The sequence below is a fragment of the Spirosoma arcticum genome, assembly GCF_054779955.1.
In genome coordinates this window covers 1-83,254 of record NZ_BAAGXG010000023.1, presented here as the reverse complement: position 1 = coordinate 83,254, position 83,254 = coordinate 1, and the positions used below count along the sequence as shown (strand labels likewise).

Here is an 83,254-nt window from a genome sequence, read left to right as displayed (position 1 = left end):
TAAAGAGTATGGTTCAACGTACACCATCAATTTCACAAAACTCATCATGAAAAATACTCAAACTAATATCAAACTTAATTCTGCTTGATTACTTACTGAATGAATCAGGCACTACACAAACTAATTCCCGCTGCATTGCTGCTGCTGGGTGCACCCATCGCCCAGGCGCAATCCGTCTTTATCAACGAACTGATTTATGACAGCACAATTCTGGTTGAAGGCAGAGTCGAACAAAGCGTTGAATCATTAATCGAGATTGCTGGTCCGGCGGGCACCAACCTGAAAAACTGGAGTTTAGTGATGTATGATGGTGAGAATTCGGCAGCCGCTAAATTTTACACAATGAAACCGATCTCCGGGATCATTCCCAATCAGCAAAACGGGTTTGGCACGCTCGCCTTCCGATTTCCGGGTAATACGCTTCAGCGAGGCCCCCGCGACGGCATTGCGGTCGTTGACGGGGCCGGTAAGGTTGTTCAATTGATTAGTTACGAAGGAAAGTTCACCGCTGGTAACGGACCTGCCAAGGACATGGTTTCTGATCCAATTCGCCCTTCGCACGGGGGAAGCAACGGCAAGCAATCGTTGCAACTGCAAGGCAGAGGGCGGGTTTATAAAGATTTTATCTGGTCGGCCCTGTTTGATTTTACGCCCGGCGAAGTCAATAATGCATTCATCAATAATAAACAGATGTTTACCAAACCTTGAGCAGGTTAAGCAATGAATACGTCGAAGCCGCTTCAATTGAAGCGGCTTTCTCAATTTCGCCGAACGTACTCGCTGAGTCTGCTAACCAACTCACAATTGGGAACGTGCGTAACGTACTCAGTTGGGGATGATCTGCCCTTATCCCTATAAAATATGTCCAGATAATTATAGTAAATAATAAAATTCTACTACTTATAAAATTACTGAAACGATTAAGCGTACACTGAACAGCCCATGCATCTGCTCAGCGTTGCCAGTTTAGTGCACTTTACCGGCTACTTCCCGACTACCCATGAGCAAGAAAGTGTCGATCAAGGACATTGCGCAGGAAGCGGGGGTTTCAACGGCGCTGGTGTCTTACGTGCTCAATGGCAAGGAGAAAGAGTTTCGGGTGGGGCAGGAAATGGCCGGAAAAATCAGGCAGATCGCCAGTACCCTGAACTACCGGCCGAACTACCTAGCCCAAAGCCTGCGCAGTGGCCGAACCCAGACGATTGGGCTGATTACTGCCGATATATCGAACCCGTTCTTCGCTAACATTGCCCGAATTGTTGAAGATGAAGCCAAGAAGAACGGCTACACAGTTATCGTTGGCAGTTCGGACGAAGACGCGGGCAAATCGTATGACCTGATCAACGTGCTGCTGAACCGACAGGTCGACGGCCTTATCATCGTCCCGTCGGAAAATACGGAAGAACAGATTCACTACCTGAAGAGCCGGAACGTGTCGTTTGTTCTGCTGGACCGCTATTTTCCCCAAATACAAACAAATTTCGTTGCGCTGAATAATTACAAAGCCGTCTACGAAGCGGGTTCGCACCTGATTCAGGGCGGTTACTTAACCTTTGGGGGCAGATTGAACAACCCGGCGACCAAAGCAAGACAGATTTTGATGGAAGCCAAATTGCTTACCCGAAGTTCTTCCGCCCCGGCGACCTGGAAGATAGGAACGCTTTTATGATGAAACATTATTTTTTGCCTGTTCGCTTAACCGGTTAAGCGAACTGTTTCTCTTCCTAACCCTGAACGTAATTTATGCAACGAAGACGTTTTCTCCAATCGGCGGTGCTCGGCTCGACCGCCGTTATGGCCGGGTTGCCCCTGCTCCATTCGGAGGCCGCCGTACCCAGGCTAAAAATTACTAAAATCCGGTATTACGCAGCACCGGGCTACACCAAGCCGCTTTTCAACCAGGCACGGGGTATTGTCGAGATCGAAACCGACGGCGGCATCATCGGTATTGGCGAGGGCGGTTCGAAGGACATGATTGAGCAGTTGGCCCAGATGATGATCGGCGAAAATCCGTTCCGCATCGAGCACATCTGGCAGAACCTCTACCGGGGCATGTTCTACCCGCCGGGCCGCGAAAAACTCCACGCGCAGGGTGCTTTAGACATGGCGCTATGGGATATTAAGGGCAAAGCGCTCGGCGTACCGGTTTACGAACTGCTTGGCGGGGCGACTCGCGACTACGTCGAATGTTACGCTACCGGCTTCCGGGCTTCCAAAGCGAAAACGGAAGAAGAGCGGGCCAGAGACTGCATTGAAGCCGGTTTGCGGGCGTACCGAATCGGACCAACGGGCGGCAACGGTCCCGATCCGTTCGACTTCTACGACAATGCGAAGAAAACGATTGATTTCTGCAAGCGAATCGACGCGGCCGTCGGCGGGGGTGGCAAGTGGGCCGTCGATCTGCACACCCGCTTCGACACGACCGAAGGGCTGAAAATCTGTAGAGCACTGGAAAATACGGAACCGTACTTCATTGAAGATATTGTGCGGTCAGAGAATCAGGAAGTGTACAAAACAGTACGTGCGCTGACCACCGTCCCTATTGCCGTGGGTGAGCAGTTCGGCGACCGCTGGGACACTAACGCCCTCATTGAGCAGCACCTCATCGACTACGCCCGCGTGACGGTGCCCAACACCGGCGGCATTTCAGAATTTAGAAAAATTGCCGCCATGTGTGAAACGCACTACGTCGGCATGATTCCGCACTTCACGGGTCCGCTGTCGACGGCCACGCTGGTGCACGTGCTGGGATCAAGCAGTCCCAACCGGTGCCTGATGGAGTTGGGCGGGGGCGAACCCGAACGGCCCGCTTACTTCAACGAGGATTTAGTCAACTTCAAAAACGGCAAACTATACCTCAATCCCGAACCGGGTCTGGGCGTCAAATTCGATCCTAAAAAAGCCCAGTTCGTACTGGAAGTGACGACGAATACGAAGTTCCCGCACCCGATTCTAAAAGCCCCGGACGGGTCAATTCATAACTGGTGATTCCCTCACGGCAGCGGCCGCTGCCGTGAGGGAATCACCAGCATCCATTCAAACCTTTTCCATTTCCAATGATGAATAAACCTGACTTCAACCGTCGCGATACATTGAAAATGCTCGGCTTTGGTTCATCCGCCGGGGTACTTGGTCTCTTCGGGGGCATCTCTACCGCCGAAGCCCGCGAACAGGCCGGTACACCCGCTTATGCCAGGGGGCTGGCTCCCGTCAAAATCAAAAGTGTGCGGGCCATTGCTACCGCTCCGCAGGGGTCCAACCTGATCGTGGTGAAGGTTGAAACGACTGAGCCGGGCTTGTACGGCTTAGGCTGCGCGACGTTTACCCAGCGGGCCATGTCCGTCGTAACCGCCGTTAATAGCTACCTCAACGACTTCTGCGTGGGTAAAGACGTGGACAATATTGAGGATATGTGGCAGGCGGCCTACGTCAGTTCGTACTGGCGCAATGGACCCGTGCTGAACAACGCGCTCAGTGGTCTGGATGAAGCCTTGTGGGACATTAAGGGCAAACGGGCCGGGATGCCGGTCTATCAGTTGCTGGGTGGCAAAGCCCGGTTTGCGATTCCCTGCTACACCCACGCGGGCGGTACTACGCCCGAAGCCGCTGCCGACAGCGTGACGAAGCTCATGGCTGATGGCTTCAAATACATCCGCATTCAGCAGGGCGGTTACGGAGCCGTGGGCAGCACAGCCGACCAGCCCGATTTTAAAACGGCTGGCTTTGGGGGTACCACGGACAACTACATGAACGAGCGGCTGTACCTGAAATCCGTACCGAAGATGTTCGAGATCGTCAGGAAACAGTGTGGCGATGAAATCGAACTGCTCCACGACATCCACGAGCGGGTGCAGCCCATCGACGCCATCAACATGATTAAGCAGGTGGAAGAGTACCGCCCGTTCTTTGTCGAAGACCCGTTCTCGCCCGAAAACATGAAGTGGTTTGCCAATCTTCGGCAGGCCACGTCGGTGCCGATTGCGATGGGAGAGTTGTTCAACAACATCAACGAGTTCAAGGAGCCGATGGTCAATCAGTGGTTCGACTTCATCCGCATTCACGTCTCGCAGATTGGTGGCATCACCCCGGCCATGAAAGTAGCGCGGCTGGGCGAGTGGTTCAACATCCGCACCGCCTGGCACGGACCGGGCGACGTGTCGCCGGTGGGTCACGCGGCCCACGCCCACATTGACCTCGCCGTTTGGAACTTTGGCATTCAGGAAGCCGTGCAGTTTTCCGACAAGATGAAGGACGTGTTCACCGGCTGTCCGACCATGAACAAGGGCTACATGTCGGTCAATGAGGTGCCGGGGCTGGGGGTGGACATCAACGAAAAAGAAGCCGCCAAATACCCCATCGGCACCAAATCGAACTGGCAGGTGCGGAAGATGGATGGGACGATTATCCGGCCGTAATTTTAACGGTTTGTGGTTTGAGGGTTTGAGGTTTATAGTTGGCTGGCGCAAGAACTGCTTACGCGCCAGCCAACTATAAAAATCCGGAAAGCTAAAACGCCTTAGATGGCTCGGTGGTGGATTGGTAATGGTTTCCCCCCGGCCCCTCTCCCATGGGGCGAGGGGCCGGGGACGGTCGGCCGCTGACGTGAGAGGAAATAGAATCGGTATTGTCTAAAAAATTGCTGATTTGGAAAAGACCATCATAGTTGTCTGGCTATTACTGTGTCTGTGCGCCAGTATCGCTCCCCCTGCCGAACCTCCGCAGGCCACAATCACCAACGGGCTTGTGCAGGCGACCCTGTACCTGCCCGACGAGCAGCGGGGCTACTATCAGGGTACCCGGTTCGACTGGTCGGGTGCGTTCAAAAGCCTGACGCACAATGGGCACCGCTACGTAGATGAATGGTTTGACGACTACAATCCGAAAACGCACGACGCCATCAACGGACCCGTAGAAGAGTTTACGGCGCTGGGTTTTGCCGACGCGAAGCCGGATGACACGTTCGTGAAAATCGGCGTGGGTGTCCTGCGCAAACCCGACGAGAAAGTGTACTCGTTTGCCCGGTCGTATGACGTGGTGGATCATGGTAAATGGACGGTGAAAGCCGATAAAGACCAGGCTAACTTCCGGCACGAACTGACCGACGCAACGGGTTACGGCTACCGATACACGAAAACGGTTCGATTGAGCAAGGGGAAATCGGAACTTGTTCTGGAGCATAGCCTGACCAATACAGGCCAAAAAATCATTGAAACGAGCGTGTACAACCATAATTTTTGGGTAATCGACAAGCAGCCCACGGGTCCGCAGATGGTCGTTCGGTTCCCATTTGCGGTGACGGGCGAGGGACGGGGCTTTGGAAGCGTCATACTCGCACAAGACAGCAGTTTGGTGTACTCACGAGAATTGGAAAAGAAGGAGCAGGTGTTCAGCGCGGGTTTGCAGGGCTTCGGTCCCACCGCCCGCGACTATGATGTCCGAATCGAAAACCGCCGAACGGGGGCCGGTGTGCGGACAACGGCCGACCAGCCGCTGGAGAAACTCGTGTTCTGGGCCTGCTCGACAACGTCCTGCCCCGAGCCGTACATCCGGTTACGGGCCGCTCCCGGGCAAACAGTAAACCGGACAATACGGTACGAATTTTATCAAAAACCAATCAAATGAAACTGGTTTGTAGCCTGTTAATTTTTTGCGTGTTAGTTCCGCTAAGCAGGGTTCGTTTGACCCCGGAAACGAAGTCGTACCACGAGCAGCCGGTCAACGCGGACTGGCCTGCGTATGGCGGGAACCCGGCGGGTAATCGCTTCTCACCCCTGACGCAGATTAATACGCAGAACGTTAAAAACCTGCAACCGGCCTGGACCTTCGATACGGGTGAAAATAATGATTCGACCACGCGGGGTGTGGATATTCAGTGCCAGCCGATTGTGGTGAAGGGCGTCTTGTACGGCACTACGCCCCAAATGAAACTGTTCGCGGTCAATGCCGCCACGGGCAGGCAATTATGGACGTTCGATCCGTTTGCTGACCCAGATCAGAAACCCCGCTTTCACCCGCTTCGGGGCGTCGTGTATTGGGAAGACGGCGACCGCACCGCAGCGACGGACAAACGGATTCTGTACTCCGTTGGGTCCTCTCTCTACGCCATCAACGCCCTGACTGGCAAGCCAACACGGAGTTTCGGCGAAAACGGCGAAGTCGATCTGCACGAAGGTTTAGGTAATAAAGAAACGCTCGGCCATGACGTGGCTACCTTTTCTGTCCGCGCCACGACGCCCGGCGTCATTCACAGAGACTTGCTGATAATCGGTTCCAGCGTTTCGGAAGGGGGCGATGCGCTGCCCGGCTACATTCGGGCGTTTAACGTGCGCACGGGCAAACTGGCCTGGGTGTTTCATACCATTCCGCTGCCGGGCGAATACGGCTACGAAACCTGGTCAAAGGACGCCTACAAAAAATTAGGTGGTGCCAACTGCTGGGCGGGTATGGTCGTCGACGAAAAACGGGGTGTCGTTTACGCGGGAACGGGGTCGCCTTCGGCTGATTTTTACGGCGGTGCCCGCGAAGGCCAGAACCTGTTTGCGAACTGCGTCATTGCCCTAAACGCTCAAACCGGCAAACGCATCTGGCACTTCCAAACCGTCCACCACGATCTCTGGGACCGCGATCTGCCCTGCCCGCCCAATCTGCTGACGGTAACGCACAACGGCCCGGATGGCCGACCCCGGCGAAGGGATGCGGTGGCGCAGGCAACCAAAGACGGCTACGTGTTCGTATTTAATCGGGATACCGGCAAACCCCTGTTTCCCGTCCGCGAGGTGCCCGTGCCTACGTCACCGGCCCTACCCGGCGAACACCCGTGGCCCACGCAGCCCGTACCCGACAAACCCGCTCCGTTCGCCTTGCAGGAACTAACCGAAGCCACCATTACCAACCGCACACCCAACACGCGGGCCTACGTCCTGGAGCGGTTCAGGAACAGTTATCAGGGTGGTAAACACGGGCCACCCAGTGAAAAAGGATCGCTGATTTTCGGCATGGGGGGCGGAGCTGAGTGGGGCGGTACAGCCGCTGATCCTGATGGTATTTTTTACGTAAATTCCAACAACATGCTTTGGTGGCTGAAGATGCGCGGCAACCGAACGCAATCTGGTGGTGCCCTGACGCGGGGAGCCTGGCTCTTCGACACCAACTGCTCAGTCTGTCATGGTATGGATGGCAAAGGAAGCGGCAATCAACCGGTGGCTCAGGCCTACCCCGACCTGACTGATGTTGGTAAGCGATTAGACAAGGAGCAGATTCACAGCCTGCTGATCAGTGGCCGGGGACGAATGCCTTCGTTTAGCCACATTGCCAAAGCAGACCGCGAAGCCATTATCAATTTTCTGATGAACCGGGGAACAAAGTCCGCCATAACGGCTTCCACGCCGGTCGACAGTCATAATTCGGTCGTCGCAACGAAGACGCCGGAGGGCAGTGACTTTCCGTACATACCGCCATATTTGAACAACGGCAACACGCAATTCCGGGATCAGGACAACTACCCCGCCGTGAAGCCGCCCTGGGGAACGCTCAACGCCATCGACCTCAACACGGGCGAATACGTCTGGCAGGTGCCGCTGGGGGAGTATCCCGAATTAGTGAAGAGAGGCATACCCCCAACCGGTACGGAGAACCACGGCGGGCCGGTCGTGACGGCGGGCGGGCTGCTGTTCATTGCGGCTACCTACGACGAAAAACTCCGCGCGTTCGACCGCAAAACGGGCAAAATCGTCTGGGAACACAAATTGCCCGCCGGGGGCTTCGCCACACCCATCACCTACATGGTCAATGGCCGACAGTACGTCGTCATTGCCGCCGGAGGTACGCGCTACGGCCTCAAATCGGGTGGTTCCTACGTCGCGTTTGCCCTTCCCGACCAATCACGCACTAAATGAGGACCAGCGTAATTGACTCCTGCTTAGCCACTGATAACCTGATGGCGCATTCTTTACTATGCTGCGATTGGGGGACTTCGTCGTTTCGATTGCGCCTGATGACCCTTGACAGCTATCAGTGCGTGGGCGAAATACAGTCCCAACATGGCATTGCCCGTATGTTTACTGACTGGAAAGCAGACGGTGAGCCCAACGGCATTCCCCGTGAGCAGTTCTTCCGTCGGCAGTTGAAAGCGCATATCGACCGGTTGGCCGGGCAAGTGGCGCACAGTTTGGACGGAATTCCAGTCGTTATTTCGGGCATGGCGTCGTCGTCCATTGGCATGGCCGACGTTGCCTACGCGACACTGCCGTTTGCCGCCGACGGCAGTCAGGCCAGCATCCGGCACTTCGATGCCCAGCCTGATTTTCCCTGGGAAATCAAGTTGGTTTCCGGAGTCAGCAGTCAGCAGGACGTTATGCGCGGGGAAGAGACCCAACTGATTGGCTTGCTAACGCTGCTTGACCAGGCGAATGAACAAACCCGAAAGGCCATTTTCATCTTTCCGGGTACGCACGCCAAACACATGGCTATTGAGCATGACCAGTTAGTTCATTTTGACACGTTCATGACCGGTGAGTTATTCCACCTGCTGGCCAATCAAAGCATCCTCGCCGATTCTGTCGACATCAGCAACCTGATTCCGGTTTTGGATAGTGAAATGGCGGCTTTCAAACGGGGTGTCCGGCAGTCGAAATCCAGCCCGATTCTGAACAGTCTGTTTACGGTTCGGACGAACGAGCTTTTCAACAAATTGACGAAACGACAAAACGCGCTTTACCTCAGCGGGCTGTTGATTGGCCAGGAACTCGGGCATCTGGTAGATAAACCGGACTGGCCCATTGTGCTCTGTAGCGGGAGTAACCTGGCCGTTTTCTACAAGCTGGCCATTGACGAACTCCAGCTATCAGAACGCACGACGACCGTGTTGCCCGACCTCATCGACCGGGCGGCCAGCGTTGGTCAGATCCGGTTATACCAGCATCAGTTAATAAAACAGACGACGGAATGAGACCGAATGCCTTTTCTTGGGCGCTATTCGCCAACGCGCCAATCGTCGGCATTGTGCGCAATCTGTCGATGGATGATATGGTGCATATTCTGCCGCTCTACCGGGACGCGGGCCTGACGACGATTGAAATCACGATGAACACCCCCAATGCCGAAGCCATCATTCGGTACGCCCTCGATCACCACCGCACCGGAATGCCGGACCACGGCGGACTGGCCGACGGCCTCAATGTTGGGGCCGGAACGGTCTGTACGATGGCCGATCTGGAAAAGGCCCTCACGGCCGGTGCGCAGTTTATTGTCACGCCGGTTATTGATGAGCAGGTTATTCAAACCTGCGTCCAACGGAGAATCCCCATTTTTCCCGGCGCGTTTACCCCATCCGAAATTTACAAAGCCTGGTCGCTGGGCGCTTCATTAGTCAAGGTTTTCCCGGCTACGTCGCTCGGCCCCGCCTACGTCAGCGACTTGAAAGCTCCCCTCGGCCAAATAAAGCTGCTACCAACGGGGGGCATCACGCGGAATAACCTAACCGACTATCTGAAGGCGGGAGCATATGGCGTGGGGATTGGTAGTCATCTTTTCGATAAGACGCTCATCCGCGAGCAAAACTGGACGGGCTTAGGGGCGCACTTCCGGCAGTTCGCTGACCAGTTAGCCACCGTTCCCAAGAGCCAACCGACCATCCAGTAAACCCCAGCGACATGGTATCTCCGTCCAAGAATCCGCAGCCTGCAACTATTTCAACAAAGCAGAATTACCGGTGGATCATTGTCGTCCTGTTGTTCTCAGCCACGACGATCAACTACCTCGACCGCCAGATCATCGGGCTGCTAAAACCGATTCTGGAAGTTGAGTTTAGCTGGACCGAAACCGATTTCGCCCGGATCGTGATTGCCTTTACGGCCGCATACGCCATTGGCCTGCTGGGGTTCGGCTGGTTCATTGACAAAGTCGGCACCAAAATCGGCTACTCCGTCACCATCGTCTGGTGGAGCGTGGCCGGAATGCTGCACGCGCTGGCCCGGTCTGCGTTTGGCTTCGGCGTGGCGCGGGTTGGGCTGGGTCTGGGTGAAGCAGGCAACTACCCGGCGGCCGTGAAAACGGTGGCTGAGTGGTTTCCGCAAAAAGAGCGGGCGCTGGCCACCGGCCTGTTCAATGCCGGAACCAGCATCGGCGTGGTCGCGGCCCTGCTCATCGTTCCGCAAATATTGAGCCGATACGGCTGGCAGGAAGTGTTCTGGATTACTGGCGCACTGGGGTTCGTCTGGCTGATTTTTTGGCTGATTTTCTACGAAGTTCCGGCGAAGCAGAAGCGATTAACCCCGCAGGAACACGCCTACATCACCAGCGGGCAGGAAGCAGAACCGGAAGCAAAGACGCCAATCAGGTGGTTTAAGCTGTTTACATTGCCACAAACGTGGGCGCTGATCGTCGGCAAAGGGCTGATCGACCCGATTTACTGGTTTTTTCTGTTCTGGCTTCCCTCCTACTTTGCGTCGACGTTTGCGCTGGACCTTAAAAAGATAAGCGTAGAACTGTTGCTGATTTATGGAGCCACAACGGTGGGCAGCATTGGCGGTGGCTATCTGTCGTCGTGGTTGATTAAACGCGGCTGGCCCACGCTGCGGGCGCGAAAAACGGTTCTGCTGGCGTTCGCGGTCCTCGAACTGTCCATTATTCTGGCTCAGTTCGCCACCGACGTTTGGGTCGCCGTTGGCCTGATTAGTTTAGCGGTAGCCGTTCATCAGGCCTGGGCCACAAACGTATTCACCTTAGCGTCCGACCTGTTTCCGAAGCAGGCGGTCAGTTCGGCAGCGGGTATTGCGGGCATGGCTGGGGCAATGGGCGGCATCTTCTTTCCAATGCTGGTCGGCAGTCTGCTCGACAGCTACAAGGCCGTCGGAAACCTGTCTGGTGGCTACAATGTGCTGTTCACCATCTGCGGCTGCACGTACTTAGTCGCATGGTCGATCATCCACCTGCTAACCCGAACCCCCAACGTCGTGACCGTCGATCAGTTGAAGTGAAGGGGCTGCGTACGAGCACCTATCTATCGGGCCAGTCCATCCCGACGGGCGCGGGCACGAACGCGCTCAGCCCTGGCTCGGCTATCGGGATGGCTGGAGAGGAATGCGGTAATCCGATTTCCACCACCACCGCCCAACTTGGCTAACTTCTCAAACGACGTAGCCAGCGCCATAACACTGTAGCCGTTACGTTTCAGAAATCCGTAACCATAATCATCGGCTTCGGTCTCCTGTTGGCGGCTGAACGACGCACCAGCAATGTAATCAGCCGCACCGGCTACCTGCGACCGGGACAGTTTGCCTACCATACCTGACTGCGAAGCTCCCGCGTTGCGCAGGGCCGACCGCTGAAGGCCGCGTTTCATGGCGTCGCGGGTGTCCCGGTTGATAACATGGCCAATCTCATGGCCCATAATAGCCAGCAATTCATTGTCGGTCATCACGTCCATCAGCCCTTTAAACACGCGCACACTGCCATCCGCCGTGGCAAACGCATTGACACCGGAAACGTTATAGACTTTGTAATTGATAGGCAGTCCGCCAACCGTGCGGTGACGCCGGACGATCCGGCTCAGGCGCTGCGAATACGGATCGCTGGCATTAGCAACCGGGTTGGTGGCGTCCATTTGCTGCACGGCCTGCCGGGAATAGGCAACGACCTGCGCGTCCGACAACGTAACCGAACCAATGCCGTCCAGTACGGCCTGCATAAGATTGGGGTTGACAGTACCCTGGGCCAGCAACACGTTTAGAATCCCGAACACCAGAACAGCGACGATTAATAAGCGTTTCATGAGTTAAGTCGATTAGAGTCACCCGCCTTGTCCACTACTAAAGTAGCCCCCTTTCATCTCAGCAAAAGGCGCATTAGGGCAGGATGATTAGTTGAGACTATGCAGACGTACGGGCTGGATGCCTCCTCATTGCTACTGCTTCACCTGCACGGGCAGGCCCTCCAACTGCGCGTAGTTAAGCTTCCAAGTGTCATCGTTGCCTTTTTTCCAGAGCAGGATAAAGTTGCCCTCGCCAATGCCGTTCGGCTGATCCGGGCCATCGGGCAACACGTCGACGGAGTACGTACCTGCTTCGTAGGCGGTTTTGGTATCGGCCGACGAGCTGACGACGTTTGTTTTCAGGTCGGTCAGCGTCGGCAGAGTCTCGCGCACCCATTTCTGAGCCACTTCCGATTTGCCTTTGAAGTGCGTATTGCCTTGCAGAAAGTGGACATCCTCGGCTAAGAACGAGATGATTTTCTCGGTATCCTTATTATTCCACGCCCGGATAAATTGCTGATTCAGGTCCTGCACATTGACGGCGTCGCCCGGTGAGCAGGCGGTTGTCAGCAGGGTAACGAGTAAAACACAAATGGATGATTTCATAACGTAAATGTTGTTTAGTGAAAAATGAACCCGGTGACGCTTACCAGCTTTTCCGGCGGACTTCCGACGTTGGGTAAGCCGTAGCCTGATCACCGTAGGACGGGTTGGTCAGAAAAAGCGCGTTGCCGTTGCTGGTATAAGGGTCCGAAACGGTTGGGGCGCGGAACGCCGTGGCCGCAAGAGCGGCACTAAAGCCAGTGGCGGCTTCAACTTCGGACACGGCGGGAACGGGCGCTTTACGGATGGCCGCTACACGGGCAGCGGCCGGACGAGTTACCACGGCGGGCCGGTCGGCGGCAGCGGCTGCTTCCTGACGGGCAAGCTGCGCTTCGCGCCGGGCCTCGGCGGCTTCGCGTTTGTTCTCGGCAACTTCCCGCCGGGTTTCGGCGGCTTCGCGCTCAGCGGCTGCAATTCGCGCATTCGTCTTGCGCTGATTGTCCACCCCTTTACCGATGCCATAGCCAACGGCACCACCGGCTAACCCGCCAATGACACCCCCAACCGCCCGGTTGCGCTTATTGATGATGGCTCCGGCGGCACCACCTGCCCCGACCCCAATAGCGGTGCCTTTAGCTTGTGGACTCCAGCGTCGTTTTTCCTGCGCCTGCACCGAGTTACTAAACAGGGCCGTCAACAGTATTAGCAGACTGATACTCGTGTGAATCGTTTTCATAGCGTTGTGTGTTCGTTTAGGTTAGTATCTTTAACAAAACCGATTGTTGGACAACAAACGGCGGCCAAGGTTTACTAACACTATGATCTACGGGGTGCAGGACACCTCAGATTGATACCGGCAAATAAGTAGGCCATTACCCGCCCGTTCTTTTTATTTTTTCAACTGACCTATTATGAGAATTCTGCTTAGCCTGTCGCTGCTCACGTTAACGTTTGCCGCCGTTGCTCAACCGGCGCTTCGTGTTAAAACGGCCAATGGCCCTATCGAGGGCACCGCCGAAACGGGTGGCGTTCGCTCGTTTAAGGGTATTCCTTTTGCCACCCCACCCGTTGGCGACCTGCGCTGGAAAGAACCCCAACCCGCCAAGAACTGGACGGATGTCCGCCAGGCTAAGAAATTCGGCCCCCGCGCTATGCAGCGGGCCGTTTTCGGCGATATGGGCTTCCGTTCCGATGGTATGAGCGAAGACTGCCTCTATTTAAATGTCTGGACGCCCGCTAAATCGGATAAGGACCGCTTACCGGTGCTGGTGTACTTCTATGGGGGTGGCTTTATAGCGGGCGACGGTTCTGAAGCCCGCTACGATGGGGAAAACATGGCCCGCAAAGGCATTGTAACGCTCACGGTTAACTATCGACTTGGACCGTTTGGCTTCATGGCCCACCCTGAACTAACGGCCGAATCGCCCCACAAAGCATCCAGTAACTACGGGTACTTAGACCAGAGCGCGGCCCTGCGCTGGGTACAGCAGAACATTGCGGCTTTCGGGGGTGATCCCAAAAAAGTGACCATTGCGGGTGAGTCAGCAGGGTCAGTATCCGTCAGCGCCCAGATGGCCTCTCCCCTATCGAAGAATTTGATGGCCGGAGCCATTGGCGAAAGCGGCTCACTATTGGGGACGCTGCCACCGACGTCGCTGGCCGATGCCGAACAGTTAGGCGTTAAGTTTGCCGAGCAGGTGGGCGCAAAATCGCTGGCCGATCTGCGAGCCATGCCTGCCGAGAAACTTCTTGAAGCCACGGCCGATCCTAAAACACCACGCTTCTCATCGGCCGTCGACGGGTATTTCTTCCCAAAATCGCCAATGGCCATTTTCGCGGCTGGCGAACAGGCACAGGTGCCGCTATTAGTGGGCTGGAACTCCGAAGAGATGAGTGGGCGGGCTATTTTGGGGCAAGAGAAACCAACCGCGGAGAACTATACCAAAGCTGTGCAGAAACTGTACGGCGACCGCGCGGCCGACGTGCTGAAACTGTACGCGGGCACCACTGACGAAGCCGTTGAACAGGTCGCTACCGACCTGGCCGGTGACCGGTTTATTGGCTACAGCACCTGGAAATGGGCCGATTTACACAGCAAGACTGGGGGTAAAAAGCCCGTGTATCGGTATCTGTACGCCCGCCCGCGCCCGGCCATGACGCCCGAAATGGGCAATGCCGAGTCAGGTTTAGCGGGTGGCGTTGTGAAAAGCACCACCCCGGCCGCGCCCCGACCAGCCGCTCGTGGCGCGGTCCACTCGGCCGAAATCGAGTACGCCATGGGCAATTTAGCCAGCAATAAGACGTATGCCTGGACACCCGACGATTATAAAGTGTCGGAGGTAATGCAGAACTACTTCGCTAACTTCATCAAAACTGCCAATCCCAATGGTCCCGGCCTGCCAACCTGGCCCGTTCTGAAGCCTGACGGTCCCGCCCAGTTTATGCGTATCGACGTGAATACTCGCGCCGAAGTCGAGAAGAATCGCGAGCGCTATCTGTTCATGGATCAGTTTTCAGCAAAGCCGTAAGCCTACAGGAACTGACAAGTCAATGATTTCCATAAACGTACGAAAGCCGGTCATCACTGACCGGCTTTCGTACTTTCTTCGCCAACGATTACAGCAAAGGCGTAATGAATGTTACTTGTTAAATCTGCGAATAGGCCACCGGTTCCAGAAAAACCCGGATAATGTTGGACACCGTATTGGCGTATTCGGGTAGCTGCGAAACACGTTTCCAGTCGGCATCGGCGCTGAAGGCTTTCCAGTTGGCGTCGCGCTCAGCCATGTCTTTGAAGGTGAGCATGTAGGTCAGACAGGGCATGTGCTCCCCCGCAATGACCTGACCAAAAAATACCGGATTGAGCTTTACCTTATTAAAGATTGGTATTTCATCCACGTTAAACATCTTTACCTTCCGGCGAACAGCATCCTCGGAATACCCTTCGTAGGTGCGCAGTTCAAAAATCCGGTTCCCGGTAGCGGGTGCAATCATTTGCGGTAACGCATCGAAGGCACTCAGCAACGACGTGCTGTAACGGGCATATGGCGCTTTGTCAGGCGCAAGTTCATTATAAACCTGACTGGCTTTAGCATAGGCCGCGTCGCTGGCTAAGCGGGTTGACGCAGTCGCGTAGCTTTCCATCGACGGGTGCGGAATGAGCGCGTACAGCTTGGCCGGGTCCGATTTTCCCATCTCCCGAAACACACCAATCGTTTTGACGCCCTGCCGGTTCAACGCAGGAATCAGCGCATCTTTGAGGTAGTTTTCGATGTTCGACTGCGGTAACCCAAAGCGGGACTCATACGTGCGTAGCTCGTACAATTCTTTGGTGGCGGCAGGGTTGATGGCTTCGGTCATGCCAAGGGCCGGAACGGCCAACATTGAAGAGGCAACGAATTGTCTTCGTTTCATTCGGTTGAGTTGGTTTTATAAACGTGTTAAGACGACCTTATAAGATCGGATTGTCATAATCTACTCCAATAAATGGGTGTGTAAGTGTATGGGCATTTACGGTTGCTGGTCAAACACCCATACACTTACACACCCCTCTCTTCATCCCACCGGCACGACCGTCGAGTTTTTAATCTCGGCCATAACAAAGAAGCTGCTGATGTGCAACGTACCGGCAATCACCGACAGGCGGTCCTGATAAAACCGATTGTAAGTTTCCATGTCGCGGCTGACAATTTTGAGCAGGTAATCGAACGTGCCCGACACGCGGTTACACTCCAGCACTTCGGGCAGGTCGCGCACGGCCGTGTCGAAGTCGGCGAAGGTATCCCGGGTTTGTTTGTCGAGCGTCACCTGGCAGTACACCATCAGTCCATTACCTACCTTCTTCTTGTCAATAATCGTCACGTAGCGGTCAATGATACCGTCGCGTTCGAGCCGTTTAATGCGCTCGTGAACCGGCGTTTTGGAGAGGTTGATCTGCTGTCCGATTTCCTGAATCGTCAGGCGGGCGTTGGCCTGTAGCAGACTTAAAATGGCGCGGTCAGTTTTATCCAATGTGTCCATCGCGAAATTTTTACGCAGAAGCTGACGAAAAGGGACCACGAAAAGATCTATTTCCTGTTAACGAACTGTATTAGCGTCCTATTTCCTGATTAGTAAAGCTATAATAGAAAATATCTACCGTCAATTTATCTTTGTATCACGAACAGAAAAGTACCTTAAACCCCAGCATCATCATGGTTATTGGTGTTCCTAAAGAAATAAAAAACAACGAGAATCGGGTCGCACTAACACCCGCTGGCGTGACAGAACTGCGCAAGTATGGTCACACCATACACGTGCAGGTGAATGCCGGACTGGAAAGCGGTTTTGAGGACGAAGAATACATTGCGGCCGGGGCCATTATGCTCCCAACTATCGAAGATGTCTACGGCATTGCCGAGATGATTATGAAAGTTAAAGAGCCGGTAGCGTCCGAGTACGATCTTATCAAAGAAAATCAACTGCTCTTCACCTATTTCCACTTTGCTTCGTCGGAAGAGCTGACGCGGGCGATGCTGGCGAAGGGAGCCGTCTGCTTAGCTTACGAAACCGTGGAGCGGCCCGACCGCAGCCTGCCGCTGCTGGTGCCGATGTCGGAAGTGGCGGGCCGGATGGCCATTCAGGAAGGAGCCAAATACTTAGAGAAACCGCTGAAAGGCCGCGGCATTCTGCTGGGGGGCGTGCCGGGCGTAAAACCCGCCAACGTCCTGATTCTGGGGGGTGGCATTGTTGGTACGCAGGCCGCTAAAATGGCTGCCGGTCTGGGTGCCCACGTTACCATTATGGACGTAAGTCTGCCGCGTTTGCGTTACCTGTCGGACATTATGCCGCCGAACGTGCAGACGATGATGTCGAATGAATATAACATTCGTGAGATGATTAAGGTCTGCGACCTGATCGTGGGCGCGGTGCTGATTCCGGGTGCAAAAGCCCCCCACCTCATCACCCGCGACATGCTGAAAATCATGCGTCCCGGCACGGTGCTGGTCGACGTGGCCGTTGACCAGGGTGGCTGCATTGAAACCTGCCGCCCCACTACCCACGAAGATCCAACGTTCATTATTGACGGCGTGGTGCATTACTGCGTGGCCAACATGCCCGGCGCGGTGCCTTACACGAGTACGCTAGCGCTCACCAACGCGACACTGCCGTATGCGCTGCAACTCGCCAACAAAGGCTGGCAACAAGCCTGCCGCGACAATATGGACCTGAGACTGGGATTGAACGTCGTGGAGGGCAAGGTCGTTTACAAAGGCGTTGCCGACGCTTTTGGATTAGAACTCACACCCGTTGGCGACATGCTGACGGAGGAAGAGGTAGCCTGACCGGCTCAGTATTAACTCATTACCTATTCATCAATAAACGCGCAGGCCGCACCCTTTTGGAGTGCGGCCTTTTTTGGTGGGTTGCTTGCCCCTCACCGACCCGTCCCTCTTCCATAGGGCGAGACGGTCCAACGGGTCGGTGAGGAAATCAGGCAACTTCGGCACAGTAGACGTCCGGCTCTGGCACGGACAGGCCAATAACTTTAGCGCCCATCAGGTTTTGTAACGCTTCCCGGCCCGTATTCCACCGACGGGCAATATTCTCTTCCCGCACCAGAACCGAATCTTTAGGCTGATTTGCCTGCTCGAAATACTCAGGCATCCGGCTCGTCATCTCGCTGACAATCTCAGTGATCGTGCCCATTACCAGTAGCTCAGGAGCCGACTGAGCCAGTTGAATCAGGGCACGAACCATCGACGCGGTGTAAAAAGCGCAGTCAATATCCTGGTGACGCACCGGCACGCCATCGTGAAGCCGCTGTAGATTGACGCCACCGTCTTCCAGCCGATCAGATGCGGGTGTATTGCCCTCCGGCTGCGGAAATACAGCGTCCACCTTTTGTTTGAATTTCTCCCACCACGGCGGTATGCCCGACGGATTTAGCGTGTCGCAGAAGATAATACGCTGAGGTAGTTCGGGTTGTTGCGGATTCATTAGCAGCAGAGCCGCGCCTAAGTGACGGTCGTCGGCGGCATGGCGTCGCTGAATCACAAAGCACTGAAGTTGATCATTTCCCTCTTCCTGGATCTGTTGGGTAACGGTCAGGACTATACGCAATGAATCTTCCATATAACCTTCCGTAACGACATGAACCGGCAGTTGGCTCGGGAATACGGCGTTATCGTTGGCTTCGTTCCGAAGTTGATTCGCCAAAATGGTCAAAGCAGTTGCGTCGGAGCGCCGGGTTCCGAAATACGTGCCAATGTCTTCTTTAGCCAGACCCGTTTGTCCGTCAACCAGACCCACCGTGTCCCCATGCTCACACTGCCGACTGGGCGGACTATAGCGAAACGGCACCTCCCGGTGTTCGCGGTGGGCGGCTAAATTATAAATACGCTTCTCGAACTGAGCCAGCATCGGCTCATAGGCGTCATTTTCGAAATAGACTTCGCTGAGGGGCCGGAGTAGGTGGCGGGCGATGGTATCCTTCTGAAGCAGCCGTTCGAGCGCGTCGTCGCTGTGTTTGAAAAAACTGCGTAGCGCACCGTGTTCAACAAAGGCTTCGGCGTCGCTGTCGACGCCCGTGTCCGGGTGTTTATCCGGTCCCATGCCGTGGTCAATCCACTCGCGGAGGAATTGTTTGACGGCAAGATCAAAGGCGTTATTTGCCCAGTCGGCGCGTTCTTTTGTATAGTGTGTTTGGCGAAGTAGTTCGCAGTTGATCGGACCGTCCCCACCAAGTAGGGTCCGAAATGCTATTGTCATAGGGAAGGGGTAATTATGCCTACAATATAAGGCAAAAACAGTCCCCATAAAAGCAGCCCGTCCTACTTATTCATGATAACTTAACATCAACCGTATTTTTGCACCAATGCGGCCCATTCTTCGTTCAGCGACCCTGCAAAAAACGGCTCACCGGCCCGCCGATACCAGTAATTAGCGTTGAACCGGTCGCCTTCTTTGCGGTGCAGGTACGCGTGCAGCCGGTCATAAGGCGGCTCACCCTCGCGGCTCTGCGCAATCTCGTGAGCCTGCTCCCACTGTCCGTTCGCATCGTACCAGAGAGCCTGCAAAACCGGATGAATACCAGCCGGGGGCTGGGGTTGAGTTAGTGTTTTATTGAATTCGTCGGTTGTCATTCTGATAAGTATTTGAGTGCATAGGTATTTAGGTTTATGAGACAGCATCTCAACACGCACAAACCTAAACACGCATGTACGTAAACACCAAATAGTTTATTTCCCGTTCAGGGAAGCCTTCAGATACGGTTCGTAGGCCGGGGTGACGTAAACCGTATAGGTGTCCAACCGAACAGCGCGGTAAGGCTGCTTCATGACGCGGGGCAAACGATTGTCCAATCTTTGAAAATCGTTGTTGGGAATAATGGCCAGGTCAGCATCTTCCCAGTGCTTTTCGGTTGGCCAGATGGTGTAATGCCGGTGGAAAATGGGAATCAGGTAGTCGAACACGTACACGTTGGACCGCGCCGGAATCAGTTTGGCCAGCCGCTCCACTACGGCGATATCGGACGCGGGCAGCAACGATTCCTTCTGCGGGTCGAAGCGGTGCGTTACCGTGTTGCGCAGGATGGTGAGCAATCGAAAGTCGGGCCGGGCGTAGGCCACAATCGGGAACTGGACGGCAAACAGAAGCGCACCCAACACCACCGGCTGCCAGCGGGGCGTCGGCCCTTCCGGTCCTGGCCCGAACAGAAACCAGACCGTCAGCGTATAAACCACCGAGAAAGCGTAGACCAATACAAACCGCGGGGGCCACGTCAGCGATACCAGTTCAAACAGCGGATTGGTGCCGTAATACGTAGCGCCCTGCACCCAGTTCGAGAGCAAAAGCGCCGACTGCGCCACACCATACACCAACAGGACGCTCCCCACCTGCCGCCAGCCTACTCGGTACAGGCCATAAAGCAGCAGGCCGATGGACGGCGACAGCAGCAAAAACGTCTGCATGAGCAGCATCAGGTGCTTACTAATAAAAACAGTGTCGTGGAGGCCCGCGCCTATCGCGGCAAGGGCTTGCTGCAGGCGGGGTTCCGGCTCGGTTGCGTTATTTTTATAAGACAGAAACAGCATTCCGGCGACAAACAGCCCAGCCCAGCCGCCCAGCACGATCCAAAACCGTGATTTGGTCAGGATACCGAAAATGGTTCGTTTAGGGTTAGCAATCAGGTACTGGACGCTCAGAAGCGCCAGATGAAGGGCACCGCCTAAAAGCGCACCGTCTTCCTTAACCAGCACCAGCAACGTCCCCGTCAGCAAAAACCAGCCCGTCTGGTAGCTCAACAGGGCCAGTAGAAACAGCAGCGATAGGGGAAAATACGTTAGTTCGGGGTGCCAGCCAATGCCGGGGTGATCGCTAAACCAAAACCAGACCGGCCCCAACAGCAGCACCGCTCCCACGAGCCAAGCGGCCCACGCGGGCAATCGTCGACTGATTTGCTGTAACAGCAGGCCATAGCTCAGCAGCGAGAGACCAATTTGCACGGCGAAAGCCCCATAAGCGCCCGCTACGTAGATCAGCGGTCCCCAGAGCAACATGCCGTAATTGTTATGGATCCGGTCGTCGTAGCCCCACACATTTTCATACAGCAACGGTCGGCCGTCTACCCAGCTACACGACTCCTGGAGAAAAATATACATATCGTTGTACGTATAATACAACGCCTGAAAACGGATGACTTTAAACCAGAAAAACAGGAGTAACAGCAGGCTGCTGATTGCAACCGGGACAATCCACTTTCTTGTCATACGGGCATTTAACTACGTGTGTTTACGTCCGTAGCGCATAAATAGTTTAGTCACTACTCCACATCAGACAGTCAAACACAGATGCACATCAACTTAAGTGTGTTCAGTTGACGCGCAGAATTCCGCCCAACTGAGTGTATGGAACGGTCACCTCAATTGGGCCAAGGGCATAAGCGGCTATTTCGTAGGGATTGTAATAAAAGACCATACCCGTACGGCTCATGCCGACGTTAGCGGGCAGAAAAAAACGGCCGTTCCGCAAAAAATACCCCTGCTCTTCCAGGTTGGTTTGTGGCAGCAGTTCCTGTTGCTGCCGGAAAGTTTTCTCTACCACGTTCAGCAGGGCTGTCGTGTCCGATACGAGGTCGGTGAGCGAGAGGGTCCGGCCGGTTTCGCGGTCGAACACGTAAAAATTTAGGTTTGAGTTTGGGTGCGCCCCGCCCGTGTAGGCATAGGTTTCCAGTCTCACGGTCAGAAGATCGGCACTGGCATAGGTCGTGTCGGCCTTAGTTTTGAGTTCCCAGCAACTGCCTAAGCCGCCCATGTCATCGGTCATGGTTTGGTAATCAGTGGCAAATAACGCCACGGCCTTTGGCAGGTCGGCACGAGCGTCGGGGTGAGCGGCTACGGTTGCGCTGTCGAGCCAGTCCGTAATGCTGCCCACGGCGAGTTGCTGAAGCGTGTCGTTAATTTTCCGGGCACCGTCGCTTTCTTCCTTAAGCAGAAAATAGTCGACCGACACATCTACCCCTTTGTTCGTGGTGGTGTCGCAGCGGTTCGCATTGGTCAGCGTATACTGCTGGCGTACTAAAACCGGTGGCCCCGGCGGCACTGGACGGCACGCCTGAAAAAGAGAAATGAAACCTAAAAGAGCTGGTAAGAGGAGGTACTTCATGCGTAAGGAGCGGGGAGCACGATCAGGTCGTTTGTCGCACAAGCTTCGCGGGGCTGATGACCTGAGAGAGCACCTTGCTGGTACTACAAACTTAATAAATCTTTAAACCGAATCGCCTGCCGACGACTTATTTCAATTTTGTCGCCCCCGCGCAGTGTCACCAGCAGCCCCCCGCTAAACCAGGGTTCTATTTTTTCGATCCACTGGAGGTTAATGATGTGCTTGCGGTTGGCCCGGAAAAAAGTAGCCGGGTTGAGCCGGTCTTCAAGGGCGTTCAGCGACTTGAGCACCAATGGTTTCTGATCGTCGAAATACAGCCGGACGTAGTTGCCCATCGACTCAAATAGCCGCACTTTACCCAATTTCACGAACCAGCATTTTTCACCGTCTTTCACGAATACCTGATCGTTTTCGCCGAGCGTTTTGGTGGCCGGACCGGGCGAATCCCCGCCAGACGACGTTCCGTTGATGTCGGTGGTATGACGCTCTTCCTCAACGCGGTGAATGGCTTCGCTCAGCCGCGCCAGTTCAACGGGTTTGAGCAGGTAGTCGAGTGCGTTGAATTCAAAGGCTTTGAGGGCGTATTCATCAAAAGCGGTGGTAAAAATAACCTCCGGCGTTTTACCTTCGATGGCCTGCAGCAGTTCAAAGCCGTTTTTGCCGGGCATTTGAATATCCAGAAACAAGAGGTCCGGCTCCAGCTCTTCAATCATCGGCAGGGCTTCATCGGCGTTGGCGGCTTCGCCCACAATCTCAATTTTCGGGAAGTTGTCGAGCAGCCGACGCAGTTCGTTGCGGGCTAAACGTTCGTCGTCAATGATGAGGGTTTTCATAAGGAAATGATGAATGATAAATGATGAATGATTTACACCGGCAGGCATTCATCATTTATCATTCATCATTCTTTCGTTAGCGTTACGTCGGAACAGGCCCTCCGACTGGGCGGGAATGGTAATATCGGCACAAACAACGGGGCCTTTGAACTGGGTAGGCTGGTCGTTTTGGTCTTCTTCCTGAAAAATTTGAAACGTTGCTTCGGGTCCGTAGAGTAATTCGAGCCGCTGGGCCGTGTTGGCCAGCCCAAAACCGCCCGACGCTTCTTTGTCGCCCAAAACCCCCGTGTTGCGGATAATGATGTGAAGCTTATCCATGACAATGGTTGAGTGCACCTCCACGAATCCCCCACCCATGGCCGTCGAGACGCCGTGCTTGATAGCGTTCTCGACCAGCGTCTGGAGCATCATTGGCGGGACCTGCCAAAACAGGGTTCGGCCATCGAGTTCGATGCGGGACGTCAGCCGGTCTTCGTAGCGGACTTTTTCGAGCGCTAAGTAATCCTCAACCGTTTTAATTTCTTCGCGCAGTTCAACCGTTTTGCGCCGGTCGGCCAGCAGGGAATTGCGCAGCAGGTTGGAAAGCTGGGTGATGCTGTGCTGCGCTTTGTCGGGATTTTCGTAAACCAAGGCCCGAATGCTGTTGAGGGCGTTGAACACAAAATGCGGGTTTAGCTGGGAGCGCAGCACTTTAGCTTCGGTTTCGCGAATGCTGGTTTTGAGCAGAATTTTCTCGATCTCCGCGTCGCGCGTTCGCTCCACGTAGTGATAAACGGTGTAGCTCAATACCCACGCCAGCATGGTTTTGCCCCAGGTGAGTATATAGCCAATAACCAGCCACGGCTCATTAGCTAAGTACTGCTGCGGAACAATCATCATGTCAATCGGGAGGTTAACCAGCGTCATAATCAAAGCCAGTACAAACACTGACAACAACACGCGCGGGGCCAACTGAATAAACGGCAGCCGCACCCAGTTCCAGCGTCGGATCATGAGTCGATAGAGGTGAGTCAGAGTCACTCCCAAAAAGATGTTTGCGATGGCCAAATACAACGCATCAACATCGAAACCAAGCTGCAATACATAAGCCGAATACTCCACTACCATGAGGAGCGTCCAGCCAATTACCTGACAAAACCAATATATTTTTTGCTTAGCAAGGCCCATTTCTGTTCATGTCCTCTACCGGACAGTAAGCGAATATACGGTTTCGAGTGAGCGGTGAGCCGCCAACAGTGAGCAATGGCCGAATACGTAGATTACTGGCCCTATGTTTCTGATAACTGGTATTAGTAATCCCATCAGGTCCGATTGGCTACTCACTGCTTACTGTGCCAAGGCCAGCGACAACAGATGGGCGGTGTCGTTGTTCAGCTCAATGTCGAACGCCCGCGTGTCATAATCATACCGGAGTTTGTAGAGACACAGGTTGCTGTGTTCAAAGTAGTCCATTTGCGCCAGCGGCCGGTTGGTGAGCCAGCAGAGCAGAATTCGCATGGCGCGGCCGTGCATGGTAATGAGCACGGGCGTCTCGTCGGGATGCGACAGGATTGCGTCGATAGCAACGCGCTGCCGGGCTTCGACCTGCTCCGGGCTTTCGCCCCCGTCGGTGGGCAGTGCCGTATTACCCGCCGACCAGGCTTCGATTAAGGTACGGTAATACGCGTTGTCGAGGTTGCCGGGCACCTTGCCTTCCATGACGCCCCAGCTAATTTCGTTGAGGCCGGTGAGTTTTTCGTAGGAAATACCCAGGTCGATAAATGGCTCGGCGGTTTGATAGGTGCGCCGAAGACCGGAGATATAAATTTTGCGAAACGGCACGTGCTGATACGCCTGAAAAAACGCCATCGCCTGCGCCTGTCCCATCTCGTTAAGGTCCGAATCGACACCACTGCCCTGCACTATGCCCCGACGGTTATAGTCGGTTTCGCCGTGGCGAATCAGATAAATAGATTTTTGCGTCAAATCAGTGCGTTGGCGATTGGTTAATTAATTGCCAAATTGGGTGCAAAATTACACAAATACCCACGCATTATGAAAGCTGGTTTCGACCTCGCCAATCTATCCTTTGCCCATGTCGACTCAATTGTCAGGCACCTCGGCATTGAATTCACCGAAGTGGGCGACGGCTACCTCGTGGCGCGGATGCCGGTGGACGGCCGGACGCACCAACCGTTCGGCCTTCTGCACGGTGGGGCCTCGGTGGTGCTGGCCGAATCGCTGGGCAGCACAGCCTCCTGGATGCTCCTCGACGACCCTACCCAGCAGCGGGCCGTGGGGCTGGAAATCAACGCCAACCATCTGCGGTCGGTGCGGGAGGGCTGGGTCTACGGCCGCTGCACGCCCATCCACACCGGCCGCACTACGCACGTTTGGGACGTTCGCATCACCGACGAAGCGGGGAAGTTAGTATGCGTCAGTCGGCTAACGGTGGCTATCATTGGAAGTTGATGGAACGCGGGGTGGTATTCAAAATCAAGCGTCGATACTTGTTTTGGAGTTGGGCATTCCTGCTGTTTTTTCTCGTCTGGTCGACCGGATTCACCGTATCGATCTTCAGAGAAAGCCCTTATCCAAATCTGGACGACCTGCCTTTCATTTACGTACTAACAGGACTTGTTTGTGTCATATGGGCATCGTTGGTATACCGGCTGACGATGTTCATTGAACTGCTCGACGACGGCTTCATTATAAAAAAGTTTGGTCAGCAAGTACGCCGGTATCCATACAACGCTATCCTGACCCATAACGAGCGACATGAATCGGGACGGGGTGGCTCCTTCGATGAATTAACTGTTTATCTGGCTGATAACTGGTTTGCGATCCGGTCGAATGAATTTACCGAATACGATTATCTAAAAGTCCAGTTCACTCACTACGGTCAGTCAGTTCCGTACCAGACCGTATTTACCCCGACGGAGCGGAACCGGTTTCGCTGGGTGATTAGCGGATTAGTCCTGCTGATTGGGGCAACCATCGCTTTTGGCTACCTCGCCCACAACCCTGCTGACCCTAACCCGGCCCGAATGATTAGTCTAACCAGCACCGTTGACCAAATCAGAGAAAACAAGTACAAAGGCCGACTGAAAGGAGTAACCATCTCATTACGGGCGTTTCCCGGTTTCGCGTTTTACGTGTCCCGTCGGGATTACGACGTGCGATTAGATACGTTAACGTCAACGATCATGGTTGACCGCCCTCTTTCACTGCTGATTCGGCAGAGCGATTTTCGCAAAAAGCTGCGACGGACCGAGCCTCTCACCTTCGGCGACAAATACGTCGACTATAACCAGATTAGGATCTTCGGAGTCAATCAGGACGACTCGGTGGATATCCTCACGCCCGGTCCCGTTCACGAACCGACGCATACCAATCCCGGTCAACGCGCTTTTCTGCTCAGCATTTTGCTGTTGTTGTGCTGGACCGGCTGGGTTTATATCGACCGACAACCCGTGCTGAGGGCAAAGGCATCCTAATAGTTGGAGCATTCTTGTTTACTGACCAAGCCTCCGTAAACCTTTCCACTACCCGTCCGTTACCTTTTTGAAAGCAAACCAGCAGCCGACATGAATACGGATGAAAACAACGACTACAACCCCGCCGAGGACGAGAATCAGGGCGTGATCACCAAACTGGCGCAGGGCGAAGAAGCCAACAACGGCGTATCGCAGATAGAGTATATGAATCCTGTTTTCAACCAGGGACCCGAACCGGTGAAAGAAGAAGTTAACGCCCGTGACGACGGACCGCTCGGTGGGGAGACGAATGGGGTCAACGATGATATGCTCGCGGAGGAAGATGTAGAAAACGGGGACGTGGAGGTCAATAACGAATGAATGATGAATAATGCATAATGAAGGTGGTAGGCCGACATTATGCATTGCTCATTATTCATTACTCATCACTCATTATCCATTGACCATTATTCATTACTTATATGAACGCCAGTCAACTTGCCCAGCTCGTTATGCGTATCGGGTTGGGCATCAATATGCTCATGCACGGGGCCGTACGCATTCCGAAGCTGACCGGATTTGTCAATAAAACGGCGGCCGGCTTTGCTGACACAATCTTGCCTGCCCTACTGACGCGGGCGTTTCTGTACGGTCTCCCGTTTGTTGAATTAGCCAGTGGCGTCCTTATTCTGCTGGGTGGTCCTCTCAGTAAGTGGGGTTATTTCATCGGCGGGCTAACCATTGGTGCGTTGCTGTTTGGCACGACGTTGAAAGAGGACTGGACCACGGCCGGATCGCAGGTTGTGTACCTCATTGCGTTTTACTTAGCGCTACGTGGATTGGACGGACCGGCGCGGGGTCGGCGGTGAGCAAGCCGGTAATTCGTCGTTCGCAGGTGCAGAAAGTTTCCGATATTTGCCCAACCTGCCCGGAACGTACCTACCGGGCCAATTGTTAAAATTAGAGGGCAATGGTGATCCTGAATCACGCGCCTAACCGACTATGACTAAGGACGAGGCAATTTTAGAAAGTATTACTAATTCTGAATATAAGTACGGATTTGAGACAATCATCGAAGCCGACGAGGCTCCGATGGGTCTTGATGAAGATACGATTCGGTTTATCTCGGCTAAGAAGAACGAACCCGACTGGTTACTCGAGGACCGGCTGAAGGCGTTTCGGATGTGGCAGGAAATGAGCGAACCGCACTGGCCGAACGTTAAATACCCTAAAATCGACTACCAGTCGATTATTTACTACTCGGCTCCCAAACAGAAGAAGACCGTTGGTTCGCTCGACGAGATCGACCCCGAGCTGCTCGATACGTTTCAGCGGCTCGGCATCTCTCTGAACGAACAAAAGCGACTGCTGGGCGTAGTTGAAGAGCCAACCCAGTTGGACGGGGTAGATTCGCCGGTCGAGCGGCCTCGCGTGGCCGTCGATGCCGTTATGGACTCGGTTTCGGTAGCCACTACATTTAAGAAAGACCTGGCCGAACGCGGCATCATCTTCTGCTCCATGTCGGAGGCCGTTCATGAACACCCCGAACTGGTGCGCAAATACCTCGGTTCGGTTATTCCGGCTAAGGACAATTATTTCGCAGCACTCAATGCCGCCGTTTTCACCGATGGGTCGTTCTGTTACATTCCTAAGGGTGTGCGCTGTCCCATGGAACTGTCGACCTATTTCCGCATCAACGCGGCTGGTACGGGACAGTTCGAGCGGACGCTAATCATTGCCGACGAAGGATCCTACGTAAGTTATCTGGAAGGCTGCACCGCTCCCATGCGCGACGAAAACCAGCTTCATGCAGCCTGCGTTGAATTGATTGCAATGGCCAATGCTGAAATTAAGTACTCAACGGTTCAGAACTGGTATCCGGGTGATAAGGAAGGCAAAGGCGGTATTTATAACTTCGTCACCAAGCGGGGCATTTGTGATGGTCCCAACGCCAAAATATCGTGGACTCAGGTTGAAACGGGTTCGGCTATAACCTGGAAGTACCCCTCAGTAATTCTGAAGGGCGACAATTCCATTGGTGAGTTCTACTCGGTGGCTGTTACCAATAATATGCAGCAGGCCGATACGGGCACTAAAATGGTGCACATTGGTAAAAACACAAAGAGCCGGATTGTATCGAAAGGCATTTCGGCGGGTAAAAGTCAGAACTCGTATCGGGGTCTGGTGAAGGTGCATAAGCGCGCTGAGAACGCCCGTAACTACTCGCAGTGCGACTCGCTGCTGCTGGGCGACAAGTGCGGAGCGCACACCTTTCCGTATCTGGAAGTAGACAACGCTACGGCTACCGTTGAGCACGAAGCGACAACGTCAAAAATTGGCGAGGATCAGCTATTCTACTGCAATCAGCGGGGTATCCCGACCGAACAGGCCGTTGCCCTGATTATCAACGGCTACGCCAAGGAGGTGCTCAATCAATTACCAATGGAATTTGCCGTAGAAGCCCAGAAACTACTGGCAATAAGCCTGGAGGGAAGCGTTGGGTAACGTATTGAACCTACGGAGTGACAAGTTATTAACATTGAAAAAGCCCCTTTGGAAATGAAGGGGCTTTTTCAATGTCCGTACTGTACTGATAGCAACAAGCCTGGTAACGGAGACCAGTACAAGATTATGCAGTCCCTTTTTGCATCAAGTTGGTTGAGTTGAAAACTGAGTAACCGGTAGAAATCGTTGGTCGCGGCCGTATTAAATGTAGTTACACTAAATTTTTTTTAGAAATTTAAGGCATCAATCAACTTTACTATCATAGCAACTTCTATGCCGTTTTTATAAATGTATATTATACGGCGGAAGTATGGTAACAATCAGTGACATATATACTTTATGAAGATTACTTAACTTATACAACGAAAACAAAAAGTAGGATTATTTTCAGTGTTTAACTTGTACCAAATTGACCGATATGTGTCATTTTGTGTACCTAAATCAAGTCTCTCAAGCAGTTAAGCCTGTATTCATGTAAAAAAAGATAGTAACCGAAATGGCGTTTGATAGTCTAAAAACCAGATCTAACCCATACTTCACTATAACAATATTAACATGAACACTAAGCACCGGTTACTAATTGTAGATGGTAATCCCTACGTGGCGGGCATTCTTGTACAGACTCTTAAAGCAAGTTTCAACGTCACCGTAGCCAACACAGGCCAGGATGCAATTCGCCTGTTGATTCAGGGCAACCGGTTCGACTGTGTGCTTACCGAACTAAATCTGCCACTTTTCAGCGGTCTCGAACTGACGAAGTTTATCAGGACGAACAAACTGCTCAGACATACCCCCATTATTGTTCTTTCCAACGCATCCAACAGCGACACCCGAATTGAGTGTCTCGAGCAAGGTGCGGACAGTTACATAGCCAAACCGTTTAATCCGCTTGAAGTAAAGGCCAAACTACTTGCTTTGTTACGGCGGGCCATTCCTTCAGTTAGTGAACCCGAGCATAGTTTCGTTCCGCTCCGGTCACAACCGGAAGTTACTTCTTTGCTGGAACAACCTAAACTACGTATTCTATCTACCATTTTCAGGCGATATACGATTTCACAAAGAACGTAAAATTAACTGGAATGTCAATCTGTAAGTTATTTTTTCGTAATTATGTAAATAACTTACTTAGCTGACTATCAAAATGCGCGCTACAGCATCAAGAAGAACTGAGGATAGGGTCGCGGATGCGGATATAATAGACGATAGCGGAACCCAATCAGTATTATTAGTTGAAAAAGACGAACTTATAATTAACAGGTTTCTCACTGTAGCTGGTGTGTTCTGTTCGGTCGTGTCTTTCAAGACGGCTGATGAGGCAATGAGCTGGCTCAATGGCGACCAGAAAGCGGATTTGATCATTACCGATCAGTGTAATGGGCAACGGCTGGTGCTGATGGCCCGAGAAAACCTAAATTACCAGTTCATTCCCGTTCTGGTTACGTGTCTATCCACAGAGACAAGTTTAATAGAAAATACCCTGCGCATTAAAGCAACTGATTTGTTGGTCGTTAACGAAGACGATCAGAGTTTAGAATCCAAGATTCGGTATTACCTCAAGGTCAGCACGGTTGTTTCAGCCACGTATGGCCTGAGACCTTCTCCGAGCGTTTATCGGCTCAGGTTGCCCTGGTGGAAACGGGCAATCGACATTGGGGTGTCTTTAACGGTTCTCCTGCTGCTCTCCCCGCTGCTATTGGTCGTTGCCCTGCTCATTGTGCTGGACTCGAAAGGACCCGTATTCTATAAATCGAAGCGGGCCGGCGCCAATTATTACATATTCAACATGTATAAGTTCAGGTCGATGAAGGTTCAGGCTGATCGACTACTCAGCGATCTTTCTTTAGACAACCTGTACGCCAAACCAGCTGATTCAGATAACGACGACACGGCGGGAGACAACCTGAATGAATACCTCTGTAGCGCTTGCCGACAACGAGGAGTATCCTGTCAGCATCCTCTTTTTGATCAGGACCAGCCGATATGCGAAAAACTGTACATGCAGGAAAATGAAGAACTGGCCACGTTTATGAAGTTTCGCAACGATCCACGCATTACCCGCTTAGGTACGTTTCTGCGCAACAGCAGCATCGACGAACTGCCGCAGTTAGTCAATGTGCTCATTGGCGACATGTCACTGGTTGGAAACCGCCCACTGCCCCTCTACGAAGCGGAAAAGCTTACGGCCGATGAGTCCGTCAAACGATTCGCCGGACCAGCCGGGCTAACGGGCATCTGGCAAACGAAAAAGCGGGCTAAAGGGCAGGGGCCAATGTCGGAACGGGAGCGGATTTTACTCGACATCGAATACGCAAGCACGTTCTCCTTTAAGACAGATATGTACATTATCTGGAAGACTTTTTTCAGCTTATGGCAAAAAGAGAACGTGTAGCCGGGGCCGGGCAAACCCCTGATTTTCCGTTGGTGTCGCTTATTACAATCAATTATAACCAGGCCGAAACGACCCGTCAGTTTCTGGACTCTTGCCGGGGGCTGACCTACCCGAACTACGAAATCATCGTGGTCGACAATGCCTCGGCAACTGCGCTCGATACCGTCATTGACCAAAGCCAGTATCCCCGGCTTCGATTAATCAGAACGGAACGCAACTTAGGCTTCACGGGCGGCAATAACGTAGGTATTGAGCAAGCGAAAGGCGACTATTTTTTCATTGTCAACAACGACACCGAACTCTCCCCAACGCTCATCGGCGAGTTGCTCCTCCCCTTCGCGGCAAACGCTCAGGTAGGCGTCACCTGCCCCAAAATCAGGTTTTTCGACACGCCAAACGTTGTTCAATATGCGGGCTATAATCCCATGAACATGTTCACCGGAACGGCAACACCGGTTGGGCTTAACCAGCCCGATGGCAGCCTGTATGACCAGCCGGGCCTGACCAACTTTGCCCACGGCTGCGCCATGATGGTGAGCCGGGCCGTTGTCGATAAAGTAGGCCGCTTTGCCGACCGCTTCTTTCTGTACTACGAGGAACTCGACTGGTCGCAGCGCATCAAAGACGCTGGTTTTCTGATTTATTATCAGCCCTCGGCGGCTATTCTGCACAAGGAGTCGGTGTCGGTTGGGCAGCATAACCCGCTGAAAACGTACTACCTCACCCGCAACCGCATCTTGTTCATGCGCCGTCATTGTTCGACGTTTCAACTGGCAATTTTTTACCTGTTCTTCGTCGGCTGCGTCTTGCCCAAGCACATTTTTTCTTACGCGGTTGTCGGTCAGTTCAAGCACGCCAGTGCCTTTGTCAGGGGCGTTCTCTGGAACTTCACCTCGCCAAGCGTATCGCCGGTTTAGCCCGTCAACCGATCCAATGACCACCCTCTACCTACTTGTCCGGATTCTGTTTTTTCTGCTGGCCTTCCTCGTTTTCTACACCTACGTAGGGTACGGATTGATAGCCTGGCTGCTGGTCCGGCTCCGGGCGGGCAGCCGGACCGCGTTGACAGCGCCATCCGTTGGTTTACCAGCCGTAACGATGGTGGTACCCGCCTACAACGAACGGGCTTACCTGTCGGCTAAACTCCAGAATTGTTTAGATCAGGATTACCCGGCCGGGCAACTGCACCTGCTGTTTGTGGCCGAGGGGTCCGACGATGGTTCGGTGGAATACCTGGAGCAGATGAAGCTGACCATACCCAACCTGACCATCATCTCCGGCACCCGCCGACTGGGTAAAGTGGCCGCCATGAATCAGGCCATGCAGCAGGTAAGCACGCCTATTACTATTTTCACCGATGCCAACGCGCAACTCAACCGCGAAGCCGTGAGTCGGCTGGTCGGGCGATTTAGGGAAACAAACGTGGGAGCCGTGACCGGCGAGAAGCGAATTAGTGTTCATGGCAGCGAGGCCGCAGCGGGCAGTGGCGAAGGTCTCTACTGGCGCTATGAGTCGTTCCTGAAAAAGCTCGACGCGCAGCTCCACACCATTGTAGGGGCGGCCGGTGAGTTGTTCGCCATCCGCACGGCCCTCTACGAACCTGTGGAGCCGGACACGCTCCTCGACGATTTCATGATTTCGCTCCGCATTGCCGCCCGCGGTTACCGCGTCGAATACGCCCCGGACGCCTACGCCCTCGAACGTCCCTCGCATTCGGTGGGCGAGGAGATGAAGCGTAAAGTACGGATTGCCACGGGGGGCTTTCAGGCCATTCAGCGACTGGTGCACCTGCTCAATATTTTCACCTACGGCTGGCTTACATTCCAGTACGTGTCGCACCGGGTACTGCGCTGGGCCGTTACGCCTTTCTGCCTGCCCCTGCTCGTGGCGCTGAACCTTATCTTGCTAACCGAGTCGTACGTCGTTGGCCCATCGTTGCCGGGTGCCCGTTTCTGGTGGGTGGCACTTGCTCTGCAAGTCTTTTTTTACGGGATGGCGTATATAGGTTATACCCTCGAAAACCGCCAGACCCGTTGGAAACTCACCTTTGTGCCGTTCTATTTTGTCTTTATGAACTGGTGCGTTCTGCTGGGATTTGCCCGCTTCTGGAACGGCACCATTTCGGGCGTTTGGGAGAAATCCCAACGGGCTGCCTAACGACCGTTTTGAGGAGTACGCGAACCACATTCACCCGCTGAAAAACATGATTGACCGGATCATTTTCCCAACGCACCAACTGCGCGACAACCGCTGGTTATACGGCGTGGTGGGCGTGGTACTGGCCTTGGTGGCGGGCTGGCTGATTGGCACGTGGGGCCTGCTTGGTGCATCAATAATCGTAGGCGTGCCGCTTGCCGTGGTGTTTCTGGTGAGTATTCTGCTGGAGCCCAAAATAGGGCTGTTCGTGTATGTCAATTTGAGTTTTGTGCTGGGCTTTACCCGCTTCCTCGTCACTGAAGCGCCTTTAGGCCTGCTGATGGACGGGGTGCTGATGTTAACGTTGCTGAGCGTTTTTCTGAATGGTAAACGGATGAACTGGAAGCGCCTTCGTCACCCGGTTTTTTACATGCTCACGGTCTGGCTGTGCTACACAATCTTAGAGTATTTCAACCCGGAGGCTCCCTATAAGCCCGCCTGGTTCTACCACGCCCGCTCGTTCTCCTTAAACTGGTACTACGTTGCCATCATTGTTCTGGTCTGCCCCATCACAAAGGCCGACATCCGGCTGCTGATTAAACTTTGGCTGGGCTGGTCTGTTCTGGCAGCCTTTTGGGCTTTCAAGCAGCAGTACATCGGGCTGGCGGAGGCCGAAGTTCGGTGGCTCGTTGAAGGCGGCAACCAGAAGACGCACATACTGTGGGGGCAACTGCGGAGCTTTTCGTTCTACTCCGATGCCTCGCAGTTTGGGGCCGAGATGGCCGGGGTAACGCTGGTGTGTCTGATTCGTTTTTTGGAGGACAAAAAGTGGGTCGTCCGGCTGTTTTTTTTGGCACTGGCCCTTTTGTTTTTCTGGGGGTATGCCGTCTCGGGCACCCGGAGCGCCCTGTTCGTGCTGCTGGCGGGTTACCCGGCTTACCTGTTCCTGACGCGGAACGTGAGCCGTATTCTGGCGGGTGCTGCTGTGGCGGCCCCGCTGCTGGCCATTCTGATGTTTACCCACCTCGGCGACTCCGTTTATCAGATCTATCGCATTCGTACGGCACTGCACCCAACGGAGGATGCATCGTTTATGGTTCGGCTCGAAAACCAGCAAAAACTGCGCGGCTACCTCAAAAATCTACCCTTCGGAGCGGGGATCGGCTCGTCGGCCGATACCGGAGCGCGGTTTTCACCCAACCACTTTGCCGCTCAGGTTCCACCCGATAGCTGGTACGTCGAAATCTGGATCGAAACGGGTATCGTCGGTCTAACGCTCTACCTGCTGATGATCGTCAGCATCATCGGCATCGGCGTTTATAAGGTGTGGCAAATAAAAGATCCCTGGCTGAGCAAGATTATGATTGCCTTTCTGGCTGAGTTTATCGGTATCGCTCTAATGTGTTACTCGAACCCGACGCTGAGCCAGTTCCCAACCAGCACCATTCTATACATCACCTGTATTCTGTTCACGACTTGCGAACGGTGGGACACCCCCACTGACGGAAAATTGAAAACGGGAGTACGCCCCCTGTTCATCAACGACGATCAACCTGTTTTTAAACCCGGAAACTAATTACCGTTGAACTGAGCCGTTTCTCCTCGTATTTGTATCCACACCCACCACACGAGGGCAAAACAGCGAGAATTAAGCGACACCCGACTACAGTTATCGCCCAACGACCATCGTCCCACATCACCACGCACATTCATGAAAAATTTTGACAGCATCATCTGCGTCGGTCAGACGCCCTGGAAAGGCGATTTTCAGAAGGCCGTTGTTCAGCTTATGACCGAGTTATCCGTTCGTCACCGGGTTTTGTACGTCGACTATCAGTACACGCTGAAAGACTGGGCGATGGGCGTGGCTGGTCGGCGGGCGGTTCCCATTCGGACCATGATGCACTTAGCCGATCCGCTCGTTAAAAAAACGTTTGACAATGGCAGCGAAGCCTACGTCTGGACACCACCGGCGATGCTGCCCATCAACTTCCTGCCAGCCAAGCCGCACGATCTGTTCCTGCAGTGGAATGTTAACCGGCTCATAAAAGGCCTGCGGGGCGTAATGCGCCAGTTGAACATGAACCGGCCGCTTGTTGTCAACGCCATGAATCCGGTGGTTGGCTTATCCATGCTGAACCAGCTCAACGAATGTGCCACCATTTATTACTGCTTCGACGAGATTACACTGTTGGACTGGATGAGCCGCCACGGTGGTCGGTATGAGCCACTGTACCTCCAGCGGGTCGATGCGGTTGTAACGACCTCAGAAACGCTGCGCCAGACCAAGTCGGTGTTGCAGCCCAATGCGTACTGCGTAAAAAACGGCGTTAATTTCGACCTCTTTAACCAAAGCCGCCAACTAACTGACCCCAAACCAGCGGCAACCCCCGTGGTAGGCTACCTCGGCACGGCCGACAACCGCATCAATCTCGATCTCGTCGAGTACTGCGTGCGTACCATGCCCGACGTGCAGTTTCAATTCGTTGGTGAAGTTCATGAACCAACAATCACGCAGCGGCTGTCGGCTTACCCGAACGTTACGTTCATGGAATCCCGCCAGCCCGACCAGCTACCCGCTGTGCTGGCCCAGATGAAGGCCGCCATGATTCCGTTTGTATGCAATCCGCACACCTACACCATTTATCCGCTGAAAATTAACGAGTATTTAGCGGCCGGTCTGCCGGTTGTGTCAACGCCGTTTTCGCTGCTTGGCGATTTCGATGGGGTGATTGAACTGGCTGAAACACCCGCTGACTTTGCGCAGGCAATCCGGCGGGCGTTGAACGACACCAGTGCCAAACGGCTCGATGAGCGCGTGGCGATGGCCCGGACCAATTCGTGGGAACGGCGGGCCGAAGAGTTTGAGGCCGTCATCCGGCAAATCGAGGTGGCGTAATCGCTCCGACTTACCGGCCGGTAAGTCGGAGCGGAAACACTATTTTTCGTCACTTTAAAATTGAAAATCGTAACCGATCAGTCTGATTGTCTCACAAACTCAGATAAAGCATTACAAATGAGACATTGATTGTGACCGGGCCGCCGGAGCGGATGACGATTTGATCGGACGGCACAGGCCGCCCTGCGCCGAAGCAGACACCCTTAACCAGCTTTTCAGAGTCATCCGAGGATTTGAGCGTATATCTCAGAAAACGGGCGTTTTGAGAAACAGCTATAACTATTTATTTTTTTGCTACGATTTTTATAAAGAGTTTAACCTCGTCCAAAATTGCATCACCAGACTTAAAAAAGTGCTTTTCTGATCCATAATCGATACCCCACTCTGTTCGATCAATGATCAGCATGCCATTCATCTCGACAGTTCCGTCCATTCCGTCCTTAAATTGCATTTTGGCTGGAAAAGTAACTGCCTTCGTGATACCTTCAAGCGTCAGGTTCCCTGTAACTTTTATATTTTTTCCTTCATTAACTCTTATACTTCCATCATTTGGAACTTTTGTATTTCCATCATTCCCTGTCTCAACCTTCGTAATTGCGAATGTAGAAACAGGGAATTTTTTGACATCAAAAAATGCAGGTAATTGATTGTATGAACGTTGATCAACAAAATTTTCAATTGTATTCATGTCGACTTCAACTGCACCGCCCACCAGATGACGGTTATCGATCAACAACTCTCCTTTTAATATATCGACGTCCCCTGTACTGGAACCATCACCAAGAAACTTAGAACCTTCCCATCCACCAAGTAGCATAGAACCTTTCCATATCACAACACTTTGCTTCGTATCTATGCTATATTTTTTCTGGCCCTCTTTATTATAAAAGTCCGTGATGGTCTTTCCATCATAACGATACACTCCGGTCGCATCGCCAAACCAAATACTTCCGTCGTTAGCTTCCGAAATCCCATAGAAAGCCTTTCCTGACATAATTTCGGTTAAAGTGGGCTTATTACTATACAAAGACTTTGCATCATAACGGGAAAGTGCTTGGACCGTCCAATTAGCAGGATTTACCGGACCAGTAGTCCAGATGTTTCCTTTTTTATCTTCGATTATAGCATAAGCACCTCTCTCCGATACCTTAGTAAAGGTACTGCCGTCATAGCGATAGAGGCCACCGGGTCGACGGCCTCCTTTAAAGCCATTGTAACCGCTGAGCCAAATATTGCCTTTTCTATCTTTCATCATACCCCAAACGCCGAGAAAGGGTTCTTCTTTATGGACTAAAGTGGTAAATTTTTTCCCGTCATAAACAAAGGCGTCGCCCCTTGTGCCAACCCACAATTTCCCTGTTTTATCTTCAATGATTGTATTAATTTCATTATTCAAATGCCCTTCTTTATAAAAAAGGGGAGCGTTCGGAGATGTAAAATTACGAAAAGATTTCCCATCGTAACGACTTACTCCACCTCCAGTGCCAAACCAAATAATGCCGACTTTGTCTTCATAAACAGACGTAACTCGATTATTGGCAAGTCCCTCCGTGGTAGTGAAATGTTGAATGGATTTCCCGTTGTCATAATAAACGCCTGAATCAGCAGAAGCGAACCAAATATTTCCTCGTCGATCTTCCAGAACATCTTGGAATTTGTGCTGACCTATTTTACTTGTAAGATTAGTAAACGATTTTCCATCGTATCGAAAAACATCACCAAATGATGAGTTGTTCGGGCCAGCAATCAAAATGGCGCCATTTCTAACTTTTTTTATAATACGAACCATTATGTTAGGCCCTATGTCTTTAATTTCGGACTTGATGTTTTCTTTTGGTACGTTTGTTTGGTTTTGTCCACAGGAAGTGCAAAAAACAAACATCAATAACAAAGCATATCCGTGTATGTATTTCATAATTTTTTATTTTTAATAGCAAAGATTTTCGTTTACATCCGTTACAACACATAGTACCTGGCCGGTTAGACAACCACGAATGATTAAACACCACCACGCTGCACCTTTTAGCATAAACTACCTTGGGCTTGAGGGGCATAAATCGTTCCCCAATACCGAGCGAACATGAACCTGTTCTTGCGTACGTTCATCTCCAATCCGACTCAAACCTAGCGGGTGACTGTGTTAAAAGGGTTAATCGCCTGTAAAAAAGTGTTAACGGAATGTAAAACGTGAAATTTATCAACCGTCAAGGCCTATTTTTGGTCTATGAGACACGCGATCCTTACTGTATTACTCCTGCTATTCATCGGCCTGCCTGGCTATAGCGATGGGGGAAAGGTGTTGGTGACCATGCGGGAAATCGGTCACGAGGTATTGCTGGCCTCGGGCGATTCCACTTCCTGGGTATCGCCCATTGAACAGGTGGATAACCGCACGTTCCTAATCCGGTTTCAACATCCCTTTGCCTTCACACCGGCATCTCTGGTTGAGATCATCCACCGTCATTTGCTGGAAGATCACTGGTTCCTGGATTACCTGGTGGAAGTCAAGCAGGGAGCGCTGAACACAGTGGCTTATAGTTATGAAGTCCGTCAACCGCTGAATCGGGGTTCGATTGCCTGTTTAACCAGAACTCCTCCCCGGGGGGCCTACAGCATCCAAATCCAGTTCGCTCAACCACCGGTTCAGACGGCCTCGATCAGCAGTGCTGTGCTGTTGGCTTGGCTTCTCTTACCGGTTCTACTGATCGGGATCGGTTGGCGTTTATTCAACCGGAAAGTTCCCTTCCTAACCCCTGTCGAAAATTTAGCCGTTCTTGATTTGGTTCACTTGGGCCCGCTTACTTTTTGCCTGGAAAAGCAGATTCTGCGGTTGGGCGATGAACGAATTGAGCTATCGACTAAAGAGTCCAAATTGCTGAAAGTGTTCGCCAGTGCTCCCAACGCGGTGATTGATCGGACCCAACTCATGAAACAGGTTTGGGAGGATGAAGGCGTATTTGTGGGGCGCAGCCTGGATGTGTTTGTCTCCCGACTGCGGAAAAAGCTACAGCCCGCGCCCACGGTACGAATTGTTAATAGTCACGGGAGAGGATATAAGCTGGAAGTCGACTCGCCCAGAGGGCAGTTGAAGGATTGCTGATTACGGCCAAGCGGGTTGCTGATTCTCCGCCAAGGGACAGGTCTAACCACAGATAGAAACCTTGGGAAATCGGCGATCTTGGCGCAGTTGGGTTACATGGCAGAATCGTGCCTAAGATAAGGCTATCATCTCACGAAACGCTCCCCAAAGTGAGACAAAGGCCTTTTCATGAGTATGCTTCTTAGAACGGGCGTTTGTCAAAATGGACAAAATAAGGGCGGTAAATGATTGATACCCCTTTTGAGAGAACTTATAAATACGACCGGCCAACTACGTTGATCCACAAACTAACCCCAGTCTACATTTCCCCACTTAGCTTTATGGAATACATAAAGAAACCTCATCTAAGAAGAATACTCAGTCGCTTATTGATCAACGGGTAGCCTCCAAAATTACTTAGAAGTACCCGGTGTAATCTAAGAAAAGAGGCTGTCTTCATCTTGGCCAAACAAAAAATCAACGCTGATGCTTCTACCCACTTCCTTAAACCTCGCGCTCCTGTTGCTACTCTTACCATCAGCCTGGCTTTTCGCCCAGACCAAGCCCATTCCAAATGAGGCCTGGCTAAAAGAATACAATGAATGCCGAGAATATGGTGATGTTTATGTTGTCAAAAAGATTAGCATTCCGTGCCGTTCCTACGAAACCTTCCTCACGGACAAAAACGGACGCAAACTAACCCCCGCCTACCGCGACATTGGTGACTTCGAAGAAGGGCTGGCGGAGTTTGTTCCCATGAAACGTAGTCGGCAAGGGCATGGACTGCATGGATTTATCGATAAACAGGGGAAGATCATAATCGAGCCTAGATACATCTCCACCGATCAGTTCCACCAAGGTAAAACCTGGGTCATTTACCCGGCCGGTACCCACTATGGGCTTTCCTATATTGATAGGGCAGGAAAAGAGGTTTACAAAATCCCCATTCAGTACTATCCGAAAGACTATCTGATTAAGGAATCGACTATCGATTTTGTGTGCAATAACGACACCAGGGAAGATGTGCTATGGTGGAGAAATGGCGAATTCTTTATTCTTAATTTTAATTTCACCCCTTTTGTCGAACAGCAGCTCCAGCAGTCTAAATCCATTTCTTCCTTTAAATACCAGGGGAAATTTGGCATCATCGACAATGATTTAGTACTGAAAGTTCCGGTGGCGCTCGATGACATTGATGTTGACTACACCTATTCAGGCCAGGGCCTGGAACGTGTGCAGTATGGGAATAAGTACGGTTACGTTAGTCCAGTAACTGGTGAACTGATCGTTCCTTTTGAATACTCCGATACTCGCAAGCCTACCAACGGACTATTTTGGGTCAAGAAGAATGGCAAATGGGGCTGTATTGACAAAACCGGCAAGCTGCGCATCCCGCATCTATACGACGAAGCCACCGGCTTTACAGCCGAAGACAGGTCAGCAGTTGCAATCAATGGTAAGTTCGGGCATATCGACAAGTCCGGCAAAGTGCGCACGCCGTTAAAATATGATTTTGCTTCTTATTATAATCATGGCATCTCGATGGTTCGCATCAATGACAAATACGGCTATATAGACACAACCGACCGTTTCATCACCCAAATCATCTACGACGAAGCGCTGCCATTTGACCACGCGACGACGAGAGTTGAGCGCTCCTGGCTTTGTTTTGAACTCTCACTGGACGGCAAGGAGCAATTCGTCGGTTTCTCATACAAGCTGAATGCTCTGTTGATCATCGTTGGCACTCTGATCTTTATCTGGCTCAACAGCTTGTTTTACAGGGTAAGCCGCAAGTTTCGGTTACCATATGCTACTAACGGGAGTTGACTGTTATTAATAATAATCGTCTCATAAAACCCTCATTTTGTGAAACTAAATCAAACCTATTAACAGGACCGTCGATCGGTAGTGACGAAAAATACGGTCCCATACCGGCCGTTGCGACGGTCAGCCGTGGTGGTGCGATTCGGCAGAACTATCCATCCAATTTGAGATGTCATAATAGCGATCCGGCGTTCATCCGGTCCAGCAGTATGACCTTCTAACGGCCTGGTCACAGGCGGAGCCAGGACGGGGGTATTAGGTCTTTAGTGTTCCAGTCGGGCTTGTTTTTGAACCAGCGATCCGGCGCGATAACCACTTTGTCGGCATCGCCGTTGAGCCAGGCACCCCACCAGCTAAATGAGCTGTTGGCAATGATGTGGTGTTTGCATAAACTCATCAACTGCAAATCGTCCAGATCAGCGTCGGGACCGGTGCTTTTCACGAAAACGTGGGGAGCGTCCAGTACCAGATTCTCCTGCACCCACCCCGGATCATCGCTGAACAGAAACAGTTTCGCATTGGGAAATTGCCCCATCAACCGCGCAATAGCCAACCGGTAATAATCCACCCCCACAAACCCGAACGACTGACTGAATTCGGGATGAGTCACGTAATCGCCCCGCCGGATGTGTACTGAAATCGGCTGCTCCGACTGCTCGATTTCCTGCCGGTACGATCCAAACGTTGCGCCAGTATCCCGTTTAAACGTCAGTTCGCTGCGAATAACAGCCTCGCAATCCGCAAAATAGTGTTCCGACTGCCAGAATCCATCCAGCGTAATAAACTGGTCGTTGGCATCGAGTACGGTGGGGTCAGCGTGGAACTGCGTTTCTTTTACCCAATTGACAAAGGGTTTCAGCGTGCGGTTGGGCAGCAGCTTAGTGGCTTTAGATACATAGCGATACGGAGAGGCATTGAGCAGTTTGTAGTCGATGGCAAACCGGTCCAGCTTAAACGCCCTCGGCGTATCCGTTTGGTAAAGCTGTTTATAATAACTCAGGTCGAAGTAGAGCGCCGTTTCGTTGCGTAGCGCCAGACTCCGGCCCAGTGCGTACTGAAACAGTTGGTTTCCTAATCCGCTCGTAATTCGGGCAACAATCATGGAATGGAGTCGGGAATGGGTATGGGGTGTGTGGGTGTGTGAGTGTGTGAGTGTATGCACGTACATATGCAAACACTCACACACTTATACACTTACATGAAACTTCTCTAAATGAAAAAACACCTCATCCGTATTCTTCGCGTGCAGAATGATGGCACCCGACAGGGCCGGGAAGATGGTAGCGTATTCGTTGAAGTGATGCTCCAGCCCACCGCCCGGATGCGATAAAATAATGTTGATGCCCCCAAAATAGCTGGCCAATGCTGCTGTGCCGCCGTGCATGGAGATGAACCGCTCGCAGTTCGCGTAAACCATCAACTGAAGGTGGTTGAAGCTGGCGATCCGGTCCCGGTGCTGTTCATACAAATCATTCATTAACAGCACCTCCGGGTGTTTTTCCCGAAGCCAGTCGTGCTCCTTCAAGTCCATAGTCTCGCTATTGTCGCCCACAATTTGGGTGGCCAGCGGCCGGTTGTAAACGATCTGATGAGTCGTTTTGTAGGCCGACACAATCCGATCTAAAGCGGGTATATCTAAGAAATTAATCGGCGGCTTATCCCACTCGACATTATACTTGTTGGCAATTATCAGCAGAGGCTTATCGAACACGAATACCTCGTTTTTGTACTGGCTTTTCAACGGTACCCGCGCCCATTTCGAGAAGTCGAAGGTGGGGCTGTGGGTCATGTTCGGTACATGGTAATAGTCGTAGCCAGCCCGCCACACCCGTTTTTCGTAGCGTTCGAGGTGATTGTCGCTGAAGAAGTAAAAGGGCTTCGTGTTGGTGCAGGAAATGGTTTGTTTAAGCGTGCCGTTCAGATGATGCCAGTAGGCAAACGGCAGCACATAACGCAGTTCCTGATCGAATTCGCCGTGGTAGTCGATGACTTTATACTTGCTTTTGAGCGTATAATCCCTGCCGACAAATCGTAGTTGATTCAACCGGGAGAAATAGTTATCACGGATAAAATACCGCAGGTCGCGTCGAATACCGGGGTACTTGAAAGCAGCTACTACGTAAAGAAATTTAAGCACCAGTTTCTGCATCAATGAACACGTTGTATTACTCTTCAGACTGGAAAACACGGAATAAGTAACAACACAGACAAAAACTATGCACGTAATAGACAAAAATCTTGCTAAGCAATTACGCGAAGCCCTGAGCCAGTGCTACATCGAGGATATATAAACGAGGTAGAACCGGTGAGGCTCCATCGTAAGCAACAGCGGCCGGGTAGGCATCGGCAACCGGGAAACTGTTCACCATCCAGGTCCCCTCCTGCCCGATTAACTGTGCATTGGTGGAGTGAGTGCCCGACAGCGACGGAATCTGGCCGAAGGTATCAGTCATACCTTTAGCCGTTGCTTTCACCAACGCTTCTTTGCGTGTCCATAACTGGTAAAAGCACAGGCGGGCGTCGGAACAGGAGTCGATGTAGTGCTGTTCGGCAGCGCTAAAACTGACCGGCAACAGATCCTGAAAGGAAAAATCGGGACTTACCCATTCCAGATCAACACCAACGTGGACTTTACCGACGACAATCAGAATCCAGTCGCCCGAGTGCGACACATTAAAATGCCACCCAGCCGACCCCTTCAACCCTGGTTTTCGGTTAAGGCCAGCCACAAACTCAATGCGGTCCGGTGGCTGATTCGTATAGCGCGACAGCACTACGCGTAGCAATCCTCTCGCGCAGCTAAACCGGAGCTGATCGCTGGGCCGACGGTATCGCGCGGCCCGCTCAATTTCGTCCGGCGATAGCAGCCCGCGCAGGTGCGCCACCAACCCCGACCCCTCCGACAGGGCAAACCGGAATACGGCCAGTTCATCGTTGAAGGAGCAAGCCGACCAGGGCAACCACGTAACATGTTGAAGGTCAGAGCAGGTGACTAAGGTGCTTTGCATACGAATGAGCGGTCTTGAACGGACTGATGTGTGCCATTGTGCCCAACGGGAAGTTGGCTGACAGGTGAGCAAACCGGAGTAACCCACAGACCCACACTAAATAATGCCATTCAGTTAGGGTGTTGATTTGGCTTTTCATGCTACATTATTTTTCTTGCAGGGTAAGATTCGGACGGTTTGGTTACCCACTAAGCCAACAAGATCAGCAAGTTCGCACATCAGTATAAAACGGGCTGCGTATCTATACCGGAATCGCGTTAATGTATCGCTCATCAGAAGATTTTGTCCTCCTGCCGGTGACGAGTAGGCTAATCTATCGTCTTAATAGTCAGTTAACCCGCAGGTGGAACGAACGGCTGTCAAGCGATTTTAGCGACTGGTTCAAACCGATTACCGAGGGCAGGCCTACTGGTCAGCACCCTACGTATTCATCCAGTACAAACCAACTTCGATAGCACTCTTTATTCGTCTACCCCAATGGCAATCAAACAATTAACCAAAAAATTCCTACAGGCAACGTTTGGTCTCAGAACATACCTGTATTATTTCTCGATCTATAAAATTCATACGCTTCGTCGTGATTCAAACGAGAAGATCATGTTTAAGTTTCTCGATTTGATTCCACGCGATAGCCTTATTCTGGACGTGGGCGCCAATCTGGGATTCATTACGTATCACCTCTCGCAAAAACAGAGTTGCTCCGTTATTGCGTTCGAACCAATTCCGATTAATTACAGCGTATTAACTCAACTGATTGCAACAAAAAAACTGACCAACATTACCGCGTTGCCGTATGCATTGGGCGAGGAGACCGGTACGCTCGATATGGTAATGCCCCTGGAGCAAGGTGTACCCATGCAGGGATTAAGCCACGTCGCTAATGAAGAAGATCAGGAAGCCGGTTATCGGTTTACGGTGCCCGTGAAACGATTAGACGAACTACCCGAAATTCACGACAGCGGTAAGCGCGTGGGTGGCATTAAGATAGACGTTGAGAATTACGAGTATTTCATTTTACAGGGTGGTATCGATCTCATTCGCCAGCACAAGCCGGTCATCTGCGTCGAACTCTGGGAGAATGAATACCGGGAACGGTCATTATCGCTACTGATGTCGCTGGGCTACGTCCCTCACATATTGGTAAACGATGCGTTGGTGCCGCTGGTCGACAGCCCGGCTGGTACACACACAGTAGATTTCATTTGTTTGATGCCCTGACCTGCGTTCGTCTGAATCTGACACGTAGTACTGGGGCATCAGCGCCACATACAGTTAAGTAAATCGTGTCAGGATCTCGATCAGAACGTTACAAGCCGCTAACGCGGATTAGTCAGGCCTTGCTCAGCCGGGCCGTCGCTCCGGTGCTCCGGTTTGTCTGCCTCATAAGTTTTGCTTACGGATACAGTCAGCCCGGTTTGGGTCAGGCATGTCTCGATTTGGCCAAAGAACCGGCGGTTAATCAATCATTCGGGAAAGCAGGCGCGGCTGTGTCCTTAGCCGGGCGAACCACCTATACGTATTCTACAGACTCGTGTCCCCTCGATGGTTCATACACCCTCATGGACGCGGTCGACGGCAGTTGCTATTTCTATTTATGGCACGGCGTACCCGAAGATCATACCCCCGACGATGTGGGCGGGAACATGATGATTGTGAACGGGTCCGACCAGACAGCGGGGGCTTTTTATGAACACCCCCTCGCCGGTTTGTGCAGTGGCACGGCCTACGAGTTCTCCGTATGGGCCATGAACTTGCTCAAACCGGGTATTTGCACGGCTCCTCTGCTGCCCGACCTCGCTATCAGCGTTGAAACAAAAACTGGACAGGTGATCGAGTTGGTCGATGTTGGCATCGTTCCCCAGTCGGCCACGCCCATCTGGCGCCAGTACACCGCCGTGTTCACGGCTCCCGAAGTCACCGACGGCGTGGTCGTCAAACTCATTAACCGGGAGGGGGCCGCCGGGTGCGGCAACGACCTGGTTCTGGACGATATTCAGCTAAAGCAGTGCGGGGCCTGTTCGCCCACGCCCCTGTACGTTCCGGAGGTATTTACACCAAACAACGACGGTGTGAACGACGACTTAGCCATTTTTCTGCGCCGGGCTGTTTCGTTTAGCATAACCATCTATAACCGTTGGGGAAGTCCCATTTTCACCAGCGACGCGCTGGACCGGAAGTGGGACGGAACCCACGGCAACATCCCCTGCCCGGCCGGTGATTATACCTGGGCTATCAACTATGGACTCGCCGACGCTACAAACGTAACCCGGGAGTATATTAAAACGGGCCGTATCCTGCTGCTCAGATAATTTACGCGTAAACAGGCCGGTAATTTATAATGCCTGCCATAACCCATTCATGAAAAAAACCGTATTCACCCTGGCGGCAACTTGTATTGCGCTGCTGATTTTTGGCCGGACGCACAACTACCCTTCAGTGTCGGGCATTGCGTTGCGGCTACGGTCGTCGGCACCGGCTGCGGCCACCAAAATACCCATCGACGCCCGGCGCTGGTATCAGGTCAGTAACGCCAGCTACGGACTCGATGCGCTATTCGACGGGAAGACGGATGCGCAGGTTAACACCGGCTATAATAAACTGATCACCAACTACGACGCGTACTATCCGCTGTTGCCGGGCGAAACCATGCGGATTGAAAGCATCCGGTTCTATGACGCCGAAGGAACAAATACCGACGCGCCCCTGACGCTCTCCATTGTTACCGATACCTGGCAGCGTATTCCCATTGCCCGCTTTGTAGGTGACAAATACCAGGAGTGGGTTGGTCCCGACCCCACCCGACCCACTGAATTCGAGCTTAAAACGGCAGTGGCCAACGCCCGGTATTTAGTCATCAACACGTCCGGGGCGTTCCCTTCCGAGATGGAACTGCTGGGTACCCACCAGCCCGGAACCGCACCAGCGCCCGCACCGACGCGGTCGGTCCCGTTCCGGCAGTCGGTTGGCGTCAACGCGTTCGAGTGGAACCTTGAAGATGCAGCGGCTCCGTGGCAGGTTGACGAAAGCCGACTGCCCGCCGTGAAGGGGTTCTCGGCTATACGGCATTATATGGACTGGGAGAAGTTAGAATCACAACCGGGAGAATACTCGTTCAACCCAACGCTTAGCGGTAACTGGAATTATGATGCGATGTATGAACGCTGCCAGACCGAGGGCGTTGAGGTACTCGCCTGCCTGAAAACGATTCCTAAATGGATGGAAGAAACGTACCCGCCGGGTCAGCGCGATAACGAAAACATTCCCGCTCCCTACGGCCGCGACCTGCTGGCTCCCAAGTCGTACATCGAACAGGCCCGCGTAGGCTTCCAGTACATGGCCCGCTACGGCCGCAATAAGACGCTGAATCTCAGCTTGGTCAAGGTTAGCCCCACAAAAACATGGTCAGGCACCAACGAGGTCAAAGTCGGGCTGGGCCTGATTCGCTACATCGAGTGCGAAAACGAACGCGATAAAACCTGGAAAGGCCGCAACGCCTACCAGTCGGCCCGTGAGTACGCAGCCAACTTGTCGGCGTTTTATGACGGGCACAAAAATAGCCTCGGGCCGGGGGTAGGCGTCAAAAATGCCGATCCATCGGTGACCGTCGTCATTGGCGGGCTGGCCGCTTCCACCACCGACTACGTGCGGGCCATGATCGACTGGTGCCGCGAGTTCCGGGGTTACCGGGCCGACGGTCAGGTGAATCTGTGCTGGGACGTTATCAACCAGCACCTTTACGCTAACGATGCCAAATCGTCCCAGAGTGGTGGCTCCACGCGGGGAGCTGCCCCGGAGGTGTCGGGCGTAGGTGAGCAGGCAGCCGCTTTTGTAACGCTGGCCCACCAGTACGCCAACGGGATGCCGGTCTGGATTACGGAGGCCGGTTATGACACGCATCCTCAAAGTCCGCTCAAAGCAATTGCTATCGGCCCCAAGAGCGTACTGGCGACCCAGGCCGACTGGATTCTGCGGACGGCCCTGCTGTATACGCGGGTGGGCATCGACCGGTTATTTTTCTACCAACTGTACGACGACAATCCACAGAACCCCACCCAGTTTTACTCAATGGGGTTAATTAATAACGACAAGACGCGCAAGCCGGCCGCCGATTTCCTCTATCAGGCGTATAAGCTCATCGGCGACTACAGTTACCGGGAAACCATTAACCGCGATCCAATTGTGGACCGGTATGAACTGAATGGTCAATCGGCCTATGTGCTGGTCGTGCCGGACGAAAAAGGGCGAACGGCTACCTATAATCTTCCCATAAAAATGGGCGAGACGGTCCAGTTACGTACGCCAGTGGCGGGCCGTGACACCATGAGCCGCCAGATCATTACCAGCACTACCGGCACGATTAGTGTAAACGTTAGCGAAACCCCGGTATTCGTTACGCCGATAGCGGTAGGGCTGATCACCGAAGTTGAGCCGGTACTGAATACGTTGCAGGTTTACCCAAATCCGGCCGCCGATCATGTGACGCTAACGTTGGAGAATAGCCAGCACGAGGCCGTGGAGGTCACGATTCTGGACACGTCAGGGCGAAAACTGCAAAAAAATCAGTTCGCTAAACCAGGTCAGAACTTTCGGGAGCGGATCGATTTGAGCACCTTACCCTACGGCCTGTATCTGCTGGACGTGCGGCAGGGGCAGATGCAGGTGGTGAAAAAGATTCTTAAGGTTTGGTGAGGAGCATTCAGAATTCAATTAATTTGCTATTTGTTCTCATTGGTAACTATAAATTGTCGTTTACGACTCAAATTCAGAGTCTAAGAGGTTATATTGTGACCGATTAGGACCACTACAGTTGCATGAGTAACGCATCAAAGGCAATGAACGGGGGGAAGTGGATCACCATCGCTACCGTCATCTCCACCCTGTTTCAATTTATCCAGGTAGCCATCCTGGCACGGCTGTTAAGCCCGGCCGACTTTGGCATCGTCAGCGTTAGTAATCTGATTATTGCCTTTTTCCAGGTGTTCGCCAACCTGGGCTTTTCCAATTCCATCATATATAAGCAGGAAAGCGACCGGAACGTACTCTCAACGCTCTACTTTCTCAACCTGATGGTTGGCGCCCTCATCTTTGTCGTCATTTACGTCAGCACCCCTTCCATCGTCTTGTTCTACCACGAACCCAAGCTGGAACGGGTGGTCACGCTGGCTTCCTACTATTTCTTAATCGTTTATTTCGGACAGCTTTACTATTTTTTGCTGGAGAAAGAACTGCGGTTCCGGTCAGTAGCCATCATCGACATTGTCGGTACCCTTGTTGGGTCGGGGGTTACGATCACGCTGGCCTACAGCGGGTTTGAAGAGCTTTCGCTCATCATTGGCTCCTTAGTCATGCAAGTCATCAGGACGGTATTGCAAATTGGGTTCGGCCTGAAGTTTTTTGTTCCAACCTGGTTTTTCAACCTCCGCAACGTGAAAGAACACCTCCGGTTTGGTTTGTTTAACCTGGGCGACGGCCTGCTGGGATTCATTCAGTCCAATTCCGACAATATTTTCATTGGCGGTATGCTGGGTGTCCAACAGTTAGGCTACTACACCATTGCGTACCAATTAGCTATTTTTCCTATCAGCAAACTGAATCCAATCATTTTGCAGGTGGCCTACCCCATCCTGGCAAAAATGAAAGATAATACGGCCAGTCTGAAGCAGTCGTACCTGAAAATCCTGGACTTCATCAGCTACTGTAACCTGCCGCTGCTGGCGGGTCTTTACATCACAGCCGAGAGCATCGTGCCGCTATTCTACGGTCCTGGCTGGGAAAAAACCATCGACCTGATCCGAATTTTCGTGTTCGTGGGTGCCTTCACCTCCCTGAGTCATCCCCTGTTTACACTGGCGTTCACCAAGGGCAAACCAAACCTGCTGTTTTACCTGAACCTCGGCACCCTGATTGTCAAACTCCCGATGGTGTACTTTTTGGGTACTTATTACCAGGTTACTGGCGTTGCCTTCGCCTTTCTGCTGGCAACGTTCCTCAATTTAGCCGTCAACTTCATGATTGTCCAGTACTTAGTTGGCAACTTCATGGGCACGTTCCTGCGTAACATCGCGAAACCGCTCCTGTTCTGTCTGATCATGGTTGGACTGGTTGCCCTCTATAAAGCACTCGTGGGCTATGACGGCCTAACGAATATGCTGATCGAAATAGCGATTGGTGGAGCAACGTACGCAGTGTTGACCCTAACGTACAAACTGTCGCTTGCCGATATCAAAGCGTACCGGCAGGCCTTGTTGTGATGCGCTGCCTAATCTATTTTCCGCGCATCCGTGCCCGAAAATCATAAGGTAACTAATAGCGAATGGTATCCACCCAAAAGAAGATGAGCGATGAACGAGACTGTACCAAACATTGCACTGGTGATCTGCACCTACAACCCTGCGCCCGAATCCTTTCGGCGGGTTCTCGAATCGGTAGCCGCTTTATCCATACCACCCGGGTATTCCGTTGAGTGCTGCTTGGTTGACAATAACAGTTCCCCTCCTATTAACCAAATCAACTATATTCAGGATTTCCTGGCGAAAACGCCGTGGGCCACGCTGATTGTCGAAACAACGCAGGGACTCGCAGCAGCCCGACAGGCGGGCACGGACGCAACATCGGCACCACTACTTGTTTTTCTGGACGACGACAATCAGCCCGACCTCGATTACTTAGCCCATTTGCCCCGGTTACTCCGGCAGTATCCGCAGGTGGGTGTATGGGGGCCGGGGCGGATACGGGTCGAATTTATGGAAGCCGTAGAGGCCTGGGTAGAGGCCAACAAGTGGCTGTTTCAGGAGCGGACCAGCGAGACAATCGCATTCGGCCTGGAGCCGCACTGGACAACGCACCACCCGGCGGGCACCGGCTTAGTCGTGCGTCGGGATGTTATGCAGTATTACAAAGAGATGGTCGATGCGAACATCCTCACACTCACCGGCCGGAAGGGTAAGCGCTTAACCAGTGGTGAGGATGCTCAGATCGTTTATACGGCGGTTAAGCACGGCTACTACGTCGGAATTTCGCCGGATCTAACCATTCACCACCTGATTCCCAGGCAGCGAACGCATATCCGTTACGTGAAAAAATTGCTGTACAGCATCATGTCGTCGGGGGCGGTTGCCAATGTCGAAATCTTTCCCGACCAGAAAGCGTATTACCACGCCAACATTCGCTCTGGCCGCACGATAGCTATCAATCTGATCCGAATCGTTGGCTCCAGCATCCGGGATCGAAGTCTGACGCGGTTTCAGATGAACTCCGGTTCGTATTTAGGTCGGTTAGCGGGCAGCTACGAAGTGGTTTCAGGCAAGCTTCCCTACTGGCTGGCACTTTCCGTTCGTCTGTTAAACTTGCGCTGAAACGGCTCAGAGACCCCTCAGTTATTGTTGGCGTCCAGTACCCGCTGCAAAACGCGACCAAACTCCTGGTCGTTTGGAGCACTGAATATGGAGTTATGATCGCCGGGGATGTCATGCACGGTCACCCCCCGCAGGGCAAACGGTTTCCAGCCGAGAAGGTCAAAATCGTCCATGAAGAAAACCTGATTCGTAGCCCTGAACAATTCAACGGCCACCGCTGCTGGTGGCGGCTGATAGTTACGCAGGGCCTGAAGACTAACCATCTCAATTTTGTAGGCAAGGTTAGTGAACACATCGTGCCGCTGCTCATCGCGGAATTTCACGCGCCAGTACAGCCGAACAAAGCCCCGCGTGAGTAAATGCAGCAGTTTCCGGCTGTCTTTTACGTGCCAATAGTGCTCAATCAGTTTTCGCTCTATTGACTCCGTCTTATAAACAATCGTCCGGCCGGGATCCTGCCGGAGCAATTCAATCGTGTGCAACACCTTGTTAACCAGCATCCGGGGATTACCAAACGTGCCGCTGTAAAGTGGATCATCAGTGGAGGTTTGTGGCGCATAGGTATCGAACATAGCCAGCAGCTTTACCTGCTTGCCCGCTGCTATAAACTGCCGGGCCATTTCGTAGGCAATCAGACCGCCCAATGAGTAGCCAGCCAGTAAATAGGGACCGTTGGGATTCTGAGTCATCACCTCGGCGACGTAGTGGGCGGCAATGGCTTCGATACTGGGTAACGGCTCATCTCCTCCGTCTAATCCCTTAGCCTGTAGCCCATACACTGGCTGCTCAGGGTCTAAGTTTGTCGCCAGCGCATTGAACAGCATCACGTGCAACCCCGCCCCATGCACAATGTAAAGGGGTGGTTTGTTGCCCTGCGGCTTAATGGGCACCAACGAATTCCAGCTTATGGCTTCCTGATCGGTTTTCAGCAGCCGGGCCAGTTTCGCAATCGTTGAGTGCTCAAACAAAGCCGCCAGTGGCAGTTTGCGGCCGGTTTCTTTTTCCAGCCGCACCATCATCTGAACGGCAATCAGCGAGTGCCCGCCCAACTCAAAAAAGTCGTCGTGAACGCTGATCGACTTCCGCCCCAGAATATCGGTCCATACCGACAGCAGCAACTCCTCTTCCTTGTTTTCGGGTTTGGCCGAACGCGCGTCGGCAGCGGGCGTCGCCGACGTTGGTGTTGGCAGTGACTTGCGGTCTATCTTGCCGTTGGGCGTGAGGGGTAAGGCCGACAGCACCACAAAATCAGACGGCACCATGTAGTCGGGCAGCACCTGGGCTGCCTGCTGTTTCCAGTGTCGGATCTGGTCGGCCAATGCCGATACCGGTGTCGATGCCGCTGGCTGGAATGGACTTTTGACGTACGTATCCAGCGGTCTGCTCAGCTGACGCAGCACAGCCGGGCGGGCGGGAATCGTGCAGACGCGGTTGGCCGGAATAAACACGACATCATACTGATTATCTGTACCGTCGTCCGACCACCGGATGTGCGTTTGAAAACCGCGGTTAGCGCCCAGCGTCCAGAATACGGTTGGCTCAACGGCGTCGGACCGGATGGCGTCGAGCTGTTTTTTAACCGTTCCGATCGGTGTCGTGTCAGGCGTTTTGTTTACCAATCCGAGCAGTGCGTAATCCTGCGCGGTGCGGGCATTGGCGACGTTGGTTAGCTGATGAACATGGTAGGGATACTGCGTTAATTTCTGCTCAACAGCCTGCACCGAAGCGCCCGAGCGCCAGTCGATGGACAGGTCGGCAGTTGCTACCACGGGCGCTTTGCCCACGTACAGCCACACATCGTAGTGGTGCTTGGTGGTTTCGTTGCGGTAGGTTCCTTCCCGAAGTTGGGTGTCAACGGCCGAAATCCGGGGAATCAGCCGCGATAGTTCGTAGAAGAATGCTGGATCGGCTAAGAGTTCATCGTCCAGTTCCACCCGCCGGGCAACCGTTTTTTTGAATTCGCCCACCGACTGCACATCGGTCGACCGCCCAAACTGGTCAGCAGTGTGGTGCATGCTCAGCGTTGCCTTGCCCTGCACGTCGCCAACGAACACGCAGCCCCCATCGGCAGTTGCTGCAACGGCCCGCTCCAGCACCTGCACCAAGTACGGCATGTTGGGAAAATACTGCGCCACGCTGTGGACCAGGACCAGATCGAGAGATTGGGCATCTACGCTCGAAAAATTATCGGCCAGGGCCGTTTTCGCCGTCACGTGCTGCCAAGCACCGGCCTGTCGCGCTAATTTGGCCTTGAGGGCGTCGATGGCCGTCTGCGCGTAATCGGTGGCAATGTACTGACGGGCGTCGGGGGCCAGCGCAAACAGCAACTGCCCGGCTCCGCAGCCCACCTCCATGATGCGGTTCGCTTTCAAGGCCTTGAGCCGTTTGATCGATTGCTGCAGCCATTCGTCGGCCTGCTGCCGGATGTCCTGCTGGTCGCTGAGTTGCAGCGCAATCGCGGTGTCTAAGTCGTCCGTTGGCTGGTCCGCTTCGCTTTCGTAACGGACGCCCATGTCGTAGATCAGGTCCCACCGCTGATGCCAGTCGGCGAGTTGATCAGTTTCAGTCCCCTCGTTCGTCGTTGAAGCAGGCGTTGGAACGACGTATGCCACTAAGCGCTGATCGCCGGGACGATCTTCGCGGGCCACAACCACGGCTTCCTTAATGTCAGTCAGGTTGTTGAGTGTGTTCTCAATCTCGCCCAGTTCAATGCGGTAGCCCCTGATTTTCACCTGCTGATCGACCCGGCCCAAGCAGTGAATGTCGCCGGTATCGGTGAACTGACCCAGATCGCCCGTTCGGTACATGACGCCTGCTTTGGCATCAAACGGATTCCGCACAAACCGCTCGGCTGTTAGCGTCGGCCGGTTCAAGTAGCCCCGCGCCACGCCATCGCCCGCCAGGTATATTTCACCGACGACGCCCACCGGCAAGGGGTTAAGTTGGTCATCAACAATGTACACCTGCGTGTTGTGGATGGGTCGGCCAATGGTGATGCGCTCGTCGGGGTTGGTGATCTGCGTTCCCGTCGAATAGATCGTTGTTTCGGTGGGGCCATACATGTTCCAGAGCGTGTCGCAGCGGGGAATGAGCTGCCGGGCCAGGTCGTTCGACATCGGTTCGCCACAGCACAGAATTTTCAGCGGCAGTTGCTCTTCCCAACCGGCCGCCAGCAGCATTTTATAGGTTGCGGGTGTCGCCTGAATGATGGTGATCGACTCGCTGGGTACGCGATGGTCCGATAGTCGCTGTAACAAATCCCGACCGTCTTTGGTCGTTTTTGCGTCGGACAGTACCAGCGTAGCGCCGGTGAGCAGGGGCAGAAAAAGCTCCAGCCCGGCAATGTCGAACGAAACCGTGGTGACGCCCAGCAGCACGTCGTCGCTCGTGATGCCCGGCCAGTCGATCATGCTGTACAGCAGATTGACGAGGTTACGGTGTTCGATCATCACGCCCTTGGGCTGACCCGTTGAGCCGGACGTGTACAGAATATACGCTAAATCAGTGCCCGCAACCGAGGTATCGGGCGCGGTGGTCGGGTAACTTACCGATTCAGTTAGCGCCTTCCCAATCGACAATTCCTTCGTCCGGCCCGCTAATCGTCCGGCGTACTTATCCGACGTAATGAGCAGCCGGGCCGCCGAGTCGGTGAGCATGAAAGCAATGCGGTCGTGGGGGTAATCGGGGTCGATGGGTACGTAGGCGGCACCGGCTTTCAGCACGGCTAAGAGCGTAACGAGCAGGTTCGGCGAGCGGTCCAGCATCACCCCCACCACGTCGCCCACGCCCACACCGTCCCGTTGCAGATAGTGAGCAACCCGGCTGGCGGTATCGTCCAATTCCCGGAAGTTCATCCGCTCGTGGTTGACAATCACCGCCGTTTTGTCAGGGTAGTGGCGGGCGGTCGTGGTCAGTAGCTGATGCAGCGGTACGGTCTGGGGGTACTCAGCCTGGGTGTTGTTCCAGTCGGCTAACTGGGTGCTCAACCCGGTGTTCTGCTGGCGCTGATCGACCAGCGGAATCTGATCGAGCCGACTGGTTGGGTTGGCTACCACCGCCCGGAGCAACCGCTCAAATTCGGCCACCATCCGGTCGATAGTGTCGGCGCGGAACAGTTGCGTATTGTACGACCACTCCAGCGTGAGGGCCCGCTCGGATCCGCCCGCATTCAGGAACAGATCGACGGCTTCGTACTGCCGGGGATTACTGATAAACCGGTAGGTGAGACCGTAGAAGTTAACGTCGTCGGCCAACCCCATATCGACGTTAAAAATGACCGGCACCAGCGCCACCCGCGATGCGTCGCGCTGAACCTTTATTTTCTTGAGCAGGCTGCCAAATGTCAATTGTTGATGCTCAAACGCGTCGAGCACCGCTTCTTTGCGTTGCTTCAAAAACTGAGTGAAGCTCAGATCGTGCTCAGGAAAACTGCGCAGGGGCAGCAGGTTAACGCAGTGACCAACCAACCGATAATTGCCCGTGGCTGATTGTCCGGCTGCTGGCAGACCCAGCACAATGTCTTCCTGCCCGGTTAGCCGGTGCAGCAACACCTCGAAAGCGGCTGTCAGCGTGGTTACGAAACTGCAACCGGCTTTCACGCCCATGGCCTTGACGGCCAGCACCAACGCTTCGTCCAGTTCATAGTCCCGGCGGTCACTTTTGTAGGTACGTTGCGCCGGGCGCGGAAAATCGGTCGGCAGGTTCAGCACGGGCACGGGTTGCCGGTACTGCTCAACCCAAAACTGTTCCGTTTGCCGGTACTCGTCACTGTGGACAAAAAGCCGCTGGTTAGCCGCGTGCTCACTGAACAACGGGGCGTCGGGCAGGGCGTGCTGAATTTGCTGGGCGTAAGCAGAATACAGCGCACTTAAATCCTGCATCAGGATACCCAGCGACCAGCCATCGCAAACGATATGGTGCGCCGTGATGGTCAAATGATGCGCCGTATCGGAGAGCGTTATCAAACCAGCCCTGACCAACGGACCCTGTAGCAGGTCAAACACATGAAGCGCATCCTGCTTTATGTAATCGGCAATGGTTGCTTCTTTGTCGGCGTCCGTTTTATGGGAGCAATCTACCCAAACCAGATCAGCCGATACGTCGCGAAAAACGAAGAATTGAGTACCATCCGCACTAAACGCCGACCGCAGCATCTCGTGGCGGTCGACGAGCGCCTGCCACGCCCGTTCCAGGGCGGACTTGTCTAATGGGCCACTAAACCGCAACGACACCGATTCATTGTAGGCGCGGCTGGCATCATCGCCACCCAGCAAACAAGCGGTCCATATTTCTATTTGTGGCTCGGTGGTTGGGGCCAGACGTGCGATGGCAGGACCGGCAAACGGGTCAAAATCAACGGCAATAAACTGTACACTGGTAGCGCTGTCAACCATCCGAATTTACGTTAATTCAACCTGTAAATAGTTGCCGGGCTGGTCTGGATTGGGCGTAAACCAGGCCGGGTTCCCTTGCCGATCCCGGCCCAGACGGGCGCCCGAAACCGGTGGCATATCTGCCGCAATAGTCAGGCCAACCAGCACCTTTTTCGGCATTTCTGTTGATTTAGCGACAAAAAAACCAGCGTCAATCAGCTCGTCCACGCTGTCGGTAAACTGCTGAATAACAGTGTTCATCTCGGCATCGGTATGCGCTTCGGTCATGAAACAGGGAAATCCGTCCCAGATGTGAATGCCTTTTTCGCGCATCAGCGTGAACAGCAGTTCACCGTAGGGTATCTCCTGGTCGAACTTTATTTTCCACAACGATCCGTAACTCACAACGTGGAACGGCAGTTGCCACCGGTCAACGATAGCGTTGAGGGCATCAGCCAGCCGTTTGGTCCGCTTCGTTAGGCCCTGCTGAAGACCCGGACCGGCCTCTTTCATGTACTGGAGCGAAGCCCGTGCGGCTGCCAGGGCCAGGGGGTGCCGGACGAAGGTGCCCGCAAAATAAGTGACGCCCACTTCGGGAACCGAAGCATCGCCGTACTGCCAGAATCCCCCGTCGAGCGCGTCCATAAACTCGCGTTTACCGGCAATGACGCCAATGGGCAACCCAGCGCCAACGACTTTACCATACGACGCCAAATCAGCTTTGATGCCAAACAGCGCCTGCGTGCCGCCGGGGTGCATTCGGAAACCCGTGATAATTTCATCAAAAATCAGGGCAGTGCCCGATGCCGCCGTGATGGCACGAACTTCCTTCAGGAACTCAATCGGCACAAATTCCGGTCGGCGGCTTTGCACCGGCTCCACCAGCACGGCCGCCAGTTCGTGCGCCCGCTCCCGGATGATGCGCAGGCTCTCGTCCGTGCCGTAGTCCAGAATCAGCATGTTTTGCACCGACTCAGGCATGATGCCCGGCGCGGCTGGGTACGACTTCAGTTTTTTGGTACCCCGAACGATGACTTCATCCACAATACCGTGATACGAACCCGAGAATGCCACAATGAGGGATCGCCCCGTTACGGTGCGGGCCACGCGCATGGTACCCAGCACGGCTTCGGAGCCGGTGCTGCACAGGGCCGCGCGGTCAGCACCGGTCAACTCGCACACCAACCGGCTTACCTCACCGGCCAGTTCGTGCTGCGGGCCGACCTCGAACCCGTTTTCGACCTGCTCGTGCAGCGCCTGTTTGATCAGGTCGGGCTGGTAGCCGAACATATTGGAACCGAACCCGTTGAGCACGTCGATATACTCGTTGCCGTCGATGTCCCACAGCCGACTGCCTTTCGAGCGGTTCATCACCAGCGGGTACACGATCTCCTTAGTCAACGGCCGGAATCCCGACACCACGCGCGGGTCGGCCATGTGGGGACGATTTTGCTGGGCGTAGGTCTTGCTACCGTCTGTTTTCTGGTTGTACCGCTGCGTAATCCGCTGTAGAAAATCCTGCTGCTTCCCGCTCAGTCCCGACGCCTGTCGCTCGATGCGGGCAGTAGCGCCAAAGGGCTTTTTGAGTTCCGCTTCCTCCTCCGGGCTTAAGTCTGACCGTCTCGCTACAGTAGAAATCGCCGTTTTAGCGGGCGCAGAGCCGGTTGCCACTACTGGTTGTCCGTTTGGAACGACGGCGGCAACAGGAGCGGGGGCAACGGGCGCAACCAGGCTACTTCCTTCCAAAAGTGCCACTTGCCGGGCCAGCAGTTGTAATTGTTGACCGATTAACCCCAAAGCCGAATCACCGTTGAAGTTGACCAGTTGGGCCGGAACGCCTGCCGCTGTTGATACCGGAGTTATGGGCATCGACGCCACCGGAGGGGGTGTCGGCGCGGCAACCGGCGCGGGCTGGTACGCATCGGCGGGCAGGTGCTGATCGAGGTAGTTAGCCAATTGACCGGGCGTGGCATAGTCGCCGGTCAGTTGGCGGAACGTAATCGGCAAGCCAAATTCGCGCTTGAGCGTTATGGATACCTGCGTCAACAGCAGCGAATCGAGACCAATTTCCAGAAAACTCATGTCCGGCGTCACGCCCTCCATGTCAATACCGGACGCATCCTCCAGTATGGCTTTTACCTTGTCGATCAGTACATTTTTTCTCATAATGATTGGTGTAGTGGATGGGTAAGCTATTGGTTCAATGGGTGTTGAGGCCGTTGACGTTTGAAAAACAACCGGCGCTGTTTCGGACTTGGCTGTGTCAATCCTGACCGGGTCGCGTCGGACCAAGTCACGAATGACCGGGTCAACCCAGCAACGCTTCCGGTCGAATGCGTATGATGGCAGGCTCACGATACGCCGATGCTGACCAGCGTAAAATGCTTTCCAGTCCGGCGTCAGACCGGCCGTCCAAAGCTGACCCAGCGTCTTCAGGAGCGACGAATAATCAGCTGTCAGCCCCTCGTATTTTACCAGACTGGTCAACACCGTCATGGGCCGACTACCAACCTGCTGACGGGCTAAAGTGGCGGAAACGCTTCCGGGTCCCACTTCGATCAGGAGCGGATTCTCCAGGTCAAAAAGCGTGTCGAGCGCGTCGGCAAAGCGTACCGTCGAACGCAGGTGCTGTGACCAATACTGAGAATCGGTAGCCTGGGCGTCGGTCAGGTAGCAGCCCGTTACGGTTGAGACGATAGGCGTTTGCGGACGATTCAGCGAAACACCGGCTACGATAGCCGCGAAGTCACCGATTATCGGGTCCATCATGGCCGAGTGGAACGCGTGACTGGTCACCAACAGCCGATTGGGTATTTCTTTCTCGTCCAAGAGCCGGGCAAAATCGGCAATGTGTTCGTCGGGTCCGGCCACTACGCAGAGGTTGCGGCTGTTCACGGCGGCCATCGACAACGGCGTCGGTAACAGTGTCTGCACGACATCGGCATCCATCCGTACCGACAACATACTGCCACGGGGTAGGTCACTCACCATCCGGCCACGGGCGGTAATCAGGGTCAGGGCATCCGTCAGGCTGAACACCCCGGCCAGATGAGCCGCCACAAATTCACCGATGCTGTGACCACAGAGAATAGTCGGCTCAATGCCCCAGCTTATCCACAGCCGGGCTAACGCGTACTCGGTCACGAACAGGGCGGGCTGGGTGTAGCGTGTGTTTTTCAACCGCTGCTCCGCTTCCGAATTGATCGTTTCGGGGTACATGATTGACCGAATATCGACGTTCAGGAGCGGCAGCAGTTGTCCGGCGCAGTCATCGACCGCCCGCCGGAACACAGTCTCGCATTCGTAGAACGTACGGCCCATGTTTAGGTATTGAGCACCCTGACCCGGAAACAGAAACACCACCTCATCGGGCGGGTTTCGGTGGGCCGACGCATCGCCGGGCAGCCGGAGCGTGTCGATGAGTTCGCCGGTGGTAGCGGCAACGGCAAACCGGCGATGCGTAAACTCGGCGCGGGTCGTTTGCAGCGTAAAGGCAACATCGGCCATTGCCAGTTCGGTTGGCGGAGTCAGGGCTTCGGCTAATCGGACGGCGTAAGTGTCCCGGCTCACCGTCGACTTAGCCGACCACGTCAGCAGTTGAAAGGGTCGCTCGTCCGTCGCTGTTTCTACCGTTGGGTGGTTGCTATCCGGGGTAAACTGGTCGGCGCTGAACTCTTCCAGCACCACGTGAACGTTGGTCCCTCCTACCCCAAATGAACTCACCCCTGCCCGGCGTGGCATTGAGTCGGCACTATCCCAGTTGGTGAGTTTTGTGTTGACAAAAAACGGGCTGTTGGCAAAATCAATGGCCGGATTAGGCGTATCGAACCCCAGCGACGCGGGGATCTGCCGGTGATGCAGCGCCAGCGTCGTTTTGATGAACCCGACCACCCCAGCCGCCTGGGTCAGGTGGCCCATGTTGCTCTTGACGGAGCCAATGGCGCAAAACTGCCGCTCCGTCTGCTCGCCAAATGCACTGACGAGTCCCTCTATTTCGATAGGGTCGCCCACCGGCGTTCCCGTGCCGTGGGTTTCTACGTAGCTGATAGTAGCTGCATCGACGCCCGCATCGGCAATGGCCATGCGAATGGCACCCGCCTGCCCATCGGCGTTGGGTGCCGTGAAACTCCCTTTGCCTCCGCCATCGTTGTTGACGCCAACGCCTTTGATGACCGCATAAATCGTGTCGCCGTCGCGCCGGGCAGCCCCGGCATCTTTCAACAAAACCACCCCGGCCCCGTCGCTGAAGACCGTTCCCTGCGCGTCGGCATCGAACGACCGGCAGTGACCATCCCGGCTCAGCATGGCCCCTTCCTGATACAAATTACCACTGTTGACGGGTGCCGTGATACTGGCTCCGCCCGCCAGTGCCACCTCGCACTGACCGCTGCGGATGCTCTGAACGGCCTGCGTGATGGCCAGCAGCGACGTGGAACAAGCCGAATAAACGCTGACGGCCGGTCCTTTCAGGTTGAGTTGGTACGCCGTTCGGGAAGCGATGTAATCCTTTTCGTTGACCGTCATCACCTGGAATGCCCCAATCTGGTCGATCAGTTGCTCGTTACTCAGGACGTTATTCAGGTAATACGTATTGTTGCCGCAACCGGCGAACACGCCCACGGGGCCGTTGTAATGCTGCGGCAGGTAGCCGGTCTGCTCCAAGGCTTCCCAGGCGATTTCCAGAAAAACCCGTTGCTGCGGGTCCATCAGTTCGGCTAATTTGGGCGTCAGGCCGAAAAACAGCGCGTCGAACTGGTCAGCGTTGTCGATGACACCCCTGGCCGGAACATAGTTGGGATCGTTTTTTACGCGTTCCGGTATGGTTGAGTCGAGTTCATCGAGAGTGAAAAACCGGGTCGTTTCTTTACCCTGCTTCAGCACCTCCCACAATTCATCAATGGTGGCGGCTCCCGGAAAGCGCCCCGCCATGCCAATCACCGCAACGTCAGCCTGACCCCTACCCGGAGATACCACGTCGGGTTGCAGAGCCGATTGGACGCTGACCGGACGGGCGGCACCGCCCGATTGCTGTGGTTCCATATACCGGGCGATACCGGCAGCGGTCGGATGCTGGTAAAGTTTGGTGATTGGCAGGTTGTAGCCCTGCTGTTTCAGGACAGCCACCGATTTTTGAGCTAAGAGCGAATTGCCGCCCAGTTCAAAGAAGTTATCGTCAAGCCCGATTTTATCAAATTGCAACAGACTGTACCACAAACCAGTAATTACTTTTTCGAGCTTCGTTTTCGGCTTCCGATAGGGCACCGAATCGGGTCGTTTGCGCTCCGGAGCAGGCAGCGCCTTCCGGTCGACTTTGCCGCTGCTGGTTTTGGGGAAATCGGCCATCCGCACGAAATACGCGGGAATCATAAAATCGGGCAGCAACTGCTCAATGGCCCCGCGTAGGGCGGTTATCTTCGTCTCCGGCGTGGCAATGACGTAGGCAATCAGCGCTTTGGAGCTAACGCTGTCCTCACGGGCGATCACTACCGCCTGCTGCACCCCCGGATGCTGCGCCAGGGCCACTTCGATCTCGCCCAGTTCAACGCGGTTGCCCCGAATCTTTACCTGATCATCTTTCCGCCCCTGAAACTCGATGGTTCCATCGGGTAGATACCGAGCCAGGTCGCCGGTCCGGTAGCGGTTGACGAGGCCCCGTTGTGGATGTTCGTACTGACCAAATTTTTCGGCGGTCAGGGCGGGTTGGTTCAGGTAACCGTCGGCCAGACACACCCCGCTAATGCACAGTTCACCCAGCGTACCCTCCGCCGAAAGCTGGTCGTTTTCGTCCAGCATGAACACGTCGATGCCCGCAATGGGTTTGCCGATGGTGGGGATGGCGGGCCAGTTGAGCGCGTCGCCTTTGAGTTTATTTTCCGTCACCCACACACTCGCTTCCGTTGGCCCATACACGTTCATCAGCGTGCAGTTGGGTAGTTGGGCGAAGAAGCGGGCAATTTGGGGAGTGATCTTGAGCAGTTCGCCCCCGGTTATCACCTCCCGCAGTTCCGTTGGGTAGCGTTGTTCGGCGTCGGCCGTTTCGGCTACGTATTGCAGCACGACGTATGGCAAAAACACCCGGTGGATGGGCGTAGTCTCAATGAAGTGTAGCAACCGCCCGGCATCTAAGCGGTATGTATCGTCGATTAAATAGAGCGTACCTCCGCTCAGCAGGGTAACAAAAATCTCCTGAAACGAGGCATCGAAACTCAGGTGGCAGAATTGAAGCGTATTCAGGCCGACTTTGGCTTCCGAATGAATCAACTGCCAGTTCAACAGGTTAATCAGCCCGGCGTGCCCCAGACAAACTCCCTTGGGTTTTCCGGTAGAGCCGGACGTGTACAGGACGCAGGCCGTCGGGTTTTGCTGCCTGACCGGTTGGTGCGCGTAGGCATGATCGTTCTCCGACCGGATTACGGTTAACCCCAGTGACTCGAACGTGGGTACATCGGTGCCAGTGGTTAGGCAGGCTGCCACGCCCGAATCGGTGATGAGTTGGTGAAGGCGCTGGGCGGGGTAGGCCGGGTCGAGTGGCAGGTAGGCTTTGCCCGACTTCAGAATCGCCAGCACCCCAATAACCAGCTCGATGGTGCGGGAAGTACTCACGCCAATCAGGTCGGCATCAGGCGCGCAGTGCAGCACCGCCTGGCAGAGTGCGTCGGCCCGCTCGTTTAGCTGCCGGTAGGTAATTCGCTGGTCGCCAAAGACAACGGCCGTGCGCTCTCCATGGACCTGAGCAGCCCACTCAACAAGGTGATGTAGCAACGGATCGGTAGCAGTCCTGACATCAGCATCATCGTGGAGAATAGGCATATGTTTCCTTTATGTGGATTTGACTGTTCAGTTAGGGTTCGTTCCGGTAGGTTTGCAGCGACTGCTCTGTGTGATCGGGAATCTGCTTGATATCGGCCCGACGCGGCACGTCGACGTAGTTCCCCTCAACCCGGTTCAGCGCCATTAGAATAGGTTGCTTCGTCATCCGTACGTATAAGCTCAGCAGTTGCTTTTCGGCCCGTCCCCAGGTACTGTCGGCGTCGACGATCAGCAGAGATAGGGCGCTGCCGTTGAGCAGATACACCGGAATTTGGTGGTTAATCAGCGCGGGCAATTCCAGAATAATCCGGTCGAACTGGGTGGCGTCGAATCCCTGCTCATGGTCGATGAGGTAGTCGACGCTGGTCACGTTCATGAAATCCGGGCGAATCGAGTACGGGAAATACGTAATGCCGTTTATTGTTTCCCGCTGCTCTTTATTGGTTTGGCGCGGGTAGCAGAACGCAACCTGCTGATCGGCATCGGCATAGAGCCGGGTCAGGCCGTTGGCAACCCAGGTTTTTCCCTGTTTGCTGCGAATGCTGAACAGGGTTATAATGGGGGGATAGGGCTTGGCCGTAACCTGCGCAATTTCGATGTTGATAGCATTAACGAGCTGCTCGAACATGATCTGAGCCGCCAGAGTCGCCTTCGAGAAAAAGCTTCGTTTCTTCACCACGGGAAACAAAGCCGTAACGGGCAGTCCCGTCAGCAATTCTGCCTGCTCCGGCGAGTGAATGCCTTTATCTAACCAGAACCGCAGGGCAGTGAGCAGCAGCGCCAGAAAAATGCCGACGCCAAAACCAATGGCAATCAGTTGGCTGCGCTTGGACGCCTTCGGCATCAGGGGAAAATCGGGTGCGTCGAGCACCTCCAGCTTACCACCAACGGCCACGTCCTGGCGACGGGTGCGCGACTGGTCTACGCTCTGGAGCAACGTGAGGTACTCTTTTTCGGCCACGCCAAGCTCCCGATTGAGCTGCCGCAGTTGCGACCCCAGTGGGCCATAAGCGCTGGTTTTGGTTTCGTAATCATCCATCCGCTGCTGGTATAGCTTCAGACGAGCGTCCGATTCCTCATACTCCAACTTCTTGGCCAGCAGATCACTGCCTATCGTTTGCTGGGAAACCGACTCGGTCGAGTTGGTGGCCACGTCGTACTTCTGCGCACTGGTTTTCAGATCTTCCGACAGTTGCGCCACGTTGGCCTGTAACCGGCCAATTACGACTTTGGGCTGGCCATACGCCCGTGCGTTAGCTAATTTATTTTCGGCCTCCGACAATTTCTTTTGTTTCTCACCAAGGTCGCTGTTGGCCGTGCGCATACTGCCCTGCTCCCCCAGCCGCTTACTGAGCGCATCGACCGACGCTTTAGCCGCGCTTTTCCGCCCCAGTTCCTGGTTGTATTCGCTAATCAGGGCTTCACGCGAGGAGGCTACGGTTCGCGCTTCTTCGTCATAATCCAGCACCTTGTTTCTCATGCCGAATGCCCGCAGGTTCGCTTCAGCCTGATCGAGGACCTGTTTTGCCCGTTTGAGCTTGACCTCGTAATAGTCGACGACTGAATTCGTTTCCGACGTTTTGAACAGGGAATACCGCTTGTTGAGGATGTCGATGGCGTAGCTGAGCGTCCGTTGCGCTACGGCCGCATCATCGGCTTCATACTCCATCAAGAGTACGTCGTTGGTGTTTTTGCGGGGAGATGCTTTTATCCGTTCGCCGATCCGCTGAATGGAATAGTGAGAATCCGAGGTCAGCAGCAGTTTCTTAATTAAGTTGTCACCCGGCGTTTTCAACAGGCTGTCGATGGTCATGCGTAGGCTGACGGGGTCGTTGCCGTTCTGAAACGTTTGCTGCCGCCAATTGAGCGGAACTTCCCGCTGCAACTGCTCAAAACCAGCGGCACTCAGCACCAGACTATCGGGCTGCTCCAGGGCAAGGTGATCGGTTAGCAGGCTGGCTCCTACCTGAAGCAGGGTTTCTTTGGAGTTGAGGGTGGTGAGCAGATTGTCGAGCGCACTGGTCGACCGGTCGGCGAAGTTGGTTTGCCGGTCCGTCATCAGCGAATAGCCCGAGGCCAGGCCTGTGTACAGCGTTGCCTGCGAGATATACACCTTTGGCTCATTGCGGGTAACGTAAAAAGCCGTCCCGGCCGTTACGGCGGGAATCAGGATAAACCAAAGCAGGTGCTGCCTCAGCAAACGCAGAAATACCTCGAGTGTCATAGCAATTGACTGAATTAATTTCGTTTCAACCGTTGAACAGGCACCCCTACCATCGTCTCGAAGTAGCGAATGTTCTTCAAAAAGTCACCTTTGACCTGTTCCGATGCGGACTTGGTTTCAATGTAGCGGCTGGTGGCACTGGCCAGAACGTCGGCGTTTACGCGACCCTTCTGGAGTTCCACCTCAGCAATCCGGTAAGCGGCCAGCGATGCCTGCTCGTCGACGAGCCGGAGTTTGAGCACCTGCTGGGAGGTAATCATATCCTGGTAAACGGTGATCAACTCCCGCTTCAACTGCATCTCAATTATGTCCTTCTGCAAAATCGACGCCCGGTAGTTGGCCTGGGCCTCCCGAATCTGGTGCTTGCGCCCGAACAAGTCATACAGTGATAGGCGCACGTCAATGCCCACCCGGTAGCCGTTGGCAATCTGACCGATGGCTTCGCCGGGCCGGGCCGTGCTGCCCGGTACTACCGCGCCCGTGGCGAGAATCGTTTGATTACCCCCCGCATAGTTGCCAAAGCCGGTTGCGTTCTGCAGAATAATAACTTTAGACGTATGGTACGCTGAATTCAATGAATTAGACACCTCCTTCTGGTATTTAATCACCGGCGAATGCAGGATAGCAATCTTCATCAGCTCATCGAAGGGAATGAGCTGCACCGCAATGTCCTGATCTATATCAAGGTACAACGTGTCGTCTGTTAGCCCGGACGCCGATCCAAACGAAATCAATCGCCTGGCACCGGTGGCCTGGGCATGGCAAATTGTATCGGACAACACCCCCAACAGGATCAGGAACGCAATCTGACACAAAGTGAACATTGGCAGCCTGTACACGCAAAATTTCATAATAGCCTGTTGTAGCAGAGAATTAATGTACACAATTGAACGGAATACTAACTAATAACTATTAATTTACCAAACTTAAACTTACGAATCCTTTCTGTTAACGGATGTGCATATTATTTCATTTATTTTAGCCACCTCTACGCCCGCGTTCCCGCCACTGTTTACCGTAGGCCAATGGCCATCAGGTAGTTAATTTGGGCGATTGATTGTAATTGAACCAGATCAGCGCATTGAAGACGTGGTGGCAGCCAGAGTCAACCGGTTTATACGTTGAGGTGATTGCCGGTTTATGAACCTGGCTCAACCGTTCTACTCTGCCGGAGTCAGCGAGACAGGGGCTTCACGCTCACTCCGCTCCGGTGCAGTAGCCAATGGTGCAACGCTTGTGTGGGGGGTGTGCATAAATCGCTTGAACGCCTTTCGCATGTTGAACACCGCCCTGGCGAAACTCAGCATTAACACGGGAATCAGAAGAAGCTCCCGCATGGTCACGCGTCTCCACAGGTAAGCCGGTACGGAAAGGAGCAGACTCAGACTCAGCGTTACAAGCAAAACGAAGGGGGCAACCCACAAAACCGGATTGCTGCTCAACAAACCTAAACTCGCGCAAACACCTAATAAACCAATCAACAGCACTTTAGGCAGCACCAACGCCTGCACTATCTTCAGCGCCCCCGTTAGCCGCCCACTCAACAGTTCGCTCATTCCCCGCCGAAAGTAACCGGTCAGAAACTGCCACTGGGCCGCTATCCAGCGGGTGCGCTGATGCTCGAACACGGTTGGGTTGGCCACTTTTTCGTCGTAGATGAACGCTTTATCGAGGTAGCCCACCATGTGGCCGTTCAGCACGAGGTTCATTTCCAGTTCTTTGTCATACCCACCAATGGTGAGCAGGTTAGCCATCGCCTTTCTCATCAGCGCCGGTTCAATTGCCATTCCTGAACCAATGATCGATGCGGATGAACCCAGGACCCGGCTTCCCTTCCGAAACATATGGTTGTTAATCTCTTCGCTGATGGCATCCAGCGTGGCCACGCCCGTGTCCGTGTTTTTGGCAACCCGGTGCCCCTGCACAGCCCGCCAGCCCTGCTCGAAAGCCGCGTTGATCCGGCTCAGAAAATCGGGAGCCATGTGGTTGTCAGCATCCGACACAACCATGATGTCGTACTCAGCAGCAGACAACCGGGCTAAGGCCGTGTTAATGGCTTTGGAAACGGTAGAAATGGCAAACGAAACCTCGATTACGCGAACGGGCAGGGCGGCTAACCGCGTCAGAACGGACCGCTGTAGTGAATCGGCAATCACGATCAGATCGAACCGATCAGCGGGGTAATCCTGCATCAGGTTTGCCAGCACCGAATCAACAATCACGGCATCCTCCTTATAAGCGGGTATGAGCACCCCTATTCTTCGGAAAAGCCGGGGCAACCGCTGCACATCCGAATCATCGGCTCGGCCAATTCGCCCCGCAACGGCGAGCACGAGCAGAAACAGAACGGTAGTGCCGATGTAACTCAAGAAAATCAGGTAGGCAACGTAAAGTATGTACATAGCGAAGGACGTGGCATTCAGCAATCTTTGCCCGGAACGGCTTCTTCAGTGACCGGTCAAGTTTGCTTAAGCAGTTTACTCTACTATGACGCAAGACCACTGTTTGTGGTCACTTGTGAGGCTTGATAAAGTCTACTATTTATGCGAAGTCTGGCACTTTTGATCCTAAATTGATCTAACGGTAGCTCTATCCGTTGATTAACGCAACAGGTATTGCCATTTGGAGGAAGCTGGTGATACGCGGGCAAGTTGATAGATGATGGCGACCGGGTGTGGTTTATGGGTACGGTAGTCCGGACCGGTGGATCGTCAACGGGCAGCTTAGTGACTGGATTGATGAGCACTGTTTTAGGCTTTAGCACTTAGAACGAGGGCAAAGCGTCGCTCTGTAGCTCTGTCAGAACCCCATTTTCACTTCCAGCCGTTCGCCCGAAACGGTTTGCTCCTCCCAGTTAAAGATGTCGGCGAGGGTCATCGGTTCGTCGGTACGGTGCTCCATGCCGAGGTGCATGAGCAGGTCGTTGGCTTTGGGCGCGGCTAACTTGCCAAACGCGTAATCGACCATCAGGCGGCCTTTCCTGAGCAAAGCTTTGTCTAATAGATGCTTGCTGGCGTTGAACGTGGCGATAACCTGAATGTGCATACAGTCGGCGAGCAAGCCGTCGGTCAGGTTCAGGATGTTCGACACGCTGTTGGTGTCGCCCCCTGCCTCGCGCGATTGCAGAATACGCTCGGCATCTTCAATGATGAGTACCGAGTCCTTATTATCGAGCAGAAAGGGAATAATTTCGGGCGAGGTCAGGTAGTTGGTCATGTAAGGCGGCAAAATGAGCATGTCCTTTTTGACCAATGAACTGAGGTACTTGATATACGTCGTTTTGCCGGTGCCCGGCTCCCCGTGGAGCAGAATCAAGCCCTTGCTTTTGGGCTGAGCCAGCAACGTCGTCAGGCGTTCGTGCACCGGCGGAAAATCCTCGTTGTAGTGCAGAGCAAGGTCGATGTCGGGCGGCAGAATCTCAACGCGCTCGGTGTGAAGCCCGCCCAGGCCGCTCTGGATCAGGTAAATATGGGTCTGGTTGTCTTCGTGAACGTACTTATGTTCCTGAAGTCCGGCGAGTAGTTCCTTCACCGACGGCTCGTCGCGGTAGAAGCCGTAGAGCCGGAAGAAGCGTTCGCCAACGAATTCAGCTTTGAGCAGAACGCCCTCCTCGTGCTGGTAGATCCGTTCGATGGTGTGCCAGCCTTCGTCGGTAACGCGCGTCGACTGGTTAACGAGTTGGAAACTCCGGCTGTCGAGCAGTTGCCGCGCCGATGGCTTAAAATCGTCACTGAAATGCAGGTAGTTGGGGTAGCTGCCAAACGCCTGAACAAAGTGCGGAGCCAGCGGAAACTCCCGGTCGAGGTCGCTGGGAATGTACAGGTTTTGAATCGTTTGTTGATTGGGCATGCGACTGTCGGCCGTCAGATAGCGAAACATGTCATCTTTCGAAATCTGGTCGTGGGGTTTCAAGCGGGCGCTGGATTACGTTTCTGAGGCACCAAGTTACCCAGAAAACCGCTAAATGACTAAACCGAGACTTACTTATTGCCCCGCCAACCGGTTCAGTACGTAAACTTCAATACGTTTGGCGAAAACCGAAACATCACTTCGTGAACGCTCTGCTGAAAATAAAGCCCGGCGTTGGGATTTTCGGGTGTTTTTGAGTTGAAGATGTACCCAACCCGAATGGACTTCGTCAACTGGTACTCCGCCAGGGCCTGTAGGTAGTTCGTTTGAACCAGACCGGGACTATTCCGCCGGTACGACGCACCCAGTCCAACCTGTTCGTTGATCCACAGCCGGGCGTTCAGGTCGACGCCCAGCGGCCGACCGCTGATTTTTGAAACCAGAATCGACGGGATCAGCACGACATTATCGTCTATGTCGAGCATCGTACCAGCCTGCACCATTACCGGCCGGACGCTTCGGTACACAAATCGCCCCGTCAAGTCCAGCGTCTGACCAGTCATCTCCGGAGCTGAAATGCCCCCGAAGAAGTTCTCGGACTGGTAGTATATGCCCACCCCAAAACTCGCAATGGCCCGGTTCAAACTCGACGCCGTCGCGACATCATAGAGCGGCAGCACGTTGACGCCCCCCTGCACTCCAATGGCTAATTTGGCCAGGGCGGGCAGATTAAACCGGTACGCTACGCTGCCGTAAACGCCGGTAGCGGCAAACAGGCCCATACGGTCGTTGAGCGCCTGAAAACCCAAACCCACCCGCCCCTGCCCCACCGACCCATCGGCCGAAACGCTCTGGGTGACGGGAGCATTGCGCAGTCCAATCCACTTGCGCCGAAAAAACGCTGTCAGGTGAAACGACTCGCGGCTGCCCGCCGTGGCCGGATTAATGCTCAGGGGGTTGACTAAATACTGCGAATACAGCACTTCTTTCTGCGCCTGCGCGGGCTGAACCGCGAATAAAGCCAGTATTAGGACGATTGCAGGGATGATGTTCCTTTTGGGGAAAGTGGGCATAGGAAGGAGAATAAACCGTTAAATTTCGGGTTTTCGGCTTGAAAACCTATACCCCGTTGGACGCAATTTTAGGTACAGATAACTTGGCAACCATGACAAAGCAAGATAAACCCGCGTTACTGCTGGTTGATATTCAAAAAGGATTTGACGACGTAGCTTATTGGGGCGGACACCGGAACAACCCGGAAGCGGAGGCCAATGCAGGAAAACTTTTAGCCTTCTGGCGCCAAAATGACCTGCCCCGTTTTCACATCAAACACTGTTCGACCAACCCGAACTCAAGGCTTGTTGCCGGAAAGCCGGGCAATGAATTCCAAGACGCGGTACGTCCAACTGACGGTGAGACGATAATTCAAAAGAACACGAATAGCGCCTTTATCGGCACCAATCTACAGCAACAACTTGACGCTGCCGGAATCAAAACCGTAGTGATTGTAGGGTTAACCACCGACCACTGCGTATCGACAACAACGAGAATGGCGGGAAATTACGGGTATGACACGTACATCGTTTCGGACGCAACGGCAACGTTCGACAAAGTTGGTGCAGATGGCCAACACTATTCGGCAGAAATCATCCATGAAACCTCATTGGCAAGCCTGCACAATGAGTTCGCGACCGTGCTAAAAACGGCCGAACTGATCGACAAACTGCGGTAGGGAAAACAGAAAAATAGCTAATTCAAGCCTGACAACGATTCGGGATGGTCACTAAAGTACACTGGATACACACCTTTGCTAACTCCGCACGCATTGGGATTATGGCACGACTGACGGTGCTATTCGTGGACTAACTGTGCCGGATACGGATCGGCAATTGAATTGGTTAAAACGACGGGAGATGTCTATTGGGAACCGCCACCATCGCAACGGTTAACCGGACGACTCCCCTACTCCAGCTTCAAAATCTTGATCTCTGTCCGGCGATTCTGCTGGTGGTCGGCTTCGGGGCAGTCAACGCCATCAACACAGGCGTTCAGGAGGGCACTTTCACCGTACCCCTTCGCGGTCATTCGCTTGGCGGCAATTCCCTTCGATTTCAAATACGCAGTTGCCGATTTAGCGCGGTTTGCCGACAGTGTTTTGTTGTACTGCGTCGTGGCCCGGCTGTCGGTATGCGATCCCATTTCAATGGTCATGGCCGGGTATTTTTGCATCAGCGCCACAACTTTGTCCAGTTCAGTGGCTGCGTCGGGGCGGATTGTTGCTTTGTTGCGGTCGTAGTAAATATTGTCGATGGTGATCACGTCGCCTTTTTTAAACATCAGCAGTTCGGTCACGCCGGAACCGTCTTTCTCAATGTGGCTGCCCGTCGTGCCCATGCCCTCTTTTATGGCTTCGAGCAGGTAACTACAGCCGGGTTTCGCCGTAAACAGGAAATGGCCTTCGGAGTCGGTAACGGTTTCCTGCAGGCTACCGTCGCACTCGTTCACGGCCACAACGTTTGCGCCGGTAATGGGGGTCCGGTCAGCCTGGGTGAGCACCCGTCCCCGCAGCATTGTCGCACCGGCAGGCAGCATAATAGTGGGCTTGGCGAGGGGAATTTCTAAGCGGGATGGCTGCGTGTCGGATAGATCTTTGGTAGAGAAACCAACTTTATTCGTCATGTACCCTTCCTGACTAACCACGAAGCGGGTGTCGCTGTCGGCGGTGAGGCAGATGCGCACTACGCCACTGCCATCGGTTTTGAGCTGTTTCTGGCTGTCGTTGGCCGGGTTGTCGACCGTTACGGACGTGTTGACTAATGGAACTTTCGTCTCGGCATCGAACACGCTGATGGTTAGCTCGCGACACGCGTTGACCGCTTTTGCGCGGGTGAAGCGATACACGTCGTCGTCGGCCCCGCCCCGTCTGCGGTTACTGCTGAAGTACCCTCCATTGCGTGCTCCATCCGTCACGATACCAAAATCGTCGGTTGGCGAATTCAGCGGCTCACCGAGGTTGAGCAGTTCCCCAGCGGGCTGGCTTTCGCCCGTGAGCTGAATGTAGAACAAGTCTAAGCCCCCCAAACCGCCGTGACCATCGGAGGCCACGTACAGGTTTCCTTTTTCGTCAACGAACGGAAACATCTCATTTCCCTTCGAGTTTACCCGCTCACCAAGATTTACCGGTTCGCTCCACTGCCCGTCTGTCCAGGTCGACACGTAAATGTCTGTGCCACCAAAGCCTCCCGGCCGGTCCGACGAGAAATAAAGCAGTTGATCCGGTTCGCCATTGCGCCCATTGGCTAAACTGGGGTGGCCCGTCGAAAACTCATCGCTGTTAAAGGGCAGTTCCTGCGCGTCGCTCCAGTAGCCATTGGTTTGGGTGGCGGTGTACAGTTTAAGTTTATTGACCCCGTCGGTACTCGTCCGATACTGGCCGCCAGTGTAATTATTGCGCGTAAAAATCACCCGCGAACCGTCTTTGGCAAATGTCGACGGGCCTTCGTGGTATTTCGAGTTGATCGTTTTGCTGAATCGCTCCGACTCACTGATGGGTTGTTCTTCGTAGCCCAAATTGAGGTTCGTTCCCCCAAAGAAGCCAACTGTTTTGCTGTCGTTGGCCGTTCGTGTCGTGTATTCATCACGTCCCAGAAACTGACCGGGGTCCAGGCGAAACAATCTCTTCCGTGACCCCTTCGATCCATTCAGTGTACTTAGTTCGGGTAAGTAATACAGATTTAAAAAAGGCGTATTCTTTCGTTTGAACAGCTTGCTCCAGCGCTTGTTATCCGCCGATACGAACACCAGCCCATTCTTATAAAGCATGGGGCTAAACTCGGATTGGCGGGTGTTTATGTCCAGAAACTCGATGGTGTACGTACCGGCCGTGCGGGTCAGCGCCGTTACGTCCTGATACAGTTTAGACCCTCTGGTCCGGGACCCACCAGTCCGGGACCCGGATTCTGATTTGGCACCGGCGGCAGCGGCTGCCTGGAGCGCGTAGTATTTGTTGTAAGCGCCCTCGGCTTCGTGGTATTTGCCGTTACTGATGAGCGCCTGGGCGTAGTACAGATGATACTGAGCGTAGTCGGCCGATGAGTCGCCTTCAGCAATCAGTTCGCGATAGGCTCGTTCGGCATTTCTCGTATCGCGGGCCTGCCGGTAGCTGTAAGCCAGCCGGATTTTAGCAGCCCGCCGTTCAGCGTCCGTCAGCGTCGCCGGATTGGTCAGCGCCTTCTCGTACAGATCAGCCGCTTTCGCATAGGCCAACTGATCGAACTGACGGTCGGCTTGCTTTGTCAGCGACTGCGCCAGTGCCGAACCAATCAGCAAACCGATGAATCCAAGAACAAGTACAATGCGTGTCATACCGGATGAAAGTGGAAAACGATAACTAATCCCAAGCGAAAAGGTACGCTCCGGCCCACCACGGGAAGAACGTACCTTGTGTGTAAGCAAATACTGAGCCGAAAACCTTTTAGGTGAATGGCGAATAGCGAATAGCGAGTGGCGAATAGTGAATACCGGTAAACATTCACCATTCGCTATTCGCCTAAAAATACCGTGGCGTCAGGATGCGGTTTTTGCCGAAGCCAAACTCATACCGGATCATGATCTCGTGCGAACTGGGGGCAACATCCTTAAAGTTGTTCATGGTGCGGTCATAGGCGTAGCCAAAGCGAAACTGATCGGTCAACTGAACCTCCAGCAGCCCCACCAGCGCATCGGTACCAACCGGACTCCAGGACGTGAACTGGTTCCGGCGCACCGACACACCAAGGGCGATGCGGTCGGCAAACCAGAAATTAATATTCCCGTCGAAGCCCAGCGGAGCACCCTCGGCATACTTAACCAGGACCGACGGCTTCATTTTGACGGCCGGACTGATGCCCACCACAAAACCGGCCGTGGCGTAGGCGTGCCGACGCTGCACCGAGAGATAGCCAGCCGCGGGAGATCTGTACTCCGAAAGCCGGTTTTTGATAAGCCGGGGCACCGATATGCCGATGTACGATTTGTCGTTGCTCAGGTAGATCCCCGTTCCGAAGTTAGGCAGCACTTTGCTGATGTCCTGCGCGAAGGCCGGATCGATCTGACCCGTGCCATCCGGGCTGGTCTGCACGTTGGTGAGGTTCCACCGAAAGCTCGACGCCCCGCCCTGCAGGCCCAGCGCCAGCGTTGACCGGTTACCAACCTTGATTCTGAACGCGTAGGACACGAACCCACCGGCCTCCTGCATCTCGCCAAACTTATCGCCGTACAACTGCAGACCGACCCCAACGCGCTCCCGGTTCAGGGGCATGTCCATGGTGAAGGTAGCCGTTTGCGGACCATTCACCCCCGCCCATTGGTTGCGATACAGGGCCGACATACTCAGCACGTCGCGGCTACCGGCGTAGGCCGGGTTTAGGGCCGTCATGTTGAACATGTACTGCGAGAACATTTTGTCCTGCTGTGCCCGGACCCGGCCGCTGCCGATCCCGAGGATCAACAGCAGCGCAACGGCCCAGCGTTTGGTTGAAAACTGGTTTAACATCAGTATTAGCGGTTAATCGTCATGTATCGTACAAACTTGCGTCCATCGCTCGTCTTAATCACGTAGTAGTACGTTCCATCGGGCAGGCCACTGTCTCCCTCCTGGCTAATCGTGATTCCCGTGTTCGGCTTACCATCCCAATCGTTTTTGTAATCGTCGTTTTTGTAGACCATGTGACCCCAGCGGTTATACACCTCCAGCGCAATCGTCTGATTACCCACGCCCCGGATTACGAACAGGTCGTTGATGCCGTCTCCGTTGGGCGAGAAGCCCTGCGGGATGAACAGCGCCGAACCAGTCGACGGCAGATTCAGCGGAGTGGCTTCGCGTTCGTTCAGATCGGTCGGGTCGTTGTTGCCGTTGAGGTCAGGATTCAGCCCACTCGTCGAGATGTCTGACACGGTTTCGGTTCCGGCTTTCGCTTCGGCATAGGCCGAGTTGAGGAACGTAGTCGTGCTGCCATCGGTCAGGACGTTCAGCGTAACCAGGATCGTATCCACTTTCCCGGCAGCCAGCGTACTGATGATCTCGTTCAACACGATCCGCGCATCCGTTGTCCCGTTGAAATCAGGGTTCAGGAGCAGCAAACTGCCCGTCGAGATTGTATACGGTGCCCGCACGATGGAGTAGGTTGCCCCGGTCGTGGTGTTGAAGACCTTCGACAGCGAGTCGGTCAGACTCACGTTCGTCAGCGTATCGGTGCCGTAATTTCTCAGGACAATCTGGTACGTTACGTTGAAACTGCCGTTGGCCTGCCGAATCGTATCCCGAACCGCCATTGCGACGCCAATGTAACCTTTTGCCGCTAAATTATTCAACGAAATTGGCGTTGGCGTGCTGTTATTGCGCGGATCGAGGTCATTGTCGGGGTCATCGTTGGTTCCGGCCGTCGACATATCCTCCACTGGCTCGTTGGCGTCCGTCAGCGCCGTAGCGACTGCCGTGTTGTAGAATACCAGCGAATCGGCGTTTTTCACGTCCACCCGAACCGTAAACGTCAGGCTGCGGCTGGTGCCCACCGGCAGGTTGCTCAGGGAGTCAACGAGCATCTTCGTAATTAATCCCTGACCCGTGTAGAGCGAATCGACCGTTAGTCCAGTGCTGGCCGTTACGGCAACGCGGCTGCTCACAATCAGCGCCCCACCCGTGAAGGTCTGGGAAAGATTATCCACGACCTGAACCTTCCTGAGCGGCACCGAACCCATGTTGCTCACGGTGATGGTGTACGGAATGTCGTAGACCCCTTCTTCCACCAGCGTTGGCGCGCCAACCGACTTAGCAACACCTAACAAACCTTTCGGCAGGTCGAAGCGCACACCGGTCAACACAGACCCGGTCACGGTCGGATCGAAGCCATTGTTGGAGACGTCCTTAACAACCGTACCACCGGCCGGTTGGCCCGTTGCCGTTGCCGTTGTGTAGAACGGTCCGTTGTTGCCGTTCGGCCTCACGTTCACCGTTAGCAGCAGCGTATCCTGCTCGCCAATGGCTAAGGTGCTGGCGTTGGTCAGCAGATCAGCCTGCGTGTTGCCGTTGAAACTGGCGTTGGCAACTAAGCTGCTACCCGCACCCACCACCGGCGAACCAACGACCGAGTACGATGTTGGTGCCGCAAAGGCCCGAATCAGGCTGTCGGTCAGACTCACGCCCGACAGGGGCACGTCGCCCAAGTTTTTGATCGTCGCCTTGTAGGTCACGTTGTAGCTGCTGTCAGCCTGTTGTTCAACCTTCACCACCGCCAGCGCTACGCCGATAGCCGGTCCAAACACCAGATCCGTATCCGTACTCAGCGTGAAGCTGGAGAAGGTCGTGTTGTTGGTGGGGTCGCGGTCGCCATCCGGGTCTGGATCACCGCCGTTTGTCGACAGGTCGTATACTGTTGTTACACTGTTCTGAGCCGTTACGCTGGCAATGTTCTGGAACGCATTGGTCGTGTCACCCGCAGCCCGTCGCACCGTCACGTCGAGGGTGAAGAACTGCGAACGGCCCGGTGCCATGTAACTGGCCGAGTCGAACAGGGCCGTGTTGTTCTCCCGGCCGGTGAAGGTCGGATTGAGCACCAGCGTGGAACCCGCCGTTCTGGGCGTCACCACGGCACCAACCACCGTGTTCGGCGAGAAGAAGTACGCCAGGTCGTCCGTCACCTGCACCTTGTGCAGGGTGTCGTCGCCGAAGTTCGTCAGCACGAAGCCGTAGCTAACCCGGATGAGCGAATCGCCCACCGCCGTTGGCGTACGCAGCACCGATTTGGCCAGACCAATCAGGCTCGGCCGGGTAGCCGACGTGTCCTGCACCATCACTTTCGACCAGTTATTGTCCAAGTTGGTGTCCTTCTGGTCGAGGTACGGAATATCGGCCCGGTTGATAATTTGTCCTCTGGCAATCACGCGGGCGTCAAAAGCAAAGGATATGGATGCACCCGGTTCCAGACGCTCGATGTAGCGGGTGATGGCCCCGTCGGCCAACGTGTAGTCGGCCGCTGGATTTGGAATCACGTCTAATCCGTCCGGCAGCACATCCCGCACATCGACGTTCGTCGCGGCAGCGCCACCGAGATTGGTTACGACCACTGTGTACGTGATCACCTCACCGACCCGAACGTTGGTTTTACTAACCGTTTTCACAACCTCCAGGTCCGTCATCACCGTGTCAGCAATGCAGTTGAAGATGTTCGCCGTTACGGGAGCCGCTGCGCTGTAGCAACCAGCCGGACTCCGGCGGAAGACATAATACGTACCGGCACCAACCGAATCGGGCCGCATCACGAGTGCCGACGATGGCGACGCACCAATTCGGAACTCATAAGGGCCAACGTCCGTACTGTCGAACAGGGCCGCAGCTAAGTTAGCCACGATGGCCGGGCACACGTTGCGCACGTTGGATGCCAGTGGCGTTTGCAGGGGTTCGGCAACCGTCACAACCACGTCGGCCGACTTCACCGAACTGCAGCCCTGCCCATCAATCAGTTGAACGCTATAGACACCGCTGGTGGCCACCACAATCTGCTGCGTATTGGCACCGGTACTCCACAGATACGTGGCACCGGCCGGGGCCTGCAGCGTTACCGATTCACCAAAGCATAGGTTGGTCGACCCACTCACGGTCACCGTCGGTATCGTTTTGCTGCCCTGAATCGTCAACAGCATAGCGTCGGAAGCAACCGGGCAGGCAGCGTTATTCGTGCTCACGGACAGCGTCAGCGTTACCTGACCTACCAGTACGTCTTCGGCACTGGCGGTATAGATTGCGTTGACGGCGAACGGATTATCAAACGTACCATTGCCGGTCGACGACCAGTGCGCAACGACACCCGCTCCGCCAATCACGCCACTCAACTGGTAGCTCTTCGCGGCACAGATCGTGGCATTCGTACCCGCGCTGGCCGTTGCCGGATTCTGCGCATCGCACGGCAGCACGTCGGTGCAGGTCGTAATCAGCACTTGGATCGCGACGGGCAGGCCGTAGCAGCCGTTCACCGTTTTCTCAACAACGTAGTACGTTCCCGTACCGACTGCGGCCGGATTCCCCACTTTCGTTTCGCTGCTCAGCGTGGCGCTCGTGTAGAATTCAAACACCCCGCCCGTGGTTGATGGGTTGGACGTTACGCCCGTTGTCAGGTCTACCGTTGTGAACGGACACGCATTGGTGCGGTCGGTCACCGTTGGCTGGCCTACTTTGGGCAGCACCGTGATGGCAATTGCGTTAGATGGCGCACTCTTGCAGTTGTTCGAGGTGCAGCAGCGGGCCGTGTAGGTTACGCTGTTGGCCAGCGACACCGTGATCGATGCGCCAACCAAATCGTTCGACCACGTTACGTAGGCATTAGATGGGCATCCCTGGGCCGTGAGCGTAACGGGGGTGCCGAAGCAAACCGTCGTGCTGCTGACCGCCGTACCACCGACCGTAATGACGGGGGCATTGGGTGCGCCGACCGTAATTGTGGTGAAGGCCGAGAAGCTACCTTCGCAGTCACCAATCTTACACTTCACGCGGTAGCTGACATCGGCCGTTGGCGTCACCGTCAGGGTGTTGCCAATTGTTACGCCGTCCGACCAGATGTACGTTCCTCCCGCGCAGCCCATAGCCGTTAGCGTCACTGATTCACCGAGGCAAACCGTTGGCGCACTGCCACCGATGGTTGGAACACCCGGTGTACCCAGCGTGATCCGAATCGGCTGCGACGGTGCGCTGATGCAGCCGTTGACTGTGCAGGTTGCCACTAACTGAAGATCACTCAGGACCGGCTTCACAATCGACGCGCCAATCGAGCCATCCGACCAGTTGACGGTTCCTCCCTCACAACCCGCTGCCGTCAGTGTCACACTGGTACCGGAGCAAACCGTCAGCGACGAAGCGGTCAGTACCGGTGGTGCCGTGGAGCAGGTGCCGTTGACCACAATCGTGACGGATGGCTCACTCAGACATTCGCGGAATTTGCACTGCGCATAGTACGTCTGGGTGCCAACCGGCCGGACGACGATAACGGGACCAAGGTTGTTTCCGTTGATGTCGTTGGCCGACCAGATCACCTGACCGATACAACCCGTTGCCGACAGCGAGATGGTGCCGCCCGGCTCAACCGCCGTAGCCGAAGCCACGATGGTAGGCGCTGGTACGGGAATCACCGTGATCGTGTAGTTGATGGAGGTATTGCTCCGGCAGATTCCGTTCTGACAGTACACCGTGTAACCCGTCGTCACCGTAGGCGACACGATGACACTCGTTGTTGTTTCGCCGGTGCTCCAGTACGGAGTACCCTGGCAGTTAGTGACCGTCAGCGTCACCCGCTCACCAGGACAGATCGTGTCGGTGCTGCAGATGACAGTTGGCGTCAGCACAGGGGTCACACCGATGGTGATACTGTTCGACTGACCACTACCGCACTGCGTACCGATTCGGCAGATCGCGTAGAATTGATTGTTGGTTGGCGTGGCCGTTACCGACACCACCGGACCCGTCTGACCATCCGACCAGATTACCGTACCCGCGCAACCCGTAGCCGTCAGCGAGACGACGCCACCGCTGCACACCGACGTTGTCGAGGCTGCAATGGTCGGGGGCGTACCGGCGGTGTTCACCGTTACGCGGACCCGGTTCGAGGGTTCGCTTTCGCAGCTACCCTGCTGGCAGGTTGCGTAGTATTCTTTGTTCTCCGTCGGGAATATTTCGATGCTGGCCCCGATCCGGTCCACGCCGAACCACCTGACGGTTCCCTCGCAGCCTTCGGCCGTGAGCGTCACCTTCTCCCCGCTACAGATGATGGACTTGTCGATCCGGATTATTGGGGTCGATGGGCTCACCACGGTGATGGGTACAGTATTGGATGGTTCGCTCAGGCATGTCCGAACCCGGCATTGGGCGAAGTAGCTGATGCTGGCCGTTGGGCGAACATTAATAACCGAACCCGTCAGCGTCACTCCGTTTTGGCCGACAGCATTCCAGACTACAGTACCGTCACAGCCCGTAGCCGTCAGCGACACGAGGCCTCCAGCACAGACTGAATCCGCACTGGCGACTACTACTGGGATAACTGGTGCCACGACATTGATCGTGTAAATTGGCGATGAAGCGCTGGTGCAGCCACCACTCTGGCAGTAGACCGAATAGGTATTGTTGCCTAACGTCGGTGTCACCACGATGCTGCCCGTTGTTTGGGTTGTGCTGCTCCAGATCGGCGTACCGACGCAGCCAACAACCGTCAGCGTTACCGTTTCGCCAGGGCAAACAACCGTTTCACTGCACACGATGGTCGGCGTTGGCAGACCCGTACCGACTTCAATCGTTTTCTGAGCTGGGTTACTCACGCAGCTACCCACGCGGCACTGCGCCGTGTACGTTGTTCTGTTGAGCGGAGCAACCACAATTGACGCACCAGTCTGGCCGTTTTCCGACCAGATTATCGTACCACCAACACAGCCACTGGCCGTCAGTGTTACCGACGTACCTGCGCAGATAGTGCCACCAGGCAAGGCCGTGATGACCGGCGTTTGTGGGTCGAGCACCGTTACCGAGATTGGGTTAGAAGCCCCACTCGTGCAGCCATTCAGGACGCAGCTTGCCGAATACGTGGTTGTTACCAGCGGGCTAACGCTGACCGACGCACCCGACTGGCCATCCGACCAGATAATCGTACCGCCCTCGCAGCCTGTTGCGGTCAGCGTCGTAGACCCACCTTTACAGATTTCCGTGATGGCGCAAGCGACCAACGGCGGAGTAACATTACAGATCGGCGGAGCCACCGAACAGGAGACTGGGGCCGTGTACTGAGCCGTGAGGGAACCACAACCCGGCGACGAGATGCTCACCGTATGTACTGCCCCGTTCGAAGCCAACCCATTGAATACCATCATAAAGGTATTTGAGGGGCCCGCCGAGGTAGCGAAGGGCTGGCTGATGTCTCCATCCGTGATCGTGAGCGTCTGGCCACCAACGGGGTTGTTGACCGTCACCAACACAGTTGTCGAGAAAGCGTTGGTCAGTGTATTACACCCACCCACCGTAATTGTCGGCGTTGCTATCGAGCAAATCGGCGTAGTCACCGAGCAAGAAGCCGGAGCCGTATACTGAGCCGTGGCCGAACCACAACCCGGCAGTGAAACACTCACCAGACGAACGGCCCCATCCGAGACCAGTCCGTTGAAGACCGCTGAGAAGGTGTTTGACCCACCCGCCGTGGTTGTGAAGGGCTGACTGACAACGCCATTCGTGATCGTCAGTGTTTGACCGGGTGACCCGTTATTAACCGTCACCACTACCGTTGACGAATACGTATTGGTGGCAGTCTGGCAAATACTTGTCGTGATCGTTGGCGTCCCCACTGAGCAGATCGGTGCAGCCACCGAACAGGAGACTGGGGCTGTGTACTGAGCCGTAGCCGAACCACAACCCGGCAGCGAGACGATCACCGTGTGGATCGTTCCGTTGGAGACCAGTCCGTTAAAGACCATCGAGAAAGTGTTCGAGGCACCGGCCGATGTGGTGAACGGCTGGCTGATGTTACCATCCGTAATGGTCAGCGTTTGTCCCCCAACCGGATTGTTAATCGTTACCACCGCCGTTGATGAATACGTATTGGTGGTGGTCTGGCACAATCCCACGGTGATCGTTGGTGTTGCTACCGAGCAGATCGGCGGAGCCACTGAGCAGGAAACGGGAGCCGTGTACTGAGCCGTGGCCGAACCACAACCCGGCAGCGAGGCAGTTACTATACGCACAGCCCCGTTGGAGACCAGCCCATTAAAGACCATTAAAAAGGTGTCTGAGGTACCCGTCGTCGTGAAGGGCTGACTGATAGTGCCGTCGGTAATCGTCAGCGTCTGACCAGCAACCGCGTTACTAACCGTCACCACTACCGTTGACGAATAGGTGTTCGTAGCTGTTTGGCACAGACCTGCCGTAATTACTGGCGTTGCCACCGAGCAGGGTGTCGGCAAGAAGCCCGCATCAACGGTGGTATTGATCTCGCCCAGTGTTAAACTATAGGTCTGGGTAGTCACTCCCGTCAGCGGGTCCGCATCTGAGTCAGACCCATCATTACCAACGTTAGCTGAGGTGCTCGCAAAACCCGCTGGGGTTGTGAAGCTTACCGAATAGGGAATACCCGGCGTCAGACCCGTGAAGGAGTAAAGACCGCCTGCGTCCGTGGTAGTCGATGCAATCGGTGTCAGGTTGCCATCGAGCAAGACCACTACCACACCGGGAATGCCTGGTTCGGTAACTATTGCCCCTTGCTGACCATCACGGTTTGCATCCACGAAAATTGTACCCCCCAGCAAAGTAGTGGGCAGGAAGTAGCCCGCATCCACACTGGTGTTGTTCTCCCCGTTGGTCAAGCTGTAAGTCTGGGTGGTCAGGCCCGTCAGCGGATTAATGTCGCTGTCCAGCCCGTCGTCGGTGCCTACGTTAGCCGAGGTGCTCACATAACCGGCTGGCGTTACGAAGCTCACACTATACGGAATACCGGGGGTCAGACCCGTGAAAGAGTACAGACCCGATGCATCCGTCGTGGTCGAAGCCACTGGCGTCAGGTTGCCATCCAGCAAG

At 54.2% G+C, this 83,254-nt stretch carries 57 protein-coding genes; 30 read left to right on the top strand and 27 right to left on the bottom strand.

The window, feature by feature from the left end; all coding sequences use genetic code 11:
* The first annotated feature begins 99 nt into the window (after positions 1-99).
* The 9 genes from ACYVHB_RS29460 (at position 100) to ACYVHB_RS29420 (ending at position 10,976) form a co-directional block, all read left to right on the top strand.
* A complete protein-coding gene (locus ACYVHB_RS29460; protein ID WP_461055538.1) occupies positions 100-708 on the top strand; it encodes a hypothetical protein in 609 nt (202 codons plus the stop codon).
* A gap of 292 nt (positions 709-1,000) precedes the next feature.
* Complete coding sequence (locus ACYVHB_RS29455; protein ID WP_461055537.1) at positions 1,001-1,669, top strand: LacI family DNA-binding transcriptional regulator; 669 nt, start codon at positions 1,001-1,003, stop codon at positions 1,667-1,669.
* A gap of 74 nt (positions 1,670-1,743) precedes the next feature.
* Complete coding sequence (locus ACYVHB_RS29450; protein ID WP_461055536.1) at positions 1,744-2,988, top strand: mandelate racemase/muconate lactonizing enzyme family protein; 1,245 nt, start codon at positions 1,744-1,746, stop codon at positions 2,986-2,988.
* Positions 2,989-3,059: 71 nt separating this feature from the next.
* Positions 3,060-4,415 carry an enolase C-terminal domain-like protein gene (locus ACYVHB_RS29445; protein ID WP_461055540.1) on the top strand — a complete coding sequence of 452 codons (1,356 nt, stop codon included), beginning with the start codon at positions 3,060-3,062 and terminating at the stop codon, positions 4,413-4,415.
* A gap of 229 nt (positions 4,416-4,644) precedes the next feature.
* Positions 4,645-5,622: a hypothetical protein gene (locus tag ACYVHB_RS29440; protein ID WP_461055534.1), complete on the top strand. Its 978-nt coding sequence runs from the start codon at positions 4,645-4,647 to the stop codon at positions 5,620-5,622.
* On the top strand, positions 5,619-7,895 hold the full coding sequence (locus ACYVHB_RS29435) for an outer membrane protein assembly factor BamB family protein (RefSeq protein ID WP_461055532.1): 2,277 nt from the start codon (positions 5,619-5,621) through the stop codon (positions 7,893-7,895). The genes ACYVHB_RS29440 and ACYVHB_RS29435 overlap by 4 nt, the downstream gene beginning before the upstream one ends.
* Complete coding sequence (locus ACYVHB_RS29430) at positions 7,892-8,947, top strand: 2-dehydro-3-deoxygalactonokinase (RefSeq protein ID WP_461055531.1); 1,056 nt, start codon at positions 7,892-7,894, stop codon at positions 8,945-8,947. The genes ACYVHB_RS29435 and ACYVHB_RS29430 overlap by 4 nt, the downstream gene beginning before the upstream one ends.
* Positions 8,944-9,639 carry a bifunctional 4-hydroxy-2-oxoglutarate aldolase/2-dehydro-3-deoxy-phosphogluconate aldolase gene (locus tag ACYVHB_RS29425; RefSeq protein ID WP_461055529.1) on the top strand — a complete coding sequence of 232 codons (696 nt, stop codon included), beginning with the start codon at positions 8,944-8,946 and terminating at the stop codon, positions 9,637-9,639. Before ACYVHB_RS29430 ends, ACYVHB_RS29425 begins: the two co-directional genes overlap by 4 nt.
* 11 nt (positions 9,640-9,650) lie before the next feature.
* On the top strand, positions 9,651-10,976 hold the full coding sequence (locus tag ACYVHB_RS29420; protein WP_461055527.1) for an MFS transporter: 1,326 nt from the start codon (positions 9,651-9,653) through the stop codon (positions 10,974-10,976).
* A gap of 23 nt (positions 10,977-10,999) precedes the next feature.
* Here the strand turns inward: ACYVHB_RS29420 and ACYVHB_RS29415 are convergent, their stop codons facing one another.
* The 3 genes from ACYVHB_RS29415 to ACYVHB_RS29405 form a co-directional block, all read right to left on the bottom strand.
* Positions 11,000-11,770, bottom strand: coding sequence for a M48 family metalloprotease (locus ACYVHB_RS29415; protein ID WP_461055525.1), 771 nt, complete (start codon positions 11,768-11,770; stop codon positions 11,000-11,002).
* A gap of 132 nt (positions 11,771-11,902) precedes the next feature.
* Positions 11,903-12,355 carry a YybH family protein gene (locus tag ACYVHB_RS29410; protein WP_461055523.1) on the bottom strand — a complete coding sequence of 151 codons (453 nt, stop codon included), beginning with the start codon at positions 12,353-12,355 and terminating at the stop codon, positions 11,903-11,905.
* Between the two features lie 40 nt (positions 12,356-12,395).
* Complete coding sequence (locus ACYVHB_RS29405; RefSeq protein ID WP_461055521.1) at positions 12,396-13,028, bottom strand: hypothetical protein; 633 nt, start codon at positions 13,026-13,028, stop codon at positions 12,396-12,398.
* A gap of 175 nt (positions 13,029-13,203) precedes the next feature.
* Between ACYVHB_RS29405 and ACYVHB_RS29400 the strand changes: the two genes are divergently transcribed.
* A complete protein-coding gene (locus ACYVHB_RS29400) occupies positions 13,204-14,820 on the top strand; it encodes a carboxylesterase/lipase family protein (RefSeq protein WP_461055520.1) in 1,617 nt (538 codons plus the stop codon).
* 118 nt (positions 14,821-14,938) lie between these two features.
* On the opposite strand, the gene ACYVHB_RS29395 is transcribed toward ACYVHB_RS29400, so the two are convergent.
* Both ACYVHB_RS29395 and ACYVHB_RS29390 read right to left on the bottom strand, forming a co-directional pair.
* On the bottom strand, positions 14,939-15,706 hold the full coding sequence (locus tag ACYVHB_RS29395; protein ID WP_461055518.1) for an NIPSNAP family protein: 768 nt from the start codon (positions 15,704-15,706) through the stop codon (positions 14,939-14,941).
* Positions 15,707-15,847: 141 nt separating this feature from the next.
* The gene (locus ACYVHB_RS29390) at positions 15,848-16,312 is read right to left on the bottom strand and encodes an Lrp/AsnC family transcriptional regulator (protein ID WP_461055516.1); all 465 of its coding nucleotides are present in this window, start codon (positions 16,310-16,312) and stop codon (positions 15,848-15,850) included.
* 173 nt (positions 16,313-16,485) lie between these two features.
* On the opposite strand from ACYVHB_RS29390, the gene ald reads away from it, so the two are divergent.
* Entirely contained in the window at positions 16,486-17,616 is a 1,131-nt protein-coding gene (gene ald, locus ACYVHB_RS29385) for an alanine dehydrogenase (protein ID WP_461055515.1), read from the top strand.
* A gap of 148 nt (positions 17,617-17,764) precedes the next feature.
* Here the strand turns inward: ald and ACYVHB_RS29380 are convergent, their stop codons facing one another.
* From ACYVHB_RS29380 to ACYVHB_RS29350, 7 genes are all read right to left on the bottom strand, one after another.
* Positions 17,765-19,042, bottom strand: coding sequence for a hypothetical protein (locus ACYVHB_RS29380; protein WP_461055514.1), 1,278 nt, complete (start codon positions 19,040-19,042; stop codon positions 17,765-17,767).
* Between the two features lie 86 nt (positions 19,043-19,128).
* Positions 19,129-19,416, bottom strand: a complete 288-nt coding sequence (locus ACYVHB_RS29375) for a hypothetical protein (protein ID WP_461055512.1) — start codon at positions 19,414-19,416, stop codon at positions 19,129-19,131.
* A gap of 96 nt (positions 19,417-19,512) precedes the next feature.
* Positions 19,513-21,042: a hypothetical protein gene (locus tag ACYVHB_RS29370; RefSeq protein ID WP_461055510.1), complete on the bottom strand. Its 1,530-nt coding sequence runs from the start codon at positions 21,040-21,042 to the stop codon at positions 19,513-19,515.
* Between the two features lie 103 nt (positions 21,043-21,145).
* Positions 21,146-21,937, bottom strand: coding sequence for a DUF3298 and DUF4163 domain-containing protein (locus ACYVHB_RS29365; protein WP_461055508.1), 792 nt, complete (start codon positions 21,935-21,937; stop codon positions 21,146-21,148).
* A gap of 83 nt (positions 21,938-22,020) precedes the next feature.
* Positions 22,021-22,770 carry a LytR/AlgR family response regulator transcription factor gene (locus ACYVHB_RS29360; RefSeq protein WP_461055507.1) on the bottom strand — a complete coding sequence of 250 codons (750 nt, stop codon included), beginning with the start codon at positions 22,768-22,770 and terminating at the stop codon, positions 22,021-22,023.
* 51 nt (positions 22,771-22,821) lie between these two features.
* Positions 22,822-23,937 (bottom strand): sensor histidine kinase, encoded by a 1,116-nt coding sequence (locus tag ACYVHB_RS29355; RefSeq protein ID WP_461055505.1) that lies wholly within the window; start codon positions 23,935-23,937, stop codon positions 22,822-22,824.
* 159 nt (positions 23,938-24,096) lie between these two features.
* Positions 24,097-24,735 (bottom strand): histidine phosphatase family protein, encoded by a 639-nt coding sequence (locus tag ACYVHB_RS29350; protein WP_461055503.1) that lies wholly within the window; start codon positions 24,733-24,735, stop codon positions 24,097-24,099.
* Between the two features lie 69 nt (positions 24,736-24,804).
* Between ACYVHB_RS29350 and ACYVHB_RS29345 the strand changes: the two genes are divergently transcribed.
* The 11 genes from ACYVHB_RS29345 (at position 24,805) to ACYVHB_RS29295 (ending at position 36,154) form a co-directional block, all read left to right on the top strand.
* A complete protein-coding gene (locus ACYVHB_RS29345; protein WP_461055501.1) occupies positions 24,805-25,221 on the top strand; it encodes a hotdog fold thioesterase in 417 nt (138 codons plus the stop codon).
* A 206-nt stretch (positions 25,222-25,427) separates the two neighbouring features.
* Positions 25,428-26,246, top strand: a complete 819-nt coding sequence (locus ACYVHB_RS29340) for a hypothetical protein (RefSeq protein ID WP_461055499.1) — start codon at positions 25,428-25,430, stop codon at positions 26,244-26,246.
* A gap of 90 nt (positions 26,247-26,336) precedes the next feature.
* The gene (locus ACYVHB_RS29335) at positions 26,337-26,606 is read left to right on the top strand and encodes a hypothetical protein (protein WP_461055498.1); all 270 of its coding nucleotides are present in this window, start codon (positions 26,337-26,339) and stop codon (positions 26,604-26,606) included.
* Between the two features lie 101 nt (positions 26,607-26,707).
* Complete coding sequence (locus ACYVHB_RS29330; protein ID WP_461055496.1) at positions 26,708-27,094, top strand: DoxX family protein; 387 nt, start codon at positions 26,708-26,710, stop codon at positions 27,092-27,094.
* A gap of 133 nt (positions 27,095-27,227) precedes the next feature.
* Positions 27,228-28,730, top strand: a complete 1,503-nt coding sequence (sufB, locus tag ACYVHB_RS29325; RefSeq protein WP_461055494.1) for a Fe-S cluster assembly protein SufB — start codon at positions 27,228-27,230, stop codon at positions 28,728-28,730.
* Between the two features lie 555 nt (positions 28,731-29,285).
* Positions 29,286-29,798, top strand: coding sequence for a response regulator transcription factor (locus ACYVHB_RS29320; protein ID WP_461055492.1), 513 nt, complete (start codon positions 29,286-29,288; stop codon positions 29,796-29,798).
* A 250-nt stretch (positions 29,799-30,048) separates the two neighbouring features.
* Positions 30,049-31,119, top strand: coding sequence for a sugar transferase (locus ACYVHB_RS29315; RefSeq protein ID WP_461055491.1), 1,071 nt, complete (start codon positions 30,049-30,051; stop codon positions 31,117-31,119).
* Positions 31,098-32,036 carry a glycosyltransferase family 2 protein gene (locus ACYVHB_RS29310; protein ID WP_461055489.1) on the top strand — a complete coding sequence of 313 codons (939 nt, stop codon included), beginning with the start codon at positions 31,098-31,100 and terminating at the stop codon, positions 32,034-32,036. The genes ACYVHB_RS29315 and ACYVHB_RS29310 overlap by 22 nt, the downstream gene beginning before the upstream one ends.
* Positions 32,037-32,052: 16 nt before the next feature.
* Positions 32,053-33,276 (top strand): glycosyltransferase family 2 protein, encoded by a 1,224-nt coding sequence (locus ACYVHB_RS29305; protein WP_461055487.1) that lies wholly within the window; start codon positions 32,053-32,055, stop codon positions 33,274-33,276.
* Entirely contained in the window at positions 33,215-34,831 is a 1,617-nt protein-coding gene (locus ACYVHB_RS29300; RefSeq protein ID WP_461055485.1) for an O-antigen ligase family protein, read from the top strand. Before ACYVHB_RS29305 ends, ACYVHB_RS29300 begins: the two co-directional genes overlap by 62 nt.
* Before the next feature lie 135 nt (positions 34,832-34,966).
* Positions 34,967-36,154, top strand: coding sequence for a glycosyltransferase (locus ACYVHB_RS29295; protein ID WP_461055483.1), 1,188 nt, complete (start codon positions 34,967-34,969; stop codon positions 36,152-36,154).
* A gap of 283 nt (positions 36,155-36,437) precedes the next feature.
* Here ACYVHB_RS29295 and ACYVHB_RS29290 read toward each other — a convergent pair whose 3' ends face one another.
* Positions 36,438-38,069 (bottom strand): two-component regulator propeller domain-containing protein, encoded by a 1,632-nt coding sequence (locus tag ACYVHB_RS29290; protein WP_461055482.1) that lies wholly within the window; start codon positions 38,067-38,069, stop codon positions 36,438-36,440.
* A 309-nt stretch (positions 38,070-38,378) separates the two neighbouring features.
* On the opposite strand from ACYVHB_RS29290, the gene ACYVHB_RS29285 reads away from it, so the two are divergent.
* Together ACYVHB_RS29285 and ACYVHB_RS29280 are read left to right on the top strand one after the other, a co-directional pair.
* A complete protein-coding gene (locus ACYVHB_RS29285; protein WP_461055480.1) occupies positions 38,379-39,254 on the top strand; it encodes a winged helix-turn-helix domain-containing protein in 876 nt (291 codons plus the stop codon).
* A 465-nt stretch (positions 39,255-39,719) separates the two neighbouring features.
* Entirely contained in the window at positions 39,720-41,063 is a 1,344-nt protein-coding gene (locus tag ACYVHB_RS29280) for a WG repeat-containing protein (RefSeq protein WP_461055479.1), read from the top strand.
* 226 nt (positions 41,064-41,289) lie between these two features.
* On the opposite strand, the gene ACYVHB_RS29275 is transcribed toward ACYVHB_RS29280, so the two are convergent.
* The 4 genes from ACYVHB_RS29275 to ACYVHB_RS29260 all read right to left on the bottom strand — a co-directional run bounded on the left by ACYVHB_RS29275 (position 41,290) and on the right by ACYVHB_RS29260 (position 44,207).
* Positions 41,290-42,162, bottom strand: coding sequence for an alpha-1,2-fucosyltransferase (locus ACYVHB_RS29275; RefSeq protein ID WP_461055478.1), 873 nt, complete (start codon positions 42,160-42,162; stop codon positions 41,290-41,292).
* 84 nt (positions 42,163-42,246) lie between these two features.
* Complete coding sequence (locus ACYVHB_RS29270; RefSeq protein ID WP_461055476.1) at positions 42,247-43,209, bottom strand: hypothetical protein; 963 nt, start codon at positions 43,207-43,209, stop codon at positions 42,247-42,249.
* A 100-nt stretch (positions 43,210-43,309) separates the two neighbouring features.
* Positions 43,310-44,068 (bottom strand): 4'-phosphopantetheinyl transferase family protein, encoded by a 759-nt coding sequence (locus tag ACYVHB_RS29265; RefSeq protein WP_461055474.1) that lies wholly within the window; start codon positions 44,066-44,068, stop codon positions 43,310-43,312.
* Positions 44,040-44,207, bottom strand: a complete 168-nt coding sequence (locus ACYVHB_RS29260; RefSeq protein WP_461055472.1) for a hypothetical protein — start codon at positions 44,205-44,207, stop codon at positions 44,040-44,042. Before ACYVHB_RS29260 ends, ACYVHB_RS29265 begins: the two co-directional genes overlap by 29 nt.
* Positions 44,208-44,545: 338 nt before the next feature.
* Between ACYVHB_RS29260 and ACYVHB_RS29255 the strand changes: the two genes are divergently transcribed.
* The 5 genes from ACYVHB_RS29255 to ACYVHB_RS29235 all read left to right on the top strand — a co-directional run bounded on the left by ACYVHB_RS29255 (position 44,546) and on the right by ACYVHB_RS29235 (position 51,423).
* Complete coding sequence (locus ACYVHB_RS29255) at positions 44,546-45,286, top strand: FkbM family methyltransferase (protein ID WP_461055470.1); 741 nt, start codon at positions 44,546-44,548, stop codon at positions 45,284-45,286.
* A gap of 65 nt (positions 45,287-45,351) precedes the next feature.
* On the top strand, positions 45,352-46,377 hold the full coding sequence (locus tag ACYVHB_RS29250) for a gliding motility-associated C-terminal domain-containing protein (protein ID WP_461055468.1): 1,026 nt from the start codon (positions 45,352-45,354) through the stop codon (positions 46,375-46,377).
* Between the two features lie 49 nt (positions 46,378-46,426).
* Positions 46,427-48,757 carry a T9SS type A sorting domain-containing protein gene (locus ACYVHB_RS29245; protein ID WP_461055466.1) on the top strand — a complete coding sequence of 777 codons (2,331 nt, stop codon included), beginning with the start codon at positions 46,427-46,429 and terminating at the stop codon, positions 48,755-48,757.
* Between the two features lie 122 nt (positions 48,758-48,879).
* The gene (locus ACYVHB_RS29240; protein WP_461055465.1) at positions 48,880-50,319 is read left to right on the top strand and encodes an MOP flippase family protein; all 1,440 of its coding nucleotides are present in this window, start codon (positions 48,880-48,882) and stop codon (positions 50,317-50,319) included.
* A 90-nt stretch (positions 50,320-50,409) separates the two neighbouring features.
* Positions 50,410-51,423, top strand: a complete 1,014-nt coding sequence (locus tag ACYVHB_RS29235; RefSeq protein ID WP_461055463.1) for a glycosyltransferase — start codon at positions 50,410-50,412, stop codon at positions 51,421-51,423.
* Between the two features lie 17 nt (positions 51,424-51,440).
* Here the strand turns inward: ACYVHB_RS29235 and ACYVHB_RS29230 are convergent, their stop codons facing one another.
* The 7 genes from ACYVHB_RS29230 to ACYVHB_RS29200 all read right to left on the bottom strand — a co-directional run bounded on the left by ACYVHB_RS29230 (position 51,441) and on the right by ACYVHB_RS29200 (position 70,751).
* The gene (locus ACYVHB_RS29230) at positions 51,441-56,816 is read right to left on the bottom strand and encodes an amino acid adenylation domain-containing protein (RefSeq protein ID WP_461055461.1); all 5,376 of its coding nucleotides are present in this window, start codon (positions 56,814-56,816) and stop codon (positions 51,441-51,443) included.
* A gap of 6 nt (positions 56,817-56,822) precedes the next feature.
* On the bottom strand, positions 56,823-63,605 hold the full coding sequence (locus tag ACYVHB_RS29225; protein WP_461055460.1) for an amino acid adenylation domain-containing protein: 6,783 nt from the start codon (positions 63,603-63,605) through the stop codon (positions 56,823-56,825).
* Positions 63,606-63,636: 31 nt separating this feature from the next.
* Entirely contained in the window at positions 63,637-65,829 is a 2,193-nt protein-coding gene (locus tag ACYVHB_RS29220) for a GumC family protein (RefSeq protein WP_461055458.1), read from the bottom strand.
* Positions 65,830-65,843: 14 nt separating this feature from the next.
* On the bottom strand, positions 65,844-66,653 hold the full coding sequence (locus tag ACYVHB_RS29215; RefSeq protein ID WP_461055456.1) for a TolC family protein: 810 nt from the start codon (positions 66,651-66,653) through the stop codon (positions 65,844-65,846).
* A gap of 336 nt (positions 66,654-66,989) precedes the next feature.
* Positions 66,990-68,231 carry a glycosyltransferase family 2 protein gene (locus tag ACYVHB_RS29210; protein ID WP_461055454.1) on the bottom strand — a complete coding sequence of 414 codons (1,242 nt, stop codon included), beginning with the start codon at positions 68,229-68,231 and terminating at the stop codon, positions 66,990-66,992.
* A 397-nt stretch (positions 68,232-68,628) separates the two neighbouring features.
* On the bottom strand, positions 68,629-69,708 hold the full coding sequence (locus ACYVHB_RS29205) for an AAA family ATPase (RefSeq protein WP_461055539.1): 1,080 nt from the start codon (positions 69,706-69,708) through the stop codon (positions 68,629-68,631).
* A 125-nt stretch (positions 69,709-69,833) separates the two neighbouring features.
* Entirely contained in the window at positions 69,834-70,751 is a 918-nt protein-coding gene (locus ACYVHB_RS29200; protein ID WP_461055452.1) for a PorP/SprF family type IX secretion system membrane protein, read from the bottom strand.
* A 38-nt stretch (positions 70,752-70,789) separates the two neighbouring features.
* Here ACYVHB_RS29200 and ACYVHB_RS29195 point away from each other — a divergent pair, with 38 nt between their 5' ends.
* Positions 70,790-71,410, top strand: coding sequence for a cysteine hydrolase family protein (locus ACYVHB_RS29195; protein WP_461055450.1), 621 nt, complete (start codon positions 70,790-70,792; stop codon positions 71,408-71,410).
* A 230-nt stretch (positions 71,411-71,640) separates the two neighbouring features.
* Here ACYVHB_RS29195 and ACYVHB_RS29190 read toward each other — a convergent pair whose 3' ends face one another.
* The 3 genes from ACYVHB_RS29190 to ACYVHB_RS29180 form a co-directional block, all read right to left on the bottom strand.
* Positions 71,641-74,043: a carboxypeptidase regulatory-like domain-containing protein gene (locus ACYVHB_RS29190; protein ID WP_461055449.1), complete on the bottom strand. Its 2,403-nt coding sequence runs from the start codon at positions 74,041-74,043 to the stop codon at positions 71,641-71,643.
* A 184-nt stretch (positions 74,044-74,227) separates the two neighbouring features.
* Positions 74,228-75,211 carry a PorP/SprF family type IX secretion system membrane protein gene (locus ACYVHB_RS29185; protein WP_461055448.1) on the bottom strand — a complete coding sequence of 328 codons (984 nt, stop codon included), beginning with the start codon at positions 75,209-75,211 and terminating at the stop codon, positions 74,228-74,230.
* Positions 75,212-75,216: 5 nt separating this feature from the next.
* Positions 75,217-83,253, bottom strand: a complete 8,037-nt coding sequence (locus ACYVHB_RS29180; RefSeq protein WP_461055446.1) for an SdrD B-like domain-containing protein — start codon at positions 83,251-83,253, stop codon at positions 75,217-75,219.
* Position 83,254 lies beyond the last annotated feature (1 nt).

Excerpts from the sequence above, each read along its gene's own strand:
- ald (WP_461055515.1), top strand. The coding sequence starts at position 16,486 with ATGGTTATTGGTGTTCCTAAAGAAATAAAAAACAACGAGAATCGGGTC.
- ACYVHB_RS29230 (WP_461055461.1), bottom strand. The coding sequence starts at position 56,816 with ATGGTTGACAGCGCTACCAGTGTACAGTTTATTGCCGTTGATTTTGAC.
- ACYVHB_RS29295 (WP_461055483.1), top strand. The coding sequence starts at position 34,967 with ATGAAAAATTTTGACAGCATCATCTGCGTCGGTCAGACGCCCTGGAAA.
- ACYVHB_RS29315 (WP_461055491.1), top strand. The coding sequence starts at position 30,049 with ATGAGCTGGCTCAATGGCGACCAGAAAGCGGATTTGATCATTACCGAT.
- ACYVHB_RS29395 (WP_461055518.1), bottom strand. The coding sequence starts at position 15,706 with ATGAAACGAAGACAATTCGTTGCCTCTTCAATGTTGGCCGTTCCGGCC.
- ACYVHB_RS29280 (WP_461055479.1), top strand. The coding sequence starts at position 39,720 with ATGCTTCTACCCACTTCCTTAAACCTCGCGCTCCTGTTGCTACTCTTA.
- ACYVHB_RS29450 (WP_461055536.1), top strand. The coding sequence starts at position 1,744 with ATGCAACGAAGACGTTTTCTCCAATCGGCGGTGCTCGGCTCGACCGCC.
- ACYVHB_RS29210 (WP_461055454.1), bottom strand. The coding sequence starts at position 68,231 with ATGTACATACTTTACGTTGCCTACCTGATTTTCTTGAGTTACATCGGC.
- ACYVHB_RS29320 (WP_461055492.1), top strand. The coding sequence starts at position 29,286 with ATGAACACTAAGCACCGGTTACTAATTGTAGATGGTAATCCCTACGTG.
- ACYVHB_RS29460 (WP_461055538.1), top strand. The coding sequence starts at position 100 with ATGAATCAGGCACTACACAAACTAATTCCCGCTGCATTGCTGCTGCTG.
- sufB (WP_461055494.1), top strand. The coding sequence starts at position 27,228 with ATGACTAAGGACGAGGCAATTTTAGAAAGTATTACTAATTCTGAATAT.
- ACYVHB_RS29220 (WP_461055458.1), bottom strand. The coding sequence starts at position 65,829 with ATGACACTCGAGGTATTTCTGCGTTTGCTGAGGCAGCACCTGCTTTGG.
- ACYVHB_RS29200 (WP_461055452.1), bottom strand. The coding sequence starts at position 70,751 with ATGCCCACTTTCCCCAAAAGGAACATCATCCCTGCAATCGTCCTAATA.
- ACYVHB_RS29375 (WP_461055512.1), bottom strand. The coding sequence starts at position 19,416 with ATGACAACCGACGAATTCAATAAAACACTAACTCAACCCCAGCCCCCG.
- ACYVHB_RS29260 (WP_461055472.1), bottom strand. The coding sequence starts at position 44,207 with ATGAAAAGCCAAATCAACACCCTAACTGAATGGCATTATTTAGTGTGG.
- ACYVHB_RS29215 (WP_461055456.1), bottom strand. The coding sequence starts at position 66,653 with ATGTTCACTTTGTGTCAGATTGCGTTCCTGATCCTGTTGGGGGTGTTG.
- ACYVHB_RS29185 (WP_461055448.1), bottom strand. The coding sequence starts at position 75,211 with ATGTTAAACCAGTTTTCAACCAAACGCTGGGCCGTTGCGCTGCTGTTG.
- ACYVHB_RS29270 (WP_461055476.1), bottom strand. The coding sequence starts at position 43,209 with ATGCAGAAACTGGTGCTTAAATTTCTTTACGTAGTAGCTGCTTTCAAG.
- ACYVHB_RS29410 (WP_461055523.1), bottom strand. The coding sequence starts at position 12,355 with ATGAAATCATCCATTTGTGTTTTACTCGTTACCCTGCTGACAACCGCC.
- ACYVHB_RS29290 (WP_461055482.1), bottom strand. The coding sequence starts at position 38,069 with ATGAAATACATACACGGATATGCTTTGTTATTGATGTTTGTTTTTTGC.
- ACYVHB_RS29205 (WP_461055539.1), bottom strand. The coding sequence starts at position 69,708 with ATGTTTCGCTATCTGACGGCCGACAGTCGCATGCCCAATCAACAAACG.
- ACYVHB_RS29335 (WP_461055498.1), top strand. The coding sequence starts at position 26,337 with ATGAATACGGATGAAAACAACGACTACAACCCCGCCGAGGACGAGAAT.
- ACYVHB_RS29240 (WP_461055465.1), top strand. The coding sequence starts at position 48,880 with ATGAGTAACGCATCAAAGGCAATGAACGGGGGGAAGTGGATCACCATC.
- ACYVHB_RS29305 (WP_461055487.1), top strand. The coding sequence starts at position 32,053 with ATGACCACCCTCTACCTACTTGTCCGGATTCTGTTTTTTCTGCTGGCC.
- ACYVHB_RS29405 (WP_461055521.1), bottom strand. The coding sequence starts at position 13,028 with ATGAAAACGATTCACACGAGTATCAGTCTGCTAATACTGTTGACGGCC.
- ACYVHB_RS29400 (WP_461055520.1), top strand. The coding sequence starts at position 13,204 with ATGAGAATTCTGCTTAGCCTGTCGCTGCTCACGTTAACGTTTGCCGCC.
- ACYVHB_RS29255 (WP_461055470.1), top strand. The coding sequence starts at position 44,546 with ATGGCAATCAAACAATTAACCAAAAAATTCCTACAGGCAACGTTTGGT.
- ACYVHB_RS29390 (WP_461055516.1), bottom strand. The coding sequence starts at position 16,312 with ATGGACACATTGGATAAAACTGACCGCGCCATTTTAAGTCTGCTACAG.
- ACYVHB_RS29345 (WP_461055501.1), top strand. The coding sequence starts at position 24,805 with ATGAAAGCTGGTTTCGACCTCGCCAATCTATCCTTTGCCCATGTCGAC.
- ACYVHB_RS29225 (WP_461055460.1), bottom strand. The coding sequence starts at position 63,605 with ATGCCTATTCTCCACGATGATGCTGATGTCAGGACTGCTACCGATCCG.
- ACYVHB_RS29435 (WP_461055532.1), top strand. The coding sequence starts at position 5,619 with ATGAAACTGGTTTGTAGCCTGTTAATTTTTTGCGTGTTAGTTCCGCTA.
- ACYVHB_RS29190 (WP_461055449.1), bottom strand. The coding sequence starts at position 74,043 with ATGACACGCATTGTACTTGTTCTTGGATTCATCGGTTTGCTGATTGGT.
- ACYVHB_RS29355 (WP_461055505.1), bottom strand. The coding sequence starts at position 23,937 with ATGGGCCTTGCTAAGCAAAAAATATATTGGTTTTGTCAGGTAATTGGC.
- ACYVHB_RS29380 (WP_461055514.1), bottom strand. The coding sequence starts at position 19,042 with ATGACAATAGCATTTCGGACCCTACTTGGTGGGGACGGTCCGATCAAC.
- ACYVHB_RS29425 (WP_461055529.1), top strand. The coding sequence starts at position 8,944 with ATGAGACCGAATGCCTTTTCTTGGGCGCTATTCGCCAACGCGCCAATC.
- ACYVHB_RS29235 (WP_461055463.1), top strand. The coding sequence starts at position 50,410 with ATGAACGAGACTGTACCAAACATTGCACTGGTGATCTGCACCTACAAC.
- ACYVHB_RS29265 (WP_461055474.1), bottom strand. The coding sequence starts at position 44,068 with ATGCAAAGCACCTTAGTCACCTGCTCTGACCTTCAACATGTTACGTGG.
- ACYVHB_RS29360 (WP_461055507.1), bottom strand. The coding sequence starts at position 22,770 with ATGAAAACCCTCATCATTGACGACGAACGTTTAGCCCGCAACGAACTG.
- ACYVHB_RS29430 (WP_461055531.1), top strand. The coding sequence starts at position 7,892 with ATGAGGACCAGCGTAATTGACTCCTGCTTAGCCACTGATAACCTGATG.
- ACYVHB_RS29285 (WP_461055480.1), top strand. The coding sequence starts at position 38,379 with ATGAGACACGCGATCCTTACTGTATTACTCCTGCTATTCATCGGCCTG.
- ACYVHB_RS29330 (WP_461055496.1), top strand. The coding sequence starts at position 26,708 with ATGAACGCCAGTCAACTTGCCCAGCTCGTTATGCGTATCGGGTTGGGC.
- ACYVHB_RS29365 (WP_461055508.1), bottom strand. The coding sequence starts at position 21,937 with ATGAAGTACCTCCTCTTACCAGCTCTTTTAGGTTTCATTTCTCTTTTT.
- ACYVHB_RS29420 (WP_461055527.1), top strand. The coding sequence starts at position 9,651 with ATGGTATCTCCGTCCAAGAATCCGCAGCCTGCAACTATTTCAACAAAG.
- ACYVHB_RS29455 (WP_461055537.1), top strand. The coding sequence starts at position 1,001 with ATGAGCAAGAAAGTGTCGATCAAGGACATTGCGCAGGAAGCGGGGGTT.
- ACYVHB_RS29445 (WP_461055540.1), top strand. The coding sequence starts at position 3,060 with ATGAATAAACCTGACTTCAACCGTCGCGATACATTGAAAATGCTCGGC.
- ACYVHB_RS29245 (WP_461055466.1), top strand. The coding sequence starts at position 46,427 with ATGAAAAAAACCGTATTCACCCTGGCGGCAACTTGTATTGCGCTGCTG.
- ACYVHB_RS29415 (WP_461055525.1), bottom strand. The coding sequence starts at position 11,770 with ATGAAACGCTTATTAATCGTCGCTGTTCTGGTGTTCGGGATTCTAAAC.
- ACYVHB_RS29275 (WP_461055478.1), bottom strand. The coding sequence starts at position 42,162 with ATGATTGTTGCCCGAATTACGAGCGGATTAGGAAACCAACTGTTTCAG.
- ACYVHB_RS29370 (WP_461055510.1), bottom strand. The coding sequence starts at position 21,042 with ATGACAAGAAAGTGGATTGTCCCGGTTGCAATCAGCAGCCTGCTGTTA.
- ACYVHB_RS29340 (WP_461055499.1), top strand. The coding sequence starts at position 25,428 with ATGTTCATTGAACTGCTCGACGACGGCTTCATTATAAAAAAGTTTGGT.
- ACYVHB_RS29310 (WP_461055489.1), top strand. The coding sequence starts at position 31,098 with ATGGCAAAAAGAGAACGTGTAGCCGGGGCCGGGCAAACCCCTGATTTT.